Annotated in this window: 117 protein-coding genes and 2 pseudogenes (2 of these 119 cut by a window edge); 68 read left to right on the top strand and 51 right to left on the bottom strand. The window is 70.4% G+C overall.

Annotated features, from left to right (window positions below):
- The 5 genes from AB0D85_RS26735 to AB0D85_RS26715 form a co-directional block, all read right to left on the bottom strand.
- Nucleotides 1–206 carry the 5' end (the start) of a hypothetical protein gene (locus AB0D85_RS26735; RefSeq protein WP_362325008.1) on the bottom strand. Its footprint begins 631 nt before the window's first position, so 206 of the gene's 837 nt are visible here — the first part of the coding sequence; its start codon is at nt 204–206; the stop codon falls past the left edge of the window.
- A 140-nt stretch (nt 207–346) separates the two neighbouring features.
- The gene (locus AB0D85_RS26730; RefSeq protein ID WP_046732870.1) at nt 347–655 is read right to left on the bottom strand and encodes a hypothetical protein; all 309 of its coding nucleotides are present in this window, start codon (nt 653–655) and stop codon (nt 347–349) included.
- Nucleotides 656–992: 337 nt separating this feature from the next.
- Nucleotides 993–2300, bottom strand: coding sequence for a S53 family peptidase (locus AB0D85_RS26725; protein WP_362325004.1), 1308 nt, complete (start codon nt 2298–2300; stop codon nt 993–995).
- Between the two features lie 423 nt (nt 2301–2723).
- Nucleotides 2724–4097, bottom strand: a complete 1374-nt coding sequence (locus AB0D85_RS26720) for a S53 family peptidase (protein ID WP_362325001.1) — start codon at nt 4095–4097, stop codon at nt 2724–2726.
- Nucleotides 4098–4399: 302 nt separating this feature from the next.
- On the bottom strand, nt 4400–5002 hold the full coding sequence (locus tag AB0D85_RS26715) for a TetR/AcrR family transcriptional regulator (protein WP_362324998.1): 603 nt from the start codon (nt 5000–5002) through the stop codon (nt 4400–4402).
- 126 nt (nt 5003–5128) lie between these two features.
- Between AB0D85_RS26715 and AB0D85_RS26710 the strand changes: the two genes are divergently transcribed.
- The 5 genes from AB0D85_RS26710 to AB0D85_RS26690 all read left to right on the top strand — a co-directional run bounded on the left by AB0D85_RS26710 (nt 5129) and on the right by AB0D85_RS26690 (nt 9851).
- Entirely contained in the window at nt 5129–6037 is a 909-nt protein-coding gene (locus AB0D85_RS26710; RefSeq protein WP_362324995.1) for an oxidoreductase, read from the top strand.
- A 142-nt stretch (nt 6038–6179) separates the two neighbouring features.
- Nucleotides 6180–6947, top strand: coding sequence for an SDR family oxidoreductase (locus AB0D85_RS26705; RefSeq protein WP_362324992.1), 768 nt, complete (start codon nt 6180–6182; stop codon nt 6945–6947).
- A gap of 135 nt (nt 6948–7082) precedes the next feature.
- Nucleotides 7083–7859: a trypsin-like peptidase domain-containing protein gene (locus AB0D85_RS26700; RefSeq protein WP_362324989.1), complete on the top strand. Its 777-nt coding sequence runs from the start codon at nt 7083–7085 to the stop codon at nt 7857–7859.
- Nucleotides 7860–7945: 86 nt separating this feature from the next.
- Entirely contained in the window at nt 7946–8965 is a 1020-nt protein-coding gene (locus AB0D85_RS26695; protein WP_362324986.1) for a bifunctional lytic transglycosylase/C40 family peptidase, read from the top strand.
- A 193-nt stretch (nt 8966–9158) separates the two neighbouring features.
- Nucleotides 9159–9851: a phosphatase PAP2 family protein gene (locus AB0D85_RS26690; RefSeq protein ID WP_362324983.1), complete on the top strand. Its 693-nt coding sequence runs from the start codon at nt 9159–9161 to the stop codon at nt 9849–9851.
- Between the two features lie 111 nt (nt 9852–9962).
- Here AB0D85_RS26690 and AB0D85_RS26685 read toward each other — a convergent pair whose 3' ends face one another.
- Nucleotides 9963–11525: an FAD-binding oxidoreductase gene (locus tag AB0D85_RS26685; protein WP_362324980.1), complete on the bottom strand. Its 1563-nt coding sequence runs from the start codon at nt 11523–11525 to the stop codon at nt 9963–9965.
- A 367-nt stretch (nt 11526–11892) separates the two neighbouring features.
- Here AB0D85_RS26685 and pstS point away from each other — a divergent pair, with 367 nt between their 5' ends.
- The 5 genes from pstS to AB0D85_RS26660 all read left to right on the top strand — a co-directional run bounded on the left by pstS (nt 11893) and on the right by AB0D85_RS26660 (nt 17168).
- Nucleotides 11893–13026 (top strand): phosphate ABC transporter substrate-binding protein PstS, encoded by a 1134-nt coding sequence (gene pstS / locus AB0D85_RS26680; RefSeq protein ID WP_362324977.1) that lies wholly within the window; start codon nt 11893–11895, stop codon nt 13024–13026.
- 144 nt (nt 13027–13170) lie between these two features.
- Nucleotides 13171–14178: a phosphate ABC transporter permease subunit PstC gene (pstC, locus tag AB0D85_RS26675; RefSeq protein WP_362324974.1), complete on the top strand. Its 1008-nt coding sequence runs from the start codon at nt 13171–13173 to the stop codon at nt 14176–14178.
- Nucleotides 14175–15236: a phosphate ABC transporter permease PstA gene (gene pstA / locus AB0D85_RS26670; RefSeq protein ID WP_362324971.1), complete on the top strand. Its 1062-nt coding sequence runs from the start codon at nt 14175–14177 to the stop codon at nt 15234–15236. Before pstC ends, pstA begins: the two co-directional genes overlap by 4 nt.
- 40 nt (nt 15237–15276) lie before the next feature.
- Nucleotides 15277–16053, top strand: coding sequence for a phosphate ABC transporter ATP-binding protein PstB (pstB, locus tag AB0D85_RS26665; RefSeq protein ID WP_362324968.1), 777 nt, complete (start codon nt 15277–15279; stop codon nt 16051–16053).
- Between the two features lie 344 nt (nt 16054–16397).
- Entirely contained in the window at nt 16398–17168 is a 771-nt protein-coding gene (locus AB0D85_RS26660; protein WP_362324965.1) for a hypothetical protein, read from the top strand.
- 81 nt (nt 17169–17249) lie between these two features.
- Here AB0D85_RS26660 and AB0D85_RS26655 read toward each other — a convergent pair whose 3' ends face one another.
- The gene (locus AB0D85_RS26655; protein ID WP_362324962.1) at nt 17250–18248 is read right to left on the bottom strand and encodes an inorganic phosphate transporter; all 999 of its coding nucleotides are present in this window, start codon (nt 18246–18248) and stop codon (nt 17250–17252) included.
- A gap of 7 nt (nt 18249–18255) precedes the next feature.
- Nucleotides 18256–18876 carry a DUF47 family protein gene (locus AB0D85_RS26650; protein ID WP_362324959.1) on the bottom strand — a complete coding sequence of 207 codons (621 nt, stop codon included), beginning with the start codon at nt 18874–18876 and terminating at the stop codon, nt 18256–18258.
- Nucleotides 18877–19073: 197 nt separating this feature from the next.
- Between AB0D85_RS26650 and AB0D85_RS26645 the strand changes: the two genes are divergently transcribed.
- A complete protein-coding gene (locus tag AB0D85_RS26645; RefSeq protein WP_362324956.1) occupies nt 19074–19412 on the top strand; it encodes a metal-sensitive transcriptional regulator in 339 nt (112 codons plus the stop codon).
- A gap of 15 nt (nt 19413–19427) precedes the next feature.
- Here AB0D85_RS26645 and AB0D85_RS26640 read toward each other — a convergent pair whose 3' ends face one another.
- From AB0D85_RS26640 to AB0D85_RS26600, 9 genes and pseudogenes are all read right to left on the bottom strand, one after another.
- Nucleotides 19428–19595, bottom strand: coding sequence for a hypothetical protein (locus AB0D85_RS26640; protein ID WP_362324953.1), 168 nt, complete (start codon nt 19593–19595; stop codon nt 19428–19430).
- A gap of 104 nt (nt 19596–19699) precedes the next feature.
- Nucleotides 19700–20551: a hypothetical protein gene (locus AB0D85_RS26635; RefSeq protein WP_362324950.1), complete on the bottom strand. Its 852-nt coding sequence runs from the start codon at nt 20549–20551 to the stop codon at nt 19700–19702.
- A gap of 376 nt (nt 20552–20927) precedes the next feature.
- Complete coding sequence (locus tag AB0D85_RS26630) at nt 20928–21344, bottom strand: NUDIX hydrolase (protein ID WP_362324947.1); 417 nt, start codon at nt 21342–21344, stop codon at nt 20928–20930.
- Nucleotides 21341–22402, bottom strand: coding sequence for a CHAD domain-containing protein (locus tag AB0D85_RS26625; protein WP_362324944.1), 1062 nt, complete (start codon nt 22400–22402; stop codon nt 21341–21343). Before AB0D85_RS26625 ends, AB0D85_RS26630 begins: the two co-directional genes overlap by 4 nt.
- The gene (locus tag AB0D85_RS26620) at nt 22383–24740 is read right to left on the bottom strand and encodes an RNA degradosome polyphosphate kinase (RefSeq protein ID WP_362324941.1); all 2358 of its coding nucleotides are present in this window, start codon (nt 24738–24740) and stop codon (nt 22383–22385) included. Before AB0D85_RS26620 ends, AB0D85_RS26625 begins: the two co-directional genes overlap by 20 nt.
- A gap of 340 nt (nt 24741–25080) precedes the next feature.
- Nucleotides 25081–25935, bottom strand: coding sequence for a hypothetical protein (locus AB0D85_RS26615; RefSeq protein WP_362324938.1), 855 nt, complete (start codon nt 25933–25935; stop codon nt 25081–25083).
- On the bottom strand, nt 25932–26831 hold the full coding sequence (locus AB0D85_RS26610) for an ABC transporter permease (protein WP_362324935.1): 900 nt from the start codon (nt 26829–26831) through the stop codon (nt 25932–25934). The genes AB0D85_RS26615 and AB0D85_RS26610 overlap by 4 nt, the downstream gene beginning before the upstream one ends.
- Nucleotides 26828–27737: pseudogene (locus AB0D85_RS26605) on the bottom strand (ABC transporter ATP-binding protein). The gene AB0D85_RS26610 and the pseudogene AB0D85_RS26605 overlap by 4 nt, the downstream one beginning before the upstream one ends.
- The gene (locus tag AB0D85_RS26600; RefSeq protein ID WP_362324931.1) at nt 27734–28120 is read right to left on the bottom strand and encodes a GntR family transcriptional regulator; all 387 of its coding nucleotides are present in this window, start codon (nt 28118–28120) and stop codon (nt 27734–27736) included. The pseudogene AB0D85_RS26605 and the gene AB0D85_RS26600 overlap by 4 nt, the downstream one beginning before the upstream one ends.
- Nucleotides 28121–28264: 144 nt before the next feature.
- Here AB0D85_RS26600 and AB0D85_RS26595 point away from each other — a divergent pair, with 144 nt between their 5' ends.
- From AB0D85_RS26595 to AB0D85_RS26575, 5 genes are read left to right on the top strand one after another with little or no spacing between them, the layout of a single operon-like run.
- Complete coding sequence (locus AB0D85_RS26595) at nt 28265–28816, top strand: RNA polymerase sigma factor (RefSeq protein WP_362324928.1); 552 nt, start codon at nt 28265–28267, stop codon at nt 28814–28816.
- Nucleotides 28813–29646, top strand: coding sequence for a zf-HC2 domain-containing protein (locus AB0D85_RS26590; protein ID WP_362324925.1), 834 nt, complete (start codon nt 28813–28815; stop codon nt 29644–29646). Before AB0D85_RS26595 ends, AB0D85_RS26590 begins: the two co-directional genes overlap by 4 nt.
- Nucleotides 29647–29682: 36 nt before the next feature.
- Nucleotides 29683–30573 (top strand): ABC transporter ATP-binding protein, encoded by an 891-nt coding sequence (locus AB0D85_RS26585; RefSeq protein WP_362324922.1) that lies wholly within the window; start codon nt 29683–29685, stop codon nt 30571–30573.
- On the top strand, nt 30570–32105 hold the full coding sequence (locus AB0D85_RS26580) for an ABC transporter permease (RefSeq protein ID WP_362324919.1): 1536 nt from the start codon (nt 30570–30572) through the stop codon (nt 32103–32105). The genes AB0D85_RS26585 and AB0D85_RS26580 overlap by 4 nt, the downstream gene beginning before the upstream one ends.
- A gap of 57 nt (nt 32106–32162) precedes the next feature.
- Complete coding sequence (locus AB0D85_RS26575; protein ID WP_362324916.1) at nt 32163–32387, top strand: hypothetical protein; 225 nt, start codon at nt 32163–32165, stop codon at nt 32385–32387.
- Nucleotides 32388–32401: 14 nt separating this feature from the next.
- On the opposite strand, the gene mshD is transcribed toward AB0D85_RS26575, so the two are convergent.
- Nucleotides 32402–33331: a mycothiol synthase gene (mshD, locus tag AB0D85_RS26570; RefSeq protein ID WP_362324913.1), complete on the bottom strand. Its 930-nt coding sequence runs from the start codon at nt 33329–33331 to the stop codon at nt 32402–32404.
- A 168-nt stretch (nt 33332–33499) separates the two neighbouring features.
- Here mshD and AB0D85_RS26565 point away from each other — a divergent pair, with 168 nt between their 5' ends.
- Both AB0D85_RS26565 and AB0D85_RS26560 read left to right on the top strand, forming a co-directional pair.
- Nucleotides 33500–35293, top strand: a complete 1794-nt coding sequence (locus AB0D85_RS26565; protein ID WP_362324910.1) for a bifunctional metallophosphatase/5'-nucleotidase — start codon at nt 33500–33502, stop codon at nt 35291–35293.
- An 845-nt stretch (nt 35294–36138) separates the two neighbouring features.
- Nucleotides 36139–37926, top strand: coding sequence for an ABC transporter ATP-binding protein (locus AB0D85_RS26560; RefSeq protein WP_362324907.1), 1788 nt, complete (start codon nt 36139–36141; stop codon nt 37924–37926).
- Nucleotides 37927–37938: 12 nt separating this feature from the next.
- Here the strand turns inward: AB0D85_RS26560 and AB0D85_RS26555 are convergent, their stop codons facing one another.
- The 8 genes from AB0D85_RS26555 to AB0D85_RS26520 form a co-directional block, all read right to left on the bottom strand.
- On the bottom strand, nt 37939–38652 hold the full coding sequence (locus AB0D85_RS26555; protein WP_362324904.1) for a response regulator transcription factor: 714 nt from the start codon (nt 38650–38652) through the stop codon (nt 37939–37941).
- 78 nt (nt 38653–38730) lie between these two features.
- Nucleotides 38731–39468, bottom strand: a complete 738-nt coding sequence (locus tag AB0D85_RS26550) for a PH domain-containing protein (protein ID WP_362324900.1) — start codon at nt 39466–39468, stop codon at nt 38731–38733.
- 316 nt (nt 39469–39784) lie between these two features.
- Complete coding sequence (locus tag AB0D85_RS26545) at nt 39785–41191, bottom strand: HAMP domain-containing sensor histidine kinase (protein WP_362325087.1); 1407 nt, start codon at nt 41189–41191, stop codon at nt 39785–39787.
- 47 nt (nt 41192–41238) lie between these two features.
- The gene (locus AB0D85_RS26540) at nt 41239–41973 is read right to left on the bottom strand and encodes a response regulator transcription factor (RefSeq protein ID WP_362324897.1); all 735 of its coding nucleotides are present in this window, start codon (nt 41971–41973) and stop codon (nt 41239–41241) included.
- A 102-nt stretch (nt 41974–42075) separates the two neighbouring features.
- On the bottom strand, nt 42076–42336 hold the full coding sequence (locus tag AB0D85_RS26535) for a hypothetical protein (RefSeq protein ID WP_362324894.1): 261 nt from the start codon (nt 42334–42336) through the stop codon (nt 42076–42078).
- Between the two features lie 31 nt (nt 42337–42367).
- A complete protein-coding gene (locus AB0D85_RS26530; protein ID WP_362324891.1) occupies nt 42368–43531 on the bottom strand; it encodes a trypsin-like peptidase domain-containing protein in 1164 nt (387 codons plus the stop codon).
- Between the two features lie 267 nt (nt 43532–43798).
- A complete protein-coding gene (locus AB0D85_RS26525; RefSeq protein ID WP_362324888.1) occupies nt 43799–44821 on the bottom strand; it encodes a LacI family DNA-binding transcriptional regulator in 1023 nt (340 codons plus the stop codon).
- 107 nt (nt 44822–44928) lie between these two features.
- Nucleotides 44929–45708: a response regulator transcription factor gene (locus tag AB0D85_RS26520; protein WP_362324885.1), complete on the bottom strand. Its 780-nt coding sequence runs from the start codon at nt 45706–45708 to the stop codon at nt 44929–44931.
- Nucleotides 45709–45887: 179 nt separating this feature from the next.
- Here AB0D85_RS26520 and AB0D85_RS26515 point away from each other — a divergent pair, with 179 nt between their 5' ends.
- The 8 genes from AB0D85_RS26515 to AB0D85_RS26480 all read left to right on the top strand — a co-directional run bounded on the left by AB0D85_RS26515 (nt 45888) and on the right by AB0D85_RS26480 (nt 51474).
- Nucleotides 45888–46724 carry an alpha/beta fold hydrolase gene (locus tag AB0D85_RS26515; protein WP_362324882.1) on the top strand — a complete coding sequence of 279 codons (837 nt, stop codon included), beginning with the start codon at nt 45888–45890 and terminating at the stop codon, nt 46722–46724.
- 46 nt (nt 46725–46770) lie between these two features.
- Entirely contained in the window at nt 46771–47025 is a 255-nt protein-coding gene (locus tag AB0D85_RS26510; protein WP_362324879.1) for a MoaD/ThiS family protein, read from the top strand.
- A gap of 9 nt (nt 47026–47034) precedes the next feature.
- Nucleotides 47035–48105, top strand: a complete 1071-nt coding sequence (locus tag AB0D85_RS26505) for a hypothetical protein (protein WP_362324876.1) — start codon at nt 47035–47037, stop codon at nt 48103–48105.
- Between the two features lie 492 nt (nt 48106–48597).
- Complete coding sequence (locus tag AB0D85_RS26500; protein WP_362324873.1) at nt 48598–49335, top strand: DUF2993 domain-containing protein; 738 nt, start codon at nt 48598–48600, stop codon at nt 49333–49335.
- 233 nt (nt 49336–49568) lie between these two features.
- Entirely contained in the window at nt 49569–49649 is an 81-nt protein-coding gene (locus AB0D85_RS26495) for an Ms5788A family Cys-rich leader peptide (protein WP_350751515.1), read from the top strand.
- Between the two features lie 121 nt (nt 49650–49770).
- Nucleotides 49771–50610: a sulfurtransferase gene (locus tag AB0D85_RS26490; protein ID WP_362324870.1), complete on the top strand. Its 840-nt coding sequence runs from the start codon at nt 49771–49773 to the stop codon at nt 50608–50610.
- 51 nt (nt 50611–50661) lie between these two features.
- Complete coding sequence (locus AB0D85_RS26485) at nt 50662–50949, top strand: DUF1416 domain-containing protein (protein ID WP_093501297.1); 288 nt, start codon at nt 50662–50664, stop codon at nt 50947–50949.
- 261 nt (nt 50950–51210) lie between these two features.
- Nucleotides 51211–51474 carry a DUF3099 domain-containing protein gene (locus AB0D85_RS26480; RefSeq protein ID WP_362324866.1) on the top strand — a complete coding sequence of 88 codons (264 nt, stop codon included), beginning with the start codon at nt 51211–51213 and terminating at the stop codon, nt 51472–51474.
- Between the two features lie 14 nt (nt 51475–51488).
- On the opposite strand, the gene AB0D85_RS26475 is transcribed toward AB0D85_RS26480, so the two are convergent.
- The gene (locus tag AB0D85_RS26475) at nt 51489–52385 is read right to left on the bottom strand and encodes an alpha/beta hydrolase (RefSeq protein ID WP_362324863.1); all 897 of its coding nucleotides are present in this window, start codon (nt 52383–52385) and stop codon (nt 51489–51491) included.
- 41 nt (nt 52386–52426) lie between these two features.
- Between AB0D85_RS26475 and AB0D85_RS26470 the strand changes: the two genes are divergently transcribed.
- Entirely contained in the window at nt 52427–52903 is a 477-nt protein-coding gene (locus AB0D85_RS26470) for a MarR family winged helix-turn-helix transcriptional regulator (RefSeq protein WP_362324860.1), read from the top strand.
- Nucleotides 52904–52919: 16 nt separating this feature from the next.
- Here the strand turns inward: AB0D85_RS26470 and AB0D85_RS26465 are convergent, their stop codons facing one another.
- From AB0D85_RS26465 to AB0D85_RS26455, 3 genes are read right to left on the bottom strand one after another with little or no spacing between them, the layout of a single operon-like run.
- Nucleotides 52920–53282, bottom strand: a complete 363-nt coding sequence (locus AB0D85_RS26465) for a DsrE family protein (RefSeq protein ID WP_362324857.1) — start codon at nt 53280–53282, stop codon at nt 52920–52922.
- Nucleotides 53283–53311: 29 nt separating this feature from the next.
- Nucleotides 53312–53545 (bottom strand): hypothetical protein, encoded by a 234-nt coding sequence (locus AB0D85_RS26460; RefSeq protein WP_362324854.1) that lies wholly within the window; start codon nt 53543–53545, stop codon nt 53312–53314.
- Nucleotides 53542–53916, bottom strand: a complete 375-nt coding sequence (locus AB0D85_RS26455) for a hypothetical protein (RefSeq protein ID WP_362324851.1) — start codon at nt 53914–53916, stop codon at nt 53542–53544. The genes AB0D85_RS26460 and AB0D85_RS26455 overlap by 4 nt, the downstream gene beginning before the upstream one ends.
- A gap of 174 nt (nt 53917–54090) precedes the next feature.
- Between AB0D85_RS26455 and AB0D85_RS26450 the strand changes: the two genes are divergently transcribed.
- A complete protein-coding gene (locus AB0D85_RS26450; protein ID WP_362324848.1) occupies nt 54091–54933 on the top strand; it encodes a helix-turn-helix transcriptional regulator in 843 nt (280 codons plus the stop codon).
- On the top strand, nt 54915–55196 hold the full coding sequence (locus tag AB0D85_RS26445) for a DUF397 domain-containing protein (protein WP_362324845.1): 282 nt from the start codon (nt 54915–54917) through the stop codon (nt 55194–55196). The genes AB0D85_RS26450 and AB0D85_RS26445 overlap by 19 nt, the downstream gene beginning before the upstream one ends.
- On the opposite strand, the gene AB0D85_RS26440 is transcribed toward AB0D85_RS26445, so the two are convergent.
- A complete protein-coding gene (locus tag AB0D85_RS26440; RefSeq protein ID WP_362325084.1) occupies nt 55193–56053 on the bottom strand; it encodes a LysR substrate-binding domain-containing protein in 861 nt (286 codons plus the stop codon). The two genes, AB0D85_RS26445 and AB0D85_RS26440, sit on opposite strands and share 4 nt — an antisense overlap.
- Nucleotides 56054–56142: 89 nt before the next feature.
- On the opposite strand from AB0D85_RS26440, the gene AB0D85_RS26435 reads away from it, so the two are divergent.
- The 8 genes from AB0D85_RS26435 to AB0D85_RS26400 all read left to right on the top strand — a co-directional run bounded on the left by AB0D85_RS26435 (nt 56143) and on the right by AB0D85_RS26400 (nt 61739).
- Nucleotides 56143–56616 (top strand): cupin domain-containing protein, encoded by a 474-nt coding sequence (locus tag AB0D85_RS26435; RefSeq protein ID WP_362324842.1) that lies wholly within the window; start codon nt 56143–56145, stop codon nt 56614–56616.
- Nucleotides 56613–56948, top strand: coding sequence for a DoxX family protein (locus AB0D85_RS26430; RefSeq protein ID WP_362324839.1), 336 nt, complete (start codon nt 56613–56615; stop codon nt 56946–56948). The genes AB0D85_RS26435 and AB0D85_RS26430 overlap by 4 nt, the downstream gene beginning before the upstream one ends.
- A gap of 170 nt (nt 56949–57118) precedes the next feature.
- Nucleotides 57119–57781, top strand: coding sequence for a hypothetical protein (locus tag AB0D85_RS26425; protein ID WP_362324836.1), 663 nt, complete (start codon nt 57119–57121; stop codon nt 57779–57781).
- On the top strand, nt 57778–58611 hold the full coding sequence (locus AB0D85_RS26420; protein ID WP_362324833.1) for a hypothetical protein: 834 nt from the start codon (nt 57778–57780) through the stop codon (nt 58609–58611). The genes AB0D85_RS26425 and AB0D85_RS26420 overlap by 4 nt, the downstream gene beginning before the upstream one ends.
- A complete protein-coding gene (locus tag AB0D85_RS26415; RefSeq protein WP_362324829.1) occupies nt 58608–59510 on the top strand; it encodes a hypothetical protein in 903 nt (300 codons plus the stop codon). The genes AB0D85_RS26420 and AB0D85_RS26415 overlap by 4 nt, the downstream gene beginning before the upstream one ends.
- A 223-nt stretch (nt 59511–59733) precedes the next feature.
- Nucleotides 59734–60309 carry an FABP family protein gene (locus AB0D85_RS26410; protein WP_362324826.1) on the top strand — a complete coding sequence of 192 codons (576 nt, stop codon included), beginning with the start codon at nt 59734–59736 and terminating at the stop codon, nt 60307–60309.
- 16 nt (nt 60310–60325) lie between these two features.
- Nucleotides 60326–60763, top strand: coding sequence for a transcriptional repressor (locus AB0D85_RS26405; RefSeq protein ID WP_362324823.1), 438 nt, complete (start codon nt 60326–60328; stop codon nt 60761–60763).
- A gap of 10 nt (nt 60764–60773) precedes the next feature.
- A complete protein-coding gene (locus tag AB0D85_RS26400) occupies nt 60774–61739 on the top strand; it encodes a folate-binding protein (protein WP_362324820.1) in 966 nt (321 codons plus the stop codon).
- A gap of 25 nt (nt 61740–61764) precedes the next feature.
- On the opposite strand, the gene dtd is transcribed toward AB0D85_RS26400, so the two are convergent.
- Nucleotides 61765–62190, bottom strand: coding sequence for a D-aminoacyl-tRNA deacylase (dtd, locus tag AB0D85_RS26395; RefSeq protein WP_362324817.1), 426 nt, complete (start codon nt 62188–62190; stop codon nt 61765–61767).
- Nucleotides 62191–62348: 158 nt separating this feature from the next.
- On the opposite strand from dtd, the gene AB0D85_RS26390 reads away from it, so the two are divergent.
- From AB0D85_RS26390 to AB0D85_RS26380, 3 genes are all read left to right on the top strand, one after another.
- Nucleotides 62349–62945 carry an aerial mycelium formation protein gene (locus AB0D85_RS26390; protein ID WP_362324814.1) on the top strand — a complete coding sequence of 199 codons (597 nt, stop codon included), beginning with the start codon at nt 62349–62351 and terminating at the stop codon, nt 62943–62945.
- Between the two features lie 117 nt (nt 62946–63062).
- Nucleotides 63063–64307 carry a GNAT family N-acetyltransferase gene (locus tag AB0D85_RS26385; RefSeq protein WP_362324811.1) on the top strand — a complete coding sequence of 415 codons (1245 nt, stop codon included), beginning with the start codon at nt 63063–63065 and terminating at the stop codon, nt 64305–64307.
- Nucleotides 64308–64651: 344 nt separating this feature from the next.
- Complete coding sequence (locus AB0D85_RS26380) at nt 64652–65566, top strand: winged helix-turn-helix domain-containing protein (RefSeq protein ID WP_362324808.1); 915 nt, start codon at nt 64652–64654, stop codon at nt 65564–65566.
- Between the two features lie 16 nt (nt 65567–65582).
- Here AB0D85_RS26380 and AB0D85_RS26375 read toward each other — a convergent pair whose 3' ends face one another.
- Nucleotides 65583–65771, bottom strand: a complete 189-nt coding sequence (locus AB0D85_RS26375) for a hypothetical protein (protein WP_362325081.1) — start codon at nt 65769–65771, stop codon at nt 65583–65585.
- Between the two features lie 163 nt (nt 65772–65934).
- Between AB0D85_RS26375 and AB0D85_RS26370 the strand changes: the two genes are divergently transcribed.
- The 3 genes from AB0D85_RS26370 to AB0D85_RS26360 all read left to right on the top strand — a co-directional run bounded on the left by AB0D85_RS26370 (nt 65935) and on the right by AB0D85_RS26360 (nt 68500).
- A complete protein-coding gene (locus AB0D85_RS26370) occupies nt 65935–66804 on the top strand; it encodes a GntR family transcriptional regulator (protein WP_362324805.1) in 870 nt (289 codons plus the stop codon).
- Between the two features lie 29 nt (nt 66805–66833).
- Entirely contained in the window at nt 66834–67547 is a 714-nt protein-coding gene (locus AB0D85_RS26365) for an HAD-IA family hydrolase (RefSeq protein ID WP_362324802.1), read from the top strand.
- Nucleotides 67548–67627: 80 nt separating this feature from the next.
- A complete protein-coding gene (locus AB0D85_RS26360; protein WP_362324799.1) occupies nt 67628–68500 on the top strand; it encodes a winged helix-turn-helix domain-containing protein in 873 nt (290 codons plus the stop codon).
- A gap of 46 nt (nt 68501–68546) precedes the next feature.
- Here AB0D85_RS26360 and AB0D85_RS26355 read toward each other — a convergent pair whose 3' ends face one another.
- Together AB0D85_RS26355 and AB0D85_RS26350 are read right to left on the bottom strand one after the other, a co-directional pair.
- Nucleotides 68547–69527, bottom strand: a complete 981-nt coding sequence (locus tag AB0D85_RS26355; protein WP_362324796.1) for a hypothetical protein — start codon at nt 69525–69527, stop codon at nt 68547–68549.
- A gap of 99 nt (nt 69528–69626) precedes the next feature.
- Entirely contained in the window at nt 69627–70370 is a 744-nt protein-coding gene (locus AB0D85_RS26350) for an HAD hydrolase-like protein (RefSeq protein WP_362324793.1), read from the bottom strand.
- A gap of 253 nt (nt 70371–70623) precedes the next feature.
- Between AB0D85_RS26350 and AB0D85_RS26345 the strand changes: the two genes are divergently transcribed.
- The 5 genes from AB0D85_RS26345 to AB0D85_RS26325 all read left to right on the top strand — a co-directional run bounded on the left by AB0D85_RS26345 (nt 70624) and on the right by AB0D85_RS26325 (nt 75749).
- A complete protein-coding gene (locus tag AB0D85_RS26345; protein ID WP_362324790.1) occupies nt 70624–71727 on the top strand; it encodes an aminoglycoside phosphotransferase family protein in 1104 nt (367 codons plus the stop codon).
- A 137-nt stretch (nt 71728–71864) separates the two neighbouring features.
- On the top strand, nt 71865–72479 hold the full coding sequence (locus AB0D85_RS26340) for a TetR family transcriptional regulator (protein WP_362324787.1): 615 nt from the start codon (nt 71865–71867) through the stop codon (nt 72477–72479).
- A gap of 52 nt (nt 72480–72531) precedes the next feature.
- A complete protein-coding gene (locus AB0D85_RS26335) occupies nt 72532–74535 on the top strand; it encodes an AAA family ATPase (protein WP_362324784.1) in 2004 nt (667 codons plus the stop codon).
- Nucleotides 74536–74639: 104 nt separating this feature from the next.
- Entirely contained in the window at nt 74640–75116 is a 477-nt protein-coding gene (locus tag AB0D85_RS26330) for an HAD domain-containing protein (RefSeq protein WP_362324781.1), read from the top strand.
- 87 nt (nt 75117–75203) lie between these two features.
- The gene (locus AB0D85_RS26325) at nt 75204–75749 is read left to right on the top strand and encodes a DUF6817 domain-containing protein (RefSeq protein ID WP_362324778.1); all 546 of its coding nucleotides are present in this window, start codon (nt 75204–75206) and stop codon (nt 75747–75749) included.
- A gap of 22 nt (nt 75750–75771) precedes the next feature.
- Here AB0D85_RS26325 and AB0D85_RS26320 read toward each other — a convergent pair whose 3' ends face one another.
- Nucleotides 75772–76515: a helix-turn-helix domain-containing protein gene (locus tag AB0D85_RS26320; protein ID WP_362324776.1), complete on the bottom strand. Its 744-nt coding sequence runs from the start codon at nt 76513–76515 to the stop codon at nt 75772–75774.
- A 245-nt stretch (nt 76516–76760) separates the two neighbouring features.
- Between AB0D85_RS26320 and AB0D85_RS26315 the strand changes: the two genes are divergently transcribed.
- Nucleotides 76761–77426: a DUF4097 family beta strand repeat-containing protein gene (locus AB0D85_RS26315; protein ID WP_362324773.1), complete on the top strand. Its 666-nt coding sequence runs from the start codon at nt 76761–76763 to the stop codon at nt 77424–77426.
- Nucleotides 77427–77441: 15 nt separating this feature from the next.
- Here the strand turns inward: AB0D85_RS26315 and AB0D85_RS26310 are convergent, their stop codons facing one another.
- The 4 genes from AB0D85_RS26310 to AB0D85_RS26295 all read right to left on the bottom strand — a co-directional run bounded on the left by AB0D85_RS26310 (nt 77442) and on the right by AB0D85_RS26295 (nt 81243).
- On the bottom strand, nt 77442–78572 hold the full coding sequence (locus AB0D85_RS26310; protein ID WP_362324770.1) for an NAD(P)/FAD-dependent oxidoreductase: 1131 nt from the start codon (nt 78570–78572) through the stop codon (nt 77442–77444).
- Between the two features lie 203 nt (nt 78573–78775).
- Nucleotides 78776–79147 carry a VOC family protein gene (locus AB0D85_RS26305; protein WP_362324767.1) on the bottom strand — a complete coding sequence of 124 codons (372 nt, stop codon included), beginning with the start codon at nt 79145–79147 and terminating at the stop codon, nt 78776–78778.
- Nucleotides 79148–79203: 56 nt separating this feature from the next.
- The gene (locus AB0D85_RS26300) at nt 79204–79560 is read right to left on the bottom strand and encodes a hypothetical protein (protein ID WP_362324764.1); all 357 of its coding nucleotides are present in this window, start codon (nt 79558–79560) and stop codon (nt 79204–79206) included.
- Nucleotides 79561–79614: 54 nt separating this feature from the next.
- Nucleotides 79615–81243: a CocE/NonD family hydrolase gene (locus AB0D85_RS26295; RefSeq protein WP_362325078.1), complete on the bottom strand. Its 1629-nt coding sequence runs from the start codon at nt 81241–81243 to the stop codon at nt 79615–79617.
- 174 nt (nt 81244–81417) lie between these two features.
- Here AB0D85_RS26295 and AB0D85_RS26290 point away from each other — a divergent pair, with 174 nt between their 5' ends.
- The 4 genes from AB0D85_RS26290 (at nt 81418) to AB0D85_RS26275 (ending at nt 83990) form a co-directional block, all read left to right on the top strand.
- Nucleotides 81418–82134 carry a TetR/AcrR family transcriptional regulator C-terminal domain-containing protein gene (locus AB0D85_RS26290; protein WP_362325075.1) on the top strand — a complete coding sequence of 239 codons (717 nt, stop codon included), beginning with the start codon at nt 81418–81420 and terminating at the stop codon, nt 82132–82134.
- A 125-nt stretch (nt 82135–82259) separates the two neighbouring features.
- Nucleotides 82260–82814, top strand: coding sequence for a helix-turn-helix transcriptional regulator (locus tag AB0D85_RS26285; RefSeq protein ID WP_362324761.1), 555 nt, complete (start codon nt 82260–82262; stop codon nt 82812–82814).
- Between the two features lie 77 nt (nt 82815–82891).
- Nucleotides 82892–83536: a hypothetical protein gene (locus tag AB0D85_RS26280; protein WP_362324758.1), complete on the top strand. Its 645-nt coding sequence runs from the start codon at nt 82892–82894 to the stop codon at nt 83534–83536.
- A 106-nt stretch (nt 83537–83642) separates the two neighbouring features.
- Complete coding sequence (locus AB0D85_RS26275) at nt 83643–83990, top strand: DUF2516 family protein (RefSeq protein WP_362325072.1); 348 nt, start codon at nt 83643–83645, stop codon at nt 83988–83990.
- A gap of 131 nt (nt 83991–84121) precedes the next feature.
- Here the strand turns inward: AB0D85_RS26275 and AB0D85_RS26270 are convergent, their stop codons facing one another.
- The 3 genes from AB0D85_RS26270 to AB0D85_RS26260 form a co-directional block, all read right to left on the bottom strand.
- A complete protein-coding gene (locus AB0D85_RS26270; RefSeq protein WP_362324755.1) occupies nt 84122–85453 on the bottom strand; it encodes a SpoIIE family protein phosphatase in 1332 nt (443 codons plus the stop codon).
- Between the two features lie 282 nt (nt 85454–85735).
- Nucleotides 85736–86839: an NlpC/P60 family protein gene (locus tag AB0D85_RS26265; protein WP_362324752.1), complete on the bottom strand. Its 1104-nt coding sequence runs from the start codon at nt 86837–86839 to the stop codon at nt 85736–85738.
- Nucleotides 86840–87020: 181 nt separating this feature from the next.
- Nucleotides 87021–87788: a class I SAM-dependent methyltransferase gene (locus AB0D85_RS26260; protein ID WP_362324749.1), complete on the bottom strand. Its 768-nt coding sequence runs from the start codon at nt 87786–87788 to the stop codon at nt 87021–87023.
- 308 nt (nt 87789–88096) lie between these two features.
- Here AB0D85_RS26260 and mshA point away from each other — a divergent pair, with 308 nt between their 5' ends.
- The 4 genes from mshA (at nt 88097) to AB0D85_RS26240 (ending at nt 92585) form a co-directional block, all read left to right on the top strand.
- Complete coding sequence (gene mshA, locus AB0D85_RS26255; RefSeq protein ID WP_362324746.1) at nt 88097–89434, top strand: D-inositol-3-phosphate glycosyltransferase; 1338 nt, start codon at nt 88097–88099, stop codon at nt 89432–89434.
- Complete coding sequence (locus AB0D85_RS26250) at nt 89427–89936, top strand: YbjN domain-containing protein (protein WP_362324743.1); 510 nt, start codon at nt 89427–89429, stop codon at nt 89934–89936. Before mshA ends, AB0D85_RS26250 begins: the two co-directional genes overlap by 8 nt.
- A 109-nt stretch (nt 89937–90045) precedes the next feature.
- Nucleotides 90046–91716, top strand: coding sequence for a glycosyl hydrolase family 28-related protein (locus tag AB0D85_RS26245; RefSeq protein ID WP_362324740.1), 1671 nt, complete (start codon nt 90046–90048; stop codon nt 91714–91716).
- Between the two features lie 65 nt (nt 91717–91781).
- On the top strand, nt 91782–92585 hold the full coding sequence (locus tag AB0D85_RS26240; protein WP_362324737.1) for a hypothetical protein: 804 nt from the start codon (nt 91782–91784) through the stop codon (nt 92583–92585).
- Here the strand turns inward: AB0D85_RS26240 and AB0D85_RS26235 are convergent.
- Entirely contained in the window at nt 92578–93396 is an 819-nt protein-coding gene (locus tag AB0D85_RS26235) for an AraC family transcriptional regulator (RefSeq protein WP_362324734.1), read from the bottom strand. The genes AB0D85_RS26240 and AB0D85_RS26235 overlap by 8 nt on opposite strands.
- Nucleotides 93397–93473: 77 nt before the next feature.
- On the opposite strand from AB0D85_RS26235, the gene AB0D85_RS26230 reads away from it, so the two are divergent.
- Together AB0D85_RS26230 and AB0D85_RS26225 are read left to right on the top strand one after the other, a co-directional pair.
- The gene (locus AB0D85_RS26230) at nt 93474–93926 is read left to right on the top strand and encodes a DUF2000 domain-containing protein (protein WP_362324731.1); all 453 of its coding nucleotides are present in this window, start codon (nt 93474–93476) and stop codon (nt 93924–93926) included.
- Between the two features lie 134 nt (nt 93927–94060).
- Nucleotides 94061–95209 carry a hypothetical protein gene (locus AB0D85_RS26225; RefSeq protein WP_362324728.1) on the top strand — a complete coding sequence of 383 codons (1149 nt, stop codon included), beginning with the start codon at nt 94061–94063 and terminating at the stop codon, nt 95207–95209.
- A 430-nt stretch (nt 95210–95639) separates the two neighbouring features.
- Here the strand turns inward: AB0D85_RS26225 and AB0D85_RS26220 are convergent, their stop codons facing one another.
- A complete protein-coding gene (locus AB0D85_RS26220) occupies nt 95640–96896 on the bottom strand; it encodes an MFS transporter (protein WP_362324725.1) in 1257 nt (418 codons plus the stop codon).
- A gap of 165 nt (nt 96897–97061) precedes the next feature.
- Here AB0D85_RS26220 and AB0D85_RS26215 point away from each other — a divergent pair, with 165 nt between their 5' ends.
- Nucleotides 97062–97823: a phosphoglyceromutase gene (locus tag AB0D85_RS26215; protein WP_362324722.1), complete on the top strand. Its 762-nt coding sequence runs from the start codon at nt 97062–97064 to the stop codon at nt 97821–97823.
- A gap of 119 nt (nt 97824–97942) precedes the next feature.
- On the opposite strand, the gene AB0D85_RS26210 is transcribed toward AB0D85_RS26215, so the two are convergent.
- Genes AB0D85_RS26210 through AB0D85_RS26200 form a run of 3 tightly spaced genes read right to left on the bottom strand, consistent with a single transcriptional unit; the run spans nt 97943 to nt 101073 of the window.
- Complete coding sequence (locus AB0D85_RS26210) at nt 97943–98149, bottom strand: hypothetical protein (RefSeq protein ID WP_362324719.1); 207 nt, start codon at nt 98147–98149, stop codon at nt 97943–97945.
- Between the two features lie 51 nt (nt 98150–98200).
- Nucleotides 98201–99502, bottom strand: a complete 1302-nt coding sequence (locus tag AB0D85_RS26205; protein ID WP_362324714.1) for a lanthionine synthetase LanC family protein — start codon at nt 99500–99502, stop codon at nt 98201–98203.
- Between the two features lie 47 nt (nt 99503–99549).
- Nucleotides 99550–101073, bottom strand: coding sequence for an FAD-binding oxidoreductase (locus tag AB0D85_RS26200; protein ID WP_362324711.1), 1524 nt, complete (start codon nt 101071–101073; stop codon nt 99550–99552).
- A gap of 196 nt (nt 101074–101269) precedes the next feature.
- Between AB0D85_RS26200 and AB0D85_RS26195 the strand changes: the two genes are divergently transcribed.
- A complete protein-coding gene (locus AB0D85_RS26195) occupies nt 101270–102256 on the top strand; it encodes an alpha/beta hydrolase (protein ID WP_362324708.1) in 987 nt (328 codons plus the stop codon).
- 133 nt (nt 102257–102389) lie between these two features.
- On the opposite strand, the gene AB0D85_RS26190 is transcribed toward AB0D85_RS26195, so the two are convergent.
- Complete coding sequence (locus tag AB0D85_RS26190; RefSeq protein WP_185149271.1) at nt 102390–102545, bottom strand: hypothetical protein; 156 nt, start codon at nt 102543–102545, stop codon at nt 102390–102392.
- A 151-nt stretch (nt 102546–102696) separates the two neighbouring features.
- Nucleotides 102697–103386 carry a phosphate signaling complex protein PhoU gene (gene phoU / locus AB0D85_RS26185; RefSeq protein WP_362324703.1) on the bottom strand — a complete coding sequence of 230 codons (690 nt, stop codon included), beginning with the start codon at nt 103384–103386 and terminating at the stop codon, nt 102697–102699.
- Between the two features lie 222 nt (nt 103387–103608).
- On the opposite strand from phoU, the gene AB0D85_RS26180 reads away from it, so the two are divergent.
- From AB0D85_RS26180 to AB0D85_RS26170, 3 genes and pseudogenes are all read left to right on the top strand, one after another.
- Nucleotides 103609–104865, top strand: coding sequence for an ATP-binding protein (locus AB0D85_RS26180; RefSeq protein ID WP_362324700.1), 1257 nt, complete (start codon nt 103609–103611; stop codon nt 104863–104865).
- Nucleotides 104862–105542: a response regulator transcription factor gene (locus AB0D85_RS26175; protein ID WP_010358452.1), complete on the top strand. Its 681-nt coding sequence runs from the start codon at nt 104862–104864 to the stop codon at nt 105540–105542. Before AB0D85_RS26180 ends, AB0D85_RS26175 begins: the two co-directional genes overlap by 4 nt.
- A gap of 106 nt (nt 105543–105648) precedes the next feature.
- Nucleotides 105649–105756: pseudogene (locus AB0D85_RS26170) on the top strand (helix-turn-helix domain-containing protein); the annotation flags it as partial.
- Nucleotides 105757–105878: 122 nt separating this feature from the next.
- On the opposite strand, the gene AB0D85_RS26165 reads toward AB0D85_RS26170, so the two are convergent.
- Nucleotides 105879–106550: a DUF461 domain-containing protein gene (locus AB0D85_RS26165; protein WP_362324696.1), complete on the bottom strand. Its 672-nt coding sequence runs from the start codon at nt 106548–106550 to the stop codon at nt 105879–105881.
- Between the two features lie 629 nt (nt 106551–107179).
- Here AB0D85_RS26165 and AB0D85_RS26160 point away from each other — a divergent pair.
- The 4 genes from AB0D85_RS26160 to cysS all read left to right on the top strand — a co-directional run.
- The gene (locus tag AB0D85_RS26160) at nt 107180–107662 is read left to right on the top strand and encodes a CarD family transcriptional regulator (protein ID WP_003953493.1); all 483 of its coding nucleotides are present in this window, start codon (nt 107180–107182) and stop codon (nt 107660–107662) included.
- A 330-nt stretch (nt 107663–107992) separates the two neighbouring features.
- Entirely contained in the window at nt 107993–108745 is a 753-nt protein-coding gene (ispD, locus tag AB0D85_RS26155) for a 2-C-methyl-D-erythritol 4-phosphate cytidylyltransferase (RefSeq protein WP_362324693.1), read from the top strand.
- The gene (gene ispF, locus AB0D85_RS26150; protein WP_362324690.1) at nt 108735–109229 is read left to right on the top strand and encodes a 2-C-methyl-D-erythritol 2,4-cyclodiphosphate synthase; all 495 of its coding nucleotides are present in this window, start codon (nt 108735–108737) and stop codon (nt 109227–109229) included. Before ispD ends, ispF begins: the two co-directional genes overlap by 11 nt.
- 120 nt (nt 109230–109349) lie before the next feature.
- Nucleotides 109350–110263: the 5' portion of a cysteine--tRNA ligase gene (gene cysS, locus AB0D85_RS26145; RefSeq protein ID WP_362324687.1), read on the top strand. Its footprint extends 484 nt past the window's final position; 914 of the gene's 1398 nt are visible here — the first part of the coding sequence; it begins with the start codon at nt 109350–109352; its stop codon lies beyond the right edge, outside the window.

Here is a 110263-nt window from a genome sequence, read left to right as displayed (position 1 = left end):
GTCGTCGACGACGAGTCGTTGCCGTCGCCTCTGTTCGCGAACGCGATCGCCGCGATGAGAAGGACGACCACGCCGACGACCGTGACCAGGCTCCGGGACGAGGAGCGGCCGCCGCGGCGGGACGCGCCGCCGTAGGGGTCGCCCTCGGGCAGGCGCGTGCGGGTGTGGCCGGTCTCCTGGTAACCGGGCTCGTCTCCGAGGCTCATGCCGGGTACTCCCCCTCCACGTCGTACCGGAACGCGTAGGAGTACGACGGTAGCCGTGCTGGTTCCCGCGCGGGCGCGGTGTTATGACTCGACATCAGGGAAACGCAACCTCGGAGCGGGGGAGAGGGAGGTTCAGGTCGCTAGACGGCCATGCCGTACACGATGGTGAACAGGGTGCCGAGTGAGCCGATGATGAAGACTCCGGTCAGGCCGGCGATGATCAGGCCCTTGCCCTGTTCGGCACTGAACGTGTCCCGGAGGGCCGTGGCGCCGATGCGCTGTTTGGCGGCTCCCCAGACGGCGATGCCGAGGCAGATCAGGATGGCCACGGCCATGACCACCTGGATCATCGTCTTCGCCTCGTTGCCCAGGCTGCCGAAGGGGCCCCAGTCCGGAGCGATCCCGCCGATGATGGTGTTGATGTCTCCCTTGTCGGCCGCATAGAACACGTAAGTCACCGCCCCTGGTGGGTAGTTCTCTTCACCCCTGCCGTGTGCAGAGGTCACGCATCATTCTCGCCGACAACGTCGCCGGAGTATGTCGACTTGACGTCATTGATTGGCAGGTTTCGTACGAAGGGCTCGTACGGTCACTCTGTGTATCACGGCAGGTCACGCCGGGCAATGAGGCCGGAGCGGAACCTGTCGTGTGGTTCCGTCGTTGACCTCTTTTATGTCCTGGTGGGGTTTTTGACGACCAGTCGGGTGAACGTCACCGTGATGATGTTCTCATGACGAACGGGCCGCGGCTGGTTGCCGCGACCCGTGGTGGGAGGTGTGCGCCGGACTAGTTGGCGAAGGCCGCGGTGCCTTCCGGTGTACCCCAGCCGGTCGGACCGTCGTAGCCGGTCTCGGCGGTGCAGAAGTACGCGGTCGAGCAGGAGCCGTTGTAGCCGCTCGTCACGTCGTTGAGGGACGAGGTGCCCGCGTAGTCGTAGGGGTACTGCGCCGGGTAGGTGCCGCTCGCCGGGGTGCCGGCCAGGGCGTAGACGCCGGCGATGATCGGCGCGGAGACGCTGGTGCCGCCGAAGGTGTACCAGCCGGCCGTGACGCCGTAGGAGTCGTAGACGGAGACGCCGGTGGCCGGGTCGGCGACCGCGGAGACGTCGGACTCCATGCGCTTGGTGCAGCCGGTGTCGGTCTGCCAGCTCGGCTTGGCGTCGTAGGAGGAGCAGCCGGAGCCGGTGCCCTCGGAGCTGGAGGTGCGCCAGACGGACTCGGTCCAGCCGCGGGTGCTGGTGGAGGTGGAGAGCTTGGTGCCGCCCACCGCGGTCACGTACTGGGAGGTCGCCGGGTACTCGGCGCCGTAGCCGCTGTCGCCGGCGGAGACGGTGATGGCGACGCCGGCGTGCTTGTAGTACGAGGTGTCGTACGACGTCTGGGAGGAGGACTCGGAGCCGCCGTAGCTGTTGGAGACGAACTTGGCGCCGAGGGCGACGGCCTCGTTCTCCGCGGTGCCGAGGTTGGCGTAGCTGGCGCTGGTGGCCTCGACGAGCGTGATGTTGCACAGCGGGCAGATCGCGGACGCCATGTCGAGGTCGAGGGAGATCTCCTCGGACCAGCCGGCGTCGGAGGAGGGCAGCGAGGTGGTGGAGCCGGTCTGGCTGACCTTCTTGAAGCAGCCGTTGGCCGTGGTGCAGGCGGACAGGCCGTAGTACGAGCGGTAGGTCGCGAGGTCCGACTCGGCGTTCGGGTCGTTGTACGCGTCGACGATCGCGATCGTCTCACCGGAGCCGTTGGAGGCGGCGGCGGAGGTCAGGCCGTAGGCCGACAGGAGGTTGGTCGGGCTGTAGCCGGACGGGGTGGAGGCGTCGGCTGCCTTGGGGGTGATGCCCGTCTTCGCGGCCTGCATCTTCTGGAAGGCGGTGAGACCGCCGGTGACGCGGTAGGACTTGCAGGTGAGGTCGCCCGTGTGCTTGGGGGTGGCACAGGGAGTGGCGACGTAGGTCACCTTGCCGGACGCAGTGGCGGCCGCGTCGGCCTGGACGGCGGTGCCGAAGCCGGCGAGGAGCAGTGCGGCCGTGGCCGCCGCTGCGGTGCCGATACGGCGCCAGCCACCGCGGATGGACGGTCTGTTGGGGGGAGTGGAACGCATACGTGCAGCCTCCTGATGTTCCTGAATGGGGTGGAACAGTACGAACAGGGGCAGTGCGGGTGCGAACTGGTGCGTTGTCGCCGGTACGGGTTCCCCGGCGGTCGGGCTGCGGCCCGCGAAGAGAATCCTTTGTTGAGTACGCGACAACAAGAGGTGACGGGAATCCTGACTTCCGCATTGCCGAACAGGGGCTTCGCGTGACCTGTCGATGGCCGTCCGTTGTCTTGTGGGTGGCGGGTGCTTGACCCGACTCACAGGTAATTCAAGGGAGTTGCCAAGGTGCGAAAAACGGTGGGGAACGAAAAACGGGCCACGGCCGGCTGCCGTGGCCCGTCTCTCTTTCCCTGCCGCCGAGGGGACCCCACGTCCCCCTCACGGTGGCGGCTCCCCGTGACCCGACGGGGAGGTCAATCTGCGAAGGGCTCAGCCGGTGAAGGCGTCGGTCCCCTCGGGGGTGCCCCAGCCGGTCGGGCCGTCGTAGCCGGACTCGGCGGTGCAGAAGTACGCGGTGGAGCAGGAGCCGTTGCTGCCGCTCGTCACGTCGTTGAGGGCCGAGGTGCCGGCCGCGTTGTACGGGTCCTCGGCCGGGTAGGTGCTGCTGCCCGGGGTGCCGGCCAGGGCGTAGACCGAGGCGATGAGCGGCGAGGAGGCGCTGGTGCCGCCGTAGGTGTTCCAGCCGGTGCCGTCGGAGCCGTAGGAGTCGTAGACGGAGACTCCCGTGGCCGGGTCGGCGACCGCGGAGACGTCGGCGATCATGCGCTTCGAGCAGCCCGTGTCGGTCTGCCAGCTGGGCTTGGCGTCGTAGGAGGAGCAGCCGGAGCCGGTGCCCTCCGAAGAGCTGGTGTCCCAGACGCTCTCGGTCCAGCCGCGGCTGTTGGAGGAGGTGGACAGGCTGGTGCCGCCGACGGCGGTCACGTACCGGGAGGCGGCCGGGTACTCGGCGCCGTAGCCCTCGTCACCGGCGCTGGCCGTGATGGCCACGCCCGCGTGCTTGTAGTACGAGGTGTCGTACGACGTGTCGGAGGAGGACTCCGAGCCGCCGTAGCTGTTGGAGACGAACTTGGCGCCGAGCTTGACGGCCTCGTTCACCGCGGTGCCCAGGTTGGCGTCGCTCGCGGACTTCGCCTCGACCAGCAGGATGTTGCAGTTCGGGCAGGTCGCGCTGACCATGTCGAGGTCGAGCGACTCCTCACCGGCCCAGCCGCTGTCGGCGGAGGGGAGCGAGGTGGTGGAGCCGGTCTGGGAGACCTTGGTGAAGCAGCCGTTGTCGGTGGTGCAGTCCGACAGGCCGTAGTACGAGCGGTACGTGGCCAGGTCTTCCTCGGCGTTCGGGTCGTCGTACGCGTCGACGATCGCGACGGTCTCGCCCGAGCCGTTGGAGGAGGCCGCGGAGGCCAGGCCGTAGGCCGACTGGATGTCCGAGGGGCCGTATCCGGTGGGGGAGTCGGATGCGGCGTTCGGCTTGACGGTCTTCGGCGCGATGCCCTTGAGGGCGGCCTGCTTCTCCATGAAGGCGGTGGTGCCGCCGGTGACCCGGAGGGCGTTGCACGCGGCGTAGCCCTTCTTCGGGGTGGCGCCGCAGTCGGCCTTCTCGTACCGGACGTGGGCCTTGGCGACCTGGGCGGCGATGGCCTTGGTGCTGACCTTGTGGGTCGTGGTGGCCGTCGCGGTGGCCGCGCTCGCGTGGGCGGCGGTGCCGAGGCCTGCGACGGCGAGGGCTGCGGTGGCCGCGAAGGCGGTGCCGATCTGGCGCCATCTGCCGCGTATGTGGGGGGTGTTGGGGGTGGTCGTACGCAACGTACAGCCTCCTGGAAGAGGGGACAGAGGCCTGCGGGTGGGGGGACCACCGGTGTGGTTTCCGGTGGGGGCGGCGGCCCGCGACGACCATCGCCTTGTTGGGTACGCGACAACAAGATGGGTTTCGGAATCCTGACTTCCGCGTTACTCAAGCGCGGCAAGGGCTTACGGATCATTGGGGGCCGGATGGCCGGAAGTTGGGGTTCGATTGACCTGGAGGGCCGAACGGGTGGCGCCGCAATGCGCGTTGACGGCGCATTGAGGGGCGTACCGAGCTGCCTGCGGGGCCGGCTGATCCGGTGTCAGCGGGGATTCAGGCCGTGCAGCAGGAGACGGACGTGTTCGTCCAGGCCGGCCAGCGCCTCGTCCGGCGGAAGTGTGCAGTTGGCGACCAGGGCGGCCAGACCGTGGATGGAGGACGCGGCGAAGAGGGTGAGGCGCTCCGGGTCTCCCCCGACGATCTCGCCGCGCTGCTGTGCGTCGGCGATCAGCTGGACGAAGGAGCCCATGGAGAGTGCGACCGCGTCGGCGAGCCGGCTGTCGATGTCCGGGTCGTGCTTGCGGGCGTACATCAGCTCCAGCAGCTCGGGGTTCTCGACGGTGAAGGCGAGATAGGCCCGGGTGAGCAGCGTGAGGCGCGGTTCGAGGGGGGCGTTGGCGAGATCGGCCGCGGCCAGGCTCTGGTTCAGCCGCTCGAACCCGCTGAGCGCGAGCGCGTCCAGCAGGGCCTGCTTGTCCTTGAAGTGCCGGCCGGGGGCGGCGTGGCTGACGCCGATGTCGCGGGCCAGTTCGCGCAGGGACAGGGCGGCGGCGCCCTTCTCGCGCAGGGTGCGCTCCGCACTGGCGAGCAGGGCGGCGCGCAGGTCTCCGTGATGGTAGGGGCGGCTTTGCGACATGGGTGCCATCGTATCCCGATGTAGTCGCTGTCAGCTTTGTAGCCGCTGCCACCTTTGTGGGCACTGCCATCCTTGTTGTCATCGTCACCATTGTTGTCGTTGACAGCATTGTTGTCGACGCCTACTTTGGCGAGCATGGCTGATAAGACCCGCAAATGGAACGTCTCCGATCTCCCCGACCTCTCCGGCCGTACGGCCGTGATCACCGGCGCCAACAGCGGCCTCGGCTTCACGGCGGCGGACGCGCTGGCCCGGGCGGGTGCCCATGTGGTGCTCGCGGTACGGGACCCGGAGCGGGGCCGCGCGGCCGCGGCGAAGGTGCCGGGCAGCACGGAGGTGCGCCGCCTGGACCTGGCGGACCTGTCCTCGGTACGGGAGTTCGCGGCGGGCTGGCAGGGCCCGCTGGACCTCCTGATCAACAACGCGGGCGTGATGATGCTGCCGGAGCTGCGCACGGCCGACGGCTTCGAGATGCAGTTCGGCACCAACCACCTGGGCCACTTCGCACTCACGAACCTGCTGCTGCCGCACCTCACGGACCGCGTGGTCACCGTCTCCTCCGGTCTGCACCGCGGCGGCGACGGCGTCATCCACTTCGAGAACCTCAACCTGCGCGACCACTACAACCCCACCCGCGCCTACGCCCAGTCCAAGCTCGCGAACCTGTTGTTCGTGCTGGAACTGCAGCGCCGCCTCACGGAGGCCGGTTCCCCGGTCCGCGCCCTGGCGGCCCACCCCGGCTACGCGGCGACCAACCTCCAGAGCCACCACGCGAGCCCGCTGGCGCGCCTGGGCATGCGCCTCGGCAACCGTCTCCTCGCCCAGGACGACCGCGCGGGCACCCTGCCCACGCTGTACGCGGCGACCCGGGACCTGCCGGGCGCGAGCTATGTCGGCCCGGACGGGCTGGGGGAGATGCGGGGCGCGCCGACGCTGGTGGGCCGCAGCGGGGCGGCGAGCGACCCGGCGGCGGCGCGCCGGCTGTGGACGCTGTCGGAGGAGATGACCGGGGTGGCATGGGCGCTCGGGGTCGGGGCGGTGTGACCTTCCGGGTGCCCCGGGAGGCGACTTCGCAGGTGGGCGCCCAAGTAACTGCCCAGTTACTGGACGCCCGGCGGGTCCGCCGCCGTACCCGGATACGGTGAGCCGACACGACGGATACGACGGCTTTCCGGGAGGTGGCCGCATGAGTGCCGGCGCCGTGGACTTCACCCTCACCGGGCGTACGGCCCTGGTGACCGGCTCCGTGCGGGGGCTGGGCCTGGAGATGGCGCGGGGCCTGGCGACGGCCGGTGCGCGGGTGATCCTCAACGGGCGGGACGCGGAGGCGCTGGCCGAGGTGACCGCGCGGTTGCGCGAGGACGACGGTCTGGACGTGCTCGGCGAGGCCTTCGACGTCACGGACCGCGAGGCCGCCGAGGAGACGGTGACCGCCCTCGGCGCGATCGACATCCTTGTCAACAACGTGGGCCACCGCGACCGCAGGGGTGTCGACGAGATGCCCCCGAACGAGCTGTCCGCGATGCTCGACGTCCACCTGACCTCGGCGTACGCGCTGAGCCAGACGGTCGCCCGCGGACTGGCGGCCCGCGGTACCCCGGGCCGCATCATCAACGTCTCGTCGGTGGTGGGCCAGTTGGGCCGCACCGGGGACGTCGCCTACGCCACGGCGAAGGCGGGCCTCGACGGCCTGACCCGCGCCCTGGCGGCCGACCTCGGCCCGAGCGGCACGACGGTGAACTCGGTGGCCCCGGGCACGTTCGCGACGGACGTCAACGCGGAACTGGCGCAGGACCCGGACTGGGGGCGATGGCTGCGGACCCGGACGGCACTGGGCCGCTGGGGCCGGCCGGCGGAGATCGCGGGAATCGTCGTCTTCCTGGCGAGCGACGCGGCGTCCTTCATCACGGGTCAGACGATCGCGGTGGACGGGGGGATGACAACGACGTTCTGAACCGATGGGGAGCGGTGTCGCCGGCGGTGGGTTTCCGGTCTACGGTGAGGCCGGTCGGCCGCTAGGGCGGTTCACAGAAAAAACTCAGTGAAGTCGGGAACCGTTTCTCACCTTCTTGGGACACAGTGGGGGCTGATGAAGCGCACCTCACGCATCTACGTCACCTCGCGCCGCGTTGCGCTCTGTGCTGTGGTCGTCCTGGCCGCCACCTCGGCCTCCGTCGCGGCCGCCGACGAGGCGGCGGGGCCGTTCGGGGTGACCGCGGTGGTCGGGGCCACCGCCGACAGCGCCAGAGTCGGGGCGCTGTTCAGCGCGGACAAGGCCGGCAGCCTCTCCGGCAACCACTACTGCACCGCCTCCGTCGTGCACAGCCCGCGGCGGGACCTGATCATCACCGCCGCGCACTGCATCGACGGTGACGACGGCAACGGCACCGGACTGGTGTTCGTGCCCGGGTACCGGGACGGAGCGGCGCCGTACGGGGTGTGGAAGGTGGGGAAGCGGTATCTGCCCGACGGGTGGGCCCATGGGCAGAGCGAGGACAGCGACGTGGCGTTCGCCGTCGTCGACGACCGGGACGGCAAGCGGGTCGAGAGCGTGACCGGGGCCAGCCGGTTCGTCAGCGGGGTGGCCACCGGGGCCACCGCGGTGACCGTCACCGGGTACCCGGACTCCCGTGAGGTGCCCATCAACTGCACCAACAAGCCCGTCGCCCGCAGCGCCACCCAGCAGCGCATCGACTGCCCCGAGTTCACCGGCGGCACCAGCGGCAGCCCCTGGGTCAACGGGGACAACGAGGTCGTGGGGGTGCTGGGCGGGCACGAGCAGGGCGGGGCGACCCCCGACACGTCGTACAGCGTCGTACTCGGGCGCGAGGCCGCGGAGCTGTACAAGGACGCCATCGGGCGCTGACGGGGGAGGGTGAAACGGCGTCATGTCCGCCGTCCTTCTGTGAAATAGCGCCACTCTCGGCCGAAATGGCGTTGAACAGCCCTGACATGGGGGAGGGTTGGGGCGTGCGGAAAGTATGGGTGGTCGGCGGCGCGGCGGTCGGGCTCGGCATGGGCTTCGTCATGCTGCTCGTCGTCGGGGTGTACGTGGTCGCCGGGAACCTGCTCAACGGGGTCGACGGCGCCGGCAAGACGCTGGCCAAGGGTGCCGTGCCGGCCGCCTACTCCACGCTCGTGCAGAAGTGGGGCAACCTGTGCTCCGCCATCAACCCCGCCCTGCTCGCCGCCCAGCTGTACCAGGAGAGCGGGTTCAACCCGAAGGCGCAGAGCGCGGCGGCCGCGCAGGGGATAGCTCAGTTCATCCCGGGGACCTGGGCCACCCACGGCATCGACGGGAACGGCGACGGGGTACGGAACGTCTGGGACCCGAATGACGCGATTCCGTCGGCCGCCTCCTACGACTGCGAGCTCGCCTCGTACGTCAAGGACGTCCCCGGCAACATCTCCGACAACATGCTCGCCGCCTACAACGCGGGGGCGTACGCGGTCATCAAGTACAAGGGTGTCCCGCCGTACAAGGAGACCCAGAACTACGTCAAGACGATCACCACCCTCGAGGACAGCTTCGCCGCGCCGGTCAGTCGGCTCTCCCCGACCAAGCAGGCCGCCGCTGCCATCACCTACGCCCAGAACAAGCTCGGTACGCCGTATCTCTGGGGTGGCAACGGCACAGCTCAGGACGGGGGACGGTTCGACTGCTCGGGGCTGACCAAGGCGGCGTACGCGAGCGTCGGCATCACGCTGCCCCGCGTCGCCAACGACCAGTACAACGCCGGTCCGCACCCCTCCCGCAACGAACTGCTCCCGGGCGACCTCGTCTTCTTCTCCACCGACCTCTCCAACTCCCGCGCCATCCACCACGTCGGGATCTACGTCGGTGGCGGGTACATGATCGACGCGCCGTACACCGGGGCGGTCATCCGCTTCGACCCCATCGATTCGGCCGACTACTTCGGTGCCACCCGGGTCACCGAGGATGGCGCGAAAGCGCTCCCCACGTCGGTGTGAACCGAGCGTATAACCCACCCCCTGAGCTGGGGCTTTGTGTCTCTCTTCGATAACGTATGCGTGATCATTCGGTGGAACCTGGAACGTAGTGAGGGAGGTCGTGCGTTCCTGTTGACGTAGCCGACCACGGGGGTGGCAGCGAGCGACGCACACGAGGTGCGTCCCGGAACGACGACGAAGGGGCCGCAGCACGATGGCTGTACTCGCCGAATCCGGATCCAACCCCGACGTCGATCTGCTCTACGACATCAACGGCCTGGCCAAGGACGCACCGCACTGGTTCGACCGGGGCATGGCGTTCGTCGGTGAGTACGGGCTGCTGGTCGCGATGGTGCTGCTGGTGGTGTGGTGCTGGTGGTCCGTGCGGCGCCGCGGCGACGAGGACGCGCCGGCCACCATCGCCGCGCTGGTGTGGGCGCCGCTCGCCGCCGCGATCGCCGTCCTCGTGAACGTTCCCATCCGGGGCTTCGTCGAACGGCCCCGGCCCTTCCTCACCCACCAGGGCCTCGACGTCCTGGTCCACGGCAAGACCGACTACTCCTTCGTGAGCGACCACGCGACGATCACCATGGCGCTCGGGGTCGGCCTGTTCGTGGCGAACCGGAAGTTCGGGCTGGCGGGCATCGGGCTGGCGCTCGCGGAGGGCTTCTGCCGGATCTACATGGGCGTGCACTATCCGACGGACGTGGTCGGCGGCTACGCGCTGGGCACGGCCGTCGCACTCCTCCTCTCCCCGCTGGCCGCGGCCCTGCTGACACCGGTGATGAAGGCGGTGGAGCGGTCGCCGCGGGCGGGGTGGATCGTGCGGGGGCGGTCGGCGACGGTGGGGCTGGTACCGGGGGCGCGGGCGGCGCTGGAGTCGGAGGAACGGGACCTGGCGGCGTAGGCGGGTTGAGCTGAGGGCGGGGTGCCGCTGGAACTGGCGCGACTGCAGCGCCCCGTCAGGGGCGCGGGGAACTGCGCGACCAGCCCCCACCGCCCCGCAGCCGAATCGTTTCTACAACCCCTGCGGATAAGAGAAGAAGCGGTTCGGGTCGTACTGCTTCTTCACCGTCGTCAGCCGCGTCGCCGCGTCCCCGTAGTACGCCTTCTTCCAGTTCGTCAGCGTCGGGTCCGCGTAGTTCTGGTACGCCCCGCCGGAGGCGTACGGCTTCATCGCGGTGTGCGCCGCGTTCAGCCAGGACTGGCCCGTGCTGCCGGAGGCCCCCGCGCCCCAGGACACGATGTACTGCGCCAGCATCCGCGACCGCCGGTGCACGAACGCCGTCGCCGTCGGCGAGACCCGGTTCACCGCTCCGCCGAGCGCCGTGAAGGCGATGCTGCCCGCGCCGCCCCGGACCGAGCCGATCTGCCGCAGGACCGTCTGGATACCGGCCGCCGAGAGCGAGCGGTCGAAGAAGTCCGAGCGGGCCGTGTACGTCTCGCGGCCCAGCCTGCCCTGCGTGGAGCGTCCCGGCGTCGAGCCGGGCAGGTGGCACTGGGCCTGGGTGGAGAAGGAGGAGCAGCCGGCGTAGATCTCCATCGCCTCCTCGTAGCCGTGGCGGCGCAGGGAGACGGAGGAGGCGTTGGCGCCGGCGTTGTGCGCGAGGGCGTCCACCGCGTTCTGCAGCTCGCCGTACGTGCCCATCGAGAAGCAGGCCACCGAGATGCGCGGGTTGCTCCCCGAGTTCTCGAGGTGCAGCGAGGACCAGATCTCGTCCGGCTGGGACGGGCCCCACTCCTGCCACGCCTTGAGGACCTGCGCCGCCTTCGACCACGGCCAGGTCAGGTACGCCGTCACGGCCTGCGGGGTCGGGTGGGTCCTGAACTGAAGTTCCGTCACCACGCCGAAGTTTCCGTTGCCGGCTCCGCGCAGCGCCCAGAAGAGGTCCTTGTTGCTGCTCGCGTTGGCGACGACCTGCGTACCGTCCGCCGTGATCAGCGTCGCCTGGGTGAGGCTGTCGCAGGTCAGGCCGTACGCGCGGGACGCGACCCCGTGGCCGCCGCCGAGGACCAGGCCGGAGACGCCGACCGTGGGGCAGGAGCCCGCCGGTATGGTCACGCCCTTCGCCGCCAGGCCGCGGTAGACGTCGATCAGCTTGGAGCCGGCGCCGACGACGGCCGTACCGCCGCTGACGCGGATGCGGTTGAGCTTGGAGACGTCGACGATCAGGCGGCCGTCGCCGGAGGAGTAGCCCGCGTAGGAGTGGCCGCCGTTGCGGATGGCGACCTTGAGCCCATGGGCCTGGGCGTAGGACAGGGTCGTGCGGATGTCGTCCGCGTGCGCCACGTACGCGACCGCCGACGGTTTCAGGCCGTCGAAGCGGGTGTTGTACAGCTGATGGGCCGTCGTCCAGGTGCTGTCGCCGGGGCGGACCAGGGTGCCGTCGAGGGCGTGGGCCAGGGCGGTCCAGTTGGCCGCGGCCGCTGCGCTGGTGGTCTTCAGCGCCGTACGGGAGGATGTGGACGCGAGTGGCGCGCCGGTCGTCCGCGATGTGGCTGCACCGCGTGAGCTGCACCCCGTCAGTGCGGTCGCTGCCAGGGCGGCCGCCCCGCCCGATATGAAGGTACGCCGTTCCATTGCCCGTGCCTTTCGTCGGCTTTCGTGGGACGAGACGACGTCCATCGCACACGGGTTCCCATGCGGTGTAACGAACGCTGTGACGTCGTAACGGCTGCGATGGCGAACGGCGAATAAATGTTCGCGTAACCCGCCGGTTGGAACCTGCATGTGCCCTCACCGTAAGCGTTCCGTGACCTAACCAGGCCGACGGCAGGGGTTCACCCTCCGTTTACCTATGGCCATCGGCCGCTTCACCTGATCTGCCTAATTTCGGCCCTACCGGATGCGGTGAGCGGTCGCTAATGCCCAGTCAGGAGGGCCCTCGCCACATCGCTACTACTTCGCACGCCGCCGAAGGTGGCGCCTCTGGAAGGAACTCCCGAAAGTGAAGCTTCAGCGCAAGAACCGGCTGCGCGTTCTGTCTCTCGGTGCTGTCGCCGTCACCGGTGCCCTGACCCTTACGGCGTGCGGCTCGGACGACACCGGCAGCAGCAGCGGCAGCTCTGCGTCCGCCTCGACCGGCAGCAGCAGCTCCATCAAGTGCGACAACGCCAAGGGCCAGCTGCTCGCCGACGGCTCCTCCGCGCAGAAGAACGCGATCGACGCCTGGGTCAAGAACTTCTCCCAGGCCTGTGGCGTCCAGATCAACTACAAGGGCTCCGGCTCCGGTGCCGGTGTGACCGCCTTCACGCAGGGTCAGGTCGCCTTCGCCGGTTCCGACTCCGCGCTCAAGCCGGAAGAGGTCACCGCCTCCAAGACGGTCTGCACCGGCGGCGGCCAGGGCATCGACCTCCCGATGGTCGGCGGCGCCATCGCCATCGGTTACAACGTCCCGGGTGTCGACAACCTGGTTCTGGACGCGCCGACCCTCGCGAAGATCTTCGACAGCAAGATCACCAACTGGAACGACGCGGCGATCAAGAAGCTGAACCCGTCCGCCAAGCTCCCGAACCTGAAGATCCAGGCGTTCCACCGCTCGGACGAGTCGGGTACGACGGACAACCTCACCAAGTACCTGATCGCCACCACCCCGTCCAACTGGAAGTACTCCGGCGGCAAGGCCTGGCAGGCCAAGGGCGGCCAGTCCGCTCCGCAGTCCGCGGGTGTCGCCCAGCAGGTCAAGCAGACCTCCGGCGCCATCGGCTACTTCGAGCTCTCCTACGTCTCGGACGGCATCAAGGCCGCCTCCATCGACACGGGCGCCAGCAAGCCGGTCGCCCCGTCCACCGAGTCCGCCACCGCCGACATCGCGGCCGCCAAGGTCGTCGGCACCGGCTCGGACCTGTCGCTGCAGCTCGACTACAAGACCAAGGCCGAGGGCGCGTACCCGATCAGCCTGGTCACCTACGAGATCGTCTGCGACAAGGGCAACAAGGCCGCCACCCTGCCCGCCACGAAGGCGTTCCTGAACTACATCGCCAGCGAGGACGGCCAGAAGCTGCTCTCCACGATCGACTACGCCCCCGTTCCCGACGAGATCATCGCCAAGGTCCGCACCACCATCTCGGGCCTCAGCTAAAGATCCGCGTGTGCGGCCGAGTCCCGGAAGGGGCCCGGCCGCACCGTCCGGTGCACCGCCGCCCGGAGCCGTACGCCCCTACAGCCGAGGCGTACGGCTTCTCCGAGCCGCCTCCCGGGGCGGCTCCGCAGACCGGAGAACCCGATGGACATATCTACACAGACAACAGACGCATCTCCCCCCACCCCGCAGCCGTCCGCGGCCCAGCAGAAGCGCAACGCCCGCGGCGCCACCCGCGCCGGCGACCGGATCTTCCTCGGGCTCTCCCGCGGTTCCGGCATCCTGCTGCTGGTGGTCATGGCCGCGATCGCGGTCTTCCTCGCCTACCGTGCCTCCCTCGCGATCAGCAAGGACCACGGGAACTTCCTCACCACCTTCGAGTGGAACACCAACCTCATCCCGCCGGTCTTCGGTGTCGCGGTGCTGGCCTTCGGCACGATCGTCTCCTCGATCATCGCCATGGCCATCGCGGTCCCGATCGCGGTCGCGATCGCGCTGTTCATCACGCACTACGCGCCGCGCCGCCTCGGCGGTCTGGTCGCGTACGTGATCGACCTGCTCGCCGCCGTGCCGTCCATCGTGTACGGCCTCTGGGGCGCCCTGGTCCTCGTACCGCACATGACCGGTCTGTTCGGCTGGCTGAACGACTACTTCGGCTGGACCGGGATCTTCTCCTGGGACGGCGGTGCGCCGCGCTCGATGCTCACCGTCGGCGTGCTGCTCTCGATCATGATCCTGCCGGTCATCACCAACGTGAGCCGCGAGGTCTTCCGCCAGGTCCCGCAGATGCACGAGGAGGCCGCGCTGGCCCTCGGCGCCACGCGCTGGGAGGTCATCCGCATGGCGGTGCTGCCCTTCGGGCGCTCCGGCGTGATCTCCGCCTCGATGCTCGGCCTCGGCCGCGCGCTCGGCGAGACGATGGCCGTCGCCACCGTGCTCTCCCCGGACTTCGACATCCACGCCAGCCTGCTCAACCCGGGCGGCGGCACCTTCGCCCAGAACATCGCCAGCAAGTTCAGCGAGGCGACCGCCGACGGCCGTGACGCGCTCATCGCCTCCGGTCTGGTCCTCTTCGTCATCACCCTGCTGGTCAACGGCGCGGCCCGGATCATCATCCAGCGCCGCGCGGAGTACTCGGGGGCCAACGCATGAGCACCGCAGCAGTCGCCGACAAGCCCGCCAGCACGCTGCGCGGCGCCACCCTCCCCAAGTGGTCCCCCTACGCCATCATCGGCGGGTCCATCGTCCTCGGCGTGGTCATCGGCCTCGTCGGCGGCCTGGACAGCAAGGTCCAGTGGGGTCTGATCGCCGGCCTCCTCTACGTCCTCGGCACCTACGCCATCGCCGCCAAGGTCGAGGGCAGCCGGCAGGCCAAGGACCGCATCGCGACCTCTCTGGTCTGGGTCGCCTTCGTCATCGCCGTGGTTCCGCTGGTCTCCCTGATCTGGGTGACCATCTCGCGCGGTGTGAAGGTCCTGGACGTCTACTTCCTCACCCACTCCATGGGTGTCGTCGCCGACTCCGAGGCCGGCGGTGGCGTCTACGCGGCCATCATCGGCTCCCTGGAGCAGGTCGGCCTCGCCACCCTGATCGGTGCGCCGATCGGCATCCTCACCGCCGTCTACCTCGTCGAGTACGGGCGTGGCCGCCTCGCCAAGGCCGTCACCTTCTTCGTCGACGTCATGACCGGTATCCCGTCGATCGTCGCGGGTCTGTTCATCCTCAGCCTCATGCTGATCTTCGACATGCAGCCCTTCGGCTTCGCCGGATCGCTCGCCCTGGCCATCCTGATGATGCCGGTGGTCGTGCGCTCCACCGAGGAGATGCTCAAGCTCGTCCCGAACGAGCTGCGTGAGGCGTCCCTGGCGCTCGGCGTGCCCAAGTGGCGCACCATCCTCAAGGTGGTCCTGCCGACCTCCATCGGCGGTATCACCACCGGTGTCATGCTGGCCATCGCCCGTATCGCGGGTGAGACCGCGCCGGTGCTGCTGCTGGTGTTCGGCAACCCGTTCATCAACAACAACCCCTTCGAGGGTGCGCAGTCGTCGCTGCCGCTGTTCATCTACCAGCAGTACGCGAACAGCGCCGGTGCCAACGCGGCGTACGACCGCGCCTGGGCGGCGTCGCTCACGCTGATCGCCTTTGTGATGATCCTGAACCTGGTGGCCCGCGGCATCGCCCGCTGGAAGGCCCCGAAGACCGGTCGCTGACCGGCCTCACAGCGACCGACTGTCTGGAAGTGAAGAAGTAATGTCCAAGCGAATCGACGTAAGTGGGCTCTCCGCCTTCTACGGCTCCCACAAGGCCATCGACGACATCTCGATGAACATCGAGCCGCGTACGGTCACGGCGTTCATCGGCCCCTCCGGCTGCGGCAAGTCGACGTTCCTGCGCACGCTCAACCGTATGCACGAGGTCACGCCCGGCGGGCGCGTCGAGGGCAAGGTGCTCCTCGACGACGAGAACCTGTACGGCGCCAACATCGACCCGGTGGCGGTGCGCCGTGAGGTCGGCATGGTGTTCCAGCGTCCGAACCCGTTCCCCACGATGTCGATCTTCGACAACGTGGCCGCGGGTCTGAAGCTGAACGGCAGCTACAAGAAGAGCCAGCTCGGCGACATCGTCGAGAAGTCGCTCAAGGGCGCGAACCTCTGGAACGAGGTCAAGGACCGCCTGAACAAGCCGGGCTCCGGTCTCTCCGGTGGTCAGCAGCAGCGGCTCTGCATCGCCCGTGCGATCGCGGTCGAGCCGAAGGTCCTGCTCATGGACGAGCCCTGCTCCGCCCTCGACCCGATCTCGACCCTCGCCATCGAGGACCTGATCGGTGAGCTGAAGGAGCGCTTCACGATCGTCATCGTGACGCACAACATGCAGCAGGCGGCGCGTGTCTCCGACCGTACGGCGTTCTTCAACCTGGCGGCCGTCGGCCAGCCCGGCAAGCTGATCGAGATCGACGACACGGAGCGGATCTTCTCCAACCCGTCGGTCCAGGCGACCGAGGACTACATCTCGGGTCGCTTCGGCTGAGCCGAGGTCTCCACGGACCCCTCGCGGTGCTGCATGGCGGTGCCACCGCGAGGATGCAAAGGGCCCGCCCCTGGCTCCCGGGGGCGGGCCCGTCTTTTGTTTTCTGTCACGCTCACTCGTGCGGATGAACCATCCTCGTTCAGGCGTCGGGGTGTCATCGTGCGATTACTCTCCGTCGCATGGTCAGTTCACCACATGAGGCGCTGCATCGGATCTTTCGGGAGGACCCGGGGTTGTTCGCCCGGGTCCTGCCGCGGGCGGGCGTCTCGTACCCGGATCTCGAGTCCGCCAGGGTTGAGCCACTGGATACCGATCTCACCGAGATCAGGCCGGTGGAGCGCCGTGTGGACAGTGTGTTCCGGGTGCGCGCGACAGGTGACGAGGGCGGTTTCCTGATCGCCGTCGAGTCGCAGGGGCAGCCGGACCCGGACAAGCTCAACAGTTGGACGTACTACTTGGCGCATTTGTACGCGAAGTACCGGCTGCCGCCGGTCCTGTTGGTGATGTGCAAGGACAAGGCGACCGCGTCGTGGGCGGCGGAGCCCATCCGGGTCGGTCACCGTGTCCACACCAGCATGCTGGTCTTCCCGCTGGTGTTGGGCCCGGACACGCTGCCCGCGATCACCGATCCGGAGGAGGCGGCCGACGACATCCCCTTCGCCGTCCTCTCCGCGCTCGCCCACGCCGGAGATCCGGGCCTGCCTGCGATACTGGAGGCGCTGTCGACCGCGCTGGACGGTGTCGGCGACGAAGTCGCGGAGGGCTGGGCGGAGTACACCGAGGTCGGCCTGGGGGACACCCCGGCCCGTGAGTTTTGGAGGCAACTGATGGCCATGTGGACCAGCCGCTTCCCCGGCAGCGGCACCCTCATCGAGGAGACCCGCCTCAAGGGCCGCGAAGAGGGCCGTGAAGAGGGCCGTGAAGCGGGCCGTGAGGAAGGCGAGGCCAGGGGGCGTGCCAAGGACATCCTCCGCATCCTCGCGTTGCGCGGCGTCGATGTGCCGGACGCTGTTCGGGAGCGGATCACGGCCTGTGCCGACCTGGAGGTGCTGGGGACCTGGCTCGACCGGTCCCTGACCGTGGCACGCGCCGCGGAGCTGTTCGCGGAGGGATGACAGGCCTGCCGGCGGTGGCCTCGCGGCACCGGACGGCCTTTGGAACGAGGTCGTCGACGCCCAGATCGGCAGGCTGAAGGGCTAGAGGAACAGCAGGTCGACTAGTCCGAAGGCTGCCGCTGCTACCAGTGCCGCCGCCGGCATCGTGATGAACCAGCCCAGGACGATGTTCTTGGCCACGCCCCAGCGGACCGCGTTCACGCGCTTCGTCGCGCCGACGCCCATGATCGCCGAGGTGATGACGTGGGTGGTGGAGATCGGTGCCTTGAAGAGGTACGCCGTGGTGAACATGATCGACGCGCCGGTGGCCTCCGCGGCGAAGCCCTGGGGCGGGTCGAGTTCGATGATCTTGCGGCCCAGCGTGCGCATGATGCGCCAGCCACCCGCGTAGGTGCCGAGGGAGAGCATCACGGCACAGACGATCTTGACCCAGGCCGGGATCGGGTCGCCGTACGTCTCATGGCCGGAAATCACCAGTGCCATCACGACGACGCCCATCGTCTTCTGGGCGTCCTGGAGGCCGTGTCCGAGGGCCATGCCGGCCGCGGAGACCGTCTGAGCTATCCGGAAGCCGCGCTTCGCCTTGTGCGGGTTGGAGCGGCGGAAGATCCACATGATGGCCGTCATGACCAGGTAGCCGAGGACCAGGCCGACCAGCGGCGACAGGAACATCGGCAGGATGATCTTGTCGACCACGCCGTTCCAGAGGACCTCCGTGCCGCCGGCCAGCGCCGCACCCACCAGGCCGCCGAACAGCGCGTGGGAGGAGGACGAGGGCAGGCCGAAGTACCAGGTGACGAGGTTCCAGACGATCGCGCCGACGAGCGCCGCGAAGAGGATGCCCATGCCCTTGGAGCCATGGGGTGTCTCGATCAGGCCCTCGCTGACGGTCTTGGCGACCCCGGTGCCGAAGAACGCGCCGGCCAGGTTCATCACCGCGGCCATGGCGAGCGCCGCCCGCGGGGTCAGCGCCCGTGTCGACACCGACGTCGCGATCGCGTTCGCCGAGTCGTGGAAACCGTTCGTGTACGTGAAGAAGAGCGCGACCAGGATGGTCACGACGAGCGCGAAGGTGTCCATCGACGGCTCAGGACTCCTTGACGGCGATGGTCTCCACCGTGTTCGCCACGTGCTCGAACGCGTCCGCCGCCTCTTCCAGGACGTCCACGATCTGCTTGAGCTTCAGCACCTCGATCGCGTCGTACTTGCCGTTGAAGAGGTGGGCGAGAAGCCTGCGGTGGATCTGGTCGGCCTGGTTCTCCAGCCGGTTGACCTCGATCCAGTACTCGGTGAGGTTGTCCATCGTGCGCAGGTTGGGCATCGCCTCCGCCGTCAGGTCCGCGGCCCGCGCCAGCACCTCGATCTGCTGCTCGACACCCTTCGGCAGTTCCTCGACGTTGTAGAGGACGACCAGGTCGACGGCCTCCTCCATGAAGTCCATGATGTCGTCGAGGGAGGACGCGAGGGAGTAGATGTCCTCGCGGTCGAAGGGCGTGATGAACGAGGAGTTCAGCTGGTGGAAGATCGCGTGCGTGGCGTCGTCACCTGCGTGTTCCGCTGCCCGCATACGCTCTGCGATCTCGGCCCGGGCAGACGCGTCCGCCCCGAGCAGTTCCATCAGGAGTTTCGAGCCCGTGACGATGTTGTCCGCGGACGCGGCGAACATGTCGTAGAAGCTCGTCTCCCTGGGGGTCAGACGAAAGCGCACTTGGGGTCCTCGGTATGCATGGGTTTCGGTCAGGGTGATGCTAAGCGCATCATCCGGCCACGGCTAATGGGCCGCCCTCCAGTTTCGCCCATCGGGCAAGTTGATCAGCAGGGGGGCGCCCCGAGGGCCCTATACCCAGCAAAGTTCGTTACCATATACCCACTAGGGGTATATGTATCGACGATGCGGAGGACGCGATGACGACCACCGAGGCCGGTGCCACGACGCCCTCCGGCAGAGGGACCGCGGCGACCACGCACGGCTACCACAAGCAGAAGGACGAGCACCTCAAGCGGCTGCGCCGGATCGAGGGGCAGATCCGGGGTCTGCAGCGCATGGTGGACGAGGACACCTACTGCATCGACATACTCACCCAGGTCTCCGCCTCCACCAAGGCCCTGCAGTCCTTCGCCCTGCAGTTGCTGGAGGAGCACCTGCGGCACTGCGTCGCCGACGCGGCCGTCAAGGGCGGCGACGAGATCGACGTGAAGGTGGAAGAGGCCACCGCGGCCATCGCCCGTCTGCTGCGGACCTGACCGGGGGCACCGGTCTCAGAGGCCCTCGCGCTCCTCGGCCACCCTCAGCACCTCGTCGATGCTCTCCAGGCTGAGCCGGTCCTCGGCGGCCGACGCCGCGATGATCAGTTCACCGCACAGCTCGATCTCGGCGAGGGCCACGTGGTCCTGAACTGCCGTACCGCCGACCGGAGCCACGTGCATCACCTCTTCTCTGCCGTCACCGACTTCCTAGAGTAGGCAGCGGTCTACACAACGCGCATGGCACGGACGGGCTAGTTCACAGGTTGTACAGAGCCGATCCCGGACTAGTGCGCTGGCTGGTTTTCGGCGATCCGGCCCGCGTAGATGTCCTGGGGACGCGGCAACTTTACGTCCACGGGGGTCCCGAAGTCGTACAGCAGCGTCGTCGAGGCGACCGCCACGGTGTCCTTGCTGCTGTCGTTGACGAAGCTGAACCGCTCGCGCAGTTTGCGGATACGGCCCTGGTCGTCGAGGTACGCGTCGAACGGAACCTCGGCCGTGGCGAACCCTTTCGCCGCGGCGGCCAGCGAGGCCCTGTTGCCGGCGGAGGCCGCCCGGGCCGCGGTGGCCAGGTCGGCGGTGCCCCGGTAGTGCCGTACCTCGGTACCGGCGAGCTCGGTCTTCCCCAGGTACGTCGCGGTGCGGGTGCCGCGCAGCAGCTCGGCCGCGGCGAACGGGTCGGTCGCGCCGCCGGTGACCAGGTTGCCGTCGGAGAGGCTCGCGGTCTCCACCCGGACCCATTTGTCGGCGGGCACCCCGGCGCCCCGGTTCTTCATGAACAGCGCGCCCGGAGCGAGGAGTTCGGTGATCGGACGGTGTTCGGAGGCGCCGGCGGGGTCCTGCGGGAGCACGACCGTGAGCCGGCCGAGCTGCTTGTCGTAGTCGTAGACGCCCTTGCCGCGGATGGTGACCCGGGTGCCGCCGGTCGCCATCTCCATCGACGTGGTCGCCTTGGACGTACCGGTGCCGCGCAGGGTGTCCGCCGCGCGGGTCAGGAAGGTGACCGGGTTCTCGGGCGCGCCGCTCGCGCCTTCGGCCGTGGCGCCGCCGCAGCCGGTGGCGCAGGCGCCGAGGCCGACCACGAGTCCCACGGTGACGGCCGTCTTTCCGGTGCGCCTCTGCTGCCGCCGATCCATCGCCTGCCTACCCCCAGCCGGTACGTCCGTCACGGGCCCGCCCCCTGTCGTTCCGGTTAACGAGGGGTGGGTGGGGCCGTCACGCATACCAGCGCTTTACCGGGGGTGGGTAACGTTGTCGGGGTGGCGCAGGATGACGGTTCCGGGCGGGCCCTGCAGGGGGCGGAACACAACGCGAACACGGTTGAGCAGGGGCGGTTCTGTTTCGCCCGGTGCACGTGTGGGTGGCGGGGGCCGGCGCGGAGGGCTCGGAGCCTTGCGCGGACCGATGCGACGGAGCACATGGCCGGAGGGTGAGGTGCGGTGCGGTCGTGCGTCGGCTGCGGGCCGGTGGGGGTTGCTCGCGCAGTTCCCCGCGCCCCTGGGCAAGCTGTCGCTAAGGGGCGTTGTGCAGCGAGGTCAGTAGTTCGTCCACCAGGTCGGCGTCCCTTGGCTGGGTCAGGCGTTGGCGGGCTTCCGGTGGGCGTAGCCACAGGATGCGGTCGACCTCGTGGTTCGGGGTGAAGTGGCCCTCTCCTGCTTCCGCCGCCCAGTAACGGACCTCTTTGGGGCGGCCGTTGGCGAAGTAGTGGGCGGTGGAGAGTTCGCTGCCGAGGGCGGCGGTGTAGCCGGTCTCCTCCGCCACCTCGCGCAACGCGCCCGTGACCGCGTCCTCGCCGCGCTTGAGCTTGCCCTTGGGGTGGGACCAGTCGTCGTACTTGGGGCGGTGGACGAGACAGACCTCCAGGTCCCCGTCCACCGGCGAGCGGCGCCACAGGACGCAGCCCGCCGCCCGGACCGGGGTGTCGTTCACACCGTCTCCAGCTGCTGCTTCTGCCATGCCTGCTGGAAGGCGAAGCGGGCCGCCTCGACCTCGTGCCGCTGGTCGGCGTGGAGGACACCGAGGGCGTAGGCCGTGGCGGGGGCGATGCGGGGGGTGCGGGCCGCCGCCGCTGCCGCCGCTGCCGCCTCGGAGGCGTCGCGGTGCCGGTTCAGGGCCTGGCCGGCCGCGAGGAGGCGTACGTCCACCGGCGTCTCCTCGCCGCGCAGCAGCACCTCGCGGGCGTAGCGGTGCAGGCGCAGCAGGAGGCGGACCTGGTGCCAGGGGCCGTCCTGGGGGTGCGGGGAGGGGTCCGGGGACAGGCCGTGGACCAGGGCCTCGGCGTTGTAGGGGTGGCCCGCGGTGACCAGCGGGAGGACCGCGATGGCGTCGGTGAGGCGCTCCTCGGCGGCCGCCGCCTGCGGACGCAGGTCGGTCGTGGGCGCCGCGGCCGTGAGCGGGACCTCGCTGGCCAGGACCGCGACCTTGTCGGCGACCGCGTGGAAGCGGGAGGAGCCGAGGGCCTGGAGGGCCGTGGAGTGGGCCCGGGTGCGGGCGAGGGTGAGCTGGCGGTCCAGCAGGGCGCCCGCCTTGGCCGCGCCCACGGTGAGGTTGCCGCGCTCGACCCCGGCCTCCGAAGTGGCCTGGTTGGGAAGGGCCGTCGAGCCGGAGAGCCGGTGCAGCGCCAGCAACAGGCGCTCCAGCCGGGCCTCGTAGGCGTGTTCAAGGCCCAACGTGCCCGACAGCCAGGCCAGTTCGGGGCGGATCTCCTCCGACCAGTCGGCGTCGAGGAGCGGTCGGAAGGTGTGCAGGCTGCCGCTGATGCGCCGGGCCGAGCGGCGCAGGGCGCGGGCCGCGTCGACGGACTCCTCCGCCGCGCTCGCCGTCCCGGTCTCCCGGTGCAGGCGCAGCGCGCGGAGGAACTCCGTGGCCTGGGCGCGCAGGTAGCCCGCGAGGGCGTCCCCGGTGGGGGCACCTCCCGCTCGAGCGGAGCCGAGAGTGGGGGAGACCCGGGTCGTCGGATCCGTCGGTTCAAGGTGTTGCTGTGCCACGCCGGCGCCTCCGGGCGTCTATGAGCATCTCCTGGATGTTGCGCAGCGGCTGTCCGTCGGCGTCGGTCGCGTGCCGGGTCCATTCGCCGTCCGGGCCCAGGTGCCAGGAGGAGGTGGAGTCGGACATACCGCTTTCGAGGAACCGGTTGAGCGCGGCTCGGTGGGCCGGGTCGGTGACCCGGACCAGGGCCTCTATCCGGCGGTCGAGGTTGCGGTGCATCATGTCGGCGCTGCCGATCCACACCTCGGGCTCGCCGCCGTTGCCGAAGGCGAAGATCCGGGAGTGCTCCAGGAACCGCCCGAGGATCGAACGAACCCGGACGTTCTCCGACAGGCCGGTGACGCCCGGCCGTATCGCGCAGATGCCGCGCACCCAGATGTCGACCGGCACGCCCGCCATGGACGCGCGGTAGAGGGCGTCGATGATCGCCTCGTCGACCATCGAGTTGACCTTGATGCGGACGAACGCGGGGCGTCCGGCCTTGTGGTGCTGTATTTCCTTCTCGATGCGCGCGATCAGTCCGTCGCGCAGCGACTTGGGGGCCACCAGCAGGCGGCGGTACGTCTCCCGGCGGGAGTAGCCGGAGAGGCGGTTGAACAGGTCGGACAGGTCCGCGCCGACCTGGGGGTCGGCGGTGAGCAGGCCGAGGTCCTCGTACAGGCGCGCGGTCTTCGGGTGGTAGTTGCCGGTGCCGACGTGGCTGTAGCGCCGGAGCGTCTCGCCCTCCTGGCGGACCACCAGGGACAGCTTGCAGTGGGTCTTCAGGCCGACGAGGCCGTACACCACATGGCAGCCGGCCTCTTCCAGGCGCTTGGCCCACTTGATGTTGGCGTGCTCGTCGAAGCGGGCCTTGATCTCGACCAGGACGAGGACCTGCTTGCCGGCCTCGGCGGCGTCGATCAGCGCGTTGACGATCGGGGAGTCGCCGGAGGTCCGGTACAGGGTCTGCTTGATCGCGAGGACGTCCGGGTCCTCGGCGGCCTGCTCGACGAAGGCCTGCACGGAGGTGGAGAAGCTGTCGTACGGGTGGTGCAGCAGCACGTCCCGCTCGCGCAGGGCGGCGAAGATGTCGGGCGCGGACGCGGACTCGACCTCGGCCAGGTCCCGGTGGGTGCCCGCGATGAACTTCCGGTACTTCAGCTCCGGCCGGTCGAGTCCGGCGATGCGGAAGAGGCCGGTGAGGTCGAGCGGACCGGGCAGCGGATACACCTCGGCCTCGGAGATCTTCAGCTCCCGGACCAGCAGGTCGAGCACCTCGCGGTCGATGGACTCCTCGACCTCCAGGCGCACCGGCGGCCCGAAGCGGCGCCGCATGAGCTCCTTCTCCAGGGCCTGGAGCAGGTTCTCCGCGTCGTCCTCCTCGACCTCCAGGTCCTCGTTCCGGGTGAGCCGGAAGGCGTGGTGCTCCACGACCTCCATGCCCGGGAACAGCTCCTCCAGGTGGGCGGCGATGACGTCCTCGATGGGGACGTACCGGCCCGGGGAGCTCTCCAGGAAGCGGGACAGCGACGGCGGCACCTTCACCCGGGCGAAGTGCTTGTGCCCGCTGACCGGGTTGCGTACGACCACGGCCAGGTTCAGGGACAGACCCGAGATGTACGGGAACGGGTGCGCGGGGTCCACGGCGAGCGGGGTGAGCACGGGGAAGATCTGGTGCCGGAAGAGCGTGAAGAGCCGCGCCTGCTCCTTCTCGGTCAGCTCGGCCCAGCGGACCAGGTGGACGCCCTCCTCCGCGAGTGCGGGGGCGACGTCCTCGTGGTAGCAGGCGGCGTGCCGGGCCATGAGCTCGCGGGAACGGGCCCAGATCATCTCCAGCACCTCGCGCGGCTGCAGCCCGGAGGCGGACCGCGTGGCCACGCCCGTCGCTATCCGCCGCTTCAGCCCTGCCACCCGGACCATGAAGAACTCGTCCAGGTTGCTGGCGAAGATCGCCAGGAAGTTCGCGCGCTCCAGCAGGGGCGTGTTCGGGTCCTCGGCGAGCTCCAGCACCCGCTCGTTGAACGCGAGCCAGCTGCGCTCCCGGTCCAGGAAGCGCCCCTGGGGCAGCTGGACCCCGTCGGCCTGCGAGTCCTCGTAGGCGTCGAGGTCCGCGTCGATGTCGGGTTCCAGGTCGGAGACCGCGGCGGCCACGGTGTGCGGGCGGTGTGCTGCTATGGAGCCCACGGAGGGCTGGGCGTGCTTGACCTCGGCTGCCTGGGCGTTCTGCTGACTCATGACCCCATTCTTCCGCGCCCGGGCCGTGACAGGCGCGTCGGAACGCGCGGGTGGGAGCTGTACGACCCCGTTTCCCACGTACGCCTCGGAGGGCGGCGAAGGCTCTGGCACGGCGGGCTTCATTGGCTGAGCGTCGCAAGTCCGTCTGAACCAATGGTTACGAAGACATGGCGTGCGGGATAGCGGGATGCGGCTCGCGGACGTCTGTGATCAGGCCGGGGGGCCGTCGGGGATCACGAAAGCGACGATCCCGTACGTCTCAACCACGCACCCCCCGTACGCCCTTGCGCCAACTGGGCGACACCCCGGAACCGACGGTCCCGCAGAGCCTCCGCCAAGGCAAGAGCGGAACGAGCCGACGCCGGGCAGGGCAGCCGACCCAGGGGCGCGGGGAACTGCGCGACCAGCCACAGCGGACCCGCACCCGCCGACGCACCCACACCCCCACGGCGCCCGGCGCGCACTACCCCGCGCGCTGCCGGAGGAGCCGGAAGCAGAGAACCGTGGCGAGGACACCCACGGTGAGGACGATCGCCGTCTCCGTGAGGTGGAGCGGGAGGTAGTGGGACTCGGGCTGGTAGCTGACGAAGTAGCCGTGCGTGTTCTTGCCCCTGGCCACCAGCCAGGTGCGGTCGGGCCAGTCGAGGGCGTGCGGCCCGGTGCGGGTCACGGCGGGCCAAAGATGCGGGCGGCAGTACGTCAGCACCGCGTTGAGCAGCCACATCGCCGCCGCGGCGACTCCGAGCGCCGCCAGGGTCCGGCGCAGCAGCAGCGCGGTGAGCGTGCCGACGGCGAGCGCGCACAGGGCGTACGCCACCGCCAGCGGGCCGCGGGCCGTGAACGCGTTGGCGTCGGGCCACTCCTGCTGGAGCAGGTCCGGGTGGGCGGCGAAGGCCCACCGGTAGACCAGCACGAGGACCGTGCCGCCGGCCGTGACCGCCAGCGCGGGCAGCGCGAGCTTGGCGGTCAGCCAGCGCGCCGGGGTGATGCCCTGGGTCCACGCCAAGTGGGCCGTCCCCGACTCCAGTTCACGGCCGATCAGCGCGCCGCCCGCGAACGCGGCGACGGCGACGAACCCGTAGCCGACCAGGGCGCCGGCCCACATCATCTCCAGGGGGTAGGTGAATCCCGTGGTGGAGGCGCAGGCGTCGATGCAGGGCAGGCCCTGCCGGTCCGGGTCCTTCGCGGCGACCTCGGTCAGCCACACCAGCCAGCCGCTCACCCCCGCCACGAAGACGATCCAGGTCAGCAGCGCGGGCCGGTGCAGCCGCAGCACGGTCCGGGGCAGGCCGCCGCCGGTCAGGGGCAGGGCGCTCATCGGACGGCCGCCTTTCCGGTCAGGCGGCGCAGCACCAGGAAGCAGGCCAGGGCCAGCAGGGCCGTCACGGCGAGGACGAGGGCCGTGGTGGTCAGCTGGACGGGCCAGTAGTGGGAGTAGGGGTGATATGTGACATACCACTGATGTCCCTGCTGGCTCGCGCTCACCTGCCAGGACCCGGCGGGAGCGCCGAACTCCGAGGACCCGCGCCGTGCGGCGGTCGGCCACAGATGGGGTGCCAGCCGCTGGGCCGTCCCCCAGATCGACGCCGTCAGCAGCAGGGCCACGCCCAGCGCGGGCAGCGTCCGCCGCCACATGAGCCCCATCAGGGCGCCCGCCGCCAGGCCGGCCAGGGAGAGGGCGACGAGGGTGGGGCCGTTGGTGTGGAAGGTCCAGATGTCGTACCAGGTCTTGGCGGTGTCGATCCGGCCGCGGCTCGCGGTCCAGGCCAGGTGGTGCAGCCAGACCAGCAGGCCGGTGCCCGCGGTGACGGCGGCGGCCGGGACCGCCAGCCGCACGGCCAGCCAGCGGACCGGAGTGCTCGACTGCGCCCAGGCCAGCTGGGCCGTCCCCGACTCCAGCTCCTTGCCGAGGAGCGCGCCGCCCGCCCAGGCGGCCGTCAGGAAGGGCACCGCGGCCATGGCCAGGGTGGCGTAGTTGTACCAGTCCTTGTAGCGCAGGATCGCGCTCTGGTCGTAGTCGCACCTGGGGGTGAACCCGCAGGCGTCGTACTGGCGCCAGCCCTCGGCCGCCGCGTCGAGCAGCGGGCCGTGCAGCAGGAGCAGCAGGGTGGTGCTGAGGAGGACGAGCGCGGGCCAGACGTACAGCGCCGGGCGGTGCAGGCGCAGCAGCCAGCGGGTCAGGTGCGGCCGCACGGGCGCGGCGAGGGCGGTCATACGGCGGCCCCGGCGGCGGTCAGGACCGGGGCCTCGGGGTTGCGGAGGTGGGCGAGGACCAGTTCCTCCAGGGAGGGGGTGCCGGTGCGCCAGTCGTCGGGGAGCGGGCCCGCCGGACGGATCAGGGCGCTGAGCTGGCGGCCGGTGGTGCGGGACTCGACGACGGTGTGGGCGCCGAGGTCCGCGTCGGCGCCGGCGTTGATCCGGGTGTGGGCGGCCAGCAGGTCGTCGATCTCACCGGCGAGGCGGACCCGGCCGCCGCCGATAAGCAGCAGGTGGTCGCAGGATTCCTCCAGTTCGGCGACCACGTGCGAGGACATCGCGATGGTGGTGCCGTGCTGGGCGGCCTGCACCATCAGCGTGCCCATCAGCTCGTGCCGGGCTGGGGGTCCCCCCAGGCCCTTAAGGCACTGGGGGAGGGTCGAGGTCGGCCATCGGCTCGTCGAGGAGCAGCAGTCCGGGCTGCTTGCCGAGCGCCAGGGCGAGCGCGACGCGGGTGCGCTGGCCGCCGGAGAGGGCGCGGACCCTGGACTTCGGGTCCAGGCCGCCCGCGGTCACGATCTGCTCGGCGGCGGCCGCGTCCCAGTGCCCGGGGTTGAGGTCGGCGCCCATCCGGAGTGTCTCGGCGACGGTGAGCTGCGGGTACAGCGGCTTGTCCTGGGCGACGTAGCCGACCCGGGTGCGGGCCTCGGCCGGGGTGGTGCCGAGGACGGTCAGCTCGCCCTCGGTGGCGCCCAGCAGACCGGCGGCGAGGGCGAGGAGCGTGGACTTGCCCGCCCCGTTGGGGCCGACGACGGCACACACGCGCCCGGCGGGCAGCCGGAAGGTGCAGTCGTGCAGCGCCCAGCCTCCGCGCCGGCCGAACCGCTTGCCGAGCGCGGACGCCGCTATCGCGGTGTCGGTCATGAACTCTCTCCTTGGAAGTGCTTCTCGAGTACGGCGGTGAAGAGCGCGGCCACGTCGTCGCGGTCCAGGCCGGCCGCGCGGGCCCTGGCCGCCCACGCGTCCAGCTCCCCGTGCAGGGGCGACTCGGCGGGGGCGGTGCCCAGGGAGCGCTTCACGAACGTGCCGAGGCCGCGCCGGGCCTCGACCAGTCCTTCGCGCTCCAGCTCCCGGTACGCCTTCAGGACCGTGTTGGGGTTGATGGCGGTGGCCTCGACCACCTCGCGGGCGGTCGGCAGCCGGTCCCCGGGCCGGATGTGCCCCAGCCGCAGGGCCTGCTTGGTCTGCTGGACGATCTGGACGTAGGTGGCGACGCCGGAGCGCCGGTCGATGCGGTACTCGACCACCCGTACAACCACCCTTTCACTAATTGAGCAGTGAAAGGGTGGTGGAAGGACGGGCCGAAAGTCAATCCCGGAAGATCCCGGAAGATTTTCCGGAACGCCCCCGGAACCGTGAACCGATCGGCCGGGCCCGTGCGATGAGGGGACGTGAGCGGAACGAGAAGCGACGGGGAGCTGCTGCGGGCCATAGCCGCGGACTCGGACCGGCGCGCCTTCGAGGAGCTGTACCGGCGGTACGCGCCGTGGCTGACCGCGCGGCTGCGCGGCCGGTGCGCGGATCCCGCGGTCGTCGACGACGTCGTACAGGAGACGTTCCTCGCGGTGTGGCGGGGCGGTGCCCGGTACCGCGAGGACGCCGCGGGCGCCGACGCGGCCGGGTGGCTGTGGCGGATCGGGTCGCGGCGGCTGGTCGACGCGCTGCGCGGCGACGGGGCCCGGGGCCGGCTGCGGCAGGCGCTGGCCCGGCTGCGGCACCGGGACGAGGCCTCGGCGGAGGAACGCGTGCTCGCGGGGGTGGAGCACGGGGACCTCGCCGGAGCCCTGGTCCGGCTCTCGCCCGAGCTGCGGGCGGTGCTCCAGGCGACGGTGATCGACGGGCTGACCACCCGTGAGGCGGCGGTCCTGCTCGGCATCCCGCCGGGCACGGTCAAGACACGGGCGATGCGGGCGCGCAAGCAGTTGCGGGAGGAGTTGGCATGACGGGCACCGAAGCGTCGAAGAGCGGCTGGCATGTCGCGGAGGCGGATCTCCGGGCGTACGCGCGCGGCGAGTTGGCGCCGCCGCTGCTGTGGTCGGCCGACACCCACGTCGGCTCCTGCGCCGACTGCCGGTCGCGGCTCGCGGCCGTCTCCGACCCGGTCGCGCTGGACGACGGCTGGGAACGCCTCGACGCCGAACTGGACGCGCCCCGCCCCGGCCCGGGCGAGCGGCTCCTGGTCCGCCTCGGCGTCGCCGAGCACACCGCACGGCTGCTCACCGCGACCCCGGTGCTGCGCCGCTCCTGGCTGCTGTCCGTCGCGCTGCTGCTGGCGACGACGGTGGCGGTGGTGCGCGCGGTGGACGCCCCGGCCCTGTTCCTGGCCCTCGCCCCGCTGCTCCCGCTGGGCGCGGTGGCGCTGTCGTACGGACCGGTCCTGGACCCCACGTACGAGATCGCCGCGGTCGCCCCGACGCACGGCTTCCGTCTGCTGATGATCCGCACGGTCGCCGCGCTGACCGCGTCCCTCTGCCTCAACTCCCTTGCCGCGCTGGCCCTTCCGGGTTACGGACTGCTCGCCTTCGGCTGGCTGCTGCCCGCCCTCGCGCTCACCGCGGCCGGGCTCGCGCTCTCCGCCCGGCTGGGTCCGCTGGCCGGCCCCGGGCTGGTCGGCGGTGCGTGGACGCTGCTGATGGCGGTGGCGGCCCTGCACCCCGCGCATACGCCGGCGGCCTTCACGACGGCGGGACAGTCGGTGGCCGCGGCACTGGCCGCGCTGGCGACGTTCCTGCTGCACCGGGCCCGGGACCGCTTCGACACCCAGCCCTACTGACCGATCGCTCTGACCGACTGATCGCTGGAGCCTCTTGTGAACACCACTGTCTCGGCCGCCGGCCTCACCGTGCGCTACGGCGGCACCCCGGCCCTGGACGGCGTCTCCCTCCGTCTGACGGACGGCGTGACGGGCCTGCTGGGCCCGAACGGCGCCGGAAAGACCACCCTGCTGAAGGTCCTGGCCACGGCCGTGCCCCCCGACGACGGCGGCTTCACGGTGCGCGGCGAGGACCCCTCGACCTCGGCCGGCCGGCTGGCCGTCCGCCGCACGCTCGGCTACCTGCCGCAGACCCCCGGCTTCCACCCGGACTTCACGACGTTCGAGTTCGTCGACTACGTCGCCGTCCTCAAGGAGCTGACCGGCCGCGCCGAACGCCACCGCGAGGTGCGGCGCGTCCTCGACCAGGTCGGGCTCGCGGACGTCCGCGGCCGGCGCATCAAGCGGCTGTCCGGCGGGATGCGCCAGCGGGTCGCCCTGGCCGCCGCCCTGGTGGGCGACCCCGGCTTCCTGGTCCTGGACGAGCCGACCGTCCATCTCGACCCCGAACAGCGCATGCACTTCCGGGAGTTGATCGCCGAGGCGGGGGAGGGGCGGACGGTTCTCCTCTCCACCCACCAGACGGAGGACGTGGCGATGCTCTGCCACCACGTGTTCGTCCTCGCGGGCGGCCGGGTCCGTTTCGACGGCACGCCCGCCGAGCTGACGGCGCGGGCGCGGGGGCGGGTGTGGAGCAGCACGGAACGCGCCCCGGGCGCACGGGCGGGCTGGCGCACCGGCACGGGTGCCTTCCGCAACGTGGGCGACCCGCCGGCCGGCGCCGAGCTGCTCGAACCGACCCTGGAGGACGGCTATCTGCTGGTCCTCGACGAGGGGAACGAGGGCAACGAGCGGAACGACGAGAACACGGAGGTGGCGGCCGCATGACCACGACACTCGTGAAGCCGGCGGCGCCGGTGACGGGCGAGCACGACCGCCGTGCCGCGTCCGTCCTGGCCCTGGCGGTCTTCGAGGCCCGCCAACTGGCCCTGCAGATACCCATGCTGGTGTTCGGCCTCCTCTATCTCGCCTACGTCGGTTACGAGATGTTCGGCCGGGGCGAGGGCATGGACGCGTATCCGGTCCTGCACGACACCGACCGGGCCACCCAGGGCGGGCCGGTGCTGTTCTGCATCGCCCTGCTGGTGTGTGTGCACCGGGCCGCCCTGCTGAACCGGCGGCGGGGGCTGGAGGAGCAGTTCTCGGTGCTGGTCATGCCGGCTCCGCGCCGTACGGCGGCCCATGTCCTGTCGGTGGTGCCGTTCGCGGTGGCGATGGCGCTGGTGGTAGGCCTCCAGTTCGGCTGGGCGGCGCTGCGGCCGGGCGCGGTCGGCCACGGCTCCCTCGCCGAACTGGCCGTCGCCCCGCTGACGGTCCTGCTCTCCGGCGCGGTCGGCGTCCTGCTGGCCCGGGTGCTGCCCTACCCGGTGGCCCCGCTGGTGTTCGTGGTCGCCGTCACGGTCGTCATCAGCCTCCTCGGCCGCGCCGTGGCCGGCGCGCACGGCGTCCAGTGGCTCTGGCCGACGGTGCTGGAGAACGGCGGTACCCCTGTCCCGGGTGAGCTGCTGGGCCGCCCGGCGGGCTGGCACGCGCTGTACCTCGTCGGGCTGACGGTGCTGGTGGCGGCTGTCGCGGTGCTGGTGGCGGGCGGCCGGACGCGTGCGCTGAAGGCGGTGACGGTCCTCGCCCTGGCCGCGACGGCGGTCGGCGTGGCCGGTCAGACCCCGGGCGAGTCGGCCTCGTTGCGGGCGGCGCGGAAGGCGGAGGCGGACAGTCCGCAGAAGTTCCAGACGTGCGTGGAGCGCGACGGGTCCCGCTACTGCGCCTACCCGGACTGGAAGGGCTGGGCGGTGGACTGGGCGGGAGTGGTCCGCCGGGTGCGGTCGGAGGCGGGCGGCGGGGCGGCCACGGCCCGGCTGACCGTCCGGCAGCGCATCGAGGAGATCAGTGACCTCACCACGGACGCCACACTGCCGACGAGTTCGGCCCGGGGCACCGTCACGGTCGGCACGCAGTGGGGCGGCCGCCGGGTCCCCGAGTTCGCGGTCGGGGTCGCCCGGGTCCTGGTGGCGGGCAGCGAGCGCACGGCGGAGAACATGTGCGACGCCCGCACGGTGACGACGATGTGGCTGGCCCTGGCCACGGACCCCACCCCGCAGGACACGTTCCGCCACCTGCGCATCGACGACAGCCTCGCCGGCCCGGCCGCGGTCCTCACCCCGGACGGCGGCAGCCTGGGTGTCACCGCCCAGCAGACCCAGGTCGTACGCGAACTGCTCCGGGAGCCGCACGACACCGTCGCGGCCCGGGTGAAGTCCCACTGGCAGGAACTGACCTCACCGAACACGACGACGACGGAGGCGGCCCGCCTGCTGGGCGTGAAGGAACCGAAGGGGACGGACGACTGCCCGGCGGGGTGACGCGGGCATGATGGGGATGGGGGAGCCTGTCCGCCGGGATGCGCGAGGAGCCGGGCATTGAGCACACACAACCCGTTGCGCGACGGCGGACTGCTCGAACGGGCGATGCCGTGGCTCTCGGCCGCCGTCGTCCTTCTCCTCGCCGCCGGCACGGTGGCCGGCGGCGCCGCACCCCTCGTGAAGGCGATCGCCCTGGTGGCCGCCGCCGTCATCGTCGGCAGGAGCGCCTACCTGATCGTCCGCAGGGGCCGCACCGCACGCCGGGACCGCTCCGGGCGCTGACGACCCGCCGTCGCTCAGGTCTCCGTCCGGTACATCAGGTCCGTCTCGTGGGTCACGAAGCCCAGTCGTTCGTACACCGCCACCGCCGCCGTGTTGTCCGCGTCGACGTACAGCATCGCCGTCGGCAGGCCGCGTCCGGCCAGGTGGCGCAGGCCGATCGTGGTCAGGGACTTGCCGAGGCCGCCGCCCTGGGCGGCGGGGGAGACACCGAGGACGTAGACCTCGCCCAGGCGCTCCTCGTCGTGGACCTTCGTCCAGTGGAAGCCGAGGAGTTCGCCCTCCCGCTCCGCCAGGAAGAAGCCGGCCGGGTCGAACCAGGGCTGGCTCTTGCGGTCGTCGAGGTCGCGCTGGGCGAGGGAGCCCTGTTCGGGGTGGTGGGCGAAGGCGGCGGCGTTCAGCGCGAGCCAGGCCGTGTCGTCCTGGCCGGGGACGAAGGTGCGGACGGTGACGCCGTCGGGAAGCTTCGGGTCCGGGAGGTCCAGGTCCGTCAACGAGCGCCGCAGCTGGCGGAGTTCGCGGAACAGGGTGAGGCCCAGCACCTGGGCGAGGTGGCGGGCGGCCGAGTGGCCGCCGTGCGCCCAGACCCGGAGGCGTTTGCCGGACGCGCCCAGCAGGGCGCTGCCCAGGGCGCGGCCGTGGCCGTGGCCCCGATGGGACGGGTGCACGACCAGTTCGGCGGCCGGCGCCTCCACCGGGTCCGTGTCCTCCAGCTGGGCGTAGCCCACGAGTTCGTCGCCGACAGTGAGGAGCAGATGGGAGACGCCCTCCCTGGCGCCGCCGCTCAGCTGGAGACGGCCCTGCTCGGACACCGGCTGCTGGCCGTCGGCCCGGGCGGCCTCCGCCAGCAGCTTCAGCACGGCCCCGGCCTGGTCCGGGGCGAGCGCGGAGTAGGTGTCGATGGAGCGGGAGTACATGGGCGGCCGTGCGGTGTCGTCGCTGGTCATGCGTACGAGGGTACGGGGCCGCACCGGCAAAGTGGGGGCAAGGGGAAAGGTAAAGGGCGGGGCAACAGGCAACCAGGATTTAACCATGAAACCCCTGTTGCGCTACGCGCGTTGACCCTAGGCTGCGCCGGACCGGGCCACTTCTCAGCAGACCCACAGGGGGGTTCCATGCAAGCCAAGCCCAGACCGTCCAGACGCCGTGCCTACGCACTGCTCGCGTCCGCCGCCGGACTCGCCACCGCCGCCGCGCTGGCGAGCGCCCTGCCCGCCGACGCGCACTCCGACAAGGGGCACGGGCACCAGCCCGGCCGTTACCAGGACGTCCAGCTCCTCTCCTTCAACGACCTGCACGGCAACCTCGAACCGCCGTCCGGCTCCTCCGGCCGGGTCACCGAGCTCCAGGCCGACGGGACGACCAAGACGGTCGACGCGGGCGGTGTCGAGTACCTCGCCACGCATCTGCGGCAGGCCCGCGCGGGGCATCCGTACTCCGTCACCGCCGCCGGCGGTGACATGGTCGGCGCCTCCCCGCTCATCTCCGGGCTCTTCCACGACGAGCCCACCATCGAGGCGCTCAACAAGCTCGACCTGGACGTGACGACGGTCGGCAACCACGAGTTCGACGAGGGTGCGAAGGAACTCGCGCGCCTGCAGAACGGCGGCTGCCACCCCACGGACGGCTGCTACACCGACAAGAAGTTCAAGGGCGCCGACTTCCCCTACCTGGCCGCCAACGTCCTCGACGAGAAGACGGACAAGCCGATCCTCAAGCCGTACTGGGTCTGGCAGAAGAAGGACGTGAAGATCGGGTTCATCGGCGTCACCCTGGAGGGCACGCCGGGCATCGTCTCCGCCGACGGCGTCAAGGGCCTGGCCTTCAAGGACGAGGTCGAGACCATCAACAAGTACGCCAAGGTGCTGCAGCGCCAGGGCGTGCAGTCGATCGTGGCGCTGGTCCACGAGGGCGGCCTCCCGAGCTCGTCGTCGTACAACTACGACTGCGACTCGCCGGGTGCCGGTGACGGCGTCTCCGGTCCGATCGTCGACATCGCGAAGAACGTGACCCCGGCCGTGGACGCGCTCGTCACCGGCCACACCCACGCCGCGTACGTCTGCACGATCGACGACCCGGCGGGCAACCCGCGCATGGTCACCTCCGCCGCCTCCTTCGGCCGCCTGTACACCGACACCACGCTGACCTACGACCGCCGCACCGGCGACATCGCGCGTACGGCCGTACAGTCCGCGAACCGCGTGGTCACCCGGGACGTCGCCAAGGCGCCCGACATGACCGGGCTGATCAGTAAGTGGAACACCCTCGCCGCCCCGATCGGCAACCGCGCCATCGGCTACGTCTCCGCCGACATCGGCAACACCGGCACCGAGTCCCCGATGGGCGACCTGATCGCCGACGCCCAGTTCGCGTACGGCAAGGAGCTGGACCCGGAGACCGACCTGGCGCTGATGAACCCGGGCGGGGTGCGGGCCGGGCTCACCTACGCGGCCAAGGGGAGTGAGGGCGACGGCGTCGTCACCTACGCCGAGGGCTTCACCGTGCAGCCGTTCGCCAACACCGTGAACCTCCAGAACTTCACCGGCGCCCAGCTGATCCAGGTGCTGAAGGAGCAGGTGAGCGGTGCGAACGCGGCCGCCCCGAAGATCCTGCAGCCCTCCGGGAACCTCACCTACACCCTGGACCTGACCAGGACCGGCGCGGACCGGGTCGTCACCGACTCCATCCGCCTCGACGGCGCGGCCATCGACCCGTCGGCCACCTACCGCGTCGCCACCAACTCCTTCCTCGCGGGCGGCGGCGACGGCTTCACGACCCTGGGGCAGGGCACCGACGACCTCGTGGGCACGGACGACCTCGCCGCCCTCGCGGAGTACCTGACGGCCAACTCCTCGGCCGCCGCCCCGATCGCGCCGCCGGTCACGAACCGGATCACGATCGTGCAGTAGCCCCGTCCGGCCTTACGGGCCCGGTGCGCGCAGCCGCGTGCACCGGGCCCGTTCTGTTTTATAAAACCTGTGTGAGGTGCCGTTTGGTTCCGCGTTGCTTCTGAAAATATGTCTCAGCTGTAATTCATCCATGTCTTAGTGAAAATGGCTTTCTTCGGCTGGCGGATCGCGTAATGTTTTCCATGTCGAAAGCGAACGGCGCGGACGACGGAACGAAACAGACCGAAGGAGAAGATCATGACCTTCCACAAGCTCGTCCCGGTGAAGAAGGCCGACAAGCCCGCCCCGAAGCCGGTGCAGAAGAAGAAGGACTGCAAGAAGCACGAGGTCAAGCGCCCTGTGGGTCACCAGTAAGTCGCCAGCGTCGAGGAGGGAAAAATCATGAGCTTCCGCAAGATCGCCCCGATCAAGAAGAACCACAAGCCCGCTCCGGTCGCGAAGAAGCCCGCGCCGAAGAAGCCGGCGCCGAAGCGTCGCCCGGTCGGCGACGAGCGCTGACAAAGAATTCACAGAAGTAATTCAAATCAATTCACAGGTCATTGCAGCAGAGCGGTAGAGGAACTGTTGCAGAACCAGGACAGAGAGGTACGGCACCATGAGCTTCCGCAAGATCGCCCCGATCAAGAAGAACCACAAGCCCGCCCCGGCCCCGAAGAAGCCCGCGCCGAAGAAGCCGGCCGCCCCGACGCGCCGCCCCGTCGACAACGGCTGACACAGCGGCAGCGGCTGACACAGCAGCACGCGACGAGGCGGGGTCACCGGTTAAGCGTGGTCGCACCGGTGGCCCCGCCTCGGCCATGTCCGCACACCCGTATCACCCAGACATCCGAAGGGAGTTGCCGACCATGAGAGAAGCCCGCGCGGCCTTCCGCCGCTTCTGGCCGCTGACCCGCGGCGACCGCAGATGGCTCGGCGCGATCATCGCGTGCGTCGTGGTGTCCGCGCTCGCCGAGACCGCCGCGATCCTGCTCTTCGCCGACCTCACCGACAACGCCCTGGCGGCCGGTTCGCTGTCCGACTTCTGGGGCCCGGCCGGCGCCTGGCTGCTGGTCGCCGCACTGGGCGCGTTCGTCGGCTACCTCGGCAACTCACTGGCCACCTGGACCGCCGAGAGATTCGTCCTGCGCCTGCGCGCCAAGGTCTTCCGGCACGTCCAGGACCTGCCCCCGCACTTCTTCCAGAAGCACCGCCAGGGCGACCTGGTGGAACGCCTCACCGGAGACGTCGAGGCCATCGAGCAGATGGTCGTGTCGGGTGTCGTCGGCACCGTCGCCGCCGCTTTCTCCGCCGTCTTCTACGCGGCCGCCGCCTTCTGGCTGCGCTGGGACCTGGCCCTGGCCACCTTCGTCCTCGCGCCCCTGTTCCTGGTCGCCGCCCGCCGCTTCTCCGGCCGGATCAAGTCGGCCTCCCAGGACGAGCGGGTCGCGGACGGGGCGATCACCTCCGTGGTGGAGGAGTCGCTGGGCAACGTCGTCCTCACCCAGGCGTACAACCGCCGCCGGGACGAGGAGAAGCGGCTCGACGTCGAGGCCCGCGCGTGGATGCGGGCGAGCGTGCGCGGGGCCCGGCTCAGCGAGATGTACGCCCAGTTCGTCGAGGTCGTCGAGACCCTGTGCGTGCTGGCCGTCATCGGCCTGGGCGTCTGGGAGATCTCCGCGGACCGCATGAGCCTCGGCGAACTCCTCGCCTTCGCCGCCTTCCTCGGCTACCTCTACCCGCCGATCCGCAACCTGGGCCAGCTCGGTCTCACCCTCACCGCGGCCACCGCGGGCGCGGAACGCATCGGCGAGATCCTGGACGCCGAACCCGCCGTCACCGACCCCGCCGAACCCGTCGGCCCCTGGCCCGTCCGCGGCTGGGTCAGCTTCCACAACGTCTCCTTCCGCTACCCCGAGTCCCGCCGCGCCTCCCTGCGCGACGTCGACTTCGCGGCGGGCCCCGGCGAACTGGTCCTGGTCACCGGCAAGAGCGGCGCCGGCAAGTCCACCCTCTCCAAGCTCCTCACCCGCTTCTACGACCCCTCGGCCGGCGTGATCTGCCTGGACGGCGTCCCGCTCGGCGACGTACCCCTGGAGTTCCTCCGCGAGAACGTCGCCCTGCTCCCGCAGCAGACACTGATCCTCAACGGCACGGTCCGCGAGAACATCGAGTGCGGCCGCCCCGGCGCCACGGACACCGAGATCGAACAGGCCGCCCGCGACGCCGCCGCCCACGACTTCATCACCACCCTCCCCGAGGGCTACGACACCCACATCGCCCCCGGCACCGCCGCCCTCTCCGGTGGCCAGCTCCAGCGGATCGCCATCGCCCGCGCGATGCTCCGCGCCGCCCCGGTCCTCGTCCTCGACGAGCCGACGGCCGGCCTGGACGCGATCGCCGCCCGCCAGGTCGTCGCCCCCCTGCGCAAGCTCATGGCGGGCCGTACGACCATCATGATCACGCACGACCTCACCCTCGCCCCCGACGCCGACCGCATCCTGGTCGTCGACCGCGGCCGCCTGGTGGAGGCCGGCACACACGAGGAACTCCTCGCCCGGGGCGGCGCGTACGCCACCCTCGCCCACCCCCTCCCGGAGGCGATCGCGGCGGAGTCGGCAGCGGTCCCGGACGAGACCATGATCCTCAGGTGGTAGTCCAGGCGTAGTTCAGGCAGCAGGAACCGTGCGCAGGGTGTACCCCATCCCGCGCACGGTGTGGATGAGCCGCGGTTCGCCGCGGCTCTCCAGTTTCCGCCGCAGGTACATGATGTAGACGTCCAGCGTGTTGGACGTGGGCTCGAACTCGAAGCCCCACACGTCCCGCAGGATCCGCTCCCGGCTGAGCACCCGCCCCGGGTGCCGCAGCATGAACTCCAGCAGCGAGTACTCGGTCTTGGTGAGGTCGACGGCCCGGTCCCCGCGGTGCACGGTCCGGGTCCGCAGATCCATCGCGACGTCGCCGAAGCCGAGGAGCCGGTCCCCGGGCGGGTCCGCCGCCGGCTCCCGCCTCGGACTGCGCCGCAGCAACGCCCGTACCCGGGCCAGGAGTTCCTCGTTGGCGAAGGGCTTGGCCAGATAGCCGTCGGCGCCGTTGTCCAGGGCGACGATGCGGTCCCCCACCGCGTTCCGCCCGGTGATCATGAGAATGGGCACGGTGGAGCCGGAGGCCCGGATCCGCCGGGTCGCGGCCAGGCCGTCCAGCCCCGGCATCTCGACGTCCATCAGCACCAGGTCGGGCGCGCTCTCCGCGGCCCCGAGGAGGGCGAGGGCCACTCTGCCGTCCCCGGCGAGGAGCGTCTCGTACCCCTCGAACCTGAGCAGCCGGCCGATCCCATCCCTCACGGCCGCGTCGTCGTCGGCCAGCAGAATCTTCCTCGCCATCTGACAAAAGTGTGACGAGGGGCTGTGAGGGGGCTGGGGCGGGGATGTGCGTGGGCTACGGCTACGGCCGCCGGGCGGTCACGGCTGCCGGGGCAGGGAGCGGGGCGGGCGGATGCTCCAGTACCACTGGAGCACGGCGCCCAGGACGGCGCCCGAGGCCAGCGGCACGCACACGATCAGCAGGAAGGGATGGTCGTACCGCTCCGTGACGATCAGCCCGAAGCCGACCACCATCATGAGGACCATCATGGCCACGGCGCCGTAGCTTCCCCACTGCCACGCCTTGCGGCGCACGGCCCCCTGCCGGATCCGCTCCTCGACGTCCGGGCGCCGCTCCCAGGTGAGGCTGCGGTGCGGGGCGGCCGCCAGGCACAGGTCCGCGACCTCGGTGTAGGGGTCGGCCAGCTGCCAGTCGTTGAGGTGCGGGAGCAGGAAGCGGCGGCCCTCGAAGTCGTACAGGTAGGTGAGCCATTGGGGGGCCATCCGCCCGGAACCGCGCGGGACCGGCTCGACCCGGATGTCGTACACCTCGGACCACGTCCAGGTGCGCGCACGCACGGCTCCCTGCGCGGTGATCCCGGCGGCCGTGACCCTGGTGTGCGCGCGGAAGTACTCCAGCGCGATCCGCGCCATCGTCACGACCAGCAGCAGCGTGAAGACCGGCGGCCCCCACCGGTCCACGCCCTCGCGCCCGCCGGCGGTGAACCGGCCGGTCTGGACGACCCCGTTCACCAGCAGCACCCCCAGCAGCAGAAGGCGTCCCAAGGGCTCCTTCCGCCGCTTGCGGTACTCCCGCTCGATACCGCCCTCGTCCATGCGCCGTGCCTTCCCCCCCAGCGCACCGAACGAGTGCGCGACTGGGGAGAGGGTAAGGCGGGTCGCTGTGGGGCTTACCGGCAGGCCAGGATGCGGCCTTACCTGCCGTGATCGCGTTGCTTGTGCCGCGGGCACGCCCAGCCCACACTTGAACTCTTCGACGGACCCGACCTGGACGAGGTCCTGTGGCAGGCATGGAAGGCCGGCGTTTCAGGACACCAACGTCACCGAAGGCCCCGCCAAGGGGTTCGTGGTCGGGGAGGCGATCACGGGGCCGAGGCGCGGGTGAGCGTTCCAGCGAAAGCCGCTGCTGTCTTCACACCGTCTCCGGCGGAGCCGTAGGCGCGCCCGGGAGGCGTACGGTGGCGACCGTGCCGCCGCCTGTCGCGCGGGCCAGGGCGACGTCGCCGCCGGCCTGTTGGACCGTGCGGGCCACGATGGAGAGGCCGAGGCCGGAGCCGGGGAGGGCGCGGGCGCTCGGGGAGCGCCAGAAGCGGTCGAAGACGTGGGGGAGTTCGTCCTCCGGGATGCCGGGACCGTGGTCGCGGACCGTGAGGACGCCCCGCTCCAGGGCGACGTCGATCTTGCCGCCCTCGGGGCTGAACTTCACGGCGTTGTCGAGGATGTTGACGATCGCCCGCTCCAGGGCGGAGGGCTCGGCGCGTACGAACCACGGCTGGACGTCCGCCGTGATCGTCAGCTCGGGACCGCGCAGGCGGGCGCGGCGCAGGGCCGCCTCGACCGTGTCCTGTAGCGCCACGACCTGGACGCGCTCGCCGCGCTGGCCCTCCGAGCGGGACAGCTCCTGGAGGTCGCCGATCAGCGACGCCAGCTCCGTCATCTGCGCCTTGACCGAGGCGAGGAGCGCCTTGCGGTCGGCAGGGGGGATGGGGCGGCCGGTCTCCTCGCTGCGGGTGAGGAGCTCGATGTTCGTACGGAGGGAGGTGAGGGGCGTCCGGAGTTCGTGACCGGCGTCCGCGATGAGCTGCTGCTGCAGCTCGCGGGAGTTGGCCAGGGATGTGGTCATGGAGTTGAACGAGCGGGACAGGCGGGCGATCTCGTCGTCCGACTCCTCCTCCACCGGGATGCGGATGCTCAGGTCCTCGGTACGGGCGATGTGTTCGACCGCTTCGGTGAGTTCGTCGACGGGGCGGAGGCCGGCCCGCGCGACCGCGAGACCCGCGGCGCCGGCGCCGAGGACTCCGATGCCGGAGACGACGAGGAGGAGCAACGCCAGTTCGTTCAGTGTCGCCTGGGTGCCTTTGAGCGGCACGGCGATCATCAACGCGGCGTTCTTGACCATACCCCGGCCGCCGAGATCGTCGGTGTCGACCATGATGGACGTCGTCAGGATGCGTACCGGGTTGCCGTCCTTGTCGGTCCCGTTGCGCAGGACACCGTTTCCGGGGACCGGGTCCGACGCGTACGACTTGTCACTTCCGTTGGTCTTCACCAGGGACGTCGCACCGCCCAGCAGACAGACCGTACCGTCGGATTTGACCAGTTGGGTGTAGCCCTTGAAGCGCCCCCCGAAACCGAATCCTCCCGTCGGTGTCTGGGAGCAGTTCTGCAGCGCCGACTCCACCTGTGCGTACGGCATCGACCGGGGGACGCTCGTCGTCAAGTCGTTGTTGATCTCGTCGTACAGCTTCCCCTGCACGATGAACCAGCACGTCACCGAGACCGCCGCCACCGCGAACGCCACCGCCGCCGCGACCAGCATCGACAGGCGGGCGCGGATCGGGAGGGTGCGGAAGCGGCGGGCGAGCTTCACTCCGCGCCGCCTTGGCGCAGGACGTACCCGACGCCGCGCACCGTGTGGACGAGGCGGGGTTCGCCGCCCGCCTCGGTCTTGCGGCGGAGGTACATGACGTAGACGTCGAGGGAGTTCGAGGACGGCTCGAAGTCGAAGCCCCAGACGGCCTTCAGGATCTGCTCGCGGGTGAGGACCTGGCGCGGGTGTGCCATGAACATCTCCAGGAGCGTGAACTCCGTGCGGGTCAGCTCCACCTGGCGACCGGAGCGCGTGACCTCGCGCGTCGCGAGGTCCATGCGCAGGTCGCCGAAGGTGAGCGCCTCGTCCTCCTGGGCGGCTTCGGACACGGAGGCCGCGTAGGAGCTGCGACGCAGCAGCGCACGGATGCGGGCGAAGAGTTCGTCGAGTTCGAACGGCTTGACCAGGTAGTCGTCGGCCCCCGCGTCGAGCCCGGTGACCCGGTCGCCGACCGTGTCGCGGGCCGTCAGCATCAGGATGGGGGTCGTGTCGCCCGCCCCGCGGATGCGGCGGGCCGCGGTCATGCCGTCCATCCGCGGCATCTGGATGTCGAGGACGATCAGGTCGGGCTTGTACGCCGTCGCCTTCTCCAGCGCGTCCGCGCCGTCCACGGCCTCCTCGGTCTCGTACCCCTCGAAGGCGAGGCTGCGCTGGAGCGCTTCGCGTACGGCCGGCTCGTCGTCGACGATCAGGATGCGCTGGGGGTCACGGTCGCCATCGGCGGGGCTCATCGCTCGCGGTTCCTCGGGGTGCGGTGGTTCGTCGGTCGGGACGCCTCTCAGCCTCGCATGTTTCCGGGCTGTCGGGTATGCACGCTGGTGGGGCGGAAAACCCTAGCCGCGTACCAGGGTCATGCGGCTCAGCGGCACCTTGCGCTGGTGCGGCCGGGCCATGGACATGCGCAGGCCCATCAGCTGCGGGGCCGGCGCGACCTCCGGGGCGCGCGGGGCCGGGGTCGTGGCCACCGCCGCCTCCGTCGGCGCGTGGAGTTCGTACGCCACCGCGAGGGCCAGGGTGATGCCGGCCGGGCCTTCGGCGGCCGTCGTGTGCGCGACCTGCGGGACCTGCGAAGCCTGAGCGACCTTCTTGATCATGACGTACTCCCTACGTGCTCGTGCTGGTGGTTCAGCTGGTGGAGCCCGCCCGCAGCTTGGCCAGGTCGGACTTGACGGTGTTGATCGGGATGGCGAAGCCGAGGCCGACGCTGCCCGCGTCCGAGGAGGACGAGGAGGAGGACGAACTGGCCGAGTACATCGCCGAGTTGATGCCGATGATGTTGCCGCCGGCGTCGATCAGCGCGCCGCCGGAGTTGCCCGGGTTGAGGGACGCGTCGGTCTGGATCGCCTTGTAGGTCGTGGTCGACGAACCGGTGTCGCCGTTGAACTGCTGGCCGCCGAAGGAGAACGGCCACTGGCCGCTGCCGCCGCTGCCCTGGCTCTGCTGGCTCTGGCTCTCGTCGGTGGAGACGGTGACGTCCCGGTTCAGCGCGGAGACGATGCCGCTGGTGACGGTGCCGGTCAGGCCCTCGGGGGAGCCGATCGCCACGACCGTGTCGCCGACCTGGACGCCGTCGGAGTTGCCCAGGGTGGCGGGCGTGAGGCCGGAGGCGCCTTCGAGCTTGAGGAGGGCGAGGTCCTTGGCGCTGTCGGTGCCGACGACCTTGGCGGTGTAGGACTTGCCGGCGCTGGTCGTCACCTTGATCGACTGGGCGCCGGAGATGACGTGGTTGTTGGTGACGATCTCGCCGTTGCTGGTGATGATCACACCGGAGCCGGTGGAGGTGCCGTTGCTGAGGGTCGCGTTGACCTCGACGACGCTCGGGCTGACGGCGGCGGCGATCGTGGCGACGTCGCCCTTCTTGCTGGAGGGCACCACGCTGGTGGTGGTGGAGCTGGAGACGACCTGGTTCTTGCCGGTCAGCTCCTGGAAGGCGTACGCGGTGCCGCCGCCCACCGCCGCCGCGACGATCGCGACCGCGGCCAGCAGGGCTATCGGGCCCCGGGCGCGCTTCTGCTTCGCGTGAGCCGAGTGCGGGGTCTCATCGGGGTGCGCCGAGAACTCCGGGAGCTGCGTGGTCTCCGGCTCCACGGTGACCGGCTGCGCCGCGAGCGGGGCCTGCGGGGCCTGCTGTGCCGCCTGCTGCATCGGCTGGTGCGTGGGCGGGGGCGGCCACTCGGGGTTGACGGGAGAGGCAGCGTGCTGCTGCTGGGGGTACGCGCCCTGGTAGGCGTCGCCCTGGGGACCCTGCGGGTTCTCGTACTCGCCGCTGCGGCGGAAGCTCTCGGTCATGACAAATAGCTTGTCCCGTGACCATGAGAGCTTCCTGAGCGCCCGCTGAGAACGGGAAGAGAAGCTCGTTTGCCCGAAATAAAGAGGCTTCTCGCAGGTCGAGCGGGGTTCTCAGAAGCCGTTCATGAAGGCTTTCCTGTGAGTGCGGGCCGGTGGGGGCTGGTCGCGCAGTTCCCCGCGCCCCTGAAGGGGCGCTCGCTACAGTGCCCTTCTTTTAGGGGCGCGGGGAACTGCGCGAGCAACCACCACGCACCCGCACCAGAACGACTACGCGCACCCGCAAGAACCCCGCACCACCAGCCGCGAAGGAAACGTCTTCAGGCGCTCCCTCCGCGATCCCGCCACCCGCAGGCCGTCGTCCAGGACGAGATCCACCGCCGCCCGCGCCATCGCCGGGCGGTCCGACGCGATCGTCGTCAGCGGGGGATCCGCGAGCGCCGCCTCCTTGATGTCGTCGAAGCCGGCCACCGCCAGCTCCCCCGGCACGTCGATACGCAGCTCCCGCGCCGCCCGCAGCACACCGAGCGCCTGGTCGTCGGTGGAGCAGAAGATCGCCGGCGGGCGGTCGGGGCCGGAGAGGATCTCCAGGGCGACCCGGTACGCGTCGTACCTGTTGTACGGCGCCTCGAACAGCCGGTCCTCCGTGGGCAGCCCCGCCTCGTCCATGGCCCGGCGCCAGCCCTCGACGTGGTCGGAGACCGGGTCGCCGACCGACGGGGTCTCTGCGGTGCCGCCCATACAGGCCACGTACTCGTAGCCGTGCTCCAGCAGATGCCGTACGGCGAGCTGGGCGCCGCCGAGGTCGTCGGTCACCACCGCGACGTCGTCGATCGCCTCCGGCCGCTCGTGCAGCAGCACCACCCGGGCGTCCCAGGCCTCGATCTCGGCCGCGGCCTGGTCGTTCAGCGCGTGGGAGACGAGGATGAGGCCCGAGACCCGCATCCCGAGGAACGCGCGCAGATAGTGGACCTCGCGCTCGGCGACGTAGTCGGTGTTCCCGACCAGCACCATCTTTCCGCGCTCGGACGCCGCCTGCTCCACCGCGTGCGCCATCTCGCCGAAGAACGGCTGCCGGGCGTCCGGGATGATCAGGCCTATGAGGTCGGTGCGCCGTGAGGCCATCGCCTGGGCGACCCGGTCGGGGCGGTACCCCAGTTCCTTGATCGCGGCGAGGACACGCTCGCGCGTGGCCGGGGCGACCGGCCGGGGTCCGTTGTTGATGACATAGCTGACAACGGCGGTCGAAGTTCCCGCCAGCCGCGCCACATCGTCCCGAGTCACCTTGGCCACGCGCGGAGTCTACGCGGATGGACCCGCTCTGGGCAGGGCATATCGCGGCTTCGCTTGCGTAAGCAATGCCCCGGCCGGGCGACGGCCATGCCTCGCCCGGCCCTCGACTATGCCTCCGCAGGCACCTCGACCGCGTCCAGGGCGGCCGATGCGTCCACATCCTCCGTCTTTGCGTGGTCCGCCTTGGCCTTGGCGTCGTCGCTCGCCCGCTCACCCTTCTCGGGCGTAACGAATCGATAACCGACGTTCCGGACGGTGCCGATCAAGGACTCGTGCTCCACGCCGAGCTTGGCGCGCAGCCGTCGTACGTGCACATCGACGGTCCGGGTGCCGCCGAAGTAGTCGTACCCCCAGACCTCCTGGAGCAGCTGTGCGCGAGTGAACACCCGGCCGGGGTGCTGGGCCAGGTATTTCAGCAGCTCGAACTCCTTGAAGGTGAGGTCGAGGACCCGTCCCTTCAGCTTCGCGCTGTACGTCGCCTCGTCGACCGACAGGTCGCCGTTGCGGATCTCCATGGGGGAGTCGTCGGCGACGATCTGCTGCCGGCCCATGGCGAGGCGCAGTCGCGCCTCGACCTCGGCGGGACCCGCCGTGTCGAGGAGGACGTCGTCGATGCCCCAGTCGGCGGTGACGGCGGCGAGCCCGCCCTCCGTCACGACCAGGATGAGCGGACAGCCGGGGCCGGTCGACCGCAGCAGCTGGCAGAGGCTGCGGACCTGCGGGAGGTCGCGGCGGCCGTCGATCAGGATGACGTCGGCACCCGGGGTGTCGACGAGGGCGGGGCCTTCGGCCGGGGCGACCCGCACGTTGTGCAGGAGCAGGCCGAGGGCCGGCAGCACCTCCGTCGACGGCTGGAGGGCGTTGGTCAGGAGCAGCAGAGAACTCATACGTCTGGTTCCTCCTCGGTCCCTGCGAGGACTGTGTGCAATGACACTGCGCTGCGCTCCCGATGCTCCATACATCCGCGGTCACCTGGAGTTTCCCGCTTCGTATACAAGCCTTCCGAAAGCACAAAAGGACCCGGTGGCGGCGCTGCCCGAGTCCTCTGCCCAGCAGAATAGCCCACATGAGCATTGGTCCGGCAGGTCATGTGGCACGTTCCATCGTTCGTCCGAACTCTGAGACAAGCAGATACGCCCCTATCCGGACGTTTCTGCGCACGGCCGACGGGGTTTCCGTCGATTCCGTATACGATCCGGCCTCCGTCGTATACGACAGCTCCCGGCCACTCTCCCGTGACCTCGTGTTCGTCATGGCCCACGGTTTCACGGGCGACGTGGACCGGCCACACGTACGACGGGTGGTGACCGCGCTGACGGATTACGCCCCGGTCGTCAGCTTCTCCTTCCGGGGCCACGGCCGCTCCGGCGGCCGTACCACCGTCGGCGATCGCGAGGTCCTCGACCTGGCGGCGGCGGTGCGATGGGCACGCGAGCTCGGGCACACCCGCGTGGTGACCGTCGGCTTCTCCATGGGCGGCTCGGTGGTCCTGCGGCACGCGGCGCTGCACGCCGGGGTGGACGCCGTGGTCTCCGTGTCGTCCCCCGCCCGCTGGTACTACCGGGGCACCGCCCCGATGCGCCGCGTCCACTGGCTGGTCACCCGTCCCGAGGGCCGGCTGGTCGGCCGCTACGGCTTCCACACCCGTATCCACTACCGCGACTGGAACCCGGTCCCGCTGTCCCCGGTGGAGGCGGTGCCGAAGATCGCGCCCGCCCCGCTGCTGATCGTGCACGGCGACAGCGACGGCTACTTCCCGGTCGACCACCCGCAGATGCTGGCCGCGGCCGCGGGTGACGGCGCCGACCTGTGGCTGGAGCCCGGCATGGGCCACGCCGAACACGCGGCGGACGAGGCGCTGCTGGCCAGGATCGGCGACTGGGCGGTGTCCCGGGCGGGCTAGCCTGGCCCCGTACACAGCCGACTGACTGATTCTCCAGAGGAACCTGATGCCCAAGGTCACGGTGCGCTACTGGGCCGCCGCGAAGGCCGCGGCCGGCATCGCCGAGGAGCCGTGCGACGCGGACACCCTCGCCGAGGCGCTGGACGCGGTGCGCGTGCGACACCCCGGGGAACTGGCGCGCGTCCTGCGGCGATGCTCCTTCCTCGTCGACGGTGACCCCGTGGGGACGCGTGCGCATGAGACGGTACGGCTGGCCGAGGGCGGCACGGTCGAGGTGCTCCCGCCGTTCGCAGGAGGGTGAGCGAGAGCGATGACCAACCAGCCGTACGAGGGCTACGACCCGTACCAGCAGCAGCCCCAGGCCGGGCAGCAGCAGTGGGGGTACGAGGAGCAGCAGCAGTACGCCACGCAGCAGTGGCAGGGGCAGACGTGGGAGACGCAGACGCACGCGCCGGTGCCGGCGGCGGCCGCGGAGACGTCGTACCTGCAGCAGCAGCCGTATGCGCAGGCGCAGCAGCAGCCGACGTACCCGGCACCCCCGCAGGCCGCGGCGGCTCCGGCGGCCGCCACTGCCCCTGCCCCCGCTGAGTCCGGCGGCCCGGGGTACGGTCCCTCGACCCTCGCCGGGAACGCGCGGATCACGGACGCGCAGCGGGCGCGCCTGGAGGGCCGTTCGCCGGTCATCGAGCCGGGGATGCAGCCGGCGCTGTTGACGGCGCTGCTGGGCCTGCTGCTGGCGGCGACGGCTCAGGTCTCCTCGTACGCCCTGGTCGTCCCCCTGGTGATCCTCCAGGCGGTGACGGCGGCGGGCTGGTTCCGCCTCAACGGCATGTGGCCGGCCCGGCAGGGCATCGCCCTCGCGTTCCTGGGCGGGCTGGCGGCGGACGCGGCGGTACTGGTGGCGGGCCGCGACCAGGCCCCGGCGGCGATCCTCGGCCCCCTGGGCATCTGGGTCCTGCTCACCCTCGTCCTCCAGCTCCGCTCGCACGCGGACCCGGACACGCGTATGTACGGCCTGATGGCCACGGTCGCGTCCTCCGCGCTGACGATCATCGCGACGGGTTACCTGGGCGCGGATCCGGACGCGGTGTCGGTCGGGGCGGCGGCGGTCGCGGTGGCCGTACTGGCGAGGGCGTTGCCGCTGCCGACGCCGGCGTCGGTGGTCGTGTCCCTGCTGGCGGCGACCGGGGCGGGCATCGCGGTGGGCGGTATGACGGGGCTGGGCACGCAGGGAGCGCTGATCGGAGCGGCGGCCGCGGCGTGCGCGCTCGTCGGCCACCGGGTGGCGAGCTACGACTACCCGTCGAGGTTCGTCCACTTCACGGCGGGCGTGGCCCTACCCCTGTCGGCAGCGGCCCCCTTGGTCTGGGTCCTCCACTGACCCGCCCACCCACCCCCCCGACTCGGTTCGTGGAGGACTGAGGCCGAAGCCCTGTAGGCGCGCGGCGCCTTCGAACGGGGACTGGGCCCGACCTCAGGCGCGCGGCGCCTTCGAACGCGGGCTGGACGGCCGACCTCAGGGGCGCGGCGCCTTTGAACCCGGGCTTGGGCGGCCGACCTCAGGGGCGCGGCGCCTTTGAACCCGGGCTAGGGCGGCCGACCTCAGGCGCGCGGCGCCTTCGAACGCAGGCTAGGGCGGCCGGCCTCAGGGGCGCGGGGAACTGCGCGATCAGCCCCCACCGGCCCGCAGCCGAAACACAGGCCTGGGACGCCCCGATCCGGGGGTCTGGGGGCGGCAGCCCCCAGCACCACCACCGCCACCACCACCGCCGGCCACTGTCACAGCTGCTCGACAATCCCCCATCGGCCCGCCCCCGCAGGGTTAGCGTGGCTGGACCGACGTGAAAATGCCGACCCGGGGGACCCACACCACATGCGCGCCCTGCGAACACTCCTGATCGTCGTCGTCGTTCTCGGCGTCCTCTTCGTGGTCGTCGACCGCGTCGCCGTGCACTTCGCCGAGAGCGAGGCCGCCGGCAAGCTGAAGACGACCGAGGGGCTCGCGAGCACCCCCGACGTCTCCATCAACGGCTTTCCGTTCCTCACCCAGGTCGCCGGCGGCACCCTCGACGACGTCGAGGTCGGCATCAAGGACTACGACGCCAGCACCGGCACCGCCGGCAAGACCATCCGTATCGACGACCTGCACGCCGACATGAAGGACGTCACCTTCACCGGCGACTACAGCTCCGCCACCGCGCGGTCCGCCACCGGCACCGCGCTCATCTCCTACGCCGAGCTGCTGAAGAACGCGCGGACGGAGCCCGTGGACATCGGCCTCGGCTTCACCGGCCAGGTCGTCGGACTCGGCGACGGCGGCAACGGCAAGATCAAGGTCACCCTCGACATCACCGTGCCCGGCGTCAGCGCCCACCAGAAGGTGCCCGTCCTCAGCACGGTCACCGTCAAGGACAACACCGTCCAGGTGCACGCCGACAACCTCCCCAAGCTCGCCGGGGTGAGTGTCATCGAGAACCGCTTCCGGCAGGCCTCCGACTTCCAGCAGGCGATCGATCAGCTGCCCGGCGGTGTCCAGCTGGACAAGGTGCAGGCTGTGCAGGACGGTGTGGAGATCGCGGTGAAGGGTTCGAACGTCAAGCTGGCCGGGTAGAAAGCGCGACGGCGGCGGTCACCGGCGGCCCCACCGGCGGTCACGGCGGCCTGTCGGCGTTCCAACAGGCGAGACGGCCGTGTCCGTACCTCAGATGTGACGACGGATACAGACACCCGCCCGTCCCGGAACCACGCCCCGGACCCTGATCGCGTCCCACAATCCGGACGATCGTGTCTCACCATACGACATGCCGGTGACATGCCCGGTTATCCGTCCCTACGATCGAGCCCATGAAGCGACAGGCGGATCTCACGAAGCGGCGGGCAGTCGACCTGTGCCGCGTTGCCGCCATGCTCTGTCGCCCCTTCTGACGGTGGAGGCCGCTGCCTCCCCCTCCCCCCTGCCCTCCCATGCCGAGGGCATCCGTGCGCCCCGCCGCGCACCCACCCGCACTCGCACGCCCCGCCGCAACTGCCCCGGAGGAGAAAGAGCATGAGCCGCAGCGACGTCCTCGTCGACGCCGACTGGGTCCAGGACAACCTGGACAACCCCGAGATCGCGATCGTGGAGGTGGACGAGGACACGTCCGCCTACGAGAAGAACCACATCAAGAACGCGATCCGGATCGACTGGACCAAGGACCTGCAGGACCCGGTCCGCCGCGACTTCATCGACCAGGAGGGCTTCGAGAAGCTCCTGTCGGCGAAGGGCATCGCCAACGACACGCTGGTGATCCTCTACGGCGGCAACAACAACTGGTTCGCGTCCTACGCCTACTGGTACTTCAAGCTGTACGGCCACGAGAACGTCAAGCTTCTCGACGGCGGCCGCAAGAAGTGGGAGCTGGACGCCCGCGAGCTGGTCGAGGAGGTCCCGGAGCGCACCGAGACCACCTACAAGGCCAAGCCGCAGAACACCGCGATCCGCGCCTTCCGCGACGACGTCGTGGCGGCCATCGGCTCGCAGAACCTCGTCGACGTGCGGTCCCCCGACGAGTTCTCCGGCAAGCTGCTCGCCCCGGCCCACCTGCCGCAGGAGCAGTCGCAGCGTCCGGGCCACGTCCCGTCCGCCCGCAACATCCCGTGGTCGAAGAACGCCAACGACGACGGCACGTTCAAGTCGGACGACGACCTCAAGGAGCTCTACGCCGAGGAGCAGGTGGACCTCGCCAAGGACACCATCGCCTACTGCCGTATCGGCGAGCGCTCGGCCCTGACCTGGTTCGTCCTGCACGAGCTGCTCGGTGTCGAGAACGTCAAGAACTACGACGGCTCCTGGACCGAGTACGGCAGCCTCGTCGGCGTCCCGATCGAGCTCGGCGCCAACAAGTAAGACCCCCGGCAAGACCTCAGACCGACCTTTCAAGACCTCTGGAGTATCAGCATGTGTGGAGCGAAGGCCGGCGGCCCGGACCCCTCGACGATCAAGCCCGGTGAGACCACGATCCAGGGGCAGGTGACGAAGGACGGCGAGCCCGTGGTCGGCTACGTCCGCCTGCTCGACTCGACCGGTGAGTTCACCGCGGAGGTCCCGACCTCCGCCACCGGACAGTTCCGCTTCTACGCGGCGGAGGGCACCTGGACCGTCCGCGCCCTCGTCCCCGGCGCCACCGCCGACCGCACGGTCGTCGCCCAGCAGGGCGGCCTGGCCGAGGTCGCGATCGCGGTCTGAGCCCACCAGCACACCCGGCCAAGGGCCGCACCCCCCGAACCAAACCCGGGAGGCGCGGCCCTTCGCCATGTCCGGACAGAGGACTCGGCCCTACCCTGGACTCATGCTGGCAAGGCGCCGTCGCGTGACCGCTCCTTGATGCGTCTCTCGCACTGCTTCGCAGGCTTCGAGTCGCTGCGCCGGACTCCGTCCGTCGGCCGTGAGGCGAGCCGGTGCGCACCGTCCCGCGCTCGACCCCCGTGCGGGACCTACCCTGGACTCATGCTGGCAAGGCGCCGTCGCGTGTACTTCGCCATGATGGGGATCTGTATCGGTCTCTTCGTCCTGGCGTGGGCAGTCGTACGCCTCTGGTCCGTCCCCGCCGCCGTGGGGATGTGTGTGGTGGCCATGGTCATTCCGCCGGTCGCCGCGATGGTCGCGAACCGCCGGGGGCCGGACGACCGCTGGTGGGACGATCCCTCGGGCGATCCGCAGTCCGACGAGTGGTGGGACGAGCTGGACGGCAAGAAACGCCCGCGGTCCTAGGGGCCGGACAGGCCCTACGCGCGGATGCGCTGCGTGAGGAAGAGCGCCGCGCGGTCCAGCGCCTCGTCGGCCTCGTCGAGGACGCCCGCGAAGGACTGGAACACATGCGGGACGTCGGCGGTGATGTCGAGGACGACGTCCACACCGGCGGCCCTGGCCCGCGCGGCCAGGCGCGTGGAGTCGTCCAGGAGCACCTCGTTCGTGCCGGCCTGCAGGAGCATCGGCGGGAAGCCGGTCAGGTCGGCCAGGACGGCCGGGCTGAGCAGCTCGTGGTGGGGATCCCGCCCCGCCATGTACATCGCCCCGGTGTGGGCCAGGGACTCCCGTGTGAAGTACGGGTCGATGCCCGCCTTCGTGTCCATGCTCTCCCCGGTGCGGGTGAGGTCGAGCCCGGGCGAGAACGCCACGATCGCGGCCGGCATCGGCAGCCCCGCGTCGCGGACGGCGAGGCAGGTGGTGACGCTGAGACCGCCACCGGCGGAGTCCCCGGCGAACGCGATGGACGACGGGTCCGTGCCGCTGTCGAGCAGCGCACGGTACGCGTCCACCGTGTCCTCGATCGCCGCCGGGAACGGGTGCTCGGGGGCCAGCCGGTAGTCCAGCGAGTAGGCCCTGAACCCGGTCCTGGTCACGAGGTTGCCCGTCAGTGACAGTGCGGTCTCGGGGGAGCCGAACACATAGGCGCCGCCGTGGAAGTACAGGAGCGTCCCGGCGCGCTCCCCGTCGACCGGCTCGACACACAGTGCCGGGCGCGGGCCGAGCTTCGCGGCCGAGGTGCGGATCCCGTCCGGGACGATCATCTCGGCCATCAGCGCCCTGAACCCGGCCCGGATGTCCTCGACCGACGGAGCGCCCACGGGCCGCGGCTGCCGCGCCCGCGCGTCGATCATCGCGCGTTGTTCCCTGCTCATACCTGCTCCCCTCGCATGTACATGCCGCTACAGTATATGCCGTGGCATATACATCGGGCGGTGACAGCGCCGACCTCCTCCTGGGTTTCTTCCACGACCTCGTGCGGTGCGAGACGCGGCTGTACAACGCCCTGAACGACCGTCTTCGCGAGCGGCACGGGATCGTCACGTCGCAGTTCGAGTTCCTGCGTCACCTGCGGGACCATCCCGGGTCCCGGGTCGGGGACCTCGCCGCCGGGTTCGCCATCGGCATCGGCGCGACCAGCAAGAGCGTCGACCGCCTGGAGAAGCAGGGCTGGGTCGTCCGCCAGGCCAATCCGGCGGACCGCCGGTCCTCGCTGCTGGCGCTGACCGGCGGCGGCTCGGCCCTGGTCGACGCGGCGGAGGCCACCGTCACCGAACGGCTGGCCGAGCTGATCGGAGACACCCTCGGCGAGTCCGGACCGGCCGTCGCACACGCCTTCGCCCGGCTCCGCGCCGTACTGGAACGCGACGAGATCGGCACGCCGACCGGCTGACCCCCTGGTGCACCGCCTAGTACACGAGCGCCTGCGCCCCGTCCGCCATCGCCTCCTGGACGAACACCTGCGCGCCCGCGATCCGTACGCCCTCGATCACGTCCTTCTCCGTGATGTCCCGGCGGGCCGCGCACTGCGTGCAGAGCGTGAGCGTGCCCCCGGCCAGGATCGAGTCGACCAGGTCGGGCAGCGGGGCGGCGTGCGGCAGTTCGAACTCGGCGGCCCGCCCCGGCAGCGCGAACCACGAGGACTCCCCGGTCAGCCACATCGACACCTCGACGCCGCTGGCCACGGCCACCGCCGCCACCGTGAACGCCTGCGAGCACCGCTCCGGGGCGTCCGCCCCCGCCGTCACCTTGATCACGAGCTTCTTAGCCATGCGAGCAGGGTAATCCGGCCGTCCGCCGCCTACGCCGGAGTCAGCACCGCGTAGTCCGCGAAGATCCTCCGGTACCGCAGATGCCGGGTCTCCTGGGTGTGCAGCCGCTGCCACTCCTCGACGTCGGCGGGGTGCCCGCACACCCCGGACTCGGCCCCGCAGTCCTGTTCGTCCCCCGACACGCACCGCGCCGCGTACTCCGGCGCGGCGCTCGTGTCCTGCGCGATCACGTACGGCACGTACCGGAAGACACGGCGGGTCACGGCTGGTGCTCCGCGCGCTGGTGCTGGCGCAGCAGCACGTTCGCGTCGGTGGCCGCGCTGTGGTCGAACGAGGTCAGGGCGGTCTCCCGGCGGTCGCCGAGCGCCGTGCACTCGACGCAGCCGGGGACGGGCCGGGGCGGCCGGCCGAGGTCGTCGGGGCTGGACGGTACGGCCCACGTACTACGGTCGTTCGCCGCGCGCACGCCCGCGCTCAGCCGCTCTCTGTCGGTAGCGGGGCGTAGCGTCGCCGGGTCGGCCTGCCACTCCCTGCCACCGCCGACGGGGCGCAGTATCGCGTACGGCCCCGACCGGTCCCGGTACTCGCCGACCTGGTCGGTGGCGGTGTCGTAGAGCAGGGTTCCGGGCTCCATGGCATTCGCTCCTTTCGTCCAACATCTATACGAAATGCGCGAGTTGGACTACTCTGCGTGTCGAGGCTGCTACGAGGATGGCCCGGGAGCGGGGTAGGCACGCCGATGAGGGGCCGTTCTTCCCCGTCTGGCGGCGCTAATTCCACAAATTCCATGGGGGACGAGGGAGGGGCGGTGCCGCAGAGGCGGGTGGTGACGGGGCGTAGTCAGGAGCCCAGGCAACGGTTCGCGGAGGAGTTGCGGTTGTTGAGGGCGGAAAGGGGGGTGAGCTTAAAAGGGCTGGCCGAGGAACTGGGCTGGGACGCGTCCAACTTCGGGAAGATGGAGAGCGGGCGGAGTCTGGGGAGCCCGGAGGTCGTGGAGGCGCTGGATCAGTTCTATGGGACGCCGGGGCTGTTGCTGGCCTTGTGGGAGTTGGCGGTTGGGGACCCGTCGCAGTTCAAGGAGCAGTATCGGCGGTACATGAGGTTGGAAGCGGAGGCGACGAGCCTGTGGCACTACGCCGGGAGCTCACCGCCGGGTCTGCTGCAGACGCCCGGGTACGTTCGTGAGGCACTCGCGGTGGGCTGGATCGAGGGTGCTGAGCTGGAGCAGCAGGTGGAGGCACGCGTAGGGCGTCGCCAACTGCTGGAGAGCAATGACCCGCCCATGTTTCGCGTCATCCTCTCCGAGGCCGTGCTACGTACGTCGCTGTGTGATCTGGTGGCGTGGCGGGAGCAGTTGGAGCACTTGGCGGCAGCTGCCGAACGACCGAACATCACCCTTCAGGTGCTGCCGTTCAGCGCCGGACCCCACGGCCTGATGAACACCTCCGTGATGTTCCTGCGGTTGCCGGATGGCCGTACGGTCGCCTACACCGAGAACGATTTACGTGGTGAACTGGTGGAAGAAAACACCTCAGTTGAGCTGCTGCTGCGTAGGTACGATGCGATGCGTGACCTGGCGCTGTCACCGGCCGAGTCGCGCAAGTTCATCCTGCGGATGTTGGAGGAATTGCCGTGCGAGCCGTCGACCTGAGTGGCGTCACGTGGCGCAAGAGCAGCTCCAGCAACACGAGTGGCGGCGATTGCGTCGAGGTCTCCGACGATCTCCTGGCCTCAGCCTCTTGGCACAAGAGCAGCTACAGCAACACGAGTGGCGGCGAATGCCTCGAAGTAGCCGCCGGTCTCCCCTCCCTCGTTCCCGTCCGCGACAGCAAGGTCCCCGCCAGCGGAGCCCTCCTCTTCGCGGCTTCGGTCTGGTCGGCCTTCGTCGCGGCGGTCAAGGTGGACGGCGTTTAATCCGTCCCGTACGCCCCCACCGCCACCCTCACAAACGACCGCACCAGCGGATTCCCGCCCCCCTCCTTCTCCTTCCACGCCACCACCACCCGGCTCGGCGGCATGTCGTCGACCGGTACCACGGTGAGCCCGTCGCCCGGATCGTGGTCGGTCAGGGTCATGCCCACCGTGCCGTTCCACAGCACCGCCTGCCGGCACTCCTGAACCGCACGCACCACCGGCCCCTCCCGCTCCGCCCCGCCGTTCCAGTACGACTGCCAGCGGCGATCCGTGCCCGCCGGGAACCGGAACCACCGCCGGTCGGCGAGGTCGGCCAGCCGCAGGCTCTCCCGGCGGGCCAGCGGATCGTCGGCGCGCAGCAGCGCCCCCACCGGGTCGGCCCGCAACTCCCGTACCACCAGCCCTGTTTCGTCGAACGGCGCACGGGTGAGGGCGATGTCGACGAGCCCGGCGTGCACGCCGCACGTGGGGTCCGTCAGGTCGGTCTCGCGGATGCGGATCTCGACGCCCGGGTGGCGTTCCCGGTACGCGCGGGCCAGCCGGGTCACCCCCGGATCCGTGCTGTCGCCCAGGAGGCCGACCGTCAGAACGGCGGTGCCGGCCGCCCCGGCGACGCGTACGCGCAGCCTGTCGGCCTGGTCGAGGAGCGCGCGGGCCTCGTCCAGGAGCACGGCTCCGACCGGGGTGAGCGCGACGCCGGCCGGGGACCGCTCGAAGAGCCGCGCCCCGATCTCGGCTTCCAGGCCCTTGACCGCACGGCTCAGCGGGGGCTGGCTCATTTGGAGGCGCGCGGCGGCCCGGCCGAAGTGGAGTTCCTCGGCGACCGCCACGAAATAGCGCAGCGTGCGTAGCTCGATACGCTCCATGCAGCAACGATACCGATCGGGTATCGGGCCGGCGGAACAGGTCTTGGACAGCCGTACCACCCCGGCCGTCGAATCGAGGCATGACGACTCACGACAACGACACCCCCGCCGTAGCGATCGTCGGCCCGGACGACGGCGAGGTGCTGATGCTCGGCACCACCCGTATGCGCGTCCTGGAGGACGGCCGTACCACCGGCCACCGCCTCGGCCTCGCCGAGTCCGTGCTCGCGCCGCACACCCCGGGGCCGCCGCAGCACCGCCACGCGCGGCACGACGAGGGCTTCTACGTCATCTCCGGCTCCGTGCGTTTCACGGTCGGGGAGGAGTCGTACGACGTCATGGCCGGCACGCTCGTCATGGTCCCGCCCGGCGCCCCGCACACCTTCGCCAACGTCACCGGTGAACCGGCCGTCATGCTCAGCACGTTCACGCCCGACCTGTACGTGCAGTACTTCCGGGACCTGCGGGACATGTTCGCGACGGGCAGGCCGCCGACCCCGGGGGAGAGCGCCGAGGTGATGAGCCGGTACGCCACCGAGCCCGCCGCCTCATGAGTGTCGCGTACTGGATCGTGGCCGGTCTGCTCGCCCTCTTCTACCTCTACGGGGGCGGGATGAAGGCGGTCCGGAGCCGGGAGCGGCTGCGGCCGATGATGGCGTGGGTGGACGGCATGCCGATGGCGGCCGTGCGGGTGATCGGGGGCGTCGAGGTGCTCGGCGCGGCCGGCCTGCTGCTGCCGCGCCTGACCGGGACCGCCCCCTGGCTGGCGCCGGCCGCCGCGGTCGGCTTCGTCGCCCTCCAGTTCGGCGCGATCAGGGTCCATCTGAAGCTGGGGGACCGTCAGATCGCCCTCAACATCGCGCTGTTGCTCGCGGCGGTGTCCTGATCGTAATTAATCCTTGTACAACTCACTGAGTTGACCATGAGTCTCCTGTGGAGCGTGGATCAAGGAATCCGCGCTCCCGTTGTACACAGGGGGATGAATTGGACGTAACAGAAATACCACCCGAAAGACGTAATAGGGGCCGTACTGCCGCACTGATCGCCACCGCCGTCGTGCTCGGCGTCGTAGCGGGCGCCTGTGTCGGCTACCTCATCCAGGCCGACCGCGAGCCCACCGCCCTGCCGCCCCTCTCCCAGCCGTCGATCGCGCAGGCGAAGGGCGCCGGTCCCGAGCCGCTGTCGGCCGCCCAGGACCGGCAGGTCAAGGCCGAGGGTGATCTGCGCAAGCTGCTGCTGAAGAAGCCGCGGGGCGGCCGTGCGGGGCTGTACACGGCGGGCAGCGACGGCTGGATGAGCCTCGCCGACTACGCGGAGACGTACGACAAGCCCGCGAGCGGCTTCGCGGACCTCGTCGCCGGCGAGTTCCGGCGGGCGGCCGTCACGAACTGGCGGGAGGGCGGCACGTACAGCGTGGAGGTCCGCCTGATCCAGTACCGCCAGGAGGAGACGCGCGGCGCGGCCGACGCGGCCGACGGCGGCTACTACTGGGCCGACGAGGACGCCGACACGGACAGCTGGCCGATACCCGGCACCGGCGACGGCATGGCGTACGTCCACAACAAGCCCGACAGCAAGCCGGGTTACGTGGACCTGTACTCGGCCGAGGCGCACGCGTGGCGCGGTGACATCGCCATGGAGATCTGGGTCTACGACACGAAACCGGTCCCGAAGGCGAAGATCATGGACCTGGCGAAGCGGCAGATGGAGCGGCTGTGAGCGAGGAACTGCCCAACGTGGCCGGTGAGACTGACAAAGTCGCCGAGGCCGGTGTGACCGACGGGGCCGGCGGTCGTGACCGGCGCCGTATCGTCCGTGACGCCGGGATCGGAGTGCTGCTCGTCGCCGTCGTCGCGGGGATCGCAGGCACCGCGGTGAACGTGAACGGCGCCGACCGGGATCCAGGGGTCCCGAGCTGGGACCTGCCGAAGACCGCCAAGGGCAAGGCGAAGGAGGCGGCGGCCGGGGGAACTGGTCTGCAGGCCTTGCTGCTGCCCTTCGGCACCGAGGGGTTCGGGCGGGGCCCGGACATCGGCGAGTTCGGCTCGGACGCCCGGCTGTCGGGTGACCAGGCCACCGCCCTGCGCAAGGAGTCGATCAAGGACCTGCCCCGCTCCCAGCGCAAGGAGCTGGAGCGGCTGATCGACAAGCAGCAGACCAAGGGCATGGCGATGCGCAGCTACCTGAGCACCGAGACGCCCACCGAGGGCACGTCGTACTCGGACCATGCGTACACCGTCGACATCGTGCTGTCGCAGCTTGGCGACCAGCGGACCGTGCGGTCCATCGCCACGGTCCAGCAGCAGTTCTTCGACACGCTGAAGGTCTTCCGCAAGGGCCCGGAGGTGAAGGGCCACAAGAACGCCGCCTGCTTCCTGCCGCCGCCCGACTCGGACGAGAAGCTCGACATGATGGTGTGCTCCGCGTACGCGGGTGACGTGCTGGTCAGCGCCACGGCCGCCGGCGCCAAGCCGCTGGACGAGAAGGGCGTGGCGCTGTTGCTCGGCGAGCAGCTGGACCGGATCAAGACCCCGGGAGCGGCGGTATGACCACCAATCAGCCAGAGCCGGCGACACAGCCCGAGCAGCCCGAGCAGCCCGAGCAGCCCGAGTCCGCCACCGCGCTCCCGGTGACCGACCTTCCGGTGGTCGGCCTCCCGGTGGCCGAGCCGCAGCCCGTGGCGAAGGACCGCCATCGGCTTCGGGGTGCCCTCCGCTGGGTCTCGGCCGTCGCCGTTCTCGCGATCGTCGGGACCGGTACGGCGTACGGCATCACGCGTGCGGACCGGACGGACCTGCCCGGCCTGGCCACGCACTCCGACGGCCGCTGGGAGTACCCCACCCTCGTGAAGCCGCCGCTGCCGTCCGGCAGCCCCGCGCCGTTCGCCGCGGCCAACAAGGTGAACGCCCACTACGCCGACCTGCGCCGGCTGGTGCTGCCCGCGCCCAGGGGCGCCACCGCGGACAGCGCCCTGCGCGGCACCGACGGCTGGCTGGCTACGAAGGACTTCCTCGCGCTGTACGCCGCCAAGGCGGACCGTGAGGAGCTCGCGGGGAAGCTGGCCGACTACGGGCTCCGGCATGTCGCGGCCCGCGGCTGGACCACCCCGGACGGTACGCACACCGGGATCTACCTGCTCCAGTTCGGCAGCGCCACGCTCGCCGAGAAGCTGCTGAACACGGAGATGATGGCTCAGGACGAGCCCACCTACACGGTGCGCGGCGGCGACACCTACCTGCGGGACGAGGAGTTCCCGGACGCCGCCCGGCTCGCCGACGTCCTCCTGGCGCCGTACGCGGAGGGCAAGCCGTACGGTGCCGACCAGGTCCGGCTGGCCTATCTCGCGGCCGGCGACACCTTCGGCGTGATCGTCCAGTCCCGCAAGGGCAGTGCCCTCGCCGTCCCCTTCCAGCAGACGGTGACCCTGCAGAGCGAGCTGCTGGGCTGACCTCGCCAAGAGCCCCGGGCCCCGGCCGCGTAAGCTGGGCCCCGGCTCTGTGTACGTGCACGCCCACCCTCGCTCAAGGAGCACCCGTGGAATTCTTCTTCGAAACCCTGCTGGTCCTGGTCTGCGTCGGCGTCCTTGCCTTCGCCGGGCTGACCGTGAAGAAGCTGTACCAGGGCCAGCGCTGAACCACCCCCGTCAAGGAACCGTCTAGGAAACCGCCGCCATGATCGAGATTCCGTCCGACCTCCACAAGGACCTCGTCCCGCTCGCCTTCCTGCTGGGCACCTGGGCCGGTGCGGGCGTCCACGACTTCCCGGGCTCGGAGAAGTGCAACTTCGGCCAGGAGGTCACCTTCGGCCACGACGGACGGGACTTCCTGGAGTACCACTCCCAGACCTGGGTGCTGGACAACGACGGGAACAAGGTCCGCCCGCTGGAGACGGAGCACGGCTTCTGGCGCATCGACGCGAACCGCAGGGTCGAGGTCACGATGGTCCGCGACGACGGCGTGATCGAGATCTGGTACGGCGAGATGGCCGACAAGAAGCCGCAGATCGACCTGGTCACGGACGCCGTGGCCCGGACGGCCGCCTCCGCCCCGTACAGCGGCGGCAAGCGGCTGTACGGATACGTCAAGAGCGACCTCATGTGGGTGGGCGAGAAGCAGACCCCCGAGGTCGAGCTGCGCCCCTACATGTCGGCGCACCTGAAGAAGGTCGTCACCCCGGAGGACGTCGAGCGCTGGGCCAAGGCCCTCCCCGACGACATGCCGGACGACGGCATCGCTTTCTTCAAGTAGTCCTAGACTCTGTGGTGTGGTGAGCACCGACTGGAAGAGCGACCTCAGGCAGCGCGGGTACCGGCTGACGCCGCAGCGGCAGCTTGTGCTCGAAGCCGTGGACACCCTGGAGCACGCGACCCCGGACGACATCCTCACGGAAGTGAAGAGGACGGCCTCCGGGGTCAACATCTCGACCGTGTACCGGACCCTGGAGCTCCTGGAGGAGCTCGGGCTGGTCAGCCACGCCCATCTGGGGCACGGGGCGCCGACGTACCACCTCGCCGACCGTCACCACCACATCCACCTGGTCTGCCGCGACTGCGAGAACGTGATCGAGGCGGACGTCGCGGTGGCCGCGGAGTTCACCGCCAAGCTGCGGCGGGAGTTCGGCTTCGAGACCGACATGAAGCACTTCGCGATCTTCGGCAGATGCCGGGACTGCTCCCTGAAGGGTTCAACTACCGGGTCGTAGGCTTACTCCTATGAAGAGCCCACTGCTGTCCCTGCCCGGCGCCGTGCCCGCCGAGGGCGTGGACGAAGGCGTCGCCGCCCACTACGGCGACCTGTTCCGCGAGCAGCGCGCCCTCGCCGACGGCGCCGGTTTCGTGGACCTCTCGCACCGCGGCGTGGTCGCCGTCACCGGCGAGGACCGTCTCGCCTGGCTGCACCTCCTGCTCACCCAGCACGTCAGCGAGCTGCCCGTCGGCGAGGCCACCGAGGCGCTGATCCTCTCCGCGCACGGCCACATCGAACACGCGCTGTACCTGGTCGACGACGGCACCACGGTCTGGGCCCACATCGAGCCCGGCACCCAGGAGGCCCTGCTCGCCTACCTGGAGTCGATGAAGTTCTTCTACCGGGTGGAGGTCGCCGACCGGACGGACGACTTCGCGGTCGTCCACCTGCCGGCCGGTTCGATCGCCGAGGTCCCGGACGGAGCCGTCGTACGCGAGACGGCGTACGGCCGTGATCTCTTCCTCCCGCGCGCCGACCTGGAGGCGTACGCGGAGAAGGCGGGCCCGGCCGCCGGACTGCTGGCGTACGAGGCCCTCCGGGTGGAGCACCACCAGCCCCGCCTCGGCTTCGAGACCGACCACCGCACCATCCCGCACGAGCTGGGCTGGATCGGCACGGCCGTGCATCTGCAGAAGGGCTGCTACCGGGGCCAGGAGACCGTGGCCCGGGTGCAGAACCTCGGCAAGCCGCCCCGCCGCCTGGTCTTCCTCCACCTCGACGGCAGCGATGTGCACCTGCCGCCGCACGGGACGGAGATCCGCCTGGCCGACGAGGGCGAGGACGGCCGGAAGATCGGCTTCGTCACGACGTCGGTACGGCACTTCGAACTGGGCCCGGTGGCCCTGGCGCTGGTGAAGCGCAACGTGCCCGTCGACGCCCGGCTGGTGGCGGGGGAGACGGCGGCGGCACAGGAAGTGATCGTCGAGCCGTAGGGCAGCGCCGCCGGGGCGCCGGGCGTCAGATCTCCAGCAGGACGGTGAACGGCCCGTCGTTCGTCAGCGACACCCGCATCTGCGCCCCGAACCGCCCGGTCGCCACGGTCGCCCCCAGCGACCGCAGCTGTGCGACGACCTCGTCCACCAGCGGCTCGGCCACGTCCCCGGGCGCCGCCGCGTTCCAGGTGGGCCGCCGTCCCTTGCGTGCGTCGCCGTACAGCGTGAACTGACTGATCACGAGCAGCGGCGCGTCGATGTCACTGCACGACCTCTCGTCGGCCAGCATGCGGATCGACCAGAGTTTCCGGGCGAGTTGGGCCGCCTTCTCCTTGGTGTCCTCGTGGGTCACGCCCACGAGGACACACAGCCCCTCGCCCTCGATCGCGCCGACCGTCTCGCCGTCCACGACGACACTGGCGCCGTCCACCCGCTGTACCACCGCTCGCATGCGGACCATCATGCCCGGTGCCCGGACGGCCGCCACAGGGGGTCCATTATTGATCCTTAAGGCCCCATCTAGGGCCGTTCGGGGGCACTCGGTCACATTGCGGCCACTTGGGGTGGCACCATGCTTCCACACACCGGTCGAGGGGACGGTAGAGGCGAATGAGCACACCGAGCACCGGGCGACTGAAGACGCAGGGCGTGCCCCAGAGCACGCAGGGACTGCACCGGCCGCCCGCCCAGCGAGGCGAGGGCGTCCCGCTGCCCGCGGAACCGCCGGAGCCCGACCTGACCCGCCTGAGCCTGCCCGAGCTGCGCGTCCTGCGCCGGGACGCCCAGCGGGACGAGGCCGACCTCAGTTACGTACGACGGCTGCTCCAGGGCCGTATCGACATCCTGCGCGCGGAACTGGCCCGCCGCTCCCCGGCGGGCGCGGCCTCCGTGGTGGACCGCCTCCCGGAGATCCTCACGGACGCCCCGGCCCGCCACCGCTCCTCGGCCCGCCACGTCACCCTGGGCACCCCGCACAACGAGGAGTACAGGAGGCTGGCCGCCGACATGCTGGCAGAGGTCGAACTCTCCGACCTGGAGGCCCGCACGGACCCGGAACTGACGGCGGCGATGGGCCGCCTGGTGCGGTACGAACAGGAGGTGTCGAGGCGGCGCCAGCGCCTGCAGCGGACGGCGGACGATTCGAGTGGAGAGATCGCCCGCAGGTACAGGGAGGGCGAAGCCCAGGTGGACGACCTACTGACCTGAGGCTGAGCGCCCTGTCTTTGGTCTTTTAGGGGCGCGGGGAACTGCGCGACCAGCCCCCACCAAGCGGCAGCCAAAAATCACTCCGTACCACCCCGGTCAAACACATACCGTGCTGTCATGACCGCCCCCGTCGAAGTCCGCCCCATAACCGAACCCGAGCTCCCGGACTGGCACCGAGCCCTGGCCACCGGCTTCCTCCGCCAACCCGTGCTCACGACCGACCAACTCGACGCCCGCCGAAGGCAATTCGTACCGGGCAGACTCCTCGGCGCCTTCGACGGCCCCCGCTGCGTGGCGACGTTCCGCTCCTTCGCCCAGGAACTGACCGCGGTGGGCGGCGCCACCCTCCCCGCCGACGCCGTCTCCAACGTCACCGTGACGCCCACCCACCGCCGCCGCGGCCTGCTCACCCGCATGATGAGCCAGGACCTCGCCGCGGCGAAGGAGCGCGGGGACGTCGTCGCGACCCTGATCGCCGCCGAGTACCGGATCTACGGCCGCTACGGCTTCGGCCCGGCGACCACGCTGACCGAGTGGACGGTCGAGGTCCCGCGCACCGGCCTGGACCCCCGCTGGGCGCGCCCCGAGGGCGGCGGCCGGATCGACCTCGCCGACGCCGACGACATCCGCAAACTCGGCCCCGAACTGCACGAACGGGTCCGCCGCGGCACGCCCGGCGCGGTCAGCCGCAACGAGCTGTGGTGGCAGACCCACACCGGGGCGGTCCGCTTCGACACGGACTGGACCGAGCCGTTCTACGCCGTGTACCGGTCGGCGGCCGGCGAGGTCGAGGGCATCGCGTCGTACGAGTCGGACGACAACTGGCACGACAAGCAGCCGCACAACACCGCCGACGTGAACTGGCTGCTGGCCACGACACCGGCGGCCGAGCGCGCCCTGTGGCACTACCTGTGCTCGATCGACTGGATCACCAGGGTGAAGAGCGGCTGGCGGTCGCCGGACGACCTGCTGCCGCACTACCTTCCCGACCCGCGTGCCGCGCGGATCACCGCACAGGCGGACTGGCTGTGGGTGCGGATCCTGGATGTCGTACGGGCCCTGGAGGCGCGGACGTACGACGTGGCGGGGTCGCTGGTCCTTGAGGTGGTGGACCGGCAGGGGCTGGCCGGCGGCCGGTTCCGGCTGGACGCCTCCCCCGAAGGCGCGTCCTGCGCTCCGACCACCGCCACCCCTGAACTCACCCTCGACATCGCCGAGTTGGCGAGCGTCTGGCTCGGGGACCAGTCCGTGGCGCGGTTGCACGCGCTCGGACGGGTCCAGGAAGAGCGAGTGGGCGCCGTCCGGGAGGCCGACGCCCTGCTGCGCGCGTCCGGGCGTCCTTGGTGCCCGGACATCTTCTGAAGCGGTCTCCTTCCTTGCCGGTGACGGTGCCTGAATCGCCTTGTTCAGTTGTCGAGCTGTTCAGCTGTGCTCATCCGTAGCGAGCTGTGAAGTTGTGACTGTGCGAGGCGATATGCAGTTGTCGGTGTGAAGTTGTGGCTGTGCTGGTCGTGCGCCTCGGCGGCCGCCCTGGGTGACCGGGCTCCCGGCTCCCCTCCGGAAGGGAACCCGGTCGGCCAACCGTCGAGGAAGTTTGACCATGTTGTAAGAGTTGGCGACCAACTCCACTGTACTTATCTCCGCTTGGAAGCGACTCATAACCACCTTCCCGTGAACTGCCGAAAGATGGCGGGAAGTTGTACTGTTTGTCCGTGGAGCCGGAACACGCCTCCGCCAATGGGCGGGAGGGGTCACAGCGGCCTCAGGCGTCACATCGCGAGGTGGCCGACGAACTGCGCACCCGGATCAGGTCCGGGGTGCTGCGGCCGGGCCAGCGCATGCCCACGCAGGCCAAACTGGCCGACGAGTTCGGCGTCGAGCGGGGGGCCGTACGGCAGGCGCTGCGCATTCTGCAGTCGGAGCACCTGCTCACGAACATGTCGAAGGGCAGTCCGGCGACTGTGGCCCCGGATCCGGGCCCGGCGCGGTTCGCCGTCGGGTCCGAGGCGCCACCGCAGCCCACGATGGTGGCCCTCACGCCCCGCATAGAGGCGGCCTTCGCCGCCTCGCACGTGGAGATCGACGCGCTCTGCCTGACCTCGGTCTCCCTCAACCTCGCCCTCGGCGAGCCGCTGCGGCTCATCCACGCGGGGCGGCTGAAACCGGCCAAGATCGACGTGCGGGTGCTGCTGCCCAGCCGGGACATCGACCTCGCGTTCCCGACGGCGGTGGACACCTCGGCGGAGGGTGCGGTGCACAACCGCTGGCTGGCCCAGCGCAACGCGCAGGGGCAGGTCCTCCAGTACAACCTCCAGGGCCTGCGCTCCACGCACAAGATCGATGTGAACGTGACCTTCCGGGCGCTGCCGTTCACCCCGCCGGTCAAGCTGTACCTGCTCAACGGTGTGGAGGCGCTGTTCGCGTACTACACGCTGGAGCGTCACGAGCGGGAGATCGACCACGAGCACCTGCAGACGTACGACGCCGAGGGCACGCGGTCGATGCTCTTCGCGTTCGAGCGCGGGACGGGGCTGCGGGACACCGCGTTCGTGACGCAGTCCCGGCTGTGGTTCAACGCGCTCTGGGAGACGATCAGTTCGGAGTTGAAGCTCATCGACTAGCCGCGCCCGGCCGCGCTCACGCGGCGGGGGCGATGACCAGAAGGGTGAGCAGGATCGCGCCGGCGGAGCTGACCGCCGGGCTCTTGGCCTTGATACCGACGGTGAGCAGTGTCAGACCGATAATGCCAGTGGCACCGTACTTCCACTGGACAACCTGTTCGAAGCCGACGACGAAGACGGCGGAGAGAAGAGCGAGGGCGGGCATGGCGGACATGGCGGTTCCCCCATCGTTCGGGAAGCAAAGCTTCCACCAACTCAATCAAGTTGGCAACCAATGACAACCAACTCTGATTAAGTTGTTCCCGGTTGGCTACTACTTATAACCAATCTTCAAACAACTCCCGCCAGATGGATCAGAGTTGTAGCGTTTGGTCGTGACTCAGGAGAACGTGGCAGTGAACGCCAGCAGTACACCTAGGGAGATCGCCGACACCCTGCGGGAACGCATCCGCACGGGCGACCTCAAGGTGGGCGACCGGCTGCCCACCCAGGCCGAGTTGGCTGAGGAGTTCGGAGTGGAGCGGGGTGCCGTACGCCAGGCCCTGCGCGCACTCCAGGACGACGGCCTGCTCAGCAGCGTCAGCCGGGGCAGCCCGCCGCGGATCGCCGAGCCGCCCGCCCCCGTGCTCGACGAGCCCCAGCCGACGATGGTCGGCCTCGGGCCCCGGATGACGGAGGCGTTCTCCGCCCCGCACGTCAGCATCGACGCCGCCTGCCTCACCGCCCAGAGTCTGCTCCCGGCGCTCGCCGAACCCCTGCGCATGATCCACGAAGGCCGGCTGCGCCCCGAACGCATCGACGTCCGCGTCCTGCTCCCCAGCCGGGACATCAACCTCGCCTTCCCGGTGCCGGTGGAGGGCGACGACGACACCGTCCACAGCCGCTGGCTCGGCATGCGCAACGCACAGGGCCAGGTCCTCCAGTACAACCTCCAGGGCCTGCGCTCCACCCACAAGATCGACGTGAACGTCACCTTCAGAGCCCTGCCGTTCACCCCGCCGGTCAAGCTGTACCTGCTCAACGGCGTGGAGGCGCTGTTCGCCTACTACACGGTCACGCGCCGCGAGGAACAGACGGAGGACGGACCGCTCGACATGTACGACGCCGTCGGCTCCGAGTCCCTCCTCTTCTCCTTCGAGAAGCGGGCCGGGCAGCGGGACGCCGCGTTCGTGGAGCAATCGCAGAAGTGGTTCAACGCCCTCTGGGAAACCATCACCACGGACCTGACACTCTTCTAGTGACTTCTGATACGACGCAGACTGAACTGGTGGCAGCCGAGAGCGAGAACGCGACCGAAGGGCTCACGGAACTGATCAGAAGCGCCCGTGTCGTCCTCTGGGACTTCGACGGGCCGATCTGCCGTCTGTTCGCGGGACACTCGGCTGAGGGAGTGGCCGACGAGCTGGTGGAGTGGCTGGAGAGCCGGGGCCTGCACGGCCTGGTCACGGACACCGAGCGCGACTCCCTGGACCCGCACCTGGTGCTGCGCGCCGTGGACCGCCGGCACCCCGGCAGCGACCTGGTCACGGAGTTGGAGGAACGTCTCACCAAGGAGGAGCTCCGGGCCACGTCGACGGCCATGCCCACGGCGTTCGCGGACATCCTCATCCAGACGTGGCGGGCACGCGGCGCCCGTATGGCGGTCACCACCAACAACTCCCCCCGGGTGGTCCGCGCCTACCTGGACGACCGCGGCCTCACCCCGTGCTTCGCCCCGCACATCTACGGCCGCACCCAGGACCTGCACCGCCTCAAGCCCGACCCGCACTGCCTCCACCGCGCCCTCAACGCGATGGGCGCCGCCCCCGACGCTGCCCTGATGATCGGCGACTCACCCTCGGACTGCGAGGCGGCCCGGACGGCCGGGGTGCCGTTCCTTGGCTACGCGCGTAACGCACGGAAAGCCAAGCTTTTGACCGAGGCCGGTGCGGGGTGCGTGGTGGGGTCCTTGAGACCGCTTCTGGAGATACTCCGGCACTAGCCGACGCGGAACGGGTCCGGCTGCGGGCCTGCCTGACTGGTCGGCGTTTGCGGGATGTTGGGGAAAGGAACGCTCGCTGTATGGCGGCCAGGCAGGTACGTGACGGCGGTGGCAAGGCGTTCCGGCAGGTTTCCGAGGCGCTGCGGACCCGGATGGTGGACGGGACGTACCGGCTGGGTGCCGAACTGCCCGCCCAGGGCAGGCTGGCCAGGGAGTTCGGGGTCTCCCGTGACACCGTCCAGCGGGTGGTGCGCGAACTGGGCAACGAGGGCTGGATCGAATCCCGCCAGGGCAGCCCGGCGCGGGTCGTCAAGGTCCAGCGCGTGCAGTCCACCACGGCCAAGGCCAGCAGGTCACGGCAGGTGATGATGCTGGGGCCGCTGATAAGCGAGGCGTTCGAACGGCCCGAGGTCTCCCTGGACGTCGCCACGCTGACCTCGGAGTCCCTCGACACCCACATCCGGCTCCAGGCGGAGCGGATCCGGGCCGGGGTCATCGCCCCCGGCAGCATCGTCGTACGGCTGCTGCTGCCCGACCCCGGACTCGACCTGCCGTATCCGGTGGTCAGGCAGGACAAGGACGATCCGCGGCTGCGGGAGCGGCTGCGCGCCATCACCGACCGGCACACGGAGTCCCTGCGTACCGCGCTCAGGGACCTGCAGGCCGAGCGGTTCGTGCCGTCCGTCGACGTCCAGGTCAGGCATGTGCGGCTGGTTCCGGCCTTCAAGCTCTACGTCATCAACAGGACAGAGGTGCTGCACGGCCTCTACGAGGTGGTCGAACGGCCCATCATCCTGGACACGGGCGAGGAGATCGCCGCGCTCGACGTGCTGGGACTGGGGGCCGTGCTGACGCACCATGTCGAGGACGCGGACCCGGACTCGCCGGGATCGGTCTTCGTGCTGAAGACGCGGTCCTGGTTCGAGTCGGTATGGAACCTGCTCGCGCTCTAGATCGTGTGTGAGAAAGTTCAACAATGCCTGACAAGGAACAGGCTGTCTATGACGGTGTGTTCTGCGGACGTGTCCACCGAGGGCCGCCGATCACGGGATGCTCCGGTTTGATCTCCCCGAGTTTTTGCCACAGATTCTCGTAACATGCGATATGGTGATCCGCGATCTCCCTGGCCTGATGGGAATTCGACTTCAGGTCCCAACCGATATAACGCGCCCTGCCGTAGAGCGGTGCGAAGCCTTGTGCGTCAAGGATTTTGTACTGGTTGTTCTGTGGTCCGACGGTGTCCGGCTCGATCCCGTAGGGAGTAGTGAAGACCCTCTCGCGGCTCAGGATGTACAACTTTCGGTCCGGTATCTGCGTCGCCTCCCGGATCTCGCACGATATCAGCATTCTTGGATTCTTTGCCTGTATGGCGTTGAGCATGCTCTTGAGTCTTGTCCAATTTGGCTTGGTGAACTCATCGCGCATGCGTTCGCGATTTTTCGGAGAGTCCCTGAAGTAATATGTCGTGACGTCTGAACCATTCGATCGTGGTGCCGGAACAAGGCCCCCAGGCAGCCCCATCGGAAGGTTCAGGTGGGCGATGATGATGCGAAAATGCAGCTCCACCGTGTGCACTTCACGGTCAGCCATTTTCCGCATCGGTACGGCTATCGCCTCAAGCAGTGTCTCCATGGTGAATCCGGAGAAGTCAACGTGCACGTTGCGACTGCTGAAGGCCTCCTTGAATGCATCGTGCAATTGGTCCGAGTCGTCGAACACGTAGACACCCGTGACCTCTTTCGAACCGGACTCGCTGATGGCGTCGAAGAGAATGAGGGCGATAAGAGACGCGAAGGACCCGCCCAGTAGCTGCTGATCCTTCAGGGCGTCGCCAAGCGGACCGATCAGCGCGCCGGCGCCTTGCAGGACGGCAGCCAGTCCCAGCACCGACTTGACGATGCGGGGTTTCCAACTGCTCAGCGCGGATCTAATGCGGTCGAGTCTGGTCGAGCGGTTGCCGCCTGGACTGTGAAAGGACACCCAAACCCCCTGTGGGCGCCGCGGTTCTGCGGCGACGGCGCTGCCCGGTCCCTCTCCGTGCGGCCATCATGCCCGGCACGACTCTCCAGCACCAGAAGGTCAGTTGAGACTCGACACGCTTTCCACAGCCTCGATGAGGGGCTCATGAGAGGGCACGACGTACTTCGCGCCGAGATCCAGCATCCGCGCCGCGCGTTCGCGCGACTGCGTGTATCCGAGGAAGGGGGTGCCGGCCTGCTGCGCCGCGCTGAGATCCGTCAACTGGTCGCCGATGAGGAGGGCAGACTCGGGCGGTAGGCCTAGATGTTCCAGGGCGCGATTCACCGAGCCCGGGTGAGGCTTCATGTGACGAAGGAGCGGGTCGCGGCCCACGACGGCCCGGACCTTCTCCTGTCGCTGGACCCTCTGGCCCTTGAAGAACTCCCAGATGGGTCCGTCGGAGTTGTTGCTGACGATCACAAGAGGCGGGCCGTGCTTGAAAAGCACGTCAACGAGGCGGATCAGATGGGGTGCCGGGACCGCGGTCTTGACGGCCTCGTACTCGTATTCGGTGACAATTTCCTCGGCTGCCAAGAGTCCCCGGGGATCAAGCGGCTCGGGGGTCGGCCGGTCGTACATCTCCCTCAGGAGGCGGAGAATGCCGTGGGAGTCGTCGCATGCATCGACCTCTGGATCGACGAAGCCCCAGACGGCGCGTACGGCCATCTTGATCTCGTGTGCCACAGGGGCCGTCGACTGGTCGCGGAACAGGTCGGTGACCGGCCCGTCGAAGTCGAGCAGTACGGCATGAACATCCGTCAGCAACTCCCGTAGAGCCGCACCGTGGTCGGCTGTGCTGCCCATGGGTTTCCTCCTGTCGCCTCGGCCAGTGTGGACCACGCCGGGCGCGGCGGCCAGCACCGCAGCTCATGGCGCGCGAAGAGCGCCGTGTGAACGGCGGAGGGTGCTGTGCCGTTGTACATATGTGCGTCCAGCCGTGGTTCGACGAGACCGGGTTCGACGAGGCGTGGACGTCTGGCACGATGCACGCCAGCACAGGAGTACCGTGCTCCCACTTCTGCACCCTTCGGAAGGGTCACGGCGAAAGAAACAGGCAATGTCACCCGAACCGGCTTCCCTTGCTCGGCTGCACGCGGTCGAGATGAGTGGTGACAAGGGTGTGGTCGAAGGACCGCTCCATGGCTACCATCACGAGACTTATGTCTTTCCGCTACCCGGGGAATTGGAGGGGGAGCGATCGGGGCGTTGGAAGTGTCGGGAGCCGCGTGCCGACCTTCTGTGGTTCGATCGGCGGTGCTTTGATTCGGAAGAGCAGCTGCTGAGGGCAATCGGCGGCAAGGTAACCGGAATCCCCGACATTATCGAGGTAGGCGGTATCGGGCTGCAGCGTTTTATTGAAGGGAATACGCTCGCTTATTTTCATAAATCGGGGACCATGATCCCCGGTGGCATTGTCCGCCAGATCATGGGCTTGTTCCGGCAAATGGTCGACGTTCGGCCCGACGTTCTCTCGATCGACCGGCGCTGCGAGCCCGACGACCGTCCCGATGACGGGGACACGGACGGATTTCTGGAGCGCCTCGTCCTTTTCGCCGAACAGCGCGTCTACCGGGACAACTTGGAGAGGTTCGGCGGGCTCTTCGAGGACCTTTGGCTTGGCGACGAGTCTTTCAGGCATCTCCGGAAAAATGTTTTCGGTCTGGCGAGACGCCCCTTCTGTCTGTTGCACGCCGATCTGCATCGCGAGAACTTCATTGTCGATGCGGAGTCCCGGCTTTGGACGATCGACTGGGAGCTCGCGATGCTGGGCGACCCGTTGTACGACCTGGCAACGCATCTCCATTTGATGCGCTACCCGGCACGGTATGAGCGTGCCGTCGCCCAGCTCTGGTGCGAGACCGTCGAGGGCGTCCGCGTCGGCAGCTCGAGCGGCTGGGAGCATGACCTTGAACGTCTCCTCAATTACAAGAGGGCCCAGTCCGTCTTCACCGACGTGATCCGTACCGCTCTGGAACTGGACGCCGACGCGGAGTCGGGCTGGTGGCAGATCGCGCCCGCCGCGTTCAAACTGCGCAAGGTGCTGGCCGCGGCCGCATTGCCGCTGGGGCTCGATGAGGTTCCGGGAACCCGCAGGATCGTGTCGGCGCTGGCACGTTGGTGTCGTGACCACGGGTCCAGCCATGGCGGGGATGTGCCGTGATGCACGGCGGGCTGCGAGGCCCCGAGTGTGGTCGACTCGTACGCCATGGCGCTGGCCGCCCGTCACCGCCTTCCCGGTCTCCCGGCCCGCCACCTCGCTCGTGCCCTCGTCTGACCCCCACTGCGTAGGCTCGCCCCATGGGTGAGATGGGCCTGCGTGAGCGCAAGAAGCGGCGGATGTACGAGGACGTGTCGGACATCGCCGTGCGGCTGTTCCTGGCGAAGGGGTTCGACGCGGTGTCGGTCGCCGAGGTGGCCGCCGCCGCCGGGATCTCCAAGCCGACGCTGTTCCGGTACTTCCCGGCCAAGGAGGACCTGGTCCTGCACCGGATCGCCGACCACGAGACGGAGGCGGCGCGGCTGGTCGCCGGGGCCTCCGGGGCCGGGTCCCCGGTCGGGGTGCTGCGGGCCCACTTCCTCGACGGGCTCCGGCGCGGCGACCCGATCACCGGGCTGAACGACCATCCGCAGGTCCTCGCCTTCCACACCCTGCTCAACAGCACCCCCACCCTGGTCGCCCGGCAGTACGCCTACCTGGAGCGGTCGGAGGCCGCGCTCGCCGAGGCCCTCGGCGGCACCCTGGAGGCCAGGCTGGCCGCCGGCCAGATCATCGCCGTACAGCGGATCCTCGCGCAGGACAACTGGCGGCGGATCGCGGCGGGCGAGCGCGTCGAGGAGGTGCGGGAGGAGGCCGTGCGGGCGGCCGAGCGAGCCTTCGAGCGGCTGGAGCTGGTGCTGACCGGCACCGGATGAGCTCGGGTAAAAAATTTAACCAAGTTGCATTTCCTCGTTTACGCTGTTCCCCATGCAGCAGGAACTCGACCGCGAACGCGCCTACCACGACATCTGCCGAGCCGCCCTCGCCCGCATGGTCGAAGGCGCCGCCGAACACGTCGTCACCGGCGAGGACGTCTCCGCCTCCGGCGCCGACGCCGAGGTGCTCGGGTACCGGCTGCGCAGCCGTGCCAAGGAGATGCGCGAGCTGCCGGCGGGCCCGCTGTTCTTCGGCAAGCTGGACTTCGGCGCGGGAGAGCACGCCGGGCAGAGCTACCGCATCGGCCGGCTGCGGATCAGCGAGGAGCCGACCGCCCCGCCCCTCGTCGTCGACTGGCGCGCCCCCGTCTCCCGCGCCTTCTACCAGGCCGGCCCCGACGATCCCCAGGGCATCTCGGTACGGCGCCGGTTCGGCTGGGCGCCCGGCAGCCGCGGCGACTCCGCCGACCTCACGGGATGGGAGGACGAACGGCTGGGCAAGGGGGAGTCCGGCCCCGGAGCACTGCTCACCCGCGAGATCGAACGCCCCCGGGTCGGCCCCATGCGGGACATCGCCGCCACCATCCAGCCCGACCAGGACGACCTGGTCCGCGCCGGCCTCGCCGACTCCGTCTGCGTCCAGGGCGCCCCGGGCACCGGCAAGACCGCCGTCGGCCTGCACCGCGCCGCCTACCTCCTCTACACCCACCCCCAGCGCATCCGCCGCTCGGGCCTGCTGATCCTCGGCCCCAACCGCACCTTCCTCTCCTACATCTCCGAGGTGCTCCCCGCCCTCGGCGAGACCGGCGTCCGCCAGACCACCCTCCACGAGGAGATCGCCCGCCACCCGGCCACCGGCACCGACCCCGCCCGCACCGCCGCCCTCAAGCACGATCCCCGGATGGCCGAGGTCCTCCGCCGGGCGCTGTACGCGCACGTGTCCACCGACGGCATCGACGCGCTCTCCCTCTCGGACGGCACGTACACCTGGCGGGTGCCCGCCGGTGTGCTGGCGAGGATCGTCGAGGGGGTACGGCAGGAGGAACCGCCGTACGGCGTCGGGCGCGAGCGGGTGCGGGGGCGGGCGATGAGGGCCGTACAGCTCCAGGCGGAACGGCGGGCCGGGCCGCAGCCGGCCGCCTGGACCCGGCGGCTGGAACGGTCGCGGGCGATGAGCGCCTACCTCGACACCGTCTGGCCCAAGGTGCGCCCCGAGGAGGTGGTCGCCGAACTCCTCACGGGCGGTGGGGTGTTGGCGCGGGCTGCCGACGGCCTCCTGACCGAGGACGAACAGCGAACCCTGCTCTGGCCGCGCCCGCCCCGCTCGTACAAGTCCGCGCGCTGGTCGACCGCCGACCTGGTCCTCCTCGACGAGGTCGCGGGACTCGTCGAACACCCGGAGGGCTACGGCCATATCGTCGTCGACGAGGCCCAGGACCTCTCTCCCATGGAGTGCCGGGCGATCGCCCGCCGGGCCGTCTTCGGCTCGCTCACCGTCCTCGGCGACCTGGCCCAGGCCACCACCCCGTGGGCGGCACGGAGCTGGAGCCCGGTACTGCGGCACCTCGGCAAGCCGGACGTCGCCGTCGTCCCGCTCACCACCGGCTTCCGCGTCCCGGCGGCGGTCGTGGACCTCACGAACCGGCTGCTGCACCGCCTGGGCACGGACGTGCCCCCGGCCAAGTCCTACCGCGCGGACGGCGAGTTGACGATCCGGCCGACGGAGGACGTCCACGCCGCGACGGTCAGCGCCGTACGGGGCGCCCTGTCGCACGAGGGCTCGGTGGGGGTCGTGGCGGCGGACGCCGAGGTGGCCGGGGTACGCGCCGCGCTCACGGCCGCCGGCATTCCCCCGGCGGACCCGGACGAACTCGGCGCCCGGGTGGTCGTGGTCCCGGCGACCCTGGTCAAGGGCCTGGAGTACGACCACGTGGTGGCCGTGGAACCGGCGGCGGTGGTGGAGGGGGAGGAGCGGGGGCTGCACAGGTTGTACGTGGTGCTGACGAGGGCGGTGTCACGGCTGGACGTGGTGCACGCGAGACCGCTGCCTTTTTGAGAGACAACGCGCCCCGTAGGGGCGCGGGGAACTGCGCGACCAGCCCCCACACACCCGCAGTCGCCCAACGACCTTTCCCGGCACTCTCTGCGATCCTGTCCCTGATGCTCCTCTTCCTGGATATCGACGGAACCCTCATCCCCTTCGGCGCCCCCGCCGACCGCCCCTACCCGGTCTACGAGACCGACCGCACCCCACCGAACCCGCTGGTGAGCCGCATCGACCCGGCCCTCGGCCGCCGCCTCGCGGAACTCCGCTGCGACCTCGTCTGGGCCACCACCTGGATGGACGACGCGAACGCCGCCGTCGCCCCCTGGCTGGGCCTGCCCCCGCTGCCCGTCGTGGACTGGCCGGACGAGGACAGGCCACCCGCGTTGCTGCACTGGAAGACGCGGCCGCTGGTGGAGTGGGCGGGGGAGCGGCCGTTCGTCTGGGTCGACGACGAGATCACCGAGGCGGATCTGGCCTGGGTGGCCACTCACCATCACCACCCCGCCCTCCTGCACCGCGTCGACCACCAATTCGGCCTGACGGACGCGGACTTCACGGCGCTGGAGCAGTGGCTACGGGCCAACGGCTGACGGCTGACGGCGAGACCGTCGCCGACTACAGTTCGCCGACGGCAGCCACTTCATCCGGGCCTCCGGCAGCGACGAAAGGACCCGCCCGTGTCCGCTTCCCCCGCTGCTGAGGCCGTAGCACTCCTCCGTGACCTGGGCGCCGCGGAGATCGCCCATCCCGGCGGGACGCTCCTCGCGCATCTCCAGCGCGTCCAGGACCAGTTGGCCGCATGGGACGCCCGCCCGGCGCTCCGGCTCGCGGGCCTGTGCCATGCCTTCTACGGCACCGACGGCTTCCCCACCGCGCTCCTGCCCCTGGACCGGCGCGCCGAACTCGCGGCGGTGATCGGCGTCGAGGCCGAAGCCGTCGTCTACCTCTATGCGGCGTGCGACCGGAAGGCCACCTATCCGGTACTCGCGGAAGCCGACGCCCCCGTCCACGACCGTTTCACCGGCCGCCCCCGCATCCCCGGGCCCGGGCTGCGCCGGGACATCGCCGAGCTGACGGCCGCCAACGAACTCGACCTCGCCCGCATCGACCCGTCCTTCCGGGACCGGTGGGGACCCCGACTCCTCACCCTGTTCACCCGTTTCCGCCCCCTGCTGAGCCCGTCGGCGTGGTCGTCCTGCGAGGCCGTGCTCGCGGAGAGGTGACGACAGCCGCCGGCAGGCTGCCTCAACTCGGCTCCGCGGGGGTGTCCGGGGGCGTACCGGGCTTGCTGTGGAGTACCTCGCGGGCCTGGTCCGCGGCGCGGGCGATGCTCTCGGAGATGAAGTCGGCGAACCGGGCGATGTTCTCGAGGCGGCCGGCGGCCGGGGTGCCCGAGCCGAGGACGGCGACCCCCTGGCGTGCCGTGGCGGCGAGGTGGGCGGTGCCGCGGGCGCCGGCCATCGTGGACTGGTACATGACGTCGTCGTCGACGAGGTAGCGCTCGCGGCGGCGTTCGTCGCGTTCCCTGCGGATGAGCCCCTGGCTCTCCAGGAACGCCACCGCTTTGGAGACGGAAGCCGGGCTGACCTGGAGGCGCTGGACGAGTTCGGCCGAGGTGAGGCTGCCCGCGTCGGTGGTGTAGAGGCAGACCAGGAGCCGGGCCGTCATCTTGGACAGCCCCGACTGCATGAAGACGGTCGTGAAGATCTCCTCGTACGCGCGCACCGCTTCGGGGTCGCGGCCGTGGGTCTGCGGGGGAGTGCCCGGGTCCCGGGGCGCGGTCTGCCTGCGGCGGTGGGCGCGGTGTTCGGTGGCGCGGTGGGCGAGGTCGGCGCGGTAGCCGGTGGGGCCGCCGTTGCGCATCACCTCGCGGGTGACGGTCGAGGTCGGGCGGTCGAGGCGTCGGGCGATCTCGGCATAGGCGAGGTCGTCGGCCAGCCCCAGCGCGATCTGCTGACGTTCCTGCTGAGTGAGCCTGCCTCCCGGCATCGCGGTCTCCTTCGTGGTGTGCGGCGCGTCCGAGTATAGCGTTCACTCTTCATTCATTGCAACGAATGGGGGTGGGGTGTGTTGCGTTAGATTCAAAACCATTGCAACGATTCTGCGGCTTTCACCTGGACGTATTGAGTTGAAGCGCAATGAATATATTGCTGGATCTATGAACGCAACGTAGCGTTTCTGTTGTCGGAAACGGCGGGCCGGAAGGGCCCGCCCCGTAGCTGAAGGAGTGCGCGATGCAGAAGTTCGACACCCCCGCCCCGGTCTCCGTCGTCCTGGACGTCCCCGCGGGGCTCATCCGGTTCATCGCCGCCGACCGGGTGGACACCACGGTCGAGGTGCTCCCCGCGGACGCCGCCCGCAGCCGTGACGTGAAGGCGGCCGAGCGGATCGAGGTCGGCTACGCCGACGGGGTCCTGCGGATCCGGGCCGCGGCGGCGAAGAACCGGGTGCTCGGTGACTCGGGGTCCGTCGAGGTGACCGTCCAGCTGCCCGCCGGCTCCCGCGTCGAGGCGAAGGCGGCCCTTGCCGAACTGCGGGGCGTGGGACGGCTCGGTGACGTCGTCTTCGAGGGCGCGCAGGCCACGGTCAAGCTGGACGAGACCGACGGCGCCCGGCTCGCCCTCCAGGCCGGGGACATCACCGTCGGCCGACTGGGCGGTCCCGCCGAGATCAGCACTCAGAAGGGCGACCTCGACATCACCGAGGCCGTACGCGGCACGGTCGTGCTGAGCACCCAGCACGGGGAGATCTCCGTCGGCGCGGCCCGGGGGGTCTCCGCCGTCCTGGACGCCGGCACCACCTACGGCCGTATCCACAACACCCTCAAGAACGACGGCACCACCGGCCTGGACATCCGGGCGACCACCGCGTACGGCAACATCACCGCCCGCAGTCTGTGAGCCGCGGCCTCCGGCTCAGCGGCTGTTCCCGGTGAACATGTCGACCAGGTCCTGGGCCGTGTTGAGGTGGGAGTCGATCCGGTGGCCCTCGACCTCTTCGTACGTGGCGACCTCGGCGCTGCGGGTGAACATGGCCTGCTCGTACGCGGTGAGCGCGGCCTCGACGTCGTCGGGGTGTGCGGCGAGGGCCTTGCCGAGTTCGGCGCCGTCGAGCATGGCCAGGTTGGCGCCCTCGCCGTTCGGGATCTGGAGGTGGGCGGCGTCGCCGAGCAGGGTCACGCCCGGTACCCGGTCCCACCGGTGCTCGGTCGGCAGGGCGTGGAAGGAGCGCAGCACCGGCGCGGTGTCGCCGTCGGTGATCAGCGCGGTGAGCTCCGGTGCCCAGCCGTCGAACTCCGCCGCGATGGCGGCGGCGGCCGCGGCGGGATCGGTGAAGTCGAGGGCGGCGAACCAGTCCAGCGGCCTGCTCAGCAGCGCGTAGATGTGCAGGGTGTCGCCGCTTTCCCGGTGCGCGAAGATCTCCGCGCCGGGCGAGGGGGCCATCAGCGACCCGCCGCCGACTGTCTTCGCGGCGGCCGGGTGCCGGGTGTCGGCCTCGTGCAGATAGACGTGGACGCACGACGTGCCGGTGTAGTGGGGCGCGGTGGCGGTGAGCAGGGGCCGCACCCGGGACCACGCGCCGTCCGCGCCGACCAGCAGGCCGGTGGTGAGGCTGGTGCCGTCGGCGAACGTCACCTCGTGGCGGCCCTCGCCGAGGGCCCGGGTGCCGCTGACCTTGTGGCCCCAGCGGACGGTGCCGGCCGGGAGCGAGTCGAGCAGGATGTGCCGCAGCTCGCCGCGCATCACCTCGGGGCGGCCGCCCGTGCCGTCGTCGGCCTTCTCGAACAGGACGGTGCCGTCCCGGTCGAGGACTCGTATCGCCTGGCGGCCCTCCAGGACGATGGCGCGGAACTCGTCCATGAGGCCGGCCGCCTGGAGGGCGAGCTGCCCGTTGTAGTCGTGGATGTCGAGCATCCCGCCCTGGGTGCGTGCCGACGGGGAGGCGTCGGCCTCGTAGACCGTGACGGGGATGCCGTGGATGTGCAGGACACGGGCCAGCGTGAGTCCGCCGAGTCCGGCGCCGATGACCGTGACGGGAGTGTGCATGGTGACTCCTTCGGGATCGGGCGGCCCGGTGGGCTCCGGGCCGCCGTCTCCAGAAAGGTCGCAGGCTCCGCCGACGGACCACCGATGGGTCGCCGACGGCCCACCGACGGACCGCCGACGCCCTGCCGGCACCCGGCCGACGGTCCTCCGGCATGCGTGTCGCCGAAGGCGTGGTTCCGTCGTGTCCGGGTGCGGGGCGACGCTCAGCTCAGGCGAGCCCGCAGGAGGCAGAACTCGTTGCCCTCGGGGTCGGTCAGGACGTGCCAGGGCTCGTCGCCGCTCTGGCCGATGTCGGCCACGCGCGCGCCGAGCTTCAGCAGACGCTCCAGTTCGGCGTCCTGGTCGCGGTCGGTGGCGTTGACGTCGAAGTGCAGGCGCAGGCTGTCCCCCTTGGGCTCGGTGCTGGGGACGAACACCAGGGTCGGCTGCAGTCCGCCGAACCCTTCCGGCGGTGCGATCTCCACCGCGCCGTCGTCGGTGTCGAGCACGCTGAAGCCGAGCACCTCGCACCAGAACGCCGCCAGCTGCTGCGGATCCCGGGACTTGATCACCAGTTCGGAAATTCGACAGGCCATGATCGGCACCCTAGGGGGCCTCGACCGTACGCGGCCAGTCATTAATCGACTGGCCGTCAGGTTGTGCGTACGGCCATCAGCAGTCCGCTCGCCCATGCCATGCGGACGCACCGGAAGTCCTCGCGCTCGTCCAGCTCGGCCAGAAGGCGTTCGACGGAGGCGTCGTGGCCCTCCGGCCATGCGCCGCCGTCCCCGGTGACGAAGGCGACCCGCGGGTCGGCGCCCAGTTGCTTCCGGGCGACGGCCTGGACGGCGGGGTCGAGTTCGAGGATCCGGCCCGCGGGCCGGGCGGCGGCGAGTGCTGCCAGAAGGCTTCCCGTGCGGTCTTCGCTGGACATGCTGAAGCCCGCGTCGCGCGCCTCGGAGCGCAACGTCGGCAGGGCGGTCGGGGTACGGCTCGGCGTGTCGTCCATCCGCAGATGATGTGAGGACCACGTCCTGGTGGGCAAGGCCAATTCTCCGGCCGGTCAGCCGTTCACCGCAGGGCCGGGCCCGGAACCGTGGGCGTGCACCGCAAGCATCAGCGCCGAGTCGGTGTGGAGCGTGACGCGCACCGGTGTGAAGGCGGTGGCGTCCACCGGCGACTCCCCGGTGCCGGGACCGCGGGCGTAGCGCGGATGGGCGCCTCCGCTGATCTGCCAGCGGATGCGGTGACCGACGGCGAATCTGTGGGCGGTCGAGCTCATCGGCACGGTGATCTGCGACGGCTCCTGCCCGTCCGCCCGCAGTCGGCCCAGCCCGTCACAGATGTTGACGGAGCGGCCTTGCGGGTCCACGTCGCACAGGCGGGTGAAGACGTCGGCATGACCGGTGTCCGCGGAGACGCTCAACCGCGCCGAGACCGGCCCGAGGATGTCCACGGGCTCGGTCAGCGGGGCGCTGGTGAACGTCAGGACGTCTGCCCGGGCCTCCAGGCCGCTGTTGTCGCGAGGACCGGCGCTACGGGAGAGCAGCGGGCCGCCGAGCGACGGGGTGGGGTCGCCCGGGTCGTAGCGGAACGACGCCACTGGCGCGGAGTCCGTGGGGGCCTGCCGGGTGAGATGCCCCTGCGCGGTGGGGAACCAGGGGCCGACGGCCGTGGCCGGCGGCCAGTCGTCGAGGTCCCGCCAGGTGTTCTCGCCGCCGATGTGCACGCGCACCCTTGTGGGACGCAGGCCGGAGGGGTCGGCGCACAGGTGGGCGCGCAGCCAGGCGAGGCTCTCGGCGAACACCTCGGGCCATCCCCGTTGCAGGGCGGAGGTATGGGTCCAGGGGCCGACGAGCAGGGCGGTCTCGCATCCGGCCCGACGCAGCCGGTCGTACTGCTCGAAGGTCTGGTCGGCCAGCGCGTCGTGCCATCCGGTGATCAGACTCGTGGGCACGCCGAGCCGCTCCGCCACCTGCGCCAGGGACGCGCCGCGCCAGTACGCGTCCTGGGCGTCCGGGTGGGTCATCACGCCGTCCAGCCAGGGCACTTCGCCCCCGAGGGCCGACGCGTACGCCCCGCGCAGCGGCTGCGCGGTGGTGACCTCACGCAGGCGTCGTTGCAGGCGCAGGGTCGCCCTCAGGAACGGTGCCATGCCCTGGTGCTGGTAGGTCATGCCCACGCCGACGGCGAGTGCGGTCTCCAGGTTCAGCGCACCGTGCGCGTGGAACAGGGCGTGGGGATCGTGCAGGCCCACCTGCACCACCATGGCCTTCAGTTCCGGCGGCGGGTCCACGGCGAGGGCCCACTGCACGTAGCCCAGATAACTGGGGCCGACGGTGCCCAGTGTGCCGTTGAACCAGGGCCGTTCGCGCAGCCAGGACACCGTGGCCCGGCCGTCGGCGGCCTCGTTGCGCCACAGGTCGAACGTGCCCCCGGAACCTCCGGTGCCGCGGCAGCTCTGCAGGACCACGTGAAAGCCCTGTTCGGCGAAGAGCAGGCCGTACATGGGGGACCACGGCAGGCCCCTGCCGTACGGCGAGCGCACCAGGAGGGTGGGGAAGTCGCCCTCGGCGCGCGGAAAGTAGTGGTCCGTGATCAGCGGGCTGCCGTCGGCGGCCGGCACCGGCAGCCCCGGCTCCCACCCGGCATCGTGCCGTTTGGCCGGGAGGCCGCGCCAGGTCGCCCTCATCATCCGTGAGGCCAGCGGCGGCTTGCCGGAAGGCGGTACCCAGGCCGGCCCCGACGCAGAACCGTGCGTGCGTGACGTCATCGTTCCCCTCCTCGATTTCCGTACGGTGTACGAGAATAGAGGATGCTTGACTGAGGTCCGCAAGGGCCGCCGATCAAGGAAGGGGGCATGGCCATGCCCCGTGAGGCAGGGGCCGACGCCCCGGGCGTCGACCCGCAACAGCTCTGGCTGGCCTCCGGCCGGCCGCGCAGAGGCCGCAAGCCCGCCTACAGCCGGGAGGCGATCACCGCGGCGGCCGTCGCCCTGGCGGACGCCGAGGGACTCGAAGCGGTCACCATGCGGAAAGTCGCCGCACAGGTCGGAGCCGGCGTCATGTCGCTCTACAGCTACGCCCCCGACAAGGAGACGCTGCTGAACCTGATGGTCGACCACGTCAGCGGCGAACTGCCGGCCGCGAACGCGCCCACCGGCGACTGGCGCGCCGACCTGAAGGTCATCGCCCACCTCCAGCGCGTCCACATGCTGCGACACCCCTGGCTGCCCGCCGCCCTGTCCACCCGGCGCGTCCCCGGACCCCACACCCTGGCCTTCCTGGAACGCGCGCTCGCCGCCCTGCGGCCCACCGGACTGGACGGTGCGGCGAAGCTGGAGATCTTCGCCCAGCTCACCGCGTTCGTGGCCGGGCACGTCGCCCACGAAATCGCGCAGGCCGCGGTCGCGCAGTCCCCCGACCGGGCCGCGGCCGAAGCCCGCTACCTCGCCGCCGTTGCCGCGGACGGCCACCACCCGGAACTCGCCGAAGCCCTCTCCGCCCCCGGGCGCCCCCTCACCCCCGAAGCCACCTTCACCCGGTTCCTCAACCGCCTGATCGACGGCCTCGACACCGACTGATCCGGCACGGATGCGAGACGGCGGTGGCCGCTGTCCCGGCTCCGCTGAGCCGTCCGGGTATGGCGCGGCACACTTTTGCAAGCAGGTGCTTGCAATTGTTAGCGGGGGTGTTGCAAGGTGGAGGCATGGCATCGCTCAACGTCGGCAATCTCGGTGAGTATCTGCGCGAACAGCGGCGCAACGCGCAGCTGTCGCTCAGGCAGCTCGCCGACGCCGCCGGGGTGTCCAACCCGTACCTGAGCCAGATCGAGCGCGGGCTGCGCAAGCCGAGCGCGGAGGTGCTCCAGCAGGTCGCCAAGGCCCTGCGGATCTCCGCCGAGACGCTGTACGTCCGCGCCGGCATCCTCGACGCCGAGCGGGATCTGAACGAGGTCGAGACCCGTGCGGTCATCCTCGCCGACCCCACTCTCGACGAGCGGCAGAAGCAGGTGCTGCTGCAGATCTACGAGTCGTTCCGGAAAGAGAACGGCTTCGGGTCCGGCGGGGAGAGCGCGAGTGACGCCCGCGGCGAGCAGGACAGCCGGCAGGACAGCACGAGAGACAGCACGAAGAACAGCCAGAAGAAGCACGACGTCAGCGGCGCCGACGGTGACACCGGTCGTGACAACCGTCGTGACACCGGCGGCGACGCCGACAGCGAGACCGACAGCGAGACCGATCCGCGGCGGACGGCCGGATGAGCCGGCCAAGCGCGCCGGCCGCCGCGCCGCGGACCACAAAACCCTCAGCCGAACGTGAATCCGGGAGGACCATCACCATGGCCATCACCGACGACCTGCGCAAGACCCTCAGCGACCCGACTCCCCTCTACTTCGCCGCCGGCACCGCGGACCTGGCCCTTCAGCAGGCCAAGAAGGTCCCCGGCCTGGTCGAGCAGCTGCGCACCGAGGCCCCCGCCCGCATCGAGGCCGTGCGCAACACCGACCCGAAGGCCGTGCAGGAGAAGGCCGCCGCCCGCGCCAAGGAGGCCGGTGCCAAGGCCAAGGAGGCGCAGGTCAACCTCCAGACGAAGGTCAACGACTTCATCGTCTCCCTCGACGGCGACCTGAAGAAGCTCGGCGAGTCCGCCCAGGACTTCGCGCTCCGCCAGGTCGGCGTGGCCGCCGAGTACGCCGTCAAGGCTCGCGAGACCTACGAGAAGGTCGCCGAGCACGGTGAGCAGGCCGTGAAGGCCTGGCGCGGCGAGGCCGCCGACGAGATCGAGGACCTGGCCATCGCCGTCGAGGGCAAGCCCGAGCCGGCCGTGGTCAAGGAGGAGGCGACGCCGGCGGAGGAGCCGAAGGCCGCCGAGGCCAAGCCCGTCGCGGTGAAGAAGGCCCCGGTCGCCAAGAAGACCCCGGCGACCCCGGCGCCCCGCAAGGCGGCCCCCACGGCGAAGAAGACCACCCCGCCGGCCAAGTGACCGGCAGGACGGCAGAACGCACGGGCCGGGCACCCTTGGGGTGCCCGGCCCGTTCTACGGGTACGGTGGCCGCGTAGGGATCGGGAGAGAACGGGTGGTGGACGGCATGCTGATGCTGGGCTTCGCAGGGTTCCTGGGACTGTTGAAGATCGTCCTGATGGCCCTTGCCGCGTTCGGTCTGTTCGACGCCGCGTTCCGGCGCGAGGACGCCTTCCGCGCGGCCAACAAGCAGAACAAGATCTTCTGGCTGATCATCCTGGCTATCGCCCTGGTCGTCAGCTACCTGTTCTCGATCCTCTCCATCCTCCCGATCGCGGGTCTGGTGGGGAGCATCGTCTACATCGTCGACGTCCGGCCGGCGGTCAAGCAGGTGTCGGGCGGCGGCGGCTGGCGAGGCCGCCGAGGCGGCAGCAGCAGCGACGGCCCGTACGGCCCGTACAACGGCGGCCGCTGACCTTTCGGCCGCAGACCTTTCAGGGCGCGCCCGCTGCAGCGCGCCCCAAAGGGGCGCGGGGAACTGCGCGACCAGCCCCAACGCACCCGCAGTCGGCCGACGACAGAACCCCCCCCGCGGCGCGTAGCCGGTCACGCCGCCCGATCCAGCAGCACAACCGCCACGTCATCCGTCAGCTCGCCCCCATTGAGCTGCCGCACCTCGTTCACCGCCGCCCGCAGCAACGCCTCCCCGGTCAGGCCGGAGGCCAGCTGTCGCCGCACCATCTCGACCATCCCGTCCTGGCCGAGCCGCTCGCCACCCGAGCCCACCCGGCCCTCGATCAGACCGTCGGTGTAGAGCATCAGGCTCCACTCGGCGCCCAGCTCCACCTGCATCCGCGGCCAGCGGGCACCCTTGAGCAACCCCAGCGCCGGACCGTTGTTGTCGTACGGCAGCAGCTCGGCCGGCCGTCCGGGCCGGGCGATCAGCGGTGCCGGGTGCCCGGCCAGGCACAGGCCGGCCCGGCGCCCGTCCGGCGCTATGTCCACCGTGCAGAGCGTCGCGAAGATCTCCTCGTCGGAGCGCTCGTGCTCCAGCACCTCCTGCAGCGTGCCCAGCAGCTCGTCGCCGCACAGCCCCGCCAGGGTCAGCGCACGCCAGGCGATCCGCAGCTCCACCCCGAGCGCGGCCTCGTCCGGGCCGTGCCCGCAGACGTCGCCGATCATCGCGTGCACGGTCCCGTCGGGCGTGCGCACGGTGTCGTAGAAGTCGCCGCCGAGCAGCGCGCGGGAGCGGCCGGGGCGGTAGCGCGCGGCGAAGCGCAGCGCGGAGCCGTCGAGCAGGGGCGTGGGCAGCAGGCCACGCTCCAGGCGGCGGTTCTCCTGGGCGCGCACGCGCCCCTCCGCGAGCTTGCGCTCGGCCGTGAGGGAACGTTTGCGCTCGACGGCGTACCGGATGGCACGGCTCAGCAGCCGGCCGTCCAGTTCGTCCCGGAAGAGGTAGTCCTGCGCGCCGACGCGCACGGCCTCGGCGCCACGCTCGGCGTCACCGGAGGCGGTGAGCGCGAGCACGGCGTGCCGGGGCGCGATCTGGAGCACATGCCTGAGCACGGCCAGCTCGTCGGTGTCGGCGCCGTCGTCGGTGACGGCGACCGTGCGGCCCGGCGCCGAGAGCGCCAGGTCCAGCAGGATGCAGTGGACGTCGTCGGTCAGCAGCCGCTCGGCCTCGGTGAGGTTGCGGGCGGTGCGGATGCGGATCGAGTTGCCGGACGCGTCCCGCAACTCGGGCAGGATCGGCGAGCCGGCGGGATCGTCCTCGATCAGCAGCAGGGTGAGAGTGGTGCCGCCGGTGTTCTGGGCGACGGCTTCCGTGCGGTTGGCCTCTTCCTTGAGGGGGCCGCCGCCCTGTGCGGGCGCGGCGGCCGGCGCCTGACCACTCTCCACGGCCGGGATCGCTCTCTGCCGCGGTACGGGTACGGGCATCGTGTCGGGTTCCTTCCCTCCCCCCGAGGGCATGGCGGGACGAGGGACTCGACCCACCGACCGGGACCATAGCGGTACTGGCCACTTCAACGGAATGGTGTGAGCCACGTCGCCCTGTCTCAGGCCACTGGCATATGCCGCGTGCCGTACCGCAGTTGGGCAAGAGGGCCGTCCGGCGGGAATGACGAAGGTCACGTGCCGCCCGGGTTTGAACGGACGTTGGCGTGCACCGGGTCACATGACTCAGCTCACGAAAGGGACATCACACCCAAAGGGAAACGCTCAGGCGTCCGGCCGGACCACCCCGAGGATCGGCATCGACCCGGCGCCTCCGATCGACACCGTCCGCCCCGGGCGCGGGGCTTGGATGATCGCGCCGTCCCCGACGTACATCGCGACATGGCTGGCGTCGTCGAAGTAGATGATCAGATCACCGGGGCGCATGTCCTTGACGTCGATGTGCTTGAGCTGTTTCCACTGCTCCTCGGAGGTGCGCGGGATCGGCTGCCCGGCACTCGCCCAGGCCTGCGAGGTCAGCCCGGAGCAGTCGTACGAGTCCGGGCCCTCCGCGCCCCACACGTACGGCTTGCCGAGCTGCGCGGTGGCGAACGCGACCGCCTTCTTGCCGGCCGCGGACGCCTTGCTGTGGATCTCGTCGAGTATCCCGGTGTCCAGCCAGGCGGTCTGCGCCTGGTACGCGGTCTCCCGCTCCAGCTCGGCGAGGCGCTCCTTCTGCTTCTTCTGCAGCCGGGACTGGAGCTTCTCGGCGGCGGCGATCCGCTGCGTGATCTTCTTCTTCGCCGCGGCCTTCGCCTTGCGCCCCGCCTCCAGCCTGTTCCACTGGTCGGCCGCGTCCGCCGCGTACTGCTTCAAGTCCTGCTGGGTCTGGGTCAGTTCCCTGATCAGCCCCTTGGTGGCGCGCTCGCCCTGGAGCACCCGCCCGGCCCCGTCCAGGAACTCCGACGGATTGTCGCTGAGCAGCAGCTCGGCGGTGTCCGGCAGCCCGCCCGTGCGGTACTGGGCGGCGGCCGCCCGGCCGGCGCGCGCCTTCAACTCGTCGAGCTTCTGCTGCCCCTGGACGATCTTCTTGGCCAGGCCGACGATCTCGGCGGACTGCTTCTGGGCGGCCTCCTCGGCGGCGTTGTACGCGTCGGTGGCGACGGCCGCGTCGTGGTAGAGCTCGTCCAGCTTCGCCTGTACGGCCTCAAGGTCCTTGTCGGGCGCGAGAGTCACGGAGGGGCCGGCCGAGGCGCTGGGGGAGGCCGAGGCGCTCGGCGAGGAGGTGGGGCTCGGTGCCGCGAACACCGTGCCGGGTACCGCCAGCACGGTCACCGCGCACACCACGGTCACCGCGACCCTGATCAGCCCGCGCTTGCCCGTACCCATACCAAGTCCCCCATACCTGATTTCTCGTCAGTAACTTACGGACTTGGGGGATCGTGCCACGCTTCGCCGCAAAGTGACAGGGCCAACAGCAGGTGTTTTCCTCCCCCGTTTCCCCCCGGGCATGACGATCTCCCCGCTTTTGTGACGAACGACTCACCGAGATCGTTCCCACCCCGCCCCATCAGGCCTTCGGCGCCAACGCCTCCCACGCCACGGTCACTTCCCCCTGCCGCCAGCGCACCGCCGAGTCCGCCACCGGCCAGTCGGCCGTCAGGTCCCGCACCGCCCGGATCCACCGCTGCCGGGCGCCGTACGACGCGTAGGGCGCGGCGGCCGCCCAGGCGCGGTCGAAGTCCCGCAGGAACGCGTGCACCGGCTCGCCCGGGACGTTGCGGTGGATCAGCGCCTTCGGCAGCCGTTCGGCGAGGTCCGAGGGCCGCTCCAGGGACCCGAGCCGGGTGGCGAAGGTCACCGTCCGCGGCCCCTCCGCCCCGAGCGCGACCCACACATGGCGCCGCCCGATCTCGTCACAGGTCCCCTCGACCAGCAGCCCGCCCGGCGCGAGCCGCGCGCACAGCCGCGCCCAGACGGCGGCGACCTCGCTCTCGTCGTACTGCCGCAGCACGTTGGCCGCGCGGATGAGCAACGGCCGCGCGGGCACGGGGATCTCGAACCCGCCGTGCCGGAAGGTGAGCCCTTCGCGCTCGTACGGCTCGGCCGCGGCGACCCGCGCGGGCTCGATCTCGACCCCGACGACACGCGCGCGTGGCGCGACGGTACGGAGCCGGCCGAGGAGTTCCACGGCGGTCCAGGGGGCGGCGCCGTAACCGAGGTCGACGGCCACGGGATCGGCGGCGCGCCGCAGTTCGGGACCGTGCGCGGCGGCGATCCACCGGTCCATGCGGCGCAGGCGGTTGGGGTTGGTGGTCCCGCGCGTCACCGTTCCCACGATGGGGGTCCCCCCGCTCGAGCGGAGCCGAGAGTGGGGGAGGGAGGCGGCGCGGGCATTCATGCCTACGAGAGTAAAGCGCCCCGTCAGGGGCGCGGGGAACTGCGCGACAAGCCCCTACCGGCCCGCAGCGTTTCCACGACAGGCGCCCCCCACGCATCCCACCCTCGAACGGTTGAGCGACCAAAGGTAATGTCCCGGCAAAAACCCGACCCCCCGGAATGGGAATCCTCCCCTCCGTGTTGCACCCCCTTGGAGGACGCTCAACGTCCTCCTGACGGCATGCCCGCACCAAGGAGGACCGCCACGTGAGCCAGTACGTCAGCAGGCTCGGGCGCCGCTCCCCGTCGGCTGCCACCCGGCTCCTCCGGTCCCGCCGCCCCCGCCGCGTCGCGATGCTCTCCGTGCACACCTCCCCGCTCCACCAGCCCGGCACCGGCGACGCCGGCGGCATGAACGTCTACATCGTGGAGCTCGCGCAGCGCCTCGCCGCGATCAACATCGAGGTCGAGATCTTCACCCGCGCCACCGCGGGCGGCCTCCCGTGCACCGTCGAACTCGCCCCCGGCGTCCTCGTCCGGCACATCGACGCCGGCCCCTACGAGGGCCTCGCCAAGGAGGACCTCCCGGCCCAGCTGTGCGCCTTCACCCACGGCGTGATGCAGGCCTGGGCCGGCCACCGCCCCGGCCACTACGACCTCGTCCACTCGCACTACTGGCTCTCCGGCCACGTCGGCTGGCTCGCCGCCCAGCGCTGGGGCGTCCCGCTCGTGCACGCCATGCACACCATGGCCAAGGTGAAGAACGCCAACCTGGCCGACGGCGACACCCCCGAACCCGCCGCCCGTGTCATCGGCGAGACCCAGATCGTGTCCGCGGCCGACCGTCTCATCGCGAACACCTCCGAAGAGGCCGACGAACTGGTACGGCACTACGCGGCCGACCCCGCCAAGGTCGCCGTCGTCCACCCCGGCGTGAACCTCGACCGCTTCCGCCCGGCGGACGGACGGAAAGCGGCCCGTGCCCGCCTCGGCCTCCCGCAGGACGCCCTGATCCCGGTCTTCGCGGGCCGTATCCAGCCCCTGAAGGCCCCCGACGTACTGCTCCGGGCCGTGGCCGTCCTCCTCGACGAGCGCCCCGAACTCCGCTCCCGGATCGTCGTACCGGTCGTCGGCGGCCCCAGCGGCAGCGGTCTCGCCAAGCCGGAGGGCCTGCAGAAGCTGGCCGCGCGGCTCGGCATCGCGGACGTCGTACGGTTCCGTCCGCCGGTCGGCCAGGAGCAGCTCGCGGACTGGTTCCGGGCGGCCTCCGTCCTCGTCATGCCCTCCTACAGCGAGTCCTTCGGCCTGGTGGCGATAGAGGCCCAGGCGGCGGGCACGCCCGTGCTGGCCGCCTCGGTCGGCGGGCTCCCCGTGGCCGTGCGGGACGGCGAGACCGGCTTCCTGGTGGACGGCCACGAACCCGCCGACTACGCGCGCGTGCTGCGCCGGTTCGCCGACGACACGACTCTGGCGGACCGTTTCGGCAGCGCCGCCGCCCGGCACGCCCAGTCCTTCGGCTGGGACACGGCCGCCGCCGCCACCGCCGACGTCTACATGGCCGCGAACCAGTCCCACCGCCGTCGCGTACGCTCGCCCCATGGGTGATGCTTCACGGGATCGGCAGGCCGCGCAGGTCATCGAGGGTGTCCTGAAGGACGCCGAACTGGAGTGGGAGAGCCCCGAGCCCGGCAATTTCGTCGTGCAACTCCCCGGCACCCGCAAGCTGAAGACGACCGTCTCCCTCCTGGTGGGCCGCCACTCCCTCTCCCTCAACGCCTTCGTCGTCCGTCACCCCGACGAGAACGAACCGGCCGTCCACCGCTGGCTCCTGGAGCGCAACCTCAAGCTCTACGGCGTGAGTTACGCCGTCGACCGCCTCGGTGACGTCTATGTCACCGCGAGGCTCCCGCTGGTGTCCGTCACCCCGGACGAGATCGACCGCATCCTCGGCCAGGTCCTGGAGGCGGCGGACGGCGCCTTCAACACCCTTCTGGAGCTGGGCTTCGCCTCCGCGATCCGCAAGGAGTACGAGTGGCGGGTGGCGCGCGGTGAGTCGACCCGGAACCTGGACGCGTTCACGCATCTGATCGAACGCTCCACCGACTGACCCCTGCACGACTCTTTCGCAGTGCTTGATCGCCGTGGCATGCTCACGCTCGACGCAGATCTGAACGTCGTTCACATCCATGACTCACTCGCATGGAAGGACGTACGGAATGAGCACCGCGCACCAAGGCGTGACCCACGGCATGACCAGACGGGCCCTGCTCGCCGGCGCCACGGCGGTGGCCGCGTCCGCCGTGGCGGGCGGCGGCACGGCCCACGCCTCCGACGTCCAAGTCCCTTCCCTCTGGCGGGAGTTCACCCGCACCCCCTTCACCCATCCGCAGATCCCGTACATCGGCAGGGCGGGCGCGGCACGGATCCGCCGCCTTCCGGTCGTCGCCGACGTCCGCGCGTACGGCGCCGTCGCCGACGGCGAGACCGACTGCGCCCCCGCGATCAACCGTGCCATCGCCGCTGCCGCCAGGGCCGGCGGTGGCACGGTCACCATCCCGCCCGGCACCTTCCGCATCGACGGCCTCATCCAGCTCGGTTACGACGACGTGGTGCTGCGCGGCGCCGGCAGTGGCCGTACCACGCTGTACGCGACGAAGAACCTCACCGAACTGATCGGCCCGTACGGCTCCCGCTACGGCGGCACCAAGTCGGCGTGGTCCTGGGCGGGCGGGCTCATCTGGCTGGCGCCGAAAGCCCGTTGGGACTCCCTGACGGCGGCCGTCGAGGCGCAGGCCTGGCCGTTCGAGGGCTGGACCGGCAACAAGCGCGACGAGTGGGAGCCGCTGACCCCCGTCGCCCCCGCCCGCCGGGGCGACCGGACGGTCACCGTCACCGACCCCTCCCGGCTGCACCCGGGCCGCCTGGTCCTCCTCCGGGTCGCGGACGACAGCGCCCACACCCTCCTCCAGCACATGTCCGGCGGGGGCCCGGGCCCGGCGTCGTACTACTGGGAGGACAAGACGAAACTGCTGTCGTACGTCCCCTACGAATGGCCCGTCCGGGTCGTGGCCGTGCGCGGCCGCAGGGTGACCCTGGAACGCCCGCTCCCCGTCGACCTGCGCCCCGAGTGGAACCCGCAGTTCACCACACATGTGGGGGCGTTGACCGGTGCCGGGGTCGAGGGCCTCACGCTCGACGTGATGGAGACCCCGCAGTCCCCGCACCTCCTCGACAAGGGCTACAACGGGGTCGTCCTGCAGTGCGCGTACGACTGCTGGGTGGACGACGTCACGGTCCGCAACGTCGACAACGGCTTCGGTCTGGTCGCCGCCTCCGCCTGCACCCTGCGCGGCACCCGGGTCGGCGGCCGGGGCGAACACCACCCGTACTTCTGCCGCGAGGGCTCGCACGACAACCTGATCGAGGACTTCACGGTCGAACAGCGCACGGTCCCGGCCCCCGCCGACACCCAGCTCCACGGCATCAACGTCGAGGGCCTGTCCTCCCACAACGTCTGGTCGCGCGGCGAGATGCAGATGGGCACCTTCGACTCCCACCGGGGCCTGCCCTTCGCGAACGTCCGCACCGACATCACGGTGGACAACAACGGCCGCCACGGCGGGGACGCGAACGCGGGGCCGTTGTTCGGGGCGCGGTTCACGCACTGGAACGTGCGCGTGACCAACGGCCGGGCGGGCCTGATGCGCCTAGACGGCCTGGCGCCGTACTCCGCGACGGTCGGCCTCGACACGGTCACCGACTTCGACCAGATCGACGTACCGGACTTCACCGGCGACCTGCACTCCCGGCTGGAGCTGTACGGAACGTGGGACGCGGTACGGCCGCGGAACCTGTACGAGGCGCAGCGCGCGCTCGACTGCTGTTAGCCTGCCGCAACCCGGTTCCCTTACCGGGGTCTTACCTTTCCTCGTCAGTGAAGAAGAGGTCGTGCATGCGCGCAGGCAGATCCGGTTCGGCGGTCGTACTCGCCGGGGCACTCGCCCTGGGGGCGTTCACCGCGCCGACCGCCCAGGCCGCCGACACCGGGATCACGGTGACCGAGCTGGTCATCAACAAGGGCAAGCCCGTGGTGGTGGGCACCAATGCGGAGGTGACCCCCGACTTCACCTTCCGGATCTCCTGGCCGTCCGGCGTCAAGATCGGCGACGCGGAGGCGGACCCGTTCCTCTACCACGGCACCACCGCCGCCAAGGGCGCCGAGGACGGGGGCATCTACACCGGCAGCGTCACCTACTACGAGGCCGGCAGCCACGCCGCCGACTGCGACGGCGAGCTGTACATCGAGCCGCGCTACACGCTGGACTCCAACAGCGACGCGACGACCTGGAAGGTCGCGGTCTCCGCGAAGATCTGGGGTTCGAACGGTCAGCTCAAGAGCCACGAGTACCTGACCGGATTCGGCACCGTGCAGGTCAAGCGCGCCGCCAAGGTCACCGCCAACGCCACCCCGGAGCCGGTGGCCAAGGGCGGGACGCTCACCGTGAAGGGCGCGATCACGCGCGCGGACTGGGTGAAGCACAAGTACGTCGGCTTCGGCGGCAAGTCGGCCAAGCTGCAGTTCCGCAAGAAGGGCAGCAGCACCTACACGACGCTGAAGACCGTGACCGCCGATTCCGCCGGCACCCTGAAGACCACGGTCAAGGCCTCCGTCGACGGCTCCTACCGCTGGACCTTCGGCGCGACGTCCACCACGGGCGGCGCGACGTCCGTGGCCGACTACGTCGACGTCAAGTGACGTACCGGGCGCTGCTCACGCGGTAGCGCCCCGGGGTCACCCCCACCAGCCTCCGGAAGTGCCGGGTCAGATGGGCCTGGTCGTAGAAGCCGGTCGCGGCGGCCGTCTCGCCGGGCGGGACCCCGTCGAGCAGCAGCCGGCGGGCCCGTCCGACCCGGCGGGACATCAGGTACTGGTGCGGGGCGATGCCGTACGCGCCGCTGAACGCCCGCACGAGGTGGGCGGGGTGTGCGTGCAGCAGCCGCGCGGCCTCCTCCAGGACGAGCCCGTCGGCGACGCGCTCGTCGAGGAGTTCGCGCAGGGAGCGGGCGAGGGCCGGGTCCGGGGGCCGCTGTGTCACGAGCCGGGGGCGGAGCAGGCCCCGCAGCCGCTCGCCGATGAGGGTGAGCCGGCTCTCCGCCTCCAGTTCGTCGCCGGCGCGGGCCAGGGACGCGTGCAGTTGGCCCACGCGCCGGCGCAGCAGCGGGTCGCGCAGGTCGGGCCCGTCGACGGCGGCCCCGATGAGGTCGTCGCCGAGGAGAGCGCCGTCCAGATAGACCACGCGCTTGCGGAAGCCGTCCGCCGTGGCGGGGGAGCCGTTGTGCGGGACGTGCGGCGGCAGCAGGGACACGGTGTCGTCCGGGGTGCCGTGCTCGTGCCGGTCGAGGTCGTACCGTACGGCGCCGTCGTCCACGATGAGCAGCGTCCAGGCGTCATGGACGTGCATCGGGTAGGCGTACCCGGTGAAGTGGGCGTGGAAGACCTCGGTGACGCCCGGGACGCGAGGACGCCAGGCTGTGACTTCCTGGGTGACGTGCTGCCGGGCGGCCATGCAAAGAACGTACAAGACGGTCCCGTACGACGCCGGGCAGTCTCGTCTCCATGAGTTCCCCGAGTTCCCTGAGGTCCATGGGTTCCACGGCTTCCCTGAGCCCTCTGGACGCCGCACCCGTCCGTTTCGACACGAAGATCGCCGTGCTGCTGCGCACGGACCTGGAGCCGTGGCAGCGGCTGAACGTCACCGCGTTCCTGGTCAGCGGCCTGGGCGCGACGGTTCCCGAGGTGGTCGGGGAGCCGTACGAGGACGCCGACGGGGTGGGCTACCTGCCGATGTTCCGGCAGCCGGTGCTGGTCTTCGAGGGCACCAAGGAGACGCTGACGGCGGCACACGAGCGGGCGCTGAGCCGGGCCCTGCCCCGGGCCGTCTTCACCGCGGACCTGTTCTCGACCGGCAATGACCGTGACAACCGCGCGGCGGTCCGTGCCGTACCCACGGCGGAACTGGATCTGGTGGGGCTCGCGGTGTACGGGCCGCGGAACGGGGTGGACAAGGTGCTGAAGGGCGCGCGGATGCACCCGTGAGGCGTTCGGTGCGTCTGTTGCTCCGCCGACCGAAGGAATCACATGGCGCGGGCGAGTGATCTGATCATCACATCAGCCCAGGACCATGGTGAACGACGCATCTGACAGATATGCGACTTATCCGATCCAGCAGCATGACGGCAGTGGCGGCGATGGTGGCGGCGGCGGTCGTCACGGGTGTGAGCGGTGGACCGGCGACCGCCGCGGGCCAGGACGACGTGACAGAGGTTCCCTGCAACACGGCGGCGCTGACCACCGCCATCGCCACCGCGATGGCGGGAGAGACCCTGTCCCTCCACCGTGACTGCACCTACCACCTGACCACCGCCTTCGCCCCCGGCGAGGGCCTGCCGCCCATCACCCAGAGCCTCACGATCCGGGGCAACGGCGCGACGATCGTCCGTGACGGCCCCAATCCCGGCCTGTTCCGGATCTTCCACGTCACCACCGCGGGCACCTCCAAGGGCAACCTGCGCCTGGAGGACCTCACCGTCCGGGGCGGCAGTGCCGCCGGGAGCGGCGGCGGCATCCGCGTCGACAGCGGTGGCATGCTCACGCTCGCGCACGTCGACGTGTTCGACAACACCGCCACGGGGGACGGAGGCGGCGTGTGGGTCGAGACGGGCGCCACGGCGTCCGTCCGGCGCAGCCGGCTCGCCTTCAACAACGCGGACGACGGCGGCGGGCTGTTCACGGAGGGGACCCTGAGCGTCGAGGACTCCGAGTTCGCCAGGAACCACGCCCGGATCTCGGGCGGCGGTCTCTACCAGGCCGCCGGCATCAGCTTCCTCCACGCGACCGTCATCGACCGCAACACGTCGGCCGCCTCCGCCGGCGGTGTCTTCGTCGACGGCGGAACGATGACGTTCGGCGAAAGCAAGATCGCGAACAACACGACCGCCGGCACCCTGGGCGGCGGGTTCGTCAACAGCGCGCAGCTGGAGCTGGACAAGTCGGAGGTCAGCGGCAACGTCGTCGGAGGCCCCGGGGGCCTGGGCGGCGGCTTCGCCAACCTGACGGCGAGCGCTGTGCTCACCCTCAAGGGCAGCAAGGTCACCGGCAACAGCGCGAACGGCAACGGTGCCTCCCAGGGCGGCGGCATCTACAACCTCGGCGGGTCGGTCACGCTCGACCACAGCACGGTCCGCAACAACGCGTCCACGACGGCCCCCGGAGGCGTCTTCACGGACACCCTGGTCACGGTCACGGACTCCCAGATCACCCACAACATCCCGACCAACTGCGTCCCGAACCAGAACTTGGTACCGGGCTGCACGAACTGAAGCCGACGCATGGGCCACTGACCCCCTGTTCTCGGGAGACCGAGGACGGGGGGTCAGCGGGGCAGCGGGCCGGTGGGGCGGCAGGTCAGTGGGCCGGCAGGTCAGTGGGGCGGTGGGGCAGCAGGTCAGTGGGGCGGTGGGCGGTGGGGCAGCAGGTCAGTGGGGCGGTGGGCGTGCGGGCCAGTGGGCCACTGGGGTGCGTCGGCCACCGGGGTCGGCAGGCCACGGGTCACCGGTCAGTGGGCCTGCGGAGCAGCGGGTCAGTGTGCGGGCATGGGCCTGCGGGCCAGTGGGCCAGTGGGCCAGTGGGCCAGTGGGGCCACCAGTCCACTAAACCCGTAGGCCCCGGGGCCCCTAGGCCACGGGCCACCGGGCTTCCGGGTTACCGGGCTTCCGGGTTACCGGGCTTCCGGGTTACCGGGCCACCGGGTCAGGCGGCGCGTACCTCGGCCTCGGTGTTCTTCGTGGCGGCGGGCGTCGGTCGTTCCACCGGTAGCCGCCGCATGAGGACGCCGTATCCGAGAGCCGCCCCGGTGCCCACGACCGCGCACACCCCCCACAGCCACATCGCCCCCAGCCGGTCGATGACGACGCCGGACATCAGCGGCGCGATGAGCGCGGCGGCGGACCAGGACAGCGTGTACATCCCCTGGTACCGGCCCCGCCCGTGCACCGGGGAGAGCCGCACCACGAGCCCCGTCTGGGTCGGGGCGTTGACGATCTCGGCGAGGGTCCACACGCACACGGTGAGCGCGAAGACGCCGACGGACCCGGCGAAGGCGGTGAGCCCGAAGCCGTAGCCCGCGACCAGGGACGAGACCACGAGCAGCGACCGCGGATCGCGGTGCTCGATGATCCGGGTGACCGGGATCTGGAGCACCACGATGAGCACTCCGTTCACGGCGATGGCCAGTCCGTAGTCGGCGGGCGAGAACCCGGCCCGGCCCATCGCCACCGGCAGCCCGAGCGACCCCTGCTGGAAGATCAGGGCGACGAGGAAGGACAGCCCGACGACGGCCATGTACCGTCCGTCGCGCAGCACGGTCCCGAGGCTGACCGCGTCCTCCCGCGCGACCGCCTTGGCGGCCTGCTCCGGCCGGGACTCGGGCAGCTTGACGAAGACGAGGACCGCGCAGGCGGCGGTCATCCCGGCCTCGACGAGGAACCCGGCGCGGTAGCTCACCTCGGCGATGAACCCGGCGCCCATGGACGAGACGGCGAACCCGAGGTTGACGGCCCAGTAGTTGAGCGAGAACGCCCGCACCCGGTCCTCGGGCCGCACGATGTCGGCCATCATCGCCTGCACGGCCGGCCGGGAGGCGTTGGAGGCCATGCCGACGAGGAAGGCGACGGCGGCGATGGCGGCGGGATCCCGTACGAACCCGAGCAGCGCGACGGCCGCGGCGGTGGAGCCCTGGGCGACGAGCAGGGTCGGCCGCCTCCCCAGCCGGTCGGCCATCACGCCGCCCGCCAGCGAGGACACGACCCCGCCCAGCCCGTGCAGGGAGGCGACGAGCCCGGCGTAGGACGCGCTGTACCCCCGGTCCAGGGTCAGGTAGAGGGCCATGTACGTGGCGACGAAGGAGCCCAGCCGGTTGACGAGGGTGCTGGTCCACAGCCACCAGAACTCACGGGGCAGACCGGCGACGGTCTCCCGGACGGCGCGTCGCAGGGCGACGGACGGCATGGTTCCCCCAGAGCAAGGTGTAAGTGATGCGCGGCTCGACCGCACCTTACATACCTGCCGCTCGCCTGAGCCACTCAATTAACATCTGCGGTCGGCTGTCCGCCCTCTGGGACGCCCTCCGGCCACCGGCACACCGCCCCGAATACGTGGATTACGCTCTGTCCCATGGCCGACGCACCGTACAAGCTGATCCTCCTCCGCCACGGCGAGAGCGAGTGGAACGCGAAGAACCTGTTCACCGGCTGGGTGGACGTCAACCTCAACGAGAAGGGCGAGAAGGAGGCAGTCCGCGGCGGTGAGCTCCTGACGGACGCCGACCTCCTGCCCGACGTGGTCCACACGTCCCTCCAGAAGCGGGCGATCCGCACGGCCCAGCTGGCCCTCGAGGCGGCCGACCGCCACTGGATCCCGGTCCACCGCAGCTGGCGCCTGAACGAGCGCCACTACGGCGCGCTCCAGGGCAAGGACAAGGCGGCGACGCTGGCCGAGTTCGGCGAGGAGCAGTTCATGCTCTGGCGCCGCTCGTACGACACCCCGCCCCCGCCGCTCGCCGACGACTCCGAGTTCTCCCAGGCCTCCGACGCGCGCTACGCCTCCATCCCCCCGGAGCTGCGCCCCCGCACGGAGTGCCTCAAGGACGTCGTCGTCCGGATGCTCCCGTACTGGTACGACGGCATCGTCCCCGACCTCCTGGCCGGCCGCACGGTCCTCGTCGCCGCCCACGGCAACAGCCTCCGCGCCCTCGTCAAGCACCTCGACGGCATCTCGGACGCCGACATCGCGGGCCTGAACATCCCGACGGGCATCCCCCTCTACTACGAACTCGACGCCGACTTCACCCCGGTCACCCCGGGCGGCCGCTACCTCGACCCGGAGGCAGCAGCAGCAGCCATCGAGGCGGTCAAGAACCAGGGCAAGAAGAAGTAGGTCCCGTGATCATGCCTCCCACCTGCGCAGACGGCGCGGATGGGAGGCATTTTCGGGCTCTGGAGCCTCCTTGGCCCCGGAGCGCCCCGCGGCGCGTGGCTGCGGGGCGCCTTGCGGGGTTAGTCGATCTTCTCGCCGTTGTACGTGCCGCCCTTGCAGGTGTTGTCCGACAGATCGGCCATTCCGCCGCCCTGCCTGCATTGAGAAGGGGTGACGTAGGAATGGGCGCCCTGTGCGGTGGCGGCGGCGGTGGCTGCGCCTGTGAGGCCGAGTCCGGTGAGGGCTGCCGTGGCGATGACGGCGGCGAGGATTCGTCGGATGCGCATGTGGTTCCCCTTTCGCGGATTGCCTCGATCGGGCACTAGCCAGCTTGATCTTCACCCATGTGGGTGGCACGTGATGTTGGGCCATTCGGGTGACAGTGCCGCCGCCGGAGGCTGGTCCGGCCAGGGGAACGCGTACTGGGGGTTGCCGCCGCGGGTGAGGCGTACGAAGCGCAGGAGTTCGCGGACGATGCCCGCGTTGCCCATGGCCCAGCCGGTGCACGGTTCCAGGTCGCCCGGGGTGGCCCGGTGGTCGACGTTGGACCAGCGGGTGCCGTGGCGGTCGCGGACGGCGCGGGTGGCGAGGTCGGTGACGAGGACGTGGGCGAAGTCGTACGGATCCTGCTGTTCGGCGATCCGGTCGCAGGCCAGGGCGAGGACGCCTGCGGTGCCGCAGCAGCGGCCGTTGTTGTCCCAGAAGCCGGGGCGCAGCCGCTGGGGCAGGCCGGAGTGGGTGACCGTGTGCCAGCAGCGGTCGGCGAGGGCGGTCCAGACGGGGTCGGCCGTGATGTCCCTGAACAGCCGGAAGACCTGGGCGTCGCCGGCCGGGCCGTGGCACCAGCCGTAACTGACGGGCTCGACCACATCGGGGCGGTACTGGGGGGTGGAGTGCGGGACGCGGAAACCCTCCGGTCCCGCCTCGTCACGGGCCACGACGTCCGCGGCACCGGCCAGCGCCAGCTCGACCAGGTCGGCATGGTCGGTGGCCAGACCGACACGGGCCAGCGCCAGGACGATGCCGAGCGTGCCGTGCGAGATGTGGTGCAGCCGGGCGTCGACCCCCGTGCGGTGGGCCCAGTGGACGCCCGACGGAGTCCGCTCCGCGGTCCGCAGATACGGCTCCATGGCGAGGACGGCCAGTTCGGCGTCACCGGCGACGAGCGCCCCGAGGCCGATGCCGGCGTTCCCGCCCATCAGCTCGAACAGATCACCCCAGCGTGTCCCGTCGAAGCGCGACCGTACGAGGTCCAGCGCCCGGTCCGCGGCGGCATCGGCGGCGGTGTCACCGAGTTCTTCGTGAACGGCCCGCAGGGCGAGGGCGATTCCGGTGCGGCCGAAGTAGAGGGAATCGCCCTCGACGCTGTCGACGGAGTCCGCGAGGCTGCGGGCCGCGCGCAGGGCGGCGTCGGCGTAGGAGTCGTCGCCGAAGTGCCGCCACGCTTCCAGGAGTACGGCGACGATCCCGGCCGTACCGCTGTAGAGGATGGGGTTGAGCTCGTCGTCCGAGGGCCGGGTCGGCCAGGCGAGGCCTCCCGCGGAGGTCTCTCGCGCCGCTTCGGTCAGCCACCGCAGCCCGTCCACCGCGAGTGCCTCGACCTGGTCGACCGCCACGACCGTGGCCCGCGGTGCCGTCATGGGCCCACTCTCCCATGATCGCCCGGCCCGGCCCAGAGGGCGTTCGGTCAGCAGGACGCGGGCGGGATGCTCTGGTCGTACTGGAAGACGTTGTGCGGGTCGTACTTCTGCTTGATCCGGCGCAGCCGGTCGAAGTTGGACTCCCAGTAGGCGGTCTCCCAGTCCTGCATGCCGATGTTCGGCACGTTGACGTAGGCGCCGTCCACGAAGGGGCGCAGTGCCTGGCTGAATTCGGCGATCCAGGCCTGGGCCTGCGGGGTGAGCGGGTCGCAGATGCCCGGCTGGTCACTGCGCTTGCCCCAGCCGACGCCGGGCTCGGCGTAGAAGAGCGCGTCGCGGTGCGGGAACGCGGTGCCGCCGCGGGGGGTCTTCCTGACGTTCCCGCCGAAGGCCTGGACGAAGTAGTTGCTGTCGGCCGTGGGGGCGTCCTTGACGAACGCGGAGACGATGTCGATCGCCTTGGCCGGGAACGGCCTCTGGGCGAACTGTGAGTAGAACTTCCAGTTCGCGGGCTCGTTCGCGATCGGGGTCTGGAATCCGGCGTACACGTCGCCCCAGTTCCCCACCTGCGTCGTGACCTGGGGGCTGCCGATCGACAGGATCGGGGCCAGCAGCCTCCTGGCCTCCTCGGGGGTTCCTTCCGGGAGGACCGCGAACAGCAGGGTCTGGTTCGGGTGGGCTTCGAGCTGGGTGCCGAGGCGGTTGTCCGTGAACGGCGCGGTGCGCTGGTAGGTCTCGAAGATCCTGCGCAGGTCGCCGGTCCCGTCCCAGGTGGCCGTCAGATACGTGACGCTCTTCAGCGGCGCCAGCTTGTAGGTGAGCGAGGTGACGATGCCGAAGTTGCCGTTGCCCGCTCCGCGCAGCGCCCAGAGCAGGTCCGGGGTGTCGTGCAGATCGGCCTTGATCACCTTGGCGCACTCGTCGCCCTCCGCGACGACGATCTCGGCGCCGATCAGGCTGTCGCAGGCCATGCCGAGCCAGCGCGTGAGGAAGCCGAACCCACCGCCGAGCGTCGCCCCGGACAGCCCCACACTGCCTTCGGTCCCGGTCGTCACCGCGAAGTTCTGCTTCGCGAGCGTGGTCACCGCTTCCAGCTGGTTGAGTCCGGCGCCGACCGTCGCGACACGGGCGGCGCTGTCGAGGTGGACCGACTTCAGCTCGCTGATGTCGATCACCAGGCCGCTGTCGACGTTCGACCAGCCCTCCAGGCTGTGCCGGCCGCTCCGGATGCGCAGCGCGACGTCGTTCTGCCGCGCCCACGTCAGGGCGTTGACCACGTCCTGGGTGTTCTGGGCGAAGACGATCACCAGCGGATAGTGGGAGAAGAGCTGGTCCCAGCCGAGTCGCGCGTCCGTGTACCCGGGGTCGTGGGGGCGGACGATACGGCCGGTCAGCTGGGCCGGCGCGCACTCCGCGCCGTACACCCCGCTCCCGGATGCCTCGGTCGCGGATGCCTGGGTCGCGGCGCTCGCGCCGGGGGCCGCGGCGGCCGCGACGCCCGGTACGGCGACGGAACCGGCACCGGCCGCCGCCGTCGCCTTGAGCAGTCCGCGACGGGAAAAGTCGTTCATGGTCTGTGTCCTCTCGGCCACCAACGGGCGCGAATCGGTCTTTTACGGATCATTTGCGCGACGTGGACGGTAGCAAGGGTGATCACGGTGGACCGCCTCGACACGCTCGGTCCCGACTTGCCGAACCGGCAAACAGGCTCGTCCGGCCGGGGCGGGGCTTCGCATGATCGGAGTCGAAGCTTCTTGAGGAGGGCGTATGACACAGCGCGTGGAAAGCGGTCACCGGGTGGTTTCCTCGCCCGCGGGGCGGATTCATCTCGTCGAGCAGGGGGCCGGGCCGCTCGTGCTGCTCGTGCACGGCTTCCCCGAGAGCTGGTACTCCTGGCGGCATCAGCTGCCCGCGCTCGCGGCGGCCGGGTATCGCGCGGTCGCCATCGACGTGCGCGGGTACGGGCGCTCCTCCCGGCCGGCCGCTCCGGACGCCTACCGGATGGTCGAACTCGTCGAGGACAACGTCTCCGTCGTGCGTGCCCTCGGCGAGGAGTCCGCGGTGGTCGTCGGGCACGACTGGGGCGCGGCCATCGCCGCGAACTCCGCGCTGCTCAGGCCGGAGGTGTTCCGGGCCGTGGGGTTGCTGAGCGTGCCGTACACCCCGCGCGGCGGGCCCCGGCCCAGCGACGTCTTCGCGGGGCTGGGCCGGGACGGGGGCCAGGAGTTCTACGTCTCGTACTTCCAGGAGCCGGGGCGCGCCGAGGCCGAGATCGAACCCGATGTACGTGGCTGGCTCGCGGGCTTCTACGCCGCCCTGTCCGGTGACACCATGCCCGGGGCCGGCGCTCCCGACCCGCACTTCGTGAGCGAGGGCGGGACCCTCCGGGAGCGGTTTCCCGTCGGACGGCCGCCCGCCTGGCTCGGCGACCGGGAGCTCGACGTCTTCGCGGGGGAGTTCGAGCGCACCGGGCTGACCGGCGCGCTCAACCGGTACCGGAACATGGACCGTGACTGGGCGGACCTCGCCGCCTACGACGGTGCCCCGATCACCCAGCCCTCCCTGTTCGCCGGCGGCAGCCTCGACGCCTCGACGACCTGGCTGGCCGATGCCATCGAGGCGTACCCGGTCACCCTGCCGGGCCTGGTCTCCTCCCGCCTCCTCGACGGTTGCGGGCACTGGATCCAGCAGGAACGCCCGGACGAGATCAGCCGTCTGCTCGTGGACTGGCTCGCGGGACTGCCCGCCGCCTGAGCGTCAGCCGTCATCGGATCGACAGCGGCCGCCGCCCGCCGACCGCGCGAAAGGCCTCCGACCGGCCGCGCGAAGGGCCCCCGACCGGAGTCGGGGGCCCTTCGTCGTACGTGACGTCGTGCGTGACGTCCGCTCAGCCGCACTGGCAGGGGCTGCCCGACTGGCAGCCGCAGCCGCAGCCCGAGCCGCACCCGCAGGCGCCGATGACCAGGAGGTTCTTGATCTCGGCGGGCTGTTCGGTCTCGCGTTCCTGCGTGGGGTCGGGCGTGGTGCTGGGGGATTCGGCCATGGATCCCTCCTAGAGGTCCCTAGAGGTAGGGCGTGGTGCCTTTGCCCATTCCATTGCCCATTTCATGCCCGCTTCACTGGGCGCATCAACGGCGCACAGTGGCGCTCACGCGCCCGGCCCGGGCCCCGCGAGCCCCCACCCACCAGGGCGGTCACGCCCCCTCGGCGCCCGTCACCGGCTGGATGTCGGGCTGGAGGTCGTCCGCGTGCTCGCCCGTGACCAGGAAGACGACGCGCTTGGCGACGGCGACCGCGTGGTCGGCGTACCGCTCGTAGTAGCGGCCGAGCAGGGTCACGTCGACGGCCGTCTCGATGCCGTGCTTCCAGCGGTCGTCCAGCAGGTGCTGGAAGATCGTGCGGTGCAGCAGGTCCATCTCGTCGTCGTCCTGCTCCAGCTGGAGGGCCAGGTCGACGTCCTTGGTGATGATCACCTCGGCGGCCTTCGCCATCAGCCGCTGCGCGAGCTGGCCCATCTCCAGGATGGTGGCGTGCAGGTCGTGCGGGATGGCGTTCGACGGGTAGCGCAGCCGGGCCAGCTTCGCCACGTGCTGGGCGAGGTCGCCGGAGCGCTCCAGGTCGGCGGACATCCGCAGCGAGGTGACGACGATCCGCAGGTCCGTCGCCACCGGCTGCTGGCGGGCGAGCAGGGCTATCGCGCGCGCCTCCAGGTCGTGGTGGAGCTCGTCCACCTTCTGGTCGGCCTCGATGACACTCTCTGCCAGCTTCAGGTCGCCGTCGAGGATCGCCGTCGTGGCGCGTCCGATCGCCGATCCGACCAGCCGGGCCATGTCGACCAGGCTGTCGCCGATCGAGTCGAGTTCCTCGTGGTACGCGTCCCGCATCAGGGTTCCCTCTCGTGCGTGTGTTCCAGGGGTTCCGGGGGCCGGGGGCCGTGGCCGAAACCAGCTGCGAACCCCACGCTCCCATGTTCTGGTCCCAGCGCGTCCGTTTCTGCCACCCCAAATGAACCAATACTGGCTCCAAGGTGAACTCTGGGCGACGAGTGTTCGAGCTCCCACCTCGACGGCTGTGGGGATGTCGTACCCCCTGCTTAACCTGTTTGCATGGACGTGAACGCGGCGGTCGCCGCAGCGGCAGCGATCGCCGGGGTGCTTACCGGTGTCATCGCCATGCTGGCGTTCCGCTGGAGCGAACGCGACCAGAAGCGACCGACCAGGACTTCTCTGCACACCGACCCCGTACTGCCCCCGGGCGTGGACACCGTACTGAGCGTGCTGCGCTCCTCCGCGGTCGTCCTCGACGAAGCCGACGCCGTCGTCAAGGCGAGCTCGGCGGCGTATGCCCTCGGGCTGGTGCGCGGGGGCAAGCTCGCCATCGAGCCGATGCTCGGGATGGCCCGGGACACCCGGCGCGACGGCGAGATACGCCAGGTCGAGCTGGACCTGCCGCGGCGCGGCACCGGACGCGGAGAGGCCCTCGCCGTCTCCGCCCGGGTGGCGCCCCTCGGCTCCCGGCTCGTGCTGCTGCTCGTCGAGGACCTCACCGAGGCCCGCCGCATCGAGGCGGTACGACGGGACTTCGTGGCGAACGTGAGCCATGAGCTGAAGACCCCGGTCGGCGCACTCTCCCTGCTCTCCGAGGCCGTCATGGACGCCTCGGACGATCCGGAGGCCGTGCAGCGCTTCGCCGGTCGCATGCAGATCGAGGCCACGCGCCTGACCAACCTGGTCCAGGAGCTCATCGATCTGTCGAGAGTGCAGAACGACGATCCGCTGGAGGACGCCGAACCCGTCCGCGTGGACGAGCTCGTCGCCGAGGCGATCGACCGGTGCCGGCACCAGGCCGGCACCAAACAGATCACCATGGCCGCCGGCGGCACCGCCGACCTGCACGTCTGGGGCAACCGCGGCCAGCTCGCCGCCGCCCTCGGCAACCTGGTCGAGAACGCCGTGAACTACTCACCGGCCCGCACCCGGGTCGGGATAGCCGCCCGCCGGGTCAGCGTGCCCGGCGGCGACATGATCGAGCTCGCCGTGACCGACCAGGGCATCGGCATCACCGACAAGGACAAGGAGCGCATCTTCGAGCGCTTCTACCGCGTCGACCCGGCCCGCTCGCGGGCCACCGGCGGCACCGGTCTCGGTCTCGCCATCGTCAAGCACGTGGTCGCCTCGCACGGCGGGGAGGTCACGGTGTGGAGCGCTGAAGGCCAGGGCTCCACGTTCACCCTCAGGCTGCCGGAGGCGGGCGTCGCCCGCGATCGCGCATCGCAGCACCCCGACCCCGACCTCGACGACGAGGCCGGTACCACCGAGTCATCCCCGTACGAACCGCTTCCCGCCCCGGAGGTCCTTCCGTGACCCGAGTGCTTGTCGTCGAGGACGAGGAGTCCTTCTCCGACGCCCTGTCGTACATGCTCCGCAAGGAGGGCTTCGAGGTCGCTGTGGCGGCCACGGGCCCCGACGGACTCGACGAGTTCGAGCGCAACGGCGCCGACCTCGTCCTCCTCGACCTGATGCTGCCGGGGCTGCCCGGCACCGAGGTCTGCCGCCAGCTGCGCGGCCGCTCCAACGTCCCCGTCATCATGGTGACGGCCAAGGACAGCGAGATCGACAAGGTCGTCGGGCTCGAAATAGGAGCCGACGACTACGTCACCAAGCCGTTCTCGTCGCGCGAGCTGGTCGCCCGCATCCGTGCGGTGCTCCGCCGCCGCGGCGAGCCCGAGGAGGTCACCCCGGCCGCCCTCGAAGCGGGCCCGGTCCGCATGGACGTCGACCGCCACGTCGTGACGGTCTCCGGCTCCAAGGTCGACCTCCCCCTCAAGGAGTTCGACCTCCTGGAGATGCTCCTGCGCAACGCCGGCCGCGTCCTCACCCGCATGCAGCTCATCGACCGGGTCTGGGGCGCCGACTACGTCGGCGACACCAAGACCCTCGACGTCCACGTCAAGCGCCTGCGCGCGAAGATCGAGCCGGACCCGGGCGCGCCGCGCTACCTGGTGACGGTGCGTGGTCTCGGCTACAAGTTCGAGCCCTGATCGGCCTCGGCGTCGGCGTCGAGAACGGTTCCCTTTCGGCCGGACGGAGTCCGGCGCGGCACTCCGAAGCCCGCGTAGCGGTGCGAGGGGTGCGTGGGGGATCGGGTCCCTCGACGTCCACGTCAAGCGCCTGCGCGCGAAGATCGAGCCGGACCCGGGCGCGCCGCGCTACCTGGTGACGGTGCGTGGTCTCGGCTGCAAGTTCGAGCCGTAAACCGCCGGCCTGGTCTTGTGGCCGTGCGGTCGGTCGGCCGGCCTGCGGCGATGAGCGTACGGCGAAGGGCGGCACCCCCGTGGGGTGCCGCCCTTCGGGCGTTCTCGTGTGCGTACGGTCGCTCAGCCCGCGTTCGCCGACGCCGACGCCGAGTCGCTCGGGGTGGCCGAGGCGCTCTCGGAGGCCTTGCTCTTCTTGCCCTTCTTGGCGCTCTCGCTCGCCGTGGCGCCGGCGGCCGGGGAGACGGAGGACGTGGCCGTGGCCGAGGCGGTGGGCGACGGCACCGCGCTCGGGCCCCAGCCGGTGAAGAAGCTCTCGGCCGGGACGACGAACGCGCGCAGGCTGACGTCACCGGTCCTGCTGAAGGTGAACGTGATCTTCTGGGCGTTGCCGTCCACCACCGACTCACGGCTGCTGGCCAGCACCGCGGAGGCGTTGTTCGCGCCGCCGAGGATCAGCCGGCCGCCGGCCTGGATGGTCAGCGGCTGCGACTTGGTGGCGTGCAGCTCGGCGGTCTTGCCGGTGCCGGCGACGACGATCGACTGCAGCGTCTCGGGCTGCGTGCCGGTGTTGAAGATGGTCGCGGAGATCACGGCCGGGCCGGTCGACGTGAGGTCGGGCTGGGTGATCACGGTCGCGTTCTGCACCTTGATGGTGCCGACGCTCGTCGCCGCGTTGTCCGGCTTGATCTCCAGCGTCTGGGAGTTGTTGCCGGCACCGCACGCGGCGAGCGAGGCGATGGAGAAGGCGATGGTGGAGGCGGCGAGGGCGCCGCGTCGAAGGCTGCTGCTCACGGCGGCGGCAACTCCTTGAACGCACGGGCGACTCCCTTATAAAGCCACCCTAAGTGTCTGTCAGCGGCCTTAGGTTACCGAGCCGTTCCCGCGCTGCCGCACCCGACCCTCCCCAAGCCCCCCGCTTCCCCCGAGGAGGGGGTACCTCCGGGGATCCACAAGTGACTCTTCGGCCACTTCGAAGTGACGCTCGTCCGGCATTCACATAACTCGTTCGCAACACCGCGCGCAAAATCTCCGTGAAGGAATGCGTGATCAGCCGGGGAACCACCGGGGAACCACCGGGGAAAATGGATCACGTACCGTTCGGTCGGACGCCTGTGATCAATTCCGGAAACGTCCCGGATCCGGCTCGGGCAACCGAACGGAGTACCGGAAGTCGCACGCTTGGAACCGGACATATGGGGACGTTAAGCCACTTGGATGGGCGTCCGGATGTGTGTAACGTGCGCGTTTCACCTCGCCCGGAGAGCCGCTCCGACCTGCGAATACCTGCTTCCGGACGGCCTTCGCAGCACGTTCCTGTTGCTGTTGTCAAGCCCCGAGATATGCCCTGACCTGCGAAAACGCCATTCAGAACCGCCGGTTTCCGTGTTACCCTGGATAGCCACGGAAGGGGTACCTGTCACATGACGTTCAAGGTTGGCGACACCGTGGTCTATCCCCATCACGGGGCCGCGCTGATCGAGGCCATCGAAACTCGCCAGATCAAAGGCGTGGACAAGACCTACTTGGTGCTGAAGGTCGCCCAGGGTGACCTGACGGTACGTGTGCCAGCGGACAATGCGGAGTTCGTCGGCGTGCGTGATGTGGTCGGTCAGGACGGGCTGGACCGGGTCTTCGAGGTGCTGCGCGCGCCGTACGCCGAGGAGCCCACGAACTGGTCCCGTCGTTACAAGGCAAACCTGGAGAAGCTCGCCTCCGGCGATGTCATCAAGGTCGCGGAAGTCGTGCGTGACCTGTGGCGTCGTGAGCGCGAGCGCGGACTCTCCGCCGGTGAGAAGCGCATGCTCGCCAAGGCCCGCCAGATCCTGGTGAGCGAGCTCGCTCTCGCGGAGAACACGAACGAGGACAAGGCCGAGGCCCTGCTCGACGAGGTCCTCGCGTCCTGACGCAGTCCAGCTCGGCACACTGATACTCCGCACACCGAAATGCCGCGGTGCCCGATGACACAGCAACTGTCGCCGGGCGCTGCGGCATGTCCGTACCCGGAGCCCGCGCATCGAACCAGCTCGCGCACCGAACCCGTGTACTACCTGTAGCACCCGTCTACTCGGAAACCCGCCCTGAGACCCACCCCGGCGGAAACCCCCGATACTAGGCGTGCCGGGCCCGGGCTGCTGGCTCGACCAGTGTCACGGAAGGGTCCGGTCAAGGCGTCGCGCCCGGCACTTCCCAGGCCATACCCACGCCAGGCCCGCACACAAACCTGACAGGAACCGATGTCTGACGATTCGCGTCCTTCGCGTACGGAACTGCGCACGGCAGCCGTGATTCCCGCCGCCGGCCGAGGCGTACGGCTCGGTCCGGGCGCCCCCAAAGCGCTACGCGCGCTGAACGGCACGCCCATGCTCATCCACGCCGTGCGCGCCCTGGCCGCCTCCCGCGCGGTCTCCCTGGTCGTCGTCGTGGCCCCGCCCGACGGCGCGCCCGAGGTCAAGTCCCTCCTCGACGCGCACGCGCTCCCCGACCGCACCGACTTCCTCGTCGTCCCCGGCGGCGAGTCCCGCCAGGAGTCCGTCAAGCTCGGGCTGGACGCGCTCCCCCCGGACTACGACATCGTCCTGGTCCACGACGCGGCCCGCCCCCTCGTCCCCGTCGACACGGTCGACGCCGTGGTCCAGGCGGTCCGCGAGGGCGCCCCCGCGGTCGTCCCCGCCCTTCCGCCGGCCGACACGGTCAAGGAGGTCGAGCCGGCGGCGGTCCAGGGCGACCCCGAGCCGGTCGTCGCCACCCCGGAGCGGGCCCGCCTGCGCGCCGTGCAGACCCCCCAGGGCTTCGACCGTACGACGCTGGTCCGCGCCCACGAGACGGTCACCGACAACGTCACCGACGACGCCAGCATGGTCGAGCAGCTCGGCGAACGGGTCGTGGTCGTCCCCGGCCACGAGGAGGCCTTCAAGGTCACCCGTCCCCTGGACCTGGTCCTTGCGGAGGCGGTCCTGGCCCGCAGGAGGCTCAACGATGGCTTCTGAGCGGCCGCTGCTCCCGCGTGTCGGCATCGGCACCGACATCCACGCCTTCGAGGAGGGCCGCGACCTGTGGTGCGCCGGCCTCAAGTGGGAGGGCGAGGGCCCCGGGCTGGCCGGCCACTCCGACGCGGACGTCGTCGCGCATGCGGCCTGCAACGCCTTGTTCTCGGCGGCGGGACTGGGCGACCTGGGGCAGCACTTCGGCACCGGCCGCCCCGAGTGGTCGGGTGCGTCCGGGGTGACCTTGCTGACGGAAGCGGCCCGCATCGTCCGCGAAGCGGGATTCCTGATCGGAAACATCGCCGTACAGGTCGTAGGACCGCGTCCGAAGATCGGAAAGCGGCGGGACGAGGCCGAGAAGATCCTTTCGGATGCGGCGGGCGCTCCGGTTTCCGTTTCGGGGGCCACGACGGACGGTTTGGGTTTTCCGGGCAGGGGCGAAGGCCTTATGGCCATGGCAACGGCGTTGGTCGTTCAACAGGGGTGACCGGACGCGCCCCCTAGGGGGCGCGGGGAACTGCGCGACAAGCCACGGCGCACGCGCACCCGACAACGGCGCTCCACATACCGGTGCCGCGCACTACCCTGCGCCCACTACCCTGGTCCCGTGACCATTCGCCTGTACGACACCAACGCCCGGCAGATCCGTGACTTCGCCCCGCTCACCGCGGGCTGTGTCTCGATCTACCTCTGTGGTGCCACCGTGCAGGCGGCGCCCCACATCGGGCACATCCGGTCCGGCCTGAACTTCGACATCATGCGCCGCTGGTTCGAATACCGCGGCTACGCCGTGACGTTCGTCCGGAACGTCACGGACATCGACGACAAGATCATCGCCAAGTCCGCCGACCAGGGCCGCCCCTGGTGGGCGATCGGCTACGAGAACGAGCGCGCGTTCAACGACGGCTACACCGCGCTCGGTTGCCTCCCGCCGACGTACGAGCCCCGCGCGACCGGGCACGTACCGGAGATGATCGAGATGATGCGCGGCCTGATCGAGCGCGGTCACGCCTACGAGGCCGACGGCAACGTCTACTTCGACGTGCGCTCCTACCCGGACTACCTCCAGCTCTCCAACCAGGAGCTGGACAACCTCCGCCAGCCGGAGGGCGAGGGCGAGACCGGCAAGCGGGACCAGCGGGACTTCGCGCTGTGGAAGGCCGTGAAACCGGGCGAGCCCAGCTGGGAGACGCCCTGGGGCCGCGGTCGGCCCGGCTGGCACCTGGAGTGCTCGGCGATGGCCCACAAGTACCTCGGTGAGGCCTTCGACATCCACGGCGGCGGCCTCGACCTGATCTTCCCGCACCACGAGAACGAGATCGCCCAGGCCAAGGCGTACGGCGACGACTTCGCCCAGTACTGGGTGCACAACGCCTGGGTCACCATGAGCGGCGAGAAGATGTCGAAGTCCCTCGGGAACTCGGTCCTCGTCTCCGAGATGGTCAAGCGCTGGCGCCCGATCGTGCTGCGCTACTACCTGGGCACCCCGCACTACCGCTCGATGATCGAGTACAGCGAGGA

Source organism: Streptomyces sp. NPDC048277, from assembly GCF_040652235.1.
GTDB lineage: Bacteria > Actinomycetota > Actinomycetes > Streptomycetales > Streptomycetaceae > Streptomyces.
Note: the sequence above shows the minus strand (reverse complement) of the source record. Positions and strands in the feature narration are given on the sequence as shown.

Bases quoted from the DNA above. Each gene is read 5' to 3' on its own strand.
- AB0D85_RS26300 (WP_362324764.1), bottom strand. From the start codon at position 79,560: ATGGACGACACGCCGAGCCGTACCCCGACCGCCCTGCCGACGTTGCGC.
- AB0D85_RS26205 (WP_362324714.1), bottom strand. From the start codon at position 99,502: ATGACGGCACCGCGGGCCACGGTCGTGGCGGTCGACCAGGTCGAGGCA.
- dtd (WP_362324817.1), bottom strand. From the start codon at position 62,190: ATGCGAGCGGTGGTACAGCGGGTGGACGGCGCCAGTGTCGTCGTGGAC.
- AB0D85_RS26620 (WP_362324941.1), bottom strand. From the start codon at position 24,740: ATGAAGCCCGCCGTGCCAGAGCCTTCGCCGCCCTCCGAGGCGTACGTG.
- AB0D85_RS26725 (WP_362325004.1), bottom strand. From the start codon at position 2,300: ATGCGTTCCACTCCCCCCAACAGACCGTCCATCCGCGGTGGCTGGCGC.
- AB0D85_RS26455 (WP_362324851.1), bottom strand. From the start codon at position 53,916: ATGGAGCCCGGAACCCTGCTCTACGACACCGCCACCGACCAGGTCGGC.
- AB0D85_RS26320 (WP_362324776.1), bottom strand. From the start codon at position 76,515: ATGCCGGGAGGCAGGCTCACTCAGCAGGAACGTCAGCAGATCGCGCTG.
- AB0D85_RS26220 (WP_362324725.1), bottom strand. From the start codon at position 96,896: ATGCCGTCCGTCGCCCTGCGACGCGCCGTCCGGGAGACCGTCGCCGGT.
- AB0D85_RS26685 (WP_362324980.1), bottom strand. From the start codon at position 11,525: ATGGAACGGCGTACCTTCATATCGGGCGGGGCGGCCGCCCTGGCAGCG.
- AB0D85_RS26695 (WP_362324986.1), top strand. From the start codon at position 7,946: ATGGGGGAGGGTTGGGGCGTGCGGAAAGTATGGGTGGTCGGCGGCGCG.
- AB0D85_RS26540 (WP_362324897.1), bottom strand. From the start codon at position 41,973: ATGAGCCCCGCCGATGGCGACCGTGACCCCCAGCGCATCCTGATCGTC.
- AB0D85_RS26230 (WP_362324731.1), top strand. From the start codon at position 93,474: ATGGGTTCCACGGCTTCCCTGAGCCCTCTGGACGCCGCACCCGTCCGT.
- AB0D85_RS26510 (WP_362324879.1), top strand. From the start codon at position 46,771: ATGCCCAAGGTCACGGTGCGCTACTGGGCCGCCGCGAAGGCCGCGGCC.
- AB0D85_RS26280 (WP_362324758.1), top strand. From the start codon at position 82,892: ATGGCCATCACCGACGACCTGCGCAAGACCCTCAGCGACCCGACTCCC.
- AB0D85_RS26360 (WP_362324799.1), top strand. From the start codon at position 67,628: ATGGCGGCCAGGCAGGTACGTGACGGCGGTGGCAAGGCGTTCCGGCAG.
- AB0D85_RS26235 (WP_362324734.1), bottom strand. From the start codon at position 93,396: ATGGCCGCCCGGCAGCACGTCACCCAGGAAGTCACAGCCTGGCGTCCT.
- AB0D85_RS26375 (WP_362325081.1), bottom strand. From the start codon at position 65,771: ATGCCCGCCCTCGCTCTTCTCTCCGCCGTCTTCGTCGTCGGCTTCGAA.
- ispF (WP_362324690.1), top strand. From the start codon at position 108,735: ATGGCTTCTGAGCGGCCGCTGCTCCCGCGTGTCGGCATCGGCACCGAC.
- AB0D85_RS26710 (WP_362324995.1), top strand. From the start codon at position 5,129: ATGGCTGATAAGACCCGCAAATGGAACGTCTCCGATCTCCCCGACCTC.
- AB0D85_RS26160 (WP_003953493.1), top strand. From the start codon at position 107,180: ATGACGTTCAAGGTTGGCGACACCGTGGTCTATCCCCATCACGGGGCC.
- AB0D85_RS26520 (WP_362324885.1), bottom strand. From the start codon at position 45,708: ATGAGTTCTCTGCTGCTCCTGACCAACGCCCTCCAGCCGTCGACGGAG.
- AB0D85_RS26615 (WP_362324938.1), bottom strand. From the start codon at position 25,935: ATGAGCGCCCTGCCCCTGACCGGCGGCGGCCTGCCCCGGACCGTGCTG.
- AB0D85_RS26500 (WP_362324873.1), top strand. From the start codon at position 48,598: ATGCGCGCCCTGCGAACACTCCTGATCGTCGTCGTCGTTCTCGGCGTC.
- AB0D85_RS26555 (WP_362324904.1), bottom strand. From the start codon at position 38,652: ATGGCGAGGAAGATTCTGCTGGCCGACGACGACGCGGCCGTGAGGGAT.
- AB0D85_RS26295 (WP_362325078.1), bottom strand. From the start codon at position 81,243: ATGAGGGCGACCTGGCGCGGCCTCCCGGCCAAACGGCACGATGCCGGG.
- AB0D85_RS26545 (WP_362325087.1), bottom strand. From the start codon at position 41,191: ATGCTGGTCGCGGCGGCGGTGGCGTTCGCGGTGGCGGCGGTCTCGGTG.
- mshD (WP_362324913.1), bottom strand. From the start codon at position 33,331: ATGACCAGCGACGACACCGCACGGCCGCCCATGTACTCCCGCTCCATC.
- ispD (WP_362324693.1), top strand. From the start codon at position 107,993: ATGTCTGACGATTCGCGTCCTTCGCGTACGGAACTGCGCACGGCAGCC.
- AB0D85_RS26195 (WP_362324708.1), top strand. From the start codon at position 101,270: ATGACACAGCGCGTGGAAAGCGGTCACCGGGTGGTTTCCTCGCCCGCG.
- AB0D85_RS26580 (WP_362324919.1), top strand. From the start codon at position 30,570: ATGACCACGACACTCGTGAAGCCGGCGGCGCCGGTGACGGGCGAGCAC.
- AB0D85_RS26535 (WP_362324894.1), bottom strand. From the start codon at position 42,336: ATGATCAAGAAGGTCGCTCAGGCTTCGCAGGTCCCGCAGGTCGCGCAC.
- AB0D85_RS26340 (WP_362324787.1), top strand. From the start codon at position 71,865: ATGGGTGAGATGGGCCTGCGTGAGCGCAAGAAGCGGCGGATGTACGAG.
- AB0D85_RS26180 (WP_362324700.1), top strand. From the start codon at position 103,609: ATGGACGTGAACGCGGCGGTCGCCGCAGCGGCAGCGATCGCCGGGGTG.
- AB0D85_RS26480 (WP_362324866.1), top strand. From the start codon at position 51,211: ATGCTGGCAAGGCGCCGTCGCGTGTACTTCGCCATGATGGGGATCTGT.
- AB0D85_RS26465 (WP_362324857.1), bottom strand. From the start codon at position 53,282: ATGGCTAAGAAGCTCGTGATCAAGGTGACGGCGGGGGCGGACGCCCCG.
- AB0D85_RS26245 (WP_362324740.1), top strand. From the start codon at position 90,046: ATGAGCACCGCGCACCAAGGCGTGACCCACGGCATGACCAGACGGGCC.
- AB0D85_RS26335 (WP_362324784.1), top strand. From the start codon at position 72,532: ATGCAGCAGGAACTCGACCGCGAACGCGCCTACCACGACATCTGCCGA.
- AB0D85_RS26390 (WP_362324814.1), top strand. From the start codon at position 62,349: ATGAGCACACCGAGCACCGGGCGACTGAAGACGCAGGGCGTGCCCCAG.
- AB0D85_RS26400 (WP_362324820.1), top strand. From the start codon at position 60,774: ATGAAGAGCCCACTGCTGTCCCTGCCCGGCGCCGTGCCCGCCGAGGGC.
- AB0D85_RS26530 (WP_362324891.1), bottom strand. From the start codon at position 43,531: ATGACCGAGAGCTTCCGCCGCAGCGGCGAGTACGAGAACCCGCAGGGT.
- AB0D85_RS26610 (WP_362324935.1), bottom strand. From the start codon at position 26,831: ATGACCGCCCTCGCCGCGCCCGTGCGGCCGCACCTGACCCGCTGGCTG.
- AB0D85_RS26435 (WP_362324842.1), top strand. From the start codon at position 56,143: ATGACGACTCACGACAACGACACCCCCGCCGTAGCGATCGTCGGCCCG.
- AB0D85_RS26240 (WP_362324737.1), top strand. From the start codon at position 91,782: ATGCGCGCAGGCAGATCCGGTTCGGCGGTCGTACTCGCCGGGGCACTC.
- AB0D85_RS26550 (WP_362324900.1), bottom strand. From the start codon at position 39,468: ATGGACGAGGGCGGTATCGAGCGGGAGTACCGCAAGCGGCGGAAGGAG.
- AB0D85_RS26210 (WP_362324719.1), bottom strand. From the start codon at position 98,149: ATGCGCATCCGACGAATCCTCGCCGCCGTCATCGCCACGGCAGCCCTC.
- AB0D85_RS26270 (WP_362324755.1), bottom strand. From the start codon at position 85,453: ATGCCCGTACCCGTACCGCGGCAGAGAGCGATCCCGGCCGTGGAGAGT.
- pstA (WP_362324971.1), top strand. From the start codon at position 14,175: ATGAGCACCGCAGCAGTCGCCGACAAGCCCGCCAGCACGCTGCGCGGC.
- AB0D85_RS26275 (WP_362325072.1), top strand. From the start codon at position 83,643: ATGCTGATGCTGGGCTTCGCAGGGTTCCTGGGACTGTTGAAGATCGTC.
- pstB (WP_362324968.1), top strand. From the start codon at position 15,277: ATGTCCAAGCGAATCGACGTAAGTGGGCTCTCCGCCTTCTACGGCTCC.
- AB0D85_RS26495 (WP_350751515.1), top strand. From the start codon at position 49,569: ATGAAGCGACAGGCGGATCTCACGAAGCGGCGGGCAGTCGACCTGTGC.
- pstC (WP_362324974.1), top strand. From the start codon at position 13,171: ATGGACATATCTACACAGACAACAGACGCATCTCCCCCCACCCCGCAG.
- AB0D85_RS26430 (WP_362324839.1), top strand. From the start codon at position 56,613: ATGAGTGTCGCGTACTGGATCGTGGCCGGTCTGCTCGCCCTCTTCTAC.
- AB0D85_RS26190 (WP_185149271.1), bottom strand. From the start codon at position 102,545: ATGGCCGAATCCCCCAGCACCACGCCCGACCCCACGCAGGAACGCGAG.
- AB0D85_RS26475 (WP_362324863.1), bottom strand. From the start codon at position 52,385: ATGAGCAGGGAACAACGCGCGATGATCGACGCGCGGGCGCGGCAGCCG.
- AB0D85_RS26700 (WP_362324989.1), top strand. From the start codon at position 7,083: ATGAAGCGCACCTCACGCATCTACGTCACCTCGCGCCGCGTTGCGCTC.
- AB0D85_RS26415 (WP_362324829.1), top strand. From the start codon at position 58,608: ATGACCACCAATCAGCCAGAGCCGGCGACACAGCCCGAGCAGCCCGAG.
- AB0D85_RS26350 (WP_362324793.1), bottom strand. From the start codon at position 70,370: ATGGGCAGCACAGCCGACCACGGTGCGGCTCTACGGGAGTTGCTGACG.
- AB0D85_RS26330 (WP_362324781.1), top strand. From the start codon at position 74,640: ATGCTCCTCTTCCTGGATATCGACGGAACCCTCATCCCCTTCGGCGCC.
- AB0D85_RS26490 (WP_362324870.1), top strand. From the start codon at position 49,771: ATGAGCCGCAGCGACGTCCTCGTCGACGCCGACTGGGTCCAGGACAAC.
- AB0D85_RS26515 (WP_362324882.1), top strand. From the start codon at position 45,888: ATGAGCATTGGTCCGGCAGGTCATGTGGCACGTTCCATCGTTCGTCCG.
- AB0D85_RS26655 (WP_362324962.1), bottom strand. From the start codon at position 18,248: ATGGACACCTTCGCGCTCGTCGTGACCATCCTGGTCGCGCTCTTCTTC.
- AB0D85_RS26215 (WP_362324722.1), top strand. From the start codon at position 97,062: ATGGCCGACGCACCGTACAAGCTGATCCTCCTCCGCCACGGCGAGAGC.
- AB0D85_RS26285 (WP_362324761.1), top strand. From the start codon at position 82,260: ATGGCATCGCTCAACGTCGGCAATCTCGGTGAGTATCTGCGCGAACAG.
- phoU (WP_362324703.1), bottom strand. From the start codon at position 103,386: ATGCGGGACGCGTACCACGAGGAACTCGACTCGATCGGCGACAGCCTG.
- AB0D85_RS26265 (WP_362324752.1), bottom strand. From the start codon at position 86,839: ATGGGTACGGGCAAGCGCGGGCTGATCAGGGTCGCGGTGACCGTGGTG.
- AB0D85_RS26305 (WP_362324767.1), bottom strand. From the start codon at position 79,147: ATGGCCTGTCGAATTTCCGAACTGGTGATCAAGTCCCGGGATCCGCAG.
- AB0D85_RS26385 (WP_362324811.1), top strand. From the start codon at position 63,063: ATGACCGCCCCCGTCGAAGTCCGCCCCATAACCGAACCCGAGCTCCCG.
- AB0D85_RS26310 (WP_362324770.1), bottom strand. From the start codon at position 78,572: ATGCACACTCCCGTCACGGTCATCGGCGCCGGACTCGGCGGACTCACG.
- AB0D85_RS26200 (WP_362324711.1), bottom strand. From the start codon at position 101,073: ATGAACGACTTTTCCCGTCGCGGACTGCTCAAGGCGACGGCGGCGGCC.
- AB0D85_RS26690 (WP_362324983.1), top strand. From the start codon at position 9,159: ATGGCTGTACTCGCCGAATCCGGATCCAACCCCGACGTCGATCTGCTC.
- AB0D85_RS26565 (WP_362324910.1), top strand. From the start codon at position 33,500: ATGCAAGCCAAGCCCAGACCGTCCAGACGCCGTGCCTACGCACTGCTC.
- AB0D85_RS26590 (WP_362324925.1), top strand. From the start codon at position 28,813: ATGACGGGCACCGAAGCGTCGAAGAGCGGCTGGCATGTCGCGGAGGCG.
- AB0D85_RS26505 (WP_362324876.1), top strand. From the start codon at position 47,035: ATGACCAACCAGCCGTACGAGGGCTACGACCCGTACCAGCAGCAGCCC.
- AB0D85_RS26715 (WP_362324998.1), bottom strand. From the start codon at position 5,002: ATGGCACCCATGTCGCAAAGCCGCCCCTACCATCACGGAGACCTGCGC.
- AB0D85_RS26345 (WP_362324790.1), top strand. From the start codon at position 70,624: ATGTCACCCGAACCGGCTTCCCTTGCTCGGCTGCACGCGGTCGAGATG.
- AB0D85_RS26645 (WP_362324956.1), top strand. From the start codon at position 19,074: ATGACGACCACCGAGGCCGGTGCCACGACGCCCTCCGGCAGAGGGACC.
- AB0D85_RS26315 (WP_362324773.1), top strand. From the start codon at position 76,761: ATGCAGAAGTTCGACACCCCCGCCCCGGTCTCCGTCGTCCTGGACGTC.
- AB0D85_RS26705 (WP_362324992.1), top strand. From the start codon at position 6,180: ATGAGTGCCGGCGCCGTGGACTTCACCCTCACCGGGCGTACGGCCCTG.
- AB0D85_RS26635 (WP_362324950.1), bottom strand. From the start codon at position 20,551: ATGGATCGGCGGCAGCAGAGGCGCACCGGAAAGACGGCCGTCACCGTG.
- AB0D85_RS26225 (WP_362324728.1), top strand. From the start codon at position 94,061: ATGACGGCAGTGGCGGCGATGGTGGCGGCGGCGGTCGTCACGGGTGTG.
- AB0D85_RS26290 (WP_362325075.1), top strand. From the start codon at position 81,418: ATGCCCCGTGAGGCAGGGGCCGACGCCCCGGGCGTCGACCCGCAACAG.
- AB0D85_RS26410 (WP_362324826.1), top strand. From the start codon at position 59,734: ATGATCGAGATTCCGTCCGACCTCCACAAGGACCTCGTCCCGCTCGCC.
- AB0D85_RS26560 (WP_362324907.1), top strand. From the start codon at position 36,139: ATGAGAGAAGCCCGCGCGGCCTTCCGCCGCTTCTGGCCGCTGACCCGC.
- AB0D85_RS26485 (WP_093501297.1), top strand. From the start codon at position 50,662: ATGTGTGGAGCGAAGGCCGGCGGCCCGGACCCCTCGACGATCAAGCCC.
- AB0D85_RS26250 (WP_362324743.1), top strand. From the start codon at position 89,427: ATGGGTGATGCTTCACGGGATCGGCAGGCCGCGCAGGTCATCGAGGGT.
- AB0D85_RS26640 (WP_362324953.1), bottom strand. From the start codon at position 19,595: ATGCACGTGGCTCCGGTCGGCGGTACGGCAGTTCAGGACCACGTGGCC.